The 115,343-nt window shown below is 67.6% G+C and carries 103 protein-coding genes and 3 tRNA genes (1 of these 106 cut by a window edge); 50 read left to right on the top strand and 56 right to left on the bottom strand.

Annotated elements, in window-relative coordinates:
• Positions 1 to 343: 343 nt before the first annotated feature.
• A complete protein-coding gene (locus tag LTV02_RS31325; protein WP_233035335.1) occupies positions 344 to 2,197 on the top strand; it encodes a DUF4407 domain-containing protein in 1,854 nt (617 codons plus the stop codon).
• A 259-nt stretch (positions 2,198 to 2,456) separates the two neighbouring features.
• Here the strand turns inward: LTV02_RS31325 and LTV02_RS31330 are convergent, their stop codons facing one another.
• On the bottom strand, positions 2,457 to 4,052 hold the full coding sequence (locus tag LTV02_RS31330; protein WP_233035336.1) for an MFS transporter: 1,596 nt from the start codon (positions 4,050 to 4,052) through the stop codon (positions 2,457 to 2,459).
• Between the two features lie 157 nt (positions 4,053 to 4,209).
• On the opposite strand from LTV02_RS31330, the gene LTV02_RS31335 reads away from it, so the two are divergent.
• The 5 genes from LTV02_RS31335 to LTV02_RS31355 are packed head-to-tail and all read left to right on the top strand — an operon-like array spanning position 4,210 to position 9,007.
• Positions 4,210 to 4,698, top strand: a complete 489-nt coding sequence (locus LTV02_RS31335; RefSeq protein WP_084535326.1) for a TetR/AcrR family transcriptional regulator — start codon at positions 4,210 to 4,212, stop codon at positions 4,696 to 4,698.
• 54 nt (positions 4,699 to 4,752) lie between these two features.
• Positions 4,753 to 5,631, top strand: coding sequence for a hypothetical protein (locus LTV02_RS31340; RefSeq protein ID WP_233035337.1), 879 nt, complete (start codon positions 4,753 to 4,755; stop codon positions 5,629 to 5,631).
• Entirely contained in the window at positions 5,628 to 6,695 is a 1,068-nt protein-coding gene (locus LTV02_RS31345) for a DUF4129 domain-containing protein (RefSeq protein ID WP_233035338.1), read from the top strand. Before LTV02_RS31340 ends, LTV02_RS31345 begins: the two co-directional genes overlap by 4 nt.
• Positions 6,696 to 6,733: 38 nt before the next feature.
• A complete protein-coding gene (locus LTV02_RS31350; protein ID WP_267888444.1) occupies positions 6,734 to 7,708 on the top strand; it encodes an AAA family ATPase in 975 nt (324 codons plus the stop codon).
• A 3-nt stretch (positions 7,709 to 7,711) separates the two neighbouring features.
• Entirely contained in the window at positions 7,712 to 9,007 is a 1,296-nt protein-coding gene (locus LTV02_RS31355) for a DUF58 domain-containing protein (protein ID WP_233035339.1), read from the top strand.
• Positions 9,008 to 9,050: 43 nt separating this feature from the next.
• On the opposite strand, the gene LTV02_RS31360 is transcribed toward LTV02_RS31355, so the two are convergent.
• Positions 9,051 to 9,842, bottom strand: coding sequence for an RDD family protein (locus LTV02_RS31360; RefSeq protein WP_233035340.1), 792 nt, complete (start codon positions 9,840 to 9,842; stop codon positions 9,051 to 9,053).
• A gap of 72 nt (positions 9,843 to 9,914) precedes the next feature.
• Between LTV02_RS31360 and LTV02_RS31365 the strand changes: the two genes are divergently transcribed.
• The gene (locus tag LTV02_RS31365) at positions 9,915 to 10,955 is read left to right on the top strand and encodes a stage II sporulation protein M (protein ID WP_233035341.1); all 1,041 of its coding nucleotides are present in this window, start codon (positions 9,915 to 9,917) and stop codon (positions 10,953 to 10,955) included.
• 726 nt (positions 10,956 to 11,681) lie between these two features.
• On the opposite strand, the gene LTV02_RS31370 is transcribed toward LTV02_RS31365, so the two are convergent.
• Positions 11,682 to 11,764, bottom strand: a tRNA-Leu gene (locus LTV02_RS31370).
• A gap of 292 nt (positions 11,765 to 12,056) precedes the next feature.
• Here LTV02_RS31370 and LTV02_RS31375 point away from each other — a divergent pair.
• From LTV02_RS31375 to pknB, 7 genes are all read left to right on the top strand, one after another.
• The gene (locus LTV02_RS31375) at positions 12,057 to 13,451 is read left to right on the top strand and encodes a DUF3662 and FHA domain-containing protein (RefSeq protein ID WP_233035342.1); all 1,395 of its coding nucleotides are present in this window, start codon (positions 12,057 to 12,059) and stop codon (positions 13,449 to 13,451) included.
• A gap of 178 nt (positions 13,452 to 13,629) precedes the next feature.
• Positions 13,630 to 14,097 carry an FHA domain-containing protein FhaB/FipA gene (locus LTV02_RS31380; RefSeq protein WP_040802230.1) on the top strand — a complete coding sequence of 156 codons (468 nt, stop codon included), beginning with the start codon at positions 13,630 to 13,632 and terminating at the stop codon, positions 14,095 to 14,097.
• Entirely contained in the window at positions 14,094 to 15,587 is a 1,494-nt protein-coding gene (locus LTV02_RS31385) for a PP2C family protein-serine/threonine phosphatase (RefSeq protein WP_233035343.1), read from the top strand. Before LTV02_RS31380 ends, LTV02_RS31385 begins: the two co-directional genes overlap by 4 nt.
• Positions 15,587 to 17,056 (top strand): FtsW/RodA/SpoVE family cell cycle protein, encoded by a 1,470-nt coding sequence (locus LTV02_RS31390; RefSeq protein WP_067718329.1) that lies wholly within the window; start codon positions 15,587 to 15,589, stop codon positions 17,054 to 17,056. Before LTV02_RS31385 ends, LTV02_RS31390 begins: the two co-directional genes overlap by 1 nt.
• The gene (locus LTV02_RS31395) at positions 17,053 to 18,525 is read left to right on the top strand and encodes a peptidoglycan D,D-transpeptidase FtsI family protein (protein WP_067717889.1); all 1,473 of its coding nucleotides are present in this window, start codon (positions 17,053 to 17,055) and stop codon (positions 18,523 to 18,525) included. The genes LTV02_RS31390 and LTV02_RS31395 overlap by 4 nt, the downstream gene beginning before the upstream one ends.
• A gap of 34 nt (positions 18,526 to 18,559) precedes the next feature.
• The gene (locus tag LTV02_RS31400) at positions 18,560 to 20,128 is read left to right on the top strand and encodes a protein kinase domain-containing protein (protein WP_233035344.1); all 1,569 of its coding nucleotides are present in this window, start codon (positions 18,560 to 18,562) and stop codon (positions 20,126 to 20,128) included.
• Positions 20,125 to 22,029: a Stk1 family PASTA domain-containing Ser/Thr kinase gene (gene pknB, locus LTV02_RS31405; protein WP_067717884.1), complete on the top strand. Its 1,905-nt coding sequence runs from the start codon at positions 20,125 to 20,127 to the stop codon at positions 22,027 to 22,029. The genes LTV02_RS31400 and pknB overlap by 4 nt, the downstream gene beginning before the upstream one ends.
• 58 nt (positions 22,030 to 22,087) lie before the next feature.
• On the opposite strand, the gene LTV02_RS31410 is transcribed toward pknB, so the two are convergent.
• From LTV02_RS31410 to LTV02_RS31420, 3 genes are read right to left on the bottom strand one after another with little or no spacing between them, the layout of a single operon-like run.
• The gene (locus LTV02_RS31410) at positions 22,088 to 22,549 is read right to left on the bottom strand and encodes a deaminase (protein ID WP_233035345.1); all 462 of its coding nucleotides are present in this window, start codon (positions 22,547 to 22,549) and stop codon (positions 22,088 to 22,090) included.
• A complete protein-coding gene (locus LTV02_RS31415) occupies positions 22,542 to 23,234 on the bottom strand; it encodes a RibD family protein (RefSeq protein WP_233035346.1) in 693 nt (230 codons plus the stop codon). Before LTV02_RS31415 ends, LTV02_RS31410 begins: the two co-directional genes overlap by 8 nt.
• Positions 23,231 to 23,869, bottom strand: coding sequence for an aminodeoxychorismate/anthranilate synthase component II (locus tag LTV02_RS31420; RefSeq protein WP_233035347.1), 639 nt, complete (start codon positions 23,867 to 23,869; stop codon positions 23,231 to 23,233). Before LTV02_RS31420 ends, LTV02_RS31415 begins: the two co-directional genes overlap by 4 nt.
• Positions 23,870 to 23,995: 126 nt before the next feature.
• Between LTV02_RS31420 and crgA the strand changes: the two genes are divergently transcribed.
• Positions 23,996 to 24,262 carry a cell division protein CrgA gene (gene crgA / locus LTV02_RS31425; protein ID WP_067717872.1) on the top strand — a complete coding sequence of 89 codons (267 nt, stop codon included), beginning with the start codon at positions 23,996 to 23,998 and terminating at the stop codon, positions 24,260 to 24,262.
• Positions 24,263 to 24,335: 73 nt separating this feature from the next.
• Positions 24,336 to 24,770 carry a PH domain-containing protein gene (locus tag LTV02_RS31430; protein ID WP_233035348.1) on the top strand — a complete coding sequence of 145 codons (435 nt, stop codon included), beginning with the start codon at positions 24,336 to 24,338 and terminating at the stop codon, positions 24,768 to 24,770.
• On the opposite strand, the gene LTV02_RS31435 is transcribed toward LTV02_RS31430, so the two are convergent.
• Both LTV02_RS31435 and LTV02_RS31440 read right to left on the bottom strand, forming a co-directional pair.
• Positions 24,767 to 25,642 (bottom strand): rhomboid family intramembrane serine protease, encoded by an 876-nt coding sequence (locus LTV02_RS31435; RefSeq protein ID WP_233035349.1) that lies wholly within the window; start codon positions 25,640 to 25,642, stop codon positions 24,767 to 24,769. The two genes, LTV02_RS31430 and LTV02_RS31435, sit on opposite strands and share 4 nt — an antisense overlap.
• A 27-nt stretch (positions 25,643 to 25,669) precedes the next feature.
• Positions 25,670 to 26,197, bottom strand: coding sequence for a peptidylprolyl isomerase (locus tag LTV02_RS31440; protein WP_233035350.1), 528 nt, complete (start codon positions 26,195 to 26,197; stop codon positions 25,670 to 25,672).
• 189 nt (positions 26,198 to 26,386) lie between these two features.
• On the opposite strand from LTV02_RS31440, the gene LTV02_RS31445 reads away from it, so the two are divergent.
• Both LTV02_RS31445 and glmS read left to right on the top strand, forming a co-directional pair.
• On the top strand, positions 26,387 to 26,656 hold the full coding sequence (locus tag LTV02_RS31445; RefSeq protein WP_233035351.1) for a hypothetical protein: 270 nt from the start codon (positions 26,387 to 26,389) through the stop codon (positions 26,654 to 26,656).
• Positions 26,657 to 26,671: 15 nt separating this feature from the next.
• On the top strand, positions 26,672 to 28,510 hold the full coding sequence (gene glmS, locus LTV02_RS31450; protein WP_067717863.1) for a glutamine--fructose-6-phosphate transaminase (isomerizing): 1,839 nt from the start codon (positions 26,672 to 26,674) through the stop codon (positions 28,508 to 28,510).
• 254 nt (positions 28,511 to 28,764) lie between these two features.
• Here the strand turns inward: glmS and LTV02_RS31455 are convergent, their stop codons facing one another.
• The 13 genes from LTV02_RS31455 to dnaA all read right to left on the bottom strand — a co-directional run bounded on the left by LTV02_RS31455 (position 28,765) and on the right by dnaA (position 44,397).
• On the bottom strand, positions 28,765 to 29,601 hold the full coding sequence (locus LTV02_RS31455) for an ABC transporter permease (protein ID WP_067718324.1): 837 nt from the start codon (positions 29,599 to 29,601) through the stop codon (positions 28,765 to 28,767).
• 8 nt (positions 29,602 to 29,609) lie between these two features.
• Positions 29,610 to 30,605, bottom strand: a complete 996-nt coding sequence (locus LTV02_RS31460) for an ATP-binding cassette domain-containing protein (RefSeq protein WP_067717860.1) — start codon at positions 30,603 to 30,605, stop codon at positions 29,610 to 29,612.
• Between the two features lie 309 nt (positions 30,606 to 30,914).
• Entirely contained in the window at positions 30,915 to 31,943 is a 1,029-nt protein-coding gene (locus tag LTV02_RS31465) for an adenylate/guanylate cyclase domain-containing protein (RefSeq protein ID WP_233041774.1), read from the bottom strand.
• 64 nt (positions 31,944 to 32,007) lie between these two features.
• Positions 32,008 to 32,080, bottom strand: a tRNA-Ala gene (locus LTV02_RS31470).
• A gap of 28 nt (positions 32,081 to 32,108) precedes the next feature.
• Positions 32,109 to 32,216, bottom strand: coding sequence for a DLW-39 family protein (locus LTV02_RS31475; RefSeq protein ID WP_218028421.1), 108 nt, complete (start codon positions 32,214 to 32,216; stop codon positions 32,109 to 32,111).
• Between the two features lie 29 nt (positions 32,217 to 32,245).
• Positions 32,246 to 32,319, bottom strand: a tRNA-Ile gene (locus tag LTV02_RS31480).
• Between the two features lie 210 nt (positions 32,320 to 32,529).
• Positions 32,530 to 33,471: a DUF3566 domain-containing protein gene (locus LTV02_RS31485; RefSeq protein ID WP_233035352.1), complete on the bottom strand. Its 942-nt coding sequence runs from the start codon at positions 33,469 to 33,471 to the stop codon at positions 32,530 to 32,532.
• A gap of 44 nt (positions 33,472 to 33,515) precedes the next feature.
• Positions 33,516 to 36,029, bottom strand: coding sequence for a DNA gyrase subunit A (gyrA, locus tag LTV02_RS31490; protein ID WP_067717852.1), 2,514 nt, complete (start codon positions 36,027 to 36,029; stop codon positions 33,516 to 33,518).
• Between the two features lie 162 nt (positions 36,030 to 36,191).
• Positions 36,192 to 38,225, bottom strand: a complete 2,034-nt coding sequence (gene gyrB / locus LTV02_RS31495) for a DNA topoisomerase (ATP-hydrolyzing) subunit B (RefSeq protein ID WP_233035353.1) — start codon at positions 38,223 to 38,225, stop codon at positions 36,192 to 36,194.
• A gap of 356 nt (positions 38,226 to 38,581) precedes the next feature.
• Positions 38,582 to 39,172, bottom strand: coding sequence for a DUF721 family protein (locus tag LTV02_RS31500; RefSeq protein WP_233035354.1), 591 nt, complete (start codon positions 39,170 to 39,172; stop codon positions 38,582 to 38,584).
• Positions 39,173 to 39,247: 75 nt separating this feature from the next.
• Entirely contained in the window at positions 39,248 to 40,420 is a 1,173-nt protein-coding gene (gene recF / locus LTV02_RS31505; RefSeq protein ID WP_233035355.1) for a DNA replication/repair protein RecF, read from the bottom strand.
• A gap of 140 nt (positions 40,421 to 40,560) precedes the next feature.
• A complete protein-coding gene (gene dnaN, locus LTV02_RS31510; protein ID WP_067717838.1) occupies positions 40,561 to 41,730 on the bottom strand; it encodes a DNA polymerase III subunit beta in 1,170 nt (389 codons plus the stop codon).
• Positions 41,731 to 42,549: 819 nt separating this feature from the next.
• Positions 42,550 to 44,397 carry a chromosomal replication initiator protein DnaA gene (dnaA, locus tag LTV02_RS31515; RefSeq protein ID WP_233035356.1) on the bottom strand — a complete coding sequence of 616 codons (1,848 nt, stop codon included), beginning with the start codon at positions 44,395 to 44,397 and terminating at the stop codon, positions 42,550 to 42,552.
• Positions 44,398 to 44,959: 562 nt separating this feature from the next.
• On the opposite strand from dnaA, the gene rpmH reads away from it, so the two are divergent.
• The 9 genes from rpmH to LTV02_RS31560 all read left to right on the top strand — a co-directional run bounded on the left by rpmH (position 44,960) and on the right by LTV02_RS31560 (position 51,999).
• Positions 44,960 to 45,103, top strand: a complete 144-nt coding sequence (gene rpmH / locus LTV02_RS31520) for a 50S ribosomal protein L34 (protein ID WP_033085250.1) — start codon at positions 44,960 to 44,962, stop codon at positions 45,101 to 45,103.
• A 117-nt stretch (positions 45,104 to 45,220) separates the two neighbouring features.
• Positions 45,221 to 45,622, top strand: coding sequence for a ribonuclease P protein component (rnpA, locus tag LTV02_RS31525; protein WP_084535291.1), 402 nt, complete (start codon positions 45,221 to 45,223; stop codon positions 45,620 to 45,622).
• A complete protein-coding gene (yidD, locus tag LTV02_RS31530) occupies positions 45,619 to 45,960 on the top strand; it encodes a membrane protein insertion efficiency factor YidD (RefSeq protein WP_084535290.1) in 342 nt (113 codons plus the stop codon). The genes rnpA and yidD overlap by 4 nt, the downstream gene beginning before the upstream one ends.
• A gap of 4 nt (positions 45,961 to 45,964) precedes the next feature.
• Positions 45,965 to 47,029 carry a membrane protein insertase YidC gene (gene yidC / locus LTV02_RS31535; protein WP_233035357.1) on the top strand — a complete coding sequence of 355 codons (1,065 nt, stop codon included), beginning with the start codon at positions 45,965 to 45,967 and terminating at the stop codon, positions 47,027 to 47,029.
• Positions 47,030 to 47,060: 31 nt separating this feature from the next.
• A complete protein-coding gene (locus LTV02_RS31540; RefSeq protein WP_408639284.1) occupies positions 47,061 to 47,636 on the top strand; it encodes a Jag family protein in 576 nt (191 codons plus the stop codon).
• A gap of 106 nt (positions 47,637 to 47,742) precedes the next feature.
• A complete protein-coding gene (gene rsmG / locus LTV02_RS31545; protein ID WP_067717827.1) occupies positions 47,743 to 48,450 on the top strand; it encodes a 16S rRNA (guanine(527)-N(7))-methyltransferase RsmG in 708 nt (235 codons plus the stop codon).
• Positions 48,451 to 48,948: 498 nt separating this feature from the next.
• Positions 48,949 to 49,971: a ParA family protein gene (locus LTV02_RS31550; RefSeq protein ID WP_233035358.1), complete on the top strand. Its 1,023-nt coding sequence runs from the start codon at positions 48,949 to 48,951 to the stop codon at positions 49,969 to 49,971.
• A gap of 64 nt (positions 49,972 to 50,035) precedes the next feature.
• Positions 50,036 to 51,040, top strand: a complete 1,005-nt coding sequence (locus tag LTV02_RS31555; RefSeq protein ID WP_233035359.1) for a ParB/RepB/Spo0J family partition protein — start codon at positions 50,036 to 50,038, stop codon at positions 51,038 to 51,040.
• 224 nt (positions 51,041 to 51,264) lie between these two features.
• Positions 51,265 to 51,999: a hypothetical protein gene (locus tag LTV02_RS31560; RefSeq protein ID WP_067717819.1), complete on the top strand. Its 735-nt coding sequence runs from the start codon at positions 51,265 to 51,267 to the stop codon at positions 51,997 to 51,999.
• A 107-nt stretch (positions 52,000 to 52,106) separates the two neighbouring features.
• Here the strand turns inward: LTV02_RS31560 and LTV02_RS31565 are convergent, their stop codons facing one another.
• The 8 genes from LTV02_RS31565 to LTV02_RS31600 form a co-directional block, all read right to left on the bottom strand.
• Positions 52,107 to 53,303, bottom strand: a complete 1,197-nt coding sequence (locus LTV02_RS31565; protein ID WP_233035360.1) for an N-acetylmuramoyl-L-alanine amidase — start codon at positions 53,301 to 53,303, stop codon at positions 52,107 to 52,109.
• Between the two features lie 222 nt (positions 53,304 to 53,525).
• Positions 53,526 to 53,864, bottom strand: a complete 339-nt coding sequence (gene trxA, locus LTV02_RS31570; RefSeq protein WP_067717813.1) for a thioredoxin — start codon at positions 53,862 to 53,864, stop codon at positions 53,526 to 53,528.
• Between the two features lie 10 nt (positions 53,865 to 53,874).
• Positions 53,875 to 54,858, bottom strand: coding sequence for a thioredoxin-disulfide reductase (gene trxB, locus LTV02_RS31575; RefSeq protein ID WP_233035361.1), 984 nt, complete (start codon positions 54,856 to 54,858; stop codon positions 53,875 to 53,877).
• Between the two features lie 275 nt (positions 54,859 to 55,133).
• Complete coding sequence (locus tag LTV02_RS31580) at positions 55,134 to 56,024, bottom strand: hypothetical protein (protein WP_233035362.1); 891 nt, start codon at positions 56,022 to 56,024, stop codon at positions 55,134 to 55,136.
• A gap of 102 nt (positions 56,025 to 56,126) precedes the next feature.
• Positions 56,127 to 56,711 (bottom strand): RNA polymerase sigma factor SigM, encoded by a 585-nt coding sequence (gene sigM / locus LTV02_RS31585; RefSeq protein WP_233035363.1) that lies wholly within the window; start codon positions 56,709 to 56,711, stop codon positions 56,127 to 56,129.
• Between the two features lie 235 nt (positions 56,712 to 56,946).
• On the bottom strand, positions 56,947 to 60,801 hold the full coding sequence (gene murJ, locus LTV02_RS31590; RefSeq protein ID WP_233041776.1) for a murein biosynthesis integral membrane protein MurJ: 3,855 nt from the start codon (positions 60,799 to 60,801) through the stop codon (positions 56,947 to 56,949).
• A 908-nt stretch (positions 60,802 to 61,709) separates the two neighbouring features.
• Entirely contained in the window at positions 61,710 to 64,250 is a 2,541-nt protein-coding gene (locus LTV02_RS31595) for a DUF6049 family protein (RefSeq protein ID WP_233035364.1), read from the bottom strand.
• On the bottom strand, positions 64,247 to 64,801 hold the full coding sequence (locus tag LTV02_RS31600) for an NUDIX hydrolase (RefSeq protein WP_067826128.1): 555 nt from the start codon (positions 64,799 to 64,801) through the stop codon (positions 64,247 to 64,249). Before LTV02_RS31600 ends, LTV02_RS31595 begins: the two co-directional genes overlap by 4 nt.
• A 165-nt stretch (positions 64,802 to 64,966) precedes the next feature.
• Between LTV02_RS31600 and LTV02_RS31605 the strand changes: the two genes are divergently transcribed.
• On the top strand, positions 64,967 to 66,454 hold the full coding sequence (locus LTV02_RS31605; RefSeq protein ID WP_233035365.1) for a CCA tRNA nucleotidyltransferase: 1,488 nt from the start codon (positions 64,967 to 64,969) through the stop codon (positions 66,452 to 66,454).
• A gap of 23 nt (positions 66,455 to 66,477) precedes the next feature.
• Here LTV02_RS31605 and LTV02_RS31610 read toward each other — a convergent pair whose 3' ends face one another.
• Both LTV02_RS31610 and LTV02_RS31615 read right to left on the bottom strand, forming a co-directional pair.
• Entirely contained in the window at positions 66,478 to 67,305 is an 828-nt protein-coding gene (locus LTV02_RS31610) for a hypothetical protein (RefSeq protein WP_233035366.1), read from the bottom strand.
• An 87-nt stretch (positions 67,306 to 67,392) separates the two neighbouring features.
• The gene (locus LTV02_RS31615) at positions 67,393 to 68,295 is read right to left on the bottom strand and encodes an NAD-dependent epimerase/dehydratase family protein (RefSeq protein ID WP_233035367.1); all 903 of its coding nucleotides are present in this window, start codon (positions 68,293 to 68,295) and stop codon (positions 67,393 to 67,395) included.
• Positions 68,296 to 68,447: 152 nt separating this feature from the next.
• On the opposite strand from LTV02_RS31615, the gene LTV02_RS31620 reads away from it, so the two are divergent.
• From LTV02_RS31620 to LTV02_RS31630, 3 genes are read left to right on the top strand one after another with little or no spacing between them, the layout of a single operon-like run.
• Positions 68,448 to 69,200, top strand: coding sequence for a LamB/YcsF family protein (locus tag LTV02_RS31620; protein WP_233035368.1), 753 nt, complete (start codon positions 68,448 to 68,450; stop codon positions 69,198 to 69,200).
• Positions 69,197 to 69,928 carry a 5-oxoprolinase subunit B family protein gene (locus LTV02_RS31625; protein WP_233035369.1) on the top strand — a complete coding sequence of 244 codons (732 nt, stop codon included), beginning with the start codon at positions 69,197 to 69,199 and terminating at the stop codon, positions 69,926 to 69,928. The genes LTV02_RS31620 and LTV02_RS31625 overlap by 4 nt, the downstream gene beginning before the upstream one ends.
• Positions 69,925 to 70,788 (top strand): 5-oxoprolinase subunit C family protein, encoded by an 864-nt coding sequence (locus LTV02_RS31630; protein ID WP_233035370.1) that lies wholly within the window; start codon positions 69,925 to 69,927, stop codon positions 70,786 to 70,788. Before LTV02_RS31625 ends, LTV02_RS31630 begins: the two co-directional genes overlap by 4 nt.
• Before the next feature lie 7 nt (positions 70,789 to 70,795).
• Here the strand turns inward: LTV02_RS31630 and LTV02_RS31635 are convergent, their stop codons facing one another.
• The 3 genes from LTV02_RS31635 to LTV02_RS31645 all read right to left on the bottom strand — a co-directional run bounded on the left by LTV02_RS31635 (position 70,796) and on the right by LTV02_RS31645 (position 74,454).
• A complete protein-coding gene (locus LTV02_RS31635; RefSeq protein WP_233035371.1) occupies positions 70,796 to 72,427 on the bottom strand; it encodes a DUF4185 domain-containing protein in 1,632 nt (543 codons plus the stop codon).
• 108 nt (positions 72,428 to 72,535) lie between these two features.
• Positions 72,536 to 74,077 (bottom strand): MFS transporter, encoded by a 1,542-nt coding sequence (locus tag LTV02_RS31640; protein ID WP_408639285.1) that lies wholly within the window; start codon positions 74,075 to 74,077, stop codon positions 72,536 to 72,538.
• Entirely contained in the window at positions 73,984 to 74,454 is a 471-nt protein-coding gene (locus LTV02_RS31645) for an NUDIX hydrolase (protein ID WP_067720539.1), read from the bottom strand. The genes LTV02_RS31640 and LTV02_RS31645 overlap by 94 nt, the downstream gene beginning before the upstream one ends.
• Before the next feature lie 258 nt (positions 74,455 to 74,712).
• Here LTV02_RS31645 and LTV02_RS31650 point away from each other — a divergent pair, with 258 nt between their 5' ends.
• Together LTV02_RS31650 and LTV02_RS31655 are read left to right on the top strand one after the other, a co-directional pair.
• A complete protein-coding gene (locus LTV02_RS31650; RefSeq protein WP_233035372.1) occupies positions 74,713 to 75,492 on the top strand; it encodes a pirin family protein in 780 nt (259 codons plus the stop codon).
• Between the two features lie 9 nt (positions 75,493 to 75,501).
• Entirely contained in the window at positions 75,502 to 75,993 is a 492-nt protein-coding gene (locus LTV02_RS31655) for a DUF4190 domain-containing protein (protein ID WP_233035373.1), read from the top strand.
• Between the two features lie 51 nt (positions 75,994 to 76,044).
• Here the strand turns inward: LTV02_RS31655 and LTV02_RS31660 are convergent, their stop codons facing one another.
• The gene (locus tag LTV02_RS31660) at positions 76,045 to 76,518 is read right to left on the bottom strand and encodes a hypothetical protein (RefSeq protein WP_067720570.1); all 474 of its coding nucleotides are present in this window, start codon (positions 76,516 to 76,518) and stop codon (positions 76,045 to 76,047) included.
• Between the two features lie 89 nt (positions 76,519 to 76,607).
• Here LTV02_RS31660 and LTV02_RS31665 point away from each other — a divergent pair, with 89 nt between their 5' ends.
• Genes LTV02_RS31665 through LTV02_RS31680 form a run of 4 tightly spaced genes read left to right on the top strand, consistent with a single transcriptional unit; the run spans position 76,608 to position 80,506 of the window.
• Positions 76,608 to 77,543, top strand: coding sequence for a Scr1 family TA system antitoxin-like transcriptional regulator (locus tag LTV02_RS31665; protein WP_233035374.1), 936 nt, complete (start codon positions 76,608 to 76,610; stop codon positions 77,541 to 77,543).
• Positions 77,544 to 77,574: 31 nt separating this feature from the next.
• A complete protein-coding gene (locus LTV02_RS31670; protein WP_233035375.1) occupies positions 77,575 to 77,955 on the top strand; it encodes a DUF397 domain-containing protein in 381 nt (126 codons plus the stop codon).
• 47 nt (positions 77,956 to 78,002) lie between these two features.
• Complete coding sequence (locus LTV02_RS31675; RefSeq protein ID WP_233035376.1) at positions 78,003 to 79,985, top strand: M13 family metallopeptidase; 1,983 nt, start codon at positions 78,003 to 78,005, stop codon at positions 79,983 to 79,985.
• Between the two features lie 26 nt (positions 79,986 to 80,011).
• Entirely contained in the window at positions 80,012 to 80,506 is a 495-nt protein-coding gene (locus tag LTV02_RS31680; protein WP_332909604.1) for a phosphotransferase, read from the top strand.
• A gap of 8 nt (positions 80,507 to 80,514) precedes the next feature.
• Here the strand turns inward: LTV02_RS31680 and LTV02_RS31685 are convergent, their stop codons facing one another.
• From LTV02_RS31685 to LTV02_RS31710, 6 genes are all read right to left on the bottom strand, one after another.
• Positions 80,515 to 81,594: an ABC transporter ATP-binding protein gene (locus LTV02_RS31685; protein WP_233035378.1), complete on the bottom strand. Its 1,080-nt coding sequence runs from the start codon at positions 81,592 to 81,594 to the stop codon at positions 80,515 to 80,517.
• A 106-nt stretch (positions 81,595 to 81,700) separates the two neighbouring features.
• The gene (locus LTV02_RS31690) at positions 81,701 to 83,032 is read right to left on the bottom strand and encodes an ABC transporter substrate-binding protein (RefSeq protein WP_233035379.1); all 1,332 of its coding nucleotides are present in this window, start codon (positions 83,030 to 83,032) and stop codon (positions 81,701 to 81,703) included.
• Positions 83,033 to 83,051: 19 nt separating this feature from the next.
• Positions 83,052 to 83,909 carry a carbohydrate ABC transporter permease gene (locus LTV02_RS31695; RefSeq protein ID WP_233035380.1) on the bottom strand — a complete coding sequence of 286 codons (858 nt, stop codon included), beginning with the start codon at positions 83,907 to 83,909 and terminating at the stop codon, positions 83,052 to 83,054.
• Positions 83,906 to 84,880, bottom strand: a complete 975-nt coding sequence (locus tag LTV02_RS31700; RefSeq protein ID WP_408639435.1) for a carbohydrate ABC transporter permease — start codon at positions 84,878 to 84,880, stop codon at positions 83,906 to 83,908. Before LTV02_RS31700 ends, LTV02_RS31695 begins: the two co-directional genes overlap by 4 nt.
• Positions 84,881 to 85,134: 254 nt before the next feature.
• Entirely contained in the window at positions 85,135 to 86,061 is a 927-nt protein-coding gene (locus LTV02_RS31705) for a L,D-transpeptidase (RefSeq protein WP_084535597.1), read from the bottom strand.
• A gap of 276 nt (positions 86,062 to 86,337) precedes the next feature.
• Positions 86,338 to 87,717: a cytochrome P450 gene (locus LTV02_RS31710; protein ID WP_233035381.1), complete on the bottom strand. Its 1,380-nt coding sequence runs from the start codon at positions 87,715 to 87,717 to the stop codon at positions 86,338 to 86,340.
• Between the two features lie 97 nt (positions 87,718 to 87,814).
• Here LTV02_RS31710 and lppU point away from each other — a divergent pair, with 97 nt between their 5' ends.
• Positions 87,815 to 88,444 carry an LppU family putative lipoprotein gene (gene lppU, locus LTV02_RS31715; RefSeq protein WP_233035382.1) on the top strand — a complete coding sequence of 210 codons (630 nt, stop codon included), beginning with the start codon at positions 87,815 to 87,817 and terminating at the stop codon, positions 88,442 to 88,444.
• A gap of 67 nt (positions 88,445 to 88,511) precedes the next feature.
• Here lppU and LTV02_RS31720 read toward each other — a convergent pair whose 3' ends face one another.
• On the bottom strand, positions 88,512 to 89,177 hold the full coding sequence (locus LTV02_RS31720; RefSeq protein ID WP_067720528.1) for a chymotrypsin family serine protease: 666 nt from the start codon (positions 89,175 to 89,177) through the stop codon (positions 88,512 to 88,514).
• A gap of 529 nt (positions 89,178 to 89,706) precedes the next feature.
• Between LTV02_RS31720 and LTV02_RS31725 the strand changes: the two genes are divergently transcribed.
• The 9 genes from LTV02_RS31725 (at position 89,707) to LTV02_RS31765 (ending at position 99,203) form a co-directional block, all read left to right on the top strand.
• Entirely contained in the window at positions 89,707 to 90,525 is an 819-nt protein-coding gene (locus tag LTV02_RS31725; protein WP_067720527.1) for an MlaE family ABC transporter permease, read from the top strand.
• A gap of 4 nt (positions 90,526 to 90,529) precedes the next feature.
• On the top strand, positions 90,530 to 91,393 hold the full coding sequence (locus tag LTV02_RS31730; protein ID WP_233035383.1) for an ABC transporter permease: 864 nt from the start codon (positions 90,530 to 90,532) through the stop codon (positions 91,391 to 91,393).
• Between the two features lie 12 nt (positions 91,394 to 91,405).
• Positions 91,406 to 92,878 carry an MlaD family protein gene (locus tag LTV02_RS31735; protein ID WP_233035384.1) on the top strand — a complete coding sequence of 491 codons (1,473 nt, stop codon included), beginning with the start codon at positions 91,406 to 91,408 and terminating at the stop codon, positions 92,876 to 92,878.
• Complete coding sequence (locus LTV02_RS31740) at positions 92,875 to 93,906, top strand: MCE family protein (protein WP_067720524.1); 1,032 nt, start codon at positions 92,875 to 92,877, stop codon at positions 93,904 to 93,906. Before LTV02_RS31735 ends, LTV02_RS31740 begins: the two co-directional genes overlap by 4 nt.
• Positions 93,903 to 94,898 (top strand): MCE family protein, encoded by a 996-nt coding sequence (locus tag LTV02_RS31745; RefSeq protein ID WP_067720523.1) that lies wholly within the window; start codon positions 93,903 to 93,905, stop codon positions 94,896 to 94,898. Before LTV02_RS31740 ends, LTV02_RS31745 begins: the two co-directional genes overlap by 4 nt.
• Complete coding sequence (locus LTV02_RS31750; protein WP_233035385.1) at positions 94,898 to 96,019, top strand: MCE family protein; 1,122 nt, start codon at positions 94,898 to 94,900, stop codon at positions 96,017 to 96,019. Before LTV02_RS31745 ends, LTV02_RS31750 begins: the two co-directional genes overlap by 1 nt.
• Positions 96,016 to 97,134 carry an MCE family protein gene (locus LTV02_RS31755; RefSeq protein ID WP_233035386.1) on the top strand — a complete coding sequence of 373 codons (1,119 nt, stop codon included), beginning with the start codon at positions 96,016 to 96,018 and terminating at the stop codon, positions 97,132 to 97,134. Before LTV02_RS31750 ends, LTV02_RS31755 begins: the two co-directional genes overlap by 4 nt.
• Positions 97,131 to 98,303, top strand: a complete 1,173-nt coding sequence (locus tag LTV02_RS31760; RefSeq protein ID WP_233035387.1) for an MlaD family protein — start codon at positions 97,131 to 97,133, stop codon at positions 98,301 to 98,303. Before LTV02_RS31755 ends, LTV02_RS31760 begins: the two co-directional genes overlap by 4 nt.
• Before the next feature lie 75 nt (positions 98,304 to 98,378).
• On the top strand, positions 98,379 to 99,203 hold the full coding sequence (locus LTV02_RS31765) for a hypothetical protein (RefSeq protein ID WP_233035388.1): 825 nt from the start codon (positions 98,379 to 98,381) through the stop codon (positions 99,201 to 99,203).
• Between the two features lie 60 nt (positions 99,204 to 99,263).
• On the opposite strand, the gene LTV02_RS31770 is transcribed toward LTV02_RS31765, so the two are convergent.
• The 6 genes from LTV02_RS31770 to LTV02_RS31795 all read right to left on the bottom strand — a co-directional run bounded on the left by LTV02_RS31770 (position 99,264) and on the right by LTV02_RS31795 (position 104,981).
• Positions 99,264 to 99,890 carry a ribonuclease H family protein gene (locus tag LTV02_RS31770; protein WP_067720518.1) on the bottom strand — a complete coding sequence of 209 codons (627 nt, stop codon included), beginning with the start codon at positions 99,888 to 99,890 and terminating at the stop codon, positions 99,264 to 99,266.
• A 10-nt stretch (positions 99,891 to 99,900) separates the two neighbouring features.
• Positions 99,901 to 100,401 (bottom strand): SRPBCC family protein, encoded by a 501-nt coding sequence (locus LTV02_RS31775; RefSeq protein ID WP_067720517.1) that lies wholly within the window; start codon positions 100,399 to 100,401, stop codon positions 99,901 to 99,903.
• Between the two features lie 139 nt (positions 100,402 to 100,540).
• Positions 100,541 to 101,725: an L-2-hydroxyglutarate oxidase gene (gene lhgO / locus LTV02_RS31780; RefSeq protein WP_233035389.1), complete on the bottom strand. Its 1,185-nt coding sequence runs from the start codon at positions 101,723 to 101,725 to the stop codon at positions 100,541 to 100,543.
• An 11-nt stretch (positions 101,726 to 101,736) separates the two neighbouring features.
• Positions 101,737 to 102,408, bottom strand: a complete 672-nt coding sequence (locus LTV02_RS31785; RefSeq protein WP_233035390.1) for a DUF3445 domain-containing protein — start codon at positions 102,406 to 102,408, stop codon at positions 101,737 to 101,739.
• A gap of 344 nt (positions 102,409 to 102,752) precedes the next feature.
• Positions 102,753 to 103,544 carry a TIGR03084 family metal-binding protein gene (locus LTV02_RS31790; protein ID WP_233035391.1) on the bottom strand — a complete coding sequence of 264 codons (792 nt, stop codon included), beginning with the start codon at positions 103,542 to 103,544 and terminating at the stop codon, positions 102,753 to 102,755.
• 81 nt (positions 103,545 to 103,625) lie between these two features.
• Positions 103,626 to 104,981 carry a hypothetical protein gene (locus LTV02_RS31795; protein WP_233035392.1) on the bottom strand — a complete coding sequence of 452 codons (1,356 nt, stop codon included), beginning with the start codon at positions 104,979 to 104,981 and terminating at the stop codon, positions 103,626 to 103,628.
• Positions 104,982 to 105,187: 206 nt separating this feature from the next.
• Here LTV02_RS31795 and LTV02_RS31800 point away from each other — a divergent pair, with 206 nt between their 5' ends.
• A complete protein-coding gene (locus LTV02_RS31800; RefSeq protein ID WP_233035393.1) occupies positions 105,188 to 106,258 on the top strand; it encodes a metallophosphoesterase in 1,071 nt (356 codons plus the stop codon).
• Here the strand turns inward: LTV02_RS31800 and LTV02_RS31805 are convergent.
• Both LTV02_RS31805 and LTV02_RS31810 read right to left on the bottom strand, forming a co-directional pair.
• Positions 106,255 to 107,256, bottom strand: coding sequence for a zinc-binding dehydrogenase (locus tag LTV02_RS31805; protein ID WP_332909543.1), 1,002 nt, complete (start codon positions 107,254 to 107,256; stop codon positions 106,255 to 106,257). The genes LTV02_RS31800 and LTV02_RS31805 overlap by 4 nt on opposite strands.
• Before the next feature lie 80 nt (positions 107,257 to 107,336).
• On the bottom strand, positions 107,337 to 108,290 hold the full coding sequence (locus LTV02_RS31810; protein WP_233035395.1) for a GlxA family transcriptional regulator: 954 nt from the start codon (positions 108,288 to 108,290) through the stop codon (positions 107,337 to 107,339).
• A 100-nt stretch (positions 108,291 to 108,390) separates the two neighbouring features.
• On the opposite strand from LTV02_RS31810, the gene LTV02_RS31815 reads away from it, so the two are divergent.
• Positions 108,391 to 109,029 (top strand): HD domain-containing protein, encoded by a 639-nt coding sequence (locus LTV02_RS31815; protein WP_233035396.1) that lies wholly within the window; start codon positions 108,391 to 108,393, stop codon positions 109,027 to 109,029.
• Here the strand turns inward: LTV02_RS31815 and LTV02_RS31820 are convergent.
• From LTV02_RS31820 to LTV02_RS31845, 6 genes are all read right to left on the bottom strand, one after another.
• A complete protein-coding gene (locus LTV02_RS31820; RefSeq protein WP_233035397.1) occupies positions 108,996 to 110,069 on the bottom strand; it encodes a PrsW family intramembrane metalloprotease in 1,074 nt (357 codons plus the stop codon). The two genes, LTV02_RS31815 and LTV02_RS31820, sit on opposite strands and share 34 nt — an antisense overlap.
• Positions 110,069 to 110,605: a hypothetical protein gene (locus tag LTV02_RS31825; protein WP_233035398.1), complete on the bottom strand. Its 537-nt coding sequence runs from the start codon at positions 110,603 to 110,605 to the stop codon at positions 110,069 to 110,071. Before LTV02_RS31825 ends, LTV02_RS31820 begins: the two co-directional genes overlap by 1 nt.
• Before the next feature lie 96 nt (positions 110,606 to 110,701).
• Positions 110,702 to 112,036: a lipase family protein gene (locus tag LTV02_RS31830; RefSeq protein ID WP_233035399.1), complete on the bottom strand. Its 1,335-nt coding sequence runs from the start codon at positions 112,034 to 112,036 to the stop codon at positions 110,702 to 110,704.
• Between the two features lie 165 nt (positions 112,037 to 112,201).
• Positions 112,202 to 112,774, bottom strand: a complete 573-nt coding sequence (locus LTV02_RS31835) for a TetR/AcrR family transcriptional regulator (RefSeq protein WP_233035400.1) — start codon at positions 112,772 to 112,774, stop codon at positions 112,202 to 112,204.
• The gene (locus LTV02_RS31840) at positions 112,767 to 113,618 is read right to left on the bottom strand and encodes an alpha/beta fold hydrolase (RefSeq protein ID WP_233035401.1); all 852 of its coding nucleotides are present in this window, start codon (positions 113,616 to 113,618) and stop codon (positions 112,767 to 112,769) included. The genes LTV02_RS31835 and LTV02_RS31840 overlap by 8 nt, the downstream gene beginning before the upstream one ends.
• 65 nt (positions 113,619 to 113,683) lie before the next feature.
• Positions 113,684 to 114,583 (bottom strand): SDR family oxidoreductase, encoded by a 900-nt coding sequence (locus LTV02_RS31845; RefSeq protein WP_233035402.1) that lies wholly within the window; start codon positions 114,581 to 114,583, stop codon positions 113,684 to 113,686.
• A 186-nt stretch (positions 114,584 to 114,769) separates the two neighbouring features.
• On the opposite strand from LTV02_RS31845, the gene LTV02_RS31850 reads away from it, so the two are divergent.
• Positions 114,770 to 115,343 carry the 5' portion of a LysR family transcriptional regulator gene (locus tag LTV02_RS31850; protein WP_233035403.1) on the top strand. Its footprint extends 338 nt past the window's final position, so 574 of the gene's 912 nt are visible here — the first part of the coding sequence; the start codon lies at positions 114,770 to 114,772; the stop codon falls past the right edge of the window.

A 115,343-nucleotide genomic window follows, 5' to 3' on the forward strand; every position in this document is an offset into this window, starting at 1 on the left:
GCAGAGGCGGGCTATTTCTCCGGACACTTCGGGCGGGTGCGCCGGCGGTCCGGGCGACGTGCCCAGGCAACCTGCCGACCGTACGGAATCTTTCCTGGTTGTGGACTCGAGCACACGATCAGCAAACAGTGACTATGGCTCGAGTCACTGTTTTCGCAGGTATTCGCCCCGGTGCGGGCGTGATCAAAGCCACGTCACGTGCCGGAAACAAGCTGATGTGAGCCTGGCCACATCCCAGCCGCCACAGGCGATGGAATTCATCCTCGCCTGTCACGCTGGGACAACGAATCAATGACGGTTAAGAGACCGAATCAGCCTGGGACTTAGAGGGATGTGAGCTCCCATGAGCGTTTTCACGGCGCTGCTGGTGTGGCTGGGCGGGGCGCAGACACAACTGTTGAAGCCTCACGATCGGGCCGGTTATACGGTGAGCGGCGCGGTAGTGGCCCTGTTCGCGGTCGTTTCCGGCACGGTCACCGCCATCGCCACGGGGGCCGCGGACTGGCCGTTGATCGCCGTCATCGGCGCGGCGCTGCTGGTGGCGGTGCTGATGGGGGCGGTAGCGCGGGCGCTGGCCACCGCCGCCACCCCCGCGCGCGATGGAAACCGCCGGGCGCGAGCCGAATTCGCGGGGCGCATCGCCGTCGCGGTGGGCGCGGGACTGCTGATCGCCGAATTGGCCTGCACCGTACTGTTCGGCGGCAGCGTGAACCGGGTGCTGGACGAAACCGCCCAGCGCGGAGTCGAATCCGCGCCGGTGGTGACGAACGCGCGCACCGCGCTGGACCAAGCGCGCGGCGACAAGAGCAGCCTGGAACAGCAGATCACCAAGGCGCAGAACGACGTCGACACCGCGCTGGTGATCGCGCGCTGCGAATACAACCCGGCCGGCAACTGCGCGCAGGTGCCGATCACCAATGTGCCGGGACGCGGGCCCGAGGAGCGCACCGCCAACCAGATGCTCGACGAAGCCCGCACCCGGCTGTCCGGTTTGCAGGGCAAGGTCGATGGGCTCGACACCAACGTCAAGGACAAGGAGAAGGCGCTCGCCACCGCGCGCGCCGACGCCTACACCGCCGGCGATCGCGGGCTCGGCGCCCGCTGGGTCGCCATGAACGACTACACCACAGGCCATTTCGGGCCGGCCGTGCTGCGCCTCGGCGTCGCGCTGCTGCTGATCACGCTGGCCCTGCTGCCGCTGCTGCTGCGCCGGTGGCGCGGTGAGACCTCGTTCGATCGCGAGATCGAGGTCCGCACCGAGACCGACCGCATCGACCAGGCCACCACCGCGGCCATCGCGCTCAAGCAGGCCGAGGTGCGGGTCGAGACCGAGGCGCTGCGCGCCGAACAACAGCTCACGGCAGCCAAGTTGGCCGCGCACGCCGATACCGCCATCGACCGGGAACAGCAGCGCCGCCGCATCATCGCCGCCATCGGCAATTTCGAGATCGGCATCACCGAGCCCGCCCAGCGCGCCGTGGCCGAATTCGACCGGGCCGCACAGCATGAACTACCGGCCGGAACGTCGGCCGGAGACCGAAAGGAAAGCTCCGTGTCCCAGGAGGGGATCGTGACACACACGCCGAACCTGCCCGCCCAGCTCGCCCCCGGCATGCTGGCCCCGGCGCAGCCCGGCGGAGCCCTCGTCCCGGCCGTGCCGGTGAGCCCCGCTCCCGCCCCCGCGAACAAGGGTGGCGGACTGGAACTCCCGATCATCGGCACCGTGCCGTTCACCGATACCGCCGCCCGCTGGATCCGGCCGCTGGTGCCGTCCTTCGTGGCCAATGCCATCGATACTGCGACGCATCCGCTGCGCACCGTGCGCCAGGCGTTCGAGGAAGCCGAGGAAATCACCTTCACACTGCGCCGCACCCGCAAGGTGACCGTCGACTCCCAGGATTCGGCGGCCCCGCAACAGCAGGTGTACGCGCCGCAGCCGCAATACGTTCCGCAACAGCAGTACGGCTACCAGCTGCCGCCCGGCTCCCCCCAGCACGTCTACGCCGAGCGCATGGCGGCCACGGTCAACCAGCCGTACCAGCAGTACCCCGCCTACGGCCAGCTCCAGCCCGGCCAGGTGGTCGAACCCGGTTACCCCCTCCCGCCCACCCCGCAGCAGGACGCCCTCGCCGGCCGCAACAACCCGGAACTGGAATACCGCGGCCCACGCGAACTCCCGCCCGGCAAGAAGGACTAGCCCGCAACGACCGTGGCCCGCAATGTTTCACGTAGAACACGGAAACATGCGGGCCACAGCCTTTTTCACAGCGCGCCCGTGGGAGCTCCCACTCCTGGGATCCTCAGGGGCAAGCCCCTGAAACCCCGAACCGAAAGGGGTGTGCCGCCGCCCGGGGAGAGGCCACATCAGGGGCCAGGCCACCGCCGGACCAGGGCACACCAGGGCACACCAGGGCACGGTGCCGCTCGACAAGGCCGGCGGTCAACCGGGCTCTGGATCAGGCTGCGGGATGGCGCTTGGTTGCGGCGCGGTAGGCGACCACTGCCGTGATCAGGAGGATCAGGGTGGTGCCGGTGGCCGCCAGGTGGATGCCGCTGACGAAGGCCGAGTGGGCCGAGTTCAGCAGTTCACCGGATGCGGGCTGGGACAGGCCCTTGGCGGTTTCGACCGCGCCGCCTAGGGATTCGCGAGCGGCGTCTACCCGGTCGGACGGGACATGGGTCAGGTCGAGGCCGTTGCGGAAGGCGGCCATGACGGCGCTGCCGAGGACTGCGACGCCCAGGGCGATGCCCATTTCCATGGCGGTTTCCGAGATGGCGGCGGCATTGCCGGCCCGCGCTTCGGGGGCGGTGCTCACGATCATGTCGGACGAAACCGTCAGCGCCACACCCTCACCGAGGCCGATGAGCAGGAAGCCGACGATGAACGGGGTCACCGAACCGGACGGATCCGTGGGCAGCAGCCAGTAGAGCGTCGCGCCCGTCGCCACCGTCACCAGGGAACCCGCGAGCACGGTGGCCGGACGCCACCAGCGCACCAACCAGGCCGCCACCAGCGCGCCGACCATCGAACCGATGGTGCCGGGGATCAACAGCAGGCCGGCTTCCAGCGGCGACTTACCGAGCACCAGCTGCAGGTACTGCGAACCGAAGAACAGCACGCCGGCCAGCGCGAACACCGACAGCAGGTTGGTGAACACGGCGGCCCGGAACTGCGGCAGCCGGAACAGGTCCAGGTCGATGAGCGGCGCCGCCAGACCCTGCTGACGGCGGATGAACACGTAACCGGACACCACGCCGACGCTCGCCGCGACGAGCAGGTTCAGGCTCGGGCCGTGGGCCGCGAACTCCTTGACCGCGTACACGATCGGGATCAGCGCCAGCATGGACAGCGCCGCGCTGGTCAGGTCGAAACGGCCCGGACTCGGGTCCCGCGATTCCGGCACCAGCAGCGGAGCCGCCAGCACCAGCACGGCCATGACCGGCAGGTTCACCAAAAACACGGAGCCCCACCAGAAGTGCTCCAGCATCCAGCCGCCGAGCAGCGGACCGAACGCCGCACCCGAGGCCGCCATCGCGCCCCACACCGAGATGGCGAGGGTGCGCTGGCGCGCGTTCCGGAACATCGACCGAATCAGGCCGAGGGTGGCAGGCATGAGCGTCGCACCCGCGACACCCTGCAGCACGCGGGCCGCGATGAGCATGGCCGGACTGATCGCCCAGGCGGCCAGCGCCGAGGCGACCGCGAACCCGATCGCGCCGATCAGCAACAACTTCCGCCGCCCGATGCGATCGCCGAGCGTGCCCATGGTGACCAGCAGACCGGCCAGCACGAACGAGTACACGTCGATGATCCACAGCAGCTGCGGCGTGGTGGGCGCGAGATCGGCGGTGATGGACGGGACCGCCAGATCGAGCACGGTGGCGTCCACAGAAATAAGGAGAAGCGCGAGCGCGAGCACGCCGAGTCCGGCCCAATCCCGCGGGCGCGCCTTGGGTGCGGCGGCGAGGTTGGCGGGGCGGTGCGGGGCGGTAGGTGCGTGGGTGTCCGCCGGGGTCGTGGTTCCGGACCGGGCGGTGGGTTGGGTGGTCATCGACTTTCTTTCTCAGAGTTGAACCGTCCAGACGGTACAGTAACACAATTAACCGTCCGGACGGTACAGCTGACCGCTGGCGGTACAGTTCCGAGATGTGACGACGACCCGGGAGAAGATCCTCGACGCGCTCGAGAACCTGCTGCTCGACAAAGGCATGTCCCAGGTGACGCTGGAGAACGTGGCCGCCAAGGCCGGGGTGTCGAAGGGCGGCCTGCTCTATCACTTCAAGAGCAAGGACGCGCTGCTGGCGGGACTGCTGCGCCGGGTCGGCGAACGCGCCGACGATCAGGTGAAAACCGCCCAGGAACAAGGGCGTTCGGTGGCCGAGTGGTATCTCCAGGCCCCGCATCCGGACGACAATGCCGACGCCGTCGAACTCGCGCTGTATCGCTCGATGCTCGCGGCCATGCGCACCATCGACGGGTCGCAGGACACCGGGCACGCCGAGACCGATCGCGCCTTCACCGAAATCCTGGCGTCCTGGCGCGCGCCGCTGGACCGCGAGATCCCGGACCCGGTCCAGGCCGAGATCGTGCAATTGGTCGGCGACGGCGTCTACCTGCGCGCTCTCATCGGCCTGCCGCCCATCGACCCGGAGTTGTACAAGCAGGTCGTCGCGCGCCTGCTCGCCCGCGACTCCTGACGCCCCCGAAAACAACGAGCGCCTGAATGGGCTGGTCAAGCTAGACTCGGCGGCGTGTTGCCAGCCGCCGCCGACTCTGTCGGTCCGCCGACCGGCTCGGTGGGGGAACCGATCGCAGATCCCGCGCCGGTGCCGTTCCGTCCATTGCAGCTCCGCGAACTGCTGGACCTGCCGTTCGGGTTGATCCAGACGCGGCTCAAGACGCTGCTGGCGTTGGCCGGTGTCGCCGCCACGGTGGCCGCGTTGCTCACCATCGGCGTGACCGTGCTGGTCGCCGCCGCCACCGACGAGTCCGATGCCGGAACCTTCTGGGGCGCGCTGCTCGCCGGGCTGTTGTGCGCCTGGGCCATGCGGATGTTCGTGCGCGGCGTGACGGTGCCGATCGTGCTGGCCGCGGTGCACGGTCAACCGCCGCTCACCTGGCGCGAGGCGCTGAATCGGCTTGCCGCGCAGGCGGGTCCGCTGTTCGCCTATTCGATCGTGTTCACCCTGGTCGCCCTCGGCGTGCTGACGCTCGGCGCCCCGCTCATGGTCACCTTCCCGATGGCCGTCATCTGGCTGGCCTGGTTGCGCGGGCGGCGCTTCACCACCGTGGTCGTCATCTTCGAGGAATCGGCCGCCTACCGCCGCGCCGCCGCCCGCGCGAAACTGCTTGCCGCCGGGTCGGAATGGCAGACCGTCGGCATCTGGCTCTATCACCGCTTCCTGCTGGCGCTGGTGATCGCGCTCCCGATCTTCACGCTGTGGGGTTTCCTGTCCGGCATCTTCGGCACCCATCGCTGGTCGGTCACCGTCGTTTTGATCTGCCTGGCCATGTGCGTGCTCGCGTTCGGCGAAGTGGTCGAGTCGGCGACCCGGGTGGTCGGTTATGTCGACCGCCGCTGCCGCCGCGAGGGCTGGGATATCGCCGTACCGGTGGAGGGCGCCCGGTGACCGAACCGACTACTCCCCCCGGCCAGTTCGCCGCCCCGACGCCCCCACCGCCCGCGCTCGGTCCCGCCGCCGCGCATCTGGCCGCCGCCGAGGCCGCCGCCCAGCGCGCCGAATTCGGTGTCGCGCTGCGGGAACGCTATCGGGCCGTCTCGCGCGGACTCGAGCAGCGCGGCGTACTCGAGGTGGAACCGGGCCGGACGGCGCAGGAGACCGCCCGCGCCGCGACCACCGCCATGCCCGCCGAGGCGGTCGAATTGCAGCCGGTGGCACACAGTTTCGACGAGATCGTCTACGGCGGACGCCCCGCCACCGAGGCCGAGTACCGGCGCTTGGAGCACGCCGACCGGTTCTCGATCGCGCCGCCGCCGAAGTCCGAACCGGTCGAGGTCGGCGCGGAGAAACGCAAGGCCCGCAAGCGCCGCCCGGCCCGCAAGGGCAAAGGCGACCGCGAGCCCGTCGAATGGCCCGCGCTGCTGCGGGATTGGCGTTTCTGGGCGGCCATCCTCGGCGCGCTGCTGCTGTTCCTTTTCATCTACGCGCTCATGCACATGAGCGCCCCGGATGTCCCCGACAAGCCGACGACGCCGCCGCCCAAACCGGAGACCCCGGACCAGCCCGATATCGACCCGGATTTCGGCGAGGGCGACGATTCCATCTTCGAAAGCCTGCCCGGCTGGCTGGCTTTCGGCGGCACCCAGTGGCTGCTGGTCTGGGTGATCGTCATCTGCTGGCGCGGCCGGCGACGCGGCGCGGTGGTCGGCGAACCCCGTCCGGTGGAGGCGCCCGCCAACGAATTGCTGACCGGGCAGGCCGGGCTGTATCGCAAATCCCGCGATCACGATCATGTGGCGGCGAAACTGCGGGCGGCCGCGCTGCGCCGCCTGCGGCCCGCGCTGCACGTGACCGCCGACGCCCCACCGGAACTGGTGGTCGCCGCCATCGCCGGTCGCACCGGCGCGGACCCCGGTTCGGTCCGCGCCGCTCTCTACGACCCGGTCGCCGACCGGGCCACGCTGGAACTCGTGGCCGCACAACTCGAATGGATCGAAGCGGAGGTCTTGTGACCCAGTCTCAGCCCCTGGACAAGCTGAACACCGAAAAGCTGGACACCAACCACTCCCCCACCACCCAGCAGGCGCAACAGGCGCTGCTGGCGTTGCGCGGGGAGATCGGCAAGGCGGTCGTCGGCAACGACCACGCCGTCATGTACCTGGTGCTGGCGCTGCTGTGCCGTGGGCACGTGCTGCTGGAAGGCGTTCCGGGCGTGGCCAAGACGCTGCTGGTGCGCGCGCTGGCCGAGGCTCTGGATCTGGAGCACGCGCGCATCCAGTTCACCCCGGACCTGATGCCCGGCGATGTCACCGGTTCGCAGATCTACGATCCGCATTCGGCCGAGTTCACCTTCCGGCGCGGACCGGTGTTCACCAATCTGCTGCTGGCCGACGAGATCAACCGCACGCCCCCGAAGACCCAGTCCTCGCTGCTGGAATCCATGGAGGAGCGGCAGGTTTCGGTGGACGGCGTGCCGCAGCCGCTGCCGGATCCGTTCGTGGTGATCGCCACCCAGAACCCGATCGAGCAGGAGGGCACCTATCCGCTGCCGGAGGCGCAGCTGGACCGGTTCCTGTTCAAGGTCGATATCCAATTGCCCGGCCGCGACGACGAATTCCGCATTCTGCAACGCCATGCCGCCGGTTTCGATCCGCGCGATCTGGCCGGGGCCGGCCTGCGCCCGGTGGCGAACGCGGCGCATCTGGCCGTCGCCCGCGCCGCCGTCGCCCAGGTGACGCTGAGCCCGGAAGTGCTGGCCTACATCGTGGATCTGTGCCGCGCCACCCGCACCTCCCCCGCCGTCGCGCACGGTGCGTCCACCCGCGGCGCGACCGCGCTGATGGCCGCCGCGCGCGCCTTCGCCTGGTTGAACGGACGCGGCTACGTCACCCCCGACGATGTGAAAGCCGTTGCGACGGCGGTGCTCCGGCATCGGCTGCACCTCAAGCCCGAGCACGAGGTGGAGGGCGTGACCGCCGAGGGCGTGATGGCGTCGCTGCTGCTGTCCGTCCCCGTTCCGGTCTAGACCGTGGTCGTCACCGGCCGGCTGGCGCTCACCGCCGCCGTCGTGGCCCTGCTCGTCACCCTGGTGCTGCCGTCCTGGATCGGGGTGGCGGCGGGGACGGCCCTGCTGGCGCTGCTGGTACTGGTCGATCTGGCGGCGATGGGATCGCCCGCCGCGCTGGAGTTCTCGCGCGAACCGATCACCACCGTGCGCTCGGGCCGCAGCATCGAAGTGGAACTGGTCGCGGTCAATACCGGCACGCGGGGCCTGCGCGGGCGGCTGTGGGACGACTGGCCCGCCAGCGCGCACGCCGATCGACGCGCCCATCGGCTGCGGCTGCCGCCCAACAGCAAGATCCGGCTGCACACCGAACTCACCCCCGCCTATCGCGGCGACCGGGTGGCGGGACCGGTGACGGTGCGGCTGTTCGGCCCGCTGGGCATGGCGGGCCGTCAGGTGCGCCGGGACGTTCCCGCCCGGCTGCGCGCACTGCCGCCGTTCCGCAGCGAGAAACTGCTGGCATCCAAGGTGAAGCAGTTGCAGCACCTGGAGGGCCGCAACACCACCATCCTGCGCGGGCAGGGCACCGAATTCGATTCCTTCCGTGAGTATGTGGCCGGGGACGACGTCCGCACCATCGACTGGCGGGCCACCGCGCGCGCCAAGGACGTGCTGGTGCGCACCTGGCGGCCGGAACGCAATCGGCACGTGGTCATGCTGATGGATACCGGCCGGGTGAGCGCGGGCCGGGTCGGCGACGGCACCCGCCTGGACGCCACCATCGAAGCGGCGCTGCTGCTCGGCGGGCTGGCGGCGGCGGGCGGCGATTCGGTGGATCTGCTGGCCTACGACCGCCGGGTCCGCACCGAGGTGCGCGGCATCGGCGGAAAACGCCTGCAGCTCAAGCTCATGCACGCGCTGGCCGGGATCACCCCGGAACTGGTGGACACCGACTATCGCGGTCTGCTGCGCGCCACTCTGCAACGCGCCCGCCGGCGCAGCCTGGTGGTGTGGTTCACGCACCTGGATGCCGCGATCGTGACCGAAGGGCTGATGCCGGTCCTCCCGGTGCTCACCGACCGGCACCGCGTGCTGGTCGTCTCCGTCACCGATCCGGAGGTGGCGGCCGCCGCCACCCGGCGCTCCGGGCTCGACGACCTCTACAACGCCGCCGCGGCGGAGAACATCATCGCCGAGCACGCGGTGGCCCGGGAAACCTTGCGCCGCATCGGCGTCCGCGTGATCGCGGCCGCGCCGGACCAGCTGCCGGGCGCCCTCGCCGACGAGTACCTGGAACTCAAGCAAACCGGCGCGCTCTGAGCCGGCGCTCCCCTTTGTGGGGGGGTGCCTTCGGGTCCGAGGATCAGGCCACGCGCTGGGGGAATCGAATGGGCGGGGCCGGGAGGTACTGCGGGACCGGGAGGGCCCGGCGCTGCCGTTCGGCGAGCACCGCGCCCAGGATGTGCAGGGGCGGATAGCCGTTCGGCGGCGGCACCCGCAGGCGCGCGCAGACGGTGAGGACCAGGGTGCGGCCCAGGTGGTCCTGGGCCGCGGGGGTCAGGGTGGGAAAGCGAATCAGGTAGCGGCGCACGGCGAGTGCGAGATCGTCGGGCAGGCCGGAGAGATCCAGCGAGCGCGCCCAGCCCGCCAGCCACGGCGGCGGGGCGGCCAGCGCGGCGAACGGAATGCGGCTGCGCTCGTGCACGACGACCGTGCCCGCGAGCGCGTCACCCACGCGGCGGGCGTTCGGGGAGCACAGCGAGGTGACGATGGCGACCAGTCCGGTGCCCAGCAGCCAGAAGTCGACGAGACCGGACAGCGCGCGGGTGATGGCGTGGCGGAAATCGACGGGCCCGCCGTCCGAGCGCACCACGCGCAGGCCGAACGCCATCTTGCCGAGCGACCTTCCGCTGGACAGGGTTTCGAAGACGGCCGGATATCCGATCAGCGCGAAGGCCACGCACACCACCCCGGCCGCGCTGCGCCACGCGTCGTCGGCGCCCCACCATTCCAGTAGTCCCTGGGTGAGCAGCACCAGGAGGAACCCGCCGATCAACTGCGTCAGCGCGTCGAGCAGGAACGCCGCGCCCCGGGTCGGGATGCGCGCGATCGGCAGCTCGACGGCGACGGCCTCGCCGGTGGTGAAAAGCGCCATGCTGGTTCGTCCCGTGAACTTGTCGGATTACCTGGCTAGCATTCTTTCAGCTGTAGCGCAGGAGGGCACCCTATGGATCTGGACGCGTACACGTTCGTGCACAAACCGGCCTGGGACCGACTCCAGCTGCTGGCGACCCGGCGTAAGCGCCTGTCCGGCGCGGAGGCCGACGAACTGGTGCGGTTGTATCGCCTCGCCTCGCAACAGCTGGCCGGTTTGCAGGCGCGGTCGGCGGATCCGGATCTGATCGCGGGACTGTCGGTGGTGCTGACCCGGGCGCGCGGCCGGGTACTGGGCGCGCGGGTGGACACGGCCGCCGAGATCGGCCGGTTCTTCACCGTGCGGTTCCCGGCGGCGCTGTATCGCTCGTGGCCGTGGTGGGTGTCGGTGGCGGCGGTGTTCCTGCTCACATCGACGGCGATGGGCTGGTGGGTGGCCGTATCCGAGTCGGCGCGCAGACATCTGGGCATCGATGCCGACAACACCGCGCTGACCCGGCCCGGCGGCGAGTTCGAGAACTACTACTCCGAACATCCGCACGACGCGTTCGCCGCCAAGGTGTGGACCAACAATGCGGGGGTGGCCGCGGCCGCCCTCTTCACCGGCGTGCTCATCCTGCCCGCGCTCTACGTGCTGTTCATGAACGCGATGAGCGTGGGCGTGAGCGGCGGGCTGATGGCCGAGGCCGGACGCCTGGACGCCTTCTTCGGTTTCATCCTGCCGCACGGAATGCTGGAGCTGACCGCCATTTTCGTGGCCGGCGGCGCGGGCCTGAAGCTGGGCTGGACGCTGATCGATCCGGGCCGCGAATCCCGGCCGCAGGCGATGGCCCGGCAGGGGCGGGCCACCGCGGTGATCGCGCTGGGCCTGGTGCTGGTGCTGCTGGTGTCGGGTTTCATCGAGGGCTTCGTGACGCCCAGCGGATTGCCGACGGCGGTGCGGATCGGGATCGGCGCGCTCGCCGAGATCGCTTTCCTGGCCTATGTGTTCGGTCACGGCCGGCGGGTGGTGCTGGATCAGGAGGCCGAGGCGGCCGGGGAAGCGGTGGAGCACATGCCGAGTTACTCGGCGCAGGGGCACCCGGAAGTGGTTGCGGTAGGGGCGACTTCGTAGTCACCGGCAACCCGGGATTTGATTTCCACTGGCCGCAGCGAGTCCGGCTCAGCTGCGGCCAGCGTTGCCGACGACTCTACACAATCGTTATGGCTACGCAACCTCCGACTTGCCGCCCGGGCGTATAACGCGACCAGGCGAAACACGCCGTCCCCGTGGGCAACACGCCACGATCGCTAATTGTCGGCATCCGCTTTGCGGGCGGTCTGCGGAAGCTCTGAAAACCTTCCGCTCGGCAGTATTCGAGCGCCCGTTTCGACCCCTTGCACGGAACTCGTCCAGACCCCTGCCGGACGGTTTGCCGAAAACTCGCGAGATTGCCGTCCATGATCGGTTCAACCCGCGTTCAACTGGCGTTTCGCCCCAGCTGGCGACCTTTGCCTAGCGGTCGCCGACAGCCAAACAAACTCGAAGTTTGTTTAACCTAGATTTGCCTAAACTCGCATCAGGCATAACTGGATGAAAATCGGGCGCATACCCCACCCGATACCTTCCGGCAATCAATTTTCACCCCGCCGAGACCGCTTCCGGGACCTTCGGCAACCGCCTTCCCGGCAGGTTCGGCAGCGCCCCTGAGATCCTCGTCACAAAAGGTTTCACCTGCGGTTTCGCATCGGAAACCGCTTGGCGCGCAGTCCCACTCAGCGGACCCGCCCGGCCGGGCCCTCGGAACGTTCCCGGAAACGACAGAAGACCCGGTCCGAAAGGACCGGGTCTTCTGTCTTGTGGGCGAAGGGGGACTTGAACCCCCACGTCCTTACGGACACTGGCACCTGAAGCCAGCGCGTCTGCCATTCCGCCACTCGCCCGAGCGACTTAAGAAACGTATCACGGGGTATCCACCAAAACGAAATCGCCTGGTTATCGACGGTGCGAGCAGTGGATCGCACCCCGGGAACCCGGAGCGGTCTTCAAGAGTTACAGGTGTGGACGATCGTGGATATCATGCAATCACCGTGTCCCTACGGCGACACGCCACGTTCGCGTGTCGGTGTTCCGGGGGCACACTGAGCACAACACCGCGCGATCCACGGCGTCACACCACCACCACGACACGACGCACGCTCACATAGGGAGCGTCGAGACCCGAGAGGAGGGGCGATGGGTATCGTTTCGCGATTCGAACGTCGCCTCCAGGGTGCCGTGGGTGACGTCTTCGCCCGGGTGTTCGGCGGCAGTGTGGTCGCCGCGGAGGTCGAAGCGGCCTTGCAGCGCGAAGCCGCCGACCACATCGAAGATCTCGGCGGCGGTCATCTCCTGGCCCCGAACAGCTATGTGATCACGGTCAACGAGTCGGATCTGGGCAAGCTCGTCCAGGGTGACGGACAGGCTGATCACGACCTCGCCATCCGCGCTTTCGCCAAACATCTACAGGACTACATCCGCGACCAAGGGTGGCAGACCTACGGCGAAGTGCACGTGGAGTTCGAGGCATCACCTACGCTGCACACCGGACAGTTCAGGACACGCGGTCGCGTCGACCCCGACGCAGCCGGCAGGGCAAGCCCGGCACGCAGACCTGAACGCCCACAACGAACCGACCCGCAACCAGGAGCTGGCCCCATGACGCAGAACTCAGGCTACGACCCAAGCCGTGAGCCCGCGGAGTCCGATCCCCGAAACCGCGGGTACGCGCCGCCGCCGGCGAGCCGTGGACAGCAGCAGGGCTACGACCAATACGGCCGTGGCGGCTCGCAGTACCCGGAGCAGGGCGGCTACGGCGGCTCGGAGCAACAGGGCTACAGCGACTACCAGAACGGTTACGACTACAACCAGCAGGGCGGCGCCGGTTACGGCGGCGGCCAGCAGGGTGGTTACGCCGATCAGGGCTACGGCCAGCAGGGCGGCTACGGCGACCAGCAGGCGTACGGGCAGCAGCCCGGCTACGGCCAGCAGGGTTACGAGCAGCAGCCCGGCTACGGCCAGCCCGGGTACGACCAGGGCTACGCCGACCAGCAGGGCTACGGCCAGCAGGGTTACGCCGATCAGCAGGGCTACGCCGACCCGGGTTACGGACAGCAGCCGGGCTACGGCCAGCAGCAGCCCGGGTACGACCAGGGTTACGGCGACCAGCAGGGCTACGGCCAGCAGGGCGGCTACGGCGGTCAGTACCCCGAGCAGGGCGGTTACGCCGACGATCAGGGGTACGGACAGCAGCCGGGTTACGGCCAGCAGGGCGGCGGCTACGCGCCCGCGCGCGGCGGCTCCAGCTACTCGGCCACCCTGCAGCTGGACGACGGCTCGGGCCGCACCTACCAGTTGCGCGAAGGTTCCAACATCATCGGTCGCGGTCAGGACGCGCACTTCCGCCTGCCCGACACCGGAGTTTCCCGGCGGCACATCGAAGTTCGCTGGGACGGCCAGACCGCGATGCTCTCGGACCTCGGTTCGACCAATGGCACGCTGGTCAACGGGTCGCCCGTCCAGGATTGGCAGCTGGCCGACGGGGATGTCATCCGCGCCGGGCATTCCGAGATCCTGATCCGGATCGTCTGATCCCGTAAGCTCGCGATGCAGGTCACGATATGGCTGACATTTCCTCGGTCGTATCGTGATCGCAACCGGTCGTCGGCCCTATGATGCTGCCAATACTCGCGGCGGAAACCCGAGCACAACACCGGTTGGGGGTCGGCGAGCCGTACCTACGACACGGTCCAACAGGAGGTGGAGCACCGTGCAGGGATTGATCCTGCAACTGACGCGCGCGGGGTTCCTGCTGCTGCTGTGGCTGTTCGTGTGGGCGGTGCTCCGTACCTTGCGCAGCGATATCTACGCGGCTTCCGGTCTCCGGGTCGCGCCGCGGGCCGCAGGCGGTTCCGCGGTGCTCCCGTCTTTCCGCCGGGGCCAGAAGGGCGCCAAATATCTCGTGGTGACTCAGGGTTCACTCGCCGGCACTCGCATCTCACTCGGCTCGCAGCCGGTGCTGATCGGGCGCGCGGACGACTCCACACTGGTCCTCACCGACGACTACGCATCCACCCGCCACGCGCGCCTGTCGCCGCGTGGGGAGGACTGGTACGTCGAGGATCTCGGTTCCACCAATGGGACCTACCTCGACCGGTCGAAGGTCACCACCCCGGTCCGAGTCCCGCTCGGTACCCCTGTCCGTGTCGGTAAGACAGTGATCGAGCTGCGATCGTGACACTTGTTCTCCGCTACGCAGCGCGTAGCGACCGCGGTCTCGTCCGAGCCAACAACGAGGACTCCGTCTACGCCGGTGCGCGGCTGCTCGCGCTCGCGGACGGCATGGGCGGCCACGCCGCCGGTGAAGTCGCCTCGCAGTTGATGATCGCGGCGCTGGCCCATCTCGACGACGACGAACCGGGCGACGATCTGCTCGGCAAGCTGGATCGCGCTGTCCACGAAGGCAATGCGTCCATCGCCGACCAGGTCGAGGAAGAGCCCGAACTGGACGGCATGGGCACCACGCTCACCGCCATCCTGTTCGCGGGCCGCAAACTCGGCCTGGCGCATATCGGCGACTCCCGCGCCTACATGCTCCGCAACGGCGAGCTCACCCAGATCACCCGCGACGACACCTTCGTGCAGTCGCTGGTCGACGAGGGGCGGATCACGCCGGAGCAGGCCCACACCCATCCGCAACGCTCGCTCATCATGCGCGCGCTCACCGGCAACGAGATCGAGCCGACCCTGGTCGTGCGCGAAGCCCGGGCCGGGGACCGCTACCTGCTGTGCTCGGACGGCCTGTCCGATGTGGTGAGCGACGAGACCATCGCCAACACCCTGCGCGAGGGCAGCACCGACGAGTCGGCGGACCGGCTCATCGAATTGGCTTTGCGCAGTGGCGGTCCCGACAATGTCACCGTCGTCGTCGCCGACGTCATCGATCTGGATTACGGGCAGTCGCATCCGATCGTGGCGGGCGCGGCCTCCGGCCAGGACGAGGACACGCCGCCGCCGAACACCGCCGCCGGCCGGGCCGCCGCCATGCGCCCGCCGCGCGCCGCACCGCGCAGACAGGTGCAGCCGGCCGAGCCCGAACCGCCCAAGAAGAGTCACAAGGTGCGCTGGATCGCACTCTCGGTGGCGCTGCTGGTGGCCATCGGCGCGGGATTGACGGTCGGCTACAACATGATTCGCAGCAACTACTACGTGGGCGCCGAGAGCGGCAAGGTGGTGATCCTGCGCGGCCTGCCCGGTTCGGTACTGGGCTATTCGATCCGCGATGTGGACCAGATCGGCTGCGTCACCAAGACCGGTGAACTCACCCTGGTCGCGCCCGGCACCTCCTTCCCGGGCGGTTGCGCCGAACTCAAACTCACCGATCTGCGCCCCAGCGGCCGCGATTCGGTCGACAAGGGCCTGCCGCCGGGCTCGCGCGAGGAAGCCGTCAAGCAGATGCGCGCGCTCGCCGAGAAGGAACTGCTGCCGGTGTGCGACAAGCAGGCCGGCCAGCAGCCGACCAACCCCACCGGCACCACCGGCACGGGTCAGCAGCCCACCGCCACCACCACGCCGGCGGCCCCGACCAGCACCGCGCCCGACGGGACCACGCCCGTGCCCGGGGGTGAGAAGCCGCTGTCTCCGGCCAAGTCCGATCAGCCCACCCCGCCGGTCACCACCACGACCGCACCGCAGACCCCGGGGCAGAACTGCAGGTGGACGGACTGATGTCCGCCCCGCCACCGCCGTCCGCTGGGGCTTTTCCCAGTCCCCCGGGCGGATTCGCTCCCGCGCCACCGCCGTCCACCCGGCGGAACGTGGAACTGCTGCTGCTGGGTTTGGCGGCGCTGATCACCACGGTGTCGCTGGTGCTGGTGGAGGCCAGCCAGGAACAGTCCATCACCTGGGACATCGCCAAACTCGGGGCGGCCTATCTGGCGCTGTTCGGGGTGGCGCACCTGGCGGTGCGGCGCTTCGCACCCTTCGCGGACCCGCTCCTACTACCGATCGTGGCGCTGCTCAACGGACTCGGGCTGGTGCTGATCCATCGCCTGGACCTGGCCGAGAAGCAGGATGCGATCTTCGCTTCCAAGCCCATCCCCTCCCCCGATGCCAATCAGCAGGTGCTGTGGACGGGGTTGGGGATGGTGGTTTTCATGGGCCTGTTGATCGTGCTGCGTGATTACCGCACCCTGGCCCGCTACGCCTACACGCTCGGACTCGTCGGTCTGGTCGCGCTGGCCGTGCCCGCGTTGCTGCCCAGCGGCTTCTCCGAGGTGAACGGCGCCAAGATCTGGATCCGGTTGCCGGGCTTCAGCGTTCAGCCCGGCGAGTTCGCGAAGATCCTGCTGATCATATTTTTCGCCGGGGTGCTGGTCGCCAAGCGTGACCTGTTCACCGCCGCCGGCAAGCACGTCTTCGGGATGGAACTGCCGCGCGCCCGCGATATGGGCCCGATCCTGGCGGTCTGGGTGGTGTGCGTCGGCGTGCTGGTGCTGGAGAAGGACCTCGGCACCTCGCTGCTGATCTTCGCCACCGTGCTGGTCATGTTGTACATCGCGACCGAGCGGGTGGGCTGGGTGGCCATCGGCCTGGTACTGCTCGGCATCGGATTCGTGTTCGCGTACCAGATGTTCGGGCACGTGCGGGTGCGCGTGGAGACCTGGCTGCACCCCTTCGACGACTTCAACAACACCGGTTACCAGATCTCGCAGTCGCTGTTCGGTTTGGCGACAGGCGGATTGGCGGGCACCGGACTCGGCAGCGGCCGGCCCTCGCAGGTGCCGTTCGCCAAGACCGACTTCATCATCACCACCATCGGCGAGGAGCTGGGCCTGATCGGGCTGGCCGCGGTGCTGATGCTGTTCACCATCTTCATCGTGCGCGGGCTGCGCACCGCGCTGGCCATTCGCGACAGCTTCGGCAAGCTGCTGGCCGCGGGCCTGGCCTTCACCATCGCCATCCAGTTGTTCGTGGTGGTCGGCGGCGTCACCAAGCTGATCCCGCTGACCGGCCTCACCACTCCCTTCGTCTCCTACGGTGGTTCGTCGCTGCTGGCCAACTACGCGCTGCTGGCCCTGTTGATCAAGATTTCGGACGCGGCCCGCGCGCCCATTCCGGCCCGGAAGCGAGTGGCGGAGCCGATCGCCGACGCGCCGACCGAAATGGTGCGCCGGCCCAAGGGGGGAGTCGCGTGAACACGCCGCTGCGCCGCGTCGCCATGGCCGTCATGGTGATGGTCGTCGCCCTACTGGCCAATGCCACCTACGTGCAGGTCTACAAGGCCGACGAACTGCGCAGCGACTCCCGCAACCGCCGGGTGCTGCTGGACGAGTACGCCCGCCAGCGCGGCCAGATCTCCGCGCAGGGCACCGTGCTCGCGAGTTCCGTCGAGACCGACGACCGCTACAAGTACCTGCGCACCTACCCGACCGATCCCTTCGCCTACGCGAACGTGACCGGCTTCTACTCGATGAACTACGGCAGCAACGGGATCGAGCGGGCCGAGGACTCGGTGCTCAACGGCTCCGACAATCAGCTGTTCGGGCGCCGGCTCATCGACATGATCTCCGGCCGGGATCCGCGCGGCGGCAATGTGATCACCACCATCAACCCGGTCATGCAGAAGGTCGCCTACGAGCAGCTGACGGCGAAGGGCTACACCGGTTCGGTGGTGGCCATCGAGCCGAGCACCGGGCGCATCCTGACCATGGTGTCCACGCCGTCCTACGATCCGAACCTGCTGGCCAGCCATGACGCCGCCACCGAGAAGCAGGCGTACACCTCGCTGGCCAACGATCCGAACGAGCCGATGATGAATCGCGCGGTGTCGCGGACCTATCCGCCCGGCTCGACCTTCAAGGTGGTGGTGACCGCCGCGGCGCTGTCCAACGGCATCGCCAAACCGGACGACCAGCTCACCGCAGCTTCCCGAATCACCTTGCCGGGCACCGAGACCACCCTCGAGAACTACAACGGCAGCCACTGCGGGCCGGGCGACGGGCCGACCGCATCGCTCACCGAGGCGTTCAAGTACTCGTGTAACACCGCTTTCGTGGACCTCGGTATCAAGGTGGGGGCGGCGAAACTCAAGGACGAGGCGGCCGCGTTCGGCATCGGCGAGCATCCCTCCATTCCGATTCCCTGGGCCAACAGCACGGTCGGCACCATCGGCGACAACGCGGCCCTGGGACAGAGCAGCATCGGGCAGCGGGATGTGGCCATCACGCCGCTGGACAACGCGGTCATCGCGGCCACCGTCGCCAATGGCGGGGTGCGCATGCAGCCGCACCTGGTGGATCAGCTGACGGCCCCCGATCTGAGCACGCTCGAGACCGTCAAGCCGATGTCGGTCGGGCAGGCGGTCAGTGCCCAGGTCGCGTCCCAGCTGACCGCGCTGATGATCGAATCGGAGAAGAACACGCAGGGCGGCACCGCGCCGCGCTCCTACCAGATCGCGTCGAAAACCGGGACCGCCGAACATGGTTCGGACCCGCGCAACACCCCGCCGCACGCCTGGTACATCGCCTTCGCGCCGGCACAGAACCCGAAGATCGCGATCGCGGTCATCGTCGAGAACGGCGGTGACCGGGCGCTGGCCGCCACCGGTGGCTCGGTGGCCGCGCCGGTCGCGCGCGCGGTGCTCGATGCCGGACTGGGGGGCTGAACGACATGAAGGTGCAAGGTAGACGGGGACTCGAATGCTGAACAACGGTGCGATGATCGCGGACCGGTACCGGCTGCAGCGGCTGATCGCCACCGGCGGCATGGGTCAGGTCTGGGAAGCGCTCGACACCCGGCTCGATCGCCGGGTCGCGGTGAAGGTGCTCAAGGCGGAGTTCTCCGCGGATCCGACCTTCCGGCATCGGTTCCGGACCGAGGCGCGGACAACGGCGCAGCTCAATCACCCCGGTATCGCGGGGATCTACGACTACGGCGAGACCCTGGACCCGTCCGGTGGCGAAACCGCCTATCTGGTCATGGAATTGGTGCAGGGCGAACCGCTGAACGCGGTGCTGAACCGGTTGAACCGGCTCTCGGTCATGCAGGGCCTGGACATGCTGGAGCAGACCGGGCGCGCGCTGCAGGTGGCGCACGCCGCGGGCGTGGTGCACCGGGATGTGAAGCCCGGCAATATTCTCGTGACGCCGACCGGTCAGGTGAAGATCACCGACTTCGGCATCGCCAAGGCGGTGGACGCCTCCCCGGTGACCAAGACCGGCATGGTGATGGGCACCGCCCAGTACATCGCGCCCGAGCAGGCCACCGGTGAGGACGCGACCGCGGCGTCGGACGTGTACTCGCTGGGAGTGGTGGGCTACGAGGCGCTTTCGGGCGCGCGGCCGTTCACCGGCGACGGCGCGCTGACCGTCGCCATGAAGCATGTGCGCGACACCCCGCCGCCGCTGCCCGCGGATCTGCCGCCGAACGTGCGCGAGCTGATCGAGATCACCATGGCCAAGGATCCGGCCCAGCGCTACACCAACGGCGGCGAATTCGCCGACGCGGTGGCCGCGGTGCGCTCGGGCCGCCGGCCGACCCCGCCCGGCGGGATTCCGGCGGTGCCGCCCACCGGCGCCACCCGGGTGCTGCCGCCCGGACCCACCATGATCATTCCGGGGATGCGGTCCGATCAGGCCACCACGCGCTATCCCACCCCGCCGCAGCCCATGCGGCAGCCCGGCCCGCCACCGCAGTCCACCGGCGAGGGCCAGACCGTGCTGCTGTCCGGCGCGCAGCAACCGGTCGGTCCGGCCACCATCGCCCCGCTCGCCGGGGACGAGGGCGGCGGCCGGTTCACCAATAACCAGAAGGCCGTCGCGGGTCTCGGCGTGGGCGCGCTGATCCTCGGCGCCGCGGCCGCGTTCGTGCTGCTGTCGAGCAATACCTCCGAGACGCCGACGCCCACCAAGTCCAGCGCCGTGGTGGTGCCGCCGGTGGTGCCGTCCACCACGACCACGGTGCCGCCCACCACCACGCGCGAGAAGCCGGTGGTGCCGACCTACGAGCCGCCGGCCACCACCTACGAGCCGCCGCCGACCACGGTGCCGCCCACCACCGAGCCGCCGACCACGGTCCCCAAGACCACGACCAAGGCGCCGACCACCACGAAACCGGTCGAACCGACCACAACGGCCGGGGCGGGTTCGACCACCAAACCGAAGCCGCCCACAATCGAACTGCCCACCGGATTCCCGTTCCCGGGGGGCAACGGAATACGTGGTCAGAGCAACAACTCACTGCCCCTGCCCGAGCAAGGACTGCCATGACGACCCCGAAGAATCTCTCCTCCCGCTATGAGCTGGGCGAGATCATCGGGTTCGGCGGTATGTCCGAGGTGCACCGGGCGCGAGATCTGCGGCTCGGCCGGGACGTGGCGATCAAGGTGCTGCGCGCCGACCTGGCCCGCGACCCCACCTTCTATCTGCGCTTCAAGCGCGAGGCGCAGAACGCGGCGGCGCTGAACCATCCGGCCATCGTGGCCGTCTACGACACCGGCGAGGCCGAGGTCGACGGCGGGCCGCTGCCGTACATCGTGATGGAGTACGTGGACGGCGACACGCTGCGCGATATCGTGCGCGGCAAGGGGCCGCTGGCGCCCCGCCGGGCCATGGAGATCATCGCCGATGTGTGTGCGGCGCTGGACTTCTCGCATCGCAACGGCATCGTGCACCGGGATATGAAGCCCGCCAACATCATGATCAATCGCGCGGGCGCGGTGAAGGTGATGGACTTCGGCATCGCGCGGGCCATCGCCGACAGCTCGAATCCGATGACCCAGACCGCGGCCGTCATCGGCACCGCCCAGTACCTCTCCCCCGAGCAGGCGCGCGGCGAGCAGGTGGACGCGCGCTCGGACGTGTACTCGGTCGGCTGCGTGCTCTACGAAATCCTCACCGGCGAACCGCCTTTCACCGGTGATTCACCGGTCGCGGTCGCCTACCAGCACGTCCGGGAGGATCCGCGGCTGCCGTCGCACGTGCATCCGGGCGTGCCGCGCGAACTCGATTCGGTCGTGCTCAAGGCCATGAGCAAGAACCCGGCCAACCGGTATCAGACGGCGGCGGAGATGCGCGCCGACCTGATCCGGGTACTGGGCGGGCAGAAGCCCACCGCGCCCATCGTGATGAGCGATCAGGATCGCAACGACTTCCTCGACGACGATCTGCCGCCGCCGCGCAGCTACCGCACCGTCGAGCGCCGCGACGACACCACCGAACAGGAGATCGTCGAACCCGGGCGCTCCCGCCGCACCGCGCTCATCGCGGGCGGGGCGGCGGCCGCGGTGGCCTTGATCGCCGCCCTGCTGTGGGTGCTGGTCGGACCCGGCGCGAGCCCCGACCAGGTGACGGTGCCGGAACTGTCCAACAAGAATTCGGCGCTGGCGCAACGGGATCTGGAGAAGGCCGGCTTCAGCGTGGCTATCCAGGAGAAACCGGACAGCAAAGTGGCGGCGGGCAATGTGATCGCCACCCAGCCGCTCGGCGGCTCCCGCATCGACAAGGGTTCGACCGTCACCCTGCAGGTGTCCACCGGGCCCGCACAGGTCGTGGTGCCGCGCCTGGCCGGGCTCAGCCAGCAGCAGGCCGAGCAGAAGCTGAATTCCATCGGGCTGCAGATGAACCCGGATGTGAAACGGGAAGCCTCCAGCGCCGAGGACAAGGACAAGGTCACCAGCCAGATTCCGGGCGAAGGTCAGAAGACCGACTCCGGCGGGCAGGTCACCGTCACCCTGGGCTCCGGGCCGGAGAAGGTCCGGGTGCCGGATGTGGTGGGGCAGAACATCGATGTGGCGCAACCGAATCTGGCAGACAGCGCCGGATTCAAGGTGAACATCCAGGAAGTGCCGAACTCGCAGGCCAAGGGCACGGTCATCGCCACCAATCCGGCGGCGGGGACCATGGCGGACAAGGGCTCCACGGTGACCGTGCAGGTCTCCACCGGGGATCAGATCACCATGCCGAGCCTGATCGGGCTGACGCCGTCGCAGGCCGCGGACGCGCTGCGGCAGAAGGGCTGGAACGGGCAGATCACGCAGGGGCAGCAGAGCACGCTGAACACCGGCGAGGTCGGGCGGATCGTGAGCCAGCAGCCGACGGCGGGATCGTCCATCGGGAAGACGCAGACGGTGACGATCACGACCGGGGTGCTCTCGCTCGGCCCGCCGTGATCGGTCATTCGTAAACGTGAAGGCCGCGTTCCCCACCGGGAGCGCGGCTTTCGTCGTTTCAGAGCTTCAGATGCCGGTTCATCGACATGGCCTCGTCGGCGAGGTCGGGTAGTTCCACGACCTCGACGCCGTGCTCCCGGAGTTTCTCCACGCCCACGCAGTTGACCACGAAGGTGCCGGGTTCGCGCCAGGCGATGACGACACGGCGGATACCGGCTTGCAGGATGCGATCGGTGCAGGGCGTTCGGTCCGTGCTGCCGCGCACCGAACACGGTTCGAGGGTGCTGTAGATGGTGGCGTGGCGCAGCCGCGGATCGCCGGGTGCGAGCTTGTTCAGCGCCGATTCCTCGGCGTGCACCTTGTCGTCGGTCTCCCGCGACCAGCCGTGGATGATCTCCACGCCATCCGCGCCGACGATCACCGCGCCCACCGAGAAGGCGGTCTCACTCGGCGGGCACAGGCGCGCCAAGCCGATGGCGTGCCGCATCCAGCCACGGTCCGAACGCAATTCGTCAGACATCCGACTCCTCCTTCGGCAGATAGCGCAGCAGTGCGATGTCACCGATCCGGCTGACGTCGGCCAGGTGCATCCGATGGTTGGGGCCGCCGGGGAAGGCGCCGGGACCGAGGAAGCGCGGAGCGGCCGGATCGCCGACCACCAAAGGGGCTACGGCCATTCGTATTTCGTCGGCCAGCCCGCCGGCGAGGAAAGCGGTGTGGATGGATCCGCCGCCCTCCACCATGAGCCGTCCGACATGGCGTTTGCCGAGGTCGTCGAGCAGCGCCCCGAAACCGATTGCCGCGCCCAGGGATACGACGTCCGCCACGCCGGCCAGGGCGTCGCCGAGCTTGGCCGCCCCGGAATCGGTGGTGTAAACCAGTCTTTCGCCACCGCTGTGCCAGAATTTCAGCCCGGTGTCGAGATCCCCGCGCGCCGTGACGATCACCCGCAGCGGATACGCGGGCTTACCGTCCGCCACTCGCCGCAAGCGCCGATCCGCGCTGTTGACCAGCAGCCGCGGATTGTCCCGACGCAGGGTCTCCGCACCGATGAGGACGGCGTCGGACTCGGCGCGCAGGGCGTCCACGCGATCGAAATCCGCCGCGTTGGAGAGCAGCAACCGGTCCGGGGACGCATCGTCGATATAGCCGTCGACGCTGACCGCCACCGACAGCAGCACGTGCGGACGCGCCGATCCGCTCATACCAGTGCCGCGACCTCCGCCTCGAGCGTCCGCACCAGGCCCTCGTCGGGCCGCTGCCCGCACACGCCCAGCCAGTTCGCGAGCATGCGGTGCCCGCCCTGGGTGAGCACCGATTCAGGATGGAACTGCACGCCGTGGATGGGCAGCGTGCGATGCCGCAGTGCCATCACGATGCCGGATTCGGTGCGGCCCAGCACTTCCAGCTCCGGCGGCATGGTCTCCTCGACCACGGTCAGCGAGTGGTACCGGGTGGCGGTGAACGGATCCGGCAGCCCCGCCAGCACGCCCGCGCCGATATGGAAGACGTCGCTGGTCTTGCCGTGCAGCAGTTCGGGCGCGCGGGTCACGGTGGCGCCGAACGCCTCCCCGATGGCCTGATGTCCCAGGCACACCCCGAGCAGCGGGGTCTGGTGCCGGGCGGCGGCGTGCACCAGATCGATGCTGCGGCCCGCGCGATCCGGCGAACCCGGACCGGGGCTGATCAGCACGCCGTCGAAGTCCTTCACGACCTGATCCACATCCGCGAGCTGTGCGTCGTCATTGCGCCAGACCACGGCTTCGGCTCCGAGCTGCCCGAGGTACTGGACCAGGTTGAACACGAAGCTGTCGTAGTTGTCGACAACGAGTACACGCATACGTCGAGAGTAGTTGGCGCGGTTGCCGAAGTCGCACGCAATACCGCCGACATGCGCCCCGACCACGCTTTCCCCAGCGTTGGCGGGATAATGTGACTGAGACTGCACGCCGAAACCGAGGACATAATGCCCAAGTCGAAGGTCCGGAAAAAGACCGATTACACGATCAACCCGGCCAGCCGCACGCCTGTACGCGTGAAGGCGGCCGGTCCGTCGCCGGTTTGGTACGTCACCATCATGCTGGGCTTCATGCTCGCGGGGCTGGCCTGGCTACTGGTCTACTACCTGGCCGCGGAGCACATCACCTGGATGAACGATCTGGGCGCGTGGAACTTCCTGATCGGATTCGGCCTGATGGTCGTGGGTCTGATCATGACCATGCGCTGGCGGTGAGTGCCTTACATCATTGTTATTCATACACACCTGTGGATGACCTTGTGGACAACTCGAGGAGAGAGTGGGGACAGTGACATCGACCGACTCCCGGCTCGCGTGGTCCACACCTCCCGCCGCCCTGATCGCCTGCACGGTCGGCGGTGTGGTGCTGGCCGTGGCCGCCGTGCTGTCGCATGACAGCGCCGGAAAAGTACTGATCGGCCTGGCCGCGCTGGGCCTGCTGGCCCTGGCCGGAATGGGATTCCGGCAGCGACCGCGGCTCGCCGTCGAACCCGGCACGCCCGCCCCGCTGGTGATCGGCGGCCTGTCCGGGCCGCGCCGCTACACCGCCCAGCAGGTGCTGCGCGCCCGCGTGGTCTATTACCGCCGGCTCGGCCGCAAGATGCCCATGCTGGAACTGGATGTGAACCACGACGGGGACGAGAAGCTCATCGTCTTCGGCCGCTGGGATCTGGGCGAGCGCCCCGAGGAAGTCCTCGACACGCTCCGCGCCCACATCGGTTAGTTCACCAGCACGTTCGGGGCCGCCAGCACGATCACCAGCACCTCGAGCAAAGCCACCGCGGCGACCGTCGCCCAGCCGATGATCGAAGCCGTGCGCAGGTCACGCGCCTTCAGCCAGCCCGGCAGATAGAGAATCCCGGCGCTCGCGACGGTGCCCGCCAGCAGGCCGCCGAGATGTCCCCAGATGGAGATGCCCGGCACCGAGAAGGTGATCACCAGGTTTATCAACAGCAGGACCAGGATCTGGGTGAGGTTCTGCCGGGTCCGCAGCATGACGATGGCCACCGCGCCGAACAGGCCGTAGATCGCGCCCGACGCGCCCGCCGAGGCCGTCAGCGCGGACGAGAACAGCACGGTCGCGGCCGAACCGCCCAGCAGCGACACCAGATACACGGCCAGGAATCGCACCCGGCCCAGCGCGATCTCGCAGTAGGGGCCGAGCACGTACAGCGCGAACATGTTCACGGCCAGGTGGATGATGCCGTAGTGCAGGAAGCCGGCGCCGAGCGCCCGCCACCACTCCCCCTCGATCAGGCCCGGGATCAGCACCCAGTCGAAGAACAGCTGGGAGTTCTGGTTGTCCATGACGCTCTTGGCCTGGATCGCCGTGGCGGCGAAGACCAGCACATTGATCGCGATCAGCCCCCAGGTGACGTACGGCTGCGGGCGCTGCTGCCCGACCGCCATCCCCGCCGCGTTGCGCACCGGCCGCACGTCGTTGCGGCCCTGTTGATAACACTCCACACAGTGCTGCCCGACGGCCGCGGGGGTCAGGCATTCCGGGCAGGCCGGGCGCCCGCACCGGGTGCAGGCCAGACCGGTCGGCCGGTCCGGATGTCTGAAGCAGGTCGGTGCGGGCTGGTACGGATTCATGTGAATTCTCTTCGGGTCGGGCCGGATTCAGGAGATGGTGATCCCGGAGATCACAACCTCGTCCTTCGGGCGATCGTTGCGATCGACGGCGGTCGCCCCGATCTCGTCCACCACCTTGCGGGAATCCGGGTCGATGACCTCACCGAAAATGGTGTGCTTGCGATTCAGCGTCGGCTGCGGGGCCAGCGTGATGAAGAACTGCGAACCATTGGTCGCCGGCCCGGCGTTCGCCATGGCCAGCAGGTACGCCCGATCGAACCGCAGCTCCGGATGGAACTCGTCCTTGAACTCGTACCCCGGCCCGCCGCGCCCGGTCCCGGTCGGATCGCCGCCCTGAATGACGAAACCCTCGATCACCCGATGGAAGGTGCTGCCGTCGTAGAACGGTCCCGAATCGGTGCCCGACGCGTTCGGCTTGGTGTACGGCGCGGAGCCGTCCGCCAGACCCAGAAAATTCCGGACCGTGCGGGGAGCGTGGTTACCGAAGAGCGAGATCTTGATGTCACCGTGGTTGGTGTGCAGCGTGGCCACGGCGGTCTGATTCGGTGAGGTCACGCGCACCAGCCTAGGTCCTGCCCCGCGACCACCCGCCACGGCAGGCCGACCGGTGCCCGCAGCCCAGGCCACTCCTTTCCTGGGGGTTTGGGGGCGTAGCCCCCAAGACCTAGCGTCAGCGTGTGATTTTCTGCCCGATTTCGGGCACGTAAGTTGTCGAAACCGCTTGGACAAGGCAGGCTCGACCGAGTGAATGACGGGGTTCCGGTCGATCTGGTCCGCCATGTCGCGGCCTCCACTGGTTTACCCAGCGCGGTCGCGGCCCGGGTGGTCGCGGACATCGTCGGATACTTCGACGAAACCGCCGAGCAGTTCGTGCGCCGCAGACATGCCGAACTACAAGCCCGCCAGGTCCGCAATGCCGAAATCTGGCAACGCCTGGCGGCGGAACTCGCGCAACGCCCGGTCGCGGCCCCCGACTTCACCGAACGACAACTGCGACGCATCGTCTACGGGTGAGGAGTCCGTCCCGCAATGTGTGGAATCGTCGGATACATCGGGCATCGGGAAGCTGTTCCGGTCCTATTGGAGGGCCTGCACCGGCTCGAGTACCGCGGCTACGACTCCGCGGGCCTGGCCGTCCCGCACCGCGGCCGGCTGCGCATCACCAAAACCCAGGGCCGCGTCCAGGACCTGCGCAATCGCGTGGACGCCGAGGGCGCCCGCCTGCGCGGCAATGTCGGCATCGCGCACACCCGCTGGGCCACCCACGGTGAACCCAGCGACGCCAACGCCCACCCGCACACCGACGGCTCCGGCCGGATCGCCGTGGTGCACAACGGCATCGTGGAGAACGCCGAACAACTCCGGGCGGAACTCACCGCCGCCGGGGTGGAATTCCTCTCCGACACCGACACCGAGGCCATCGCGCATCTGATCGCCGCCGCCCTCGACGACGCCGAGTCCCTGGAAGACGCCGTGCGCACCGCGCTGTACCGCGTCCAGGGCACCTACGGCCTGCTGGTGCTGGACGCCCGCCGCCCCGACGAGCTGGTGGTGGCCCGCAACGGCTCCCCCATCGTGCTCGGCGTCGGCGACGGCGAGATGTTCGTGGCCTCCGACGTGGCCGCGCTGGTGCACCACACCCAGCGCGTGGTGTTCCTCGACGACGGCGAGCTCGCCACCGTGCGCGCGGGCGAATTCCGCACCAGCACACTGGGACTCGAGGCGCGCCGCACCGACAAGATTCCCACCACCATCGATATGGCGGCCGAGGACTACGCCCTCGGCGGCTACCCGGACTTCATGGCCAAGGAGATGGCCGAGCAGTCCGAGGCGGTGCGCCGGGCCCTGCGCGGCCGGCTGGACGAGCGTTTCGCCACCGCCGTGCTGGGCGGGCTCAATATGGACGCCCGCGAACTGCGCGGCATCACCAAGGTGGTGTTCCTGGGCTGCGGCTCGGCGTACTACGCCGGACAACTGGGCGCGCAGCTGATCGAGGAACTGGCCCGCATCCCCGCCACCGCCGAACCGGCCTCGGAATTCCGCTACCGCAATCCGGTGGTCGATCCGGACGCCCTGTACATCGCCATCAGCCAGTCCGGCGAGACGCTGGATACCCTTGCGGCCGTTCAGGAATTACAGCGCAAGGGCGGCCGGGTGATCGGCGCGGTGAACGTGGTCGGCAGCGCCATCGCGCGCGAGTGCGGGGCGGGCGTGTTCCTGCACGCCGGACCGGAGGTCTCGGTGGCCTCGACCAAGGCGCTCACCAATATGACCGTGTCGTTCGCCATGCTGGCGCTGCTGCTGGGCCGGGTGCGCGACCTGTCGGCGGCGTCGGGCGAGCGCATCGTGAACGGCCTGCGCGCGCTGCCCGGCGCCATCGAGGCGGTGCTCGCCGACGAACGGCACATCGCCGACGTGGCGGCCCGATATGCCAAGGCGCGCAGCATGTTCTTCATCGGCCGGGTCCGCATGTGGCCGGTGGCGCGCGAGGGCGCGCAGAAGCTGAAGGAGATCTCCTACATTCACGCCGAGGCGTATCAAGGCTCGGAGCTGAAGCACGGTCCGCTCGCGCTGATCGACCCGGAGATGCCGAGCGTGGTGCTGGTGCCGGACGACGAACTGCTGCCCAAGAACATCACCACCATCGAGCAGATCAAGGCGCGCGGCGGGCCGGTCATCGCGGTCACCAATGCCGATATCCCGGATGGCTTGGCGGACGCGGTGATTCGTGTGCCCAAGGTGGGGACCGAGCTCGACCCGATCATCCTGACGATTCCGCTGCAGCTGCTGGCGTATCACACCGCGATCGCCCTGGGCCGCGATGTGGACAAGCCCCGCAATCTCGCCAAGAGCGTGACCGTCGAATAGTCGCGTTGATGCGCGAATTCCATTGCTGTGCCACAGTGGTCGGATGGAGCTGGGGACGTTTCGGAAATGGACAATCGCGGCGGCTCTAGTGGCGGCGGTGGGTGGCGTGGTGGCGATTTTCGTGAGTCGCCGACCCCAGCCGCCCGCACCGGCCGCGGAACCGCCGCGCCTGGGTTACTCGCGCAACGGTTCCGCACCGAGCTTGTCAGCGGCTCACTAAGGGGGTCCGGGGGCCTAGCCCCCGAAACTCCCCGTCAGCGGCTGACGGAACGCTTGTACTGACGCACCGCGAGCGGTACGAACACGACCAGGATGCCCACGACCCACATGAGGGTCGTGGCCACCGGATGCCGCATGGACCAGGTGTCCGCGGGCGGGAAGGCCGGGCTGGTATTGCCGAACAATTGGCGGCACGCCTCGGTCAAGGCCGACACCGGATTCCATTCCGCGAACAGCTTCAAAGGCGCGGGCAGCTTGTCCAGCGGCACGAAGGTGTTCGCCAGGAAGGTCAGCGGGAAGATCACCATGAAGGTCGCGTTGTTGAAGACCTCCGGCGCCCGCACCATCAATCCGAAGACCGCCATGATCCACGAGATCGCGTAGGCGAACAGCAGGAGCAGCAGGTACGCCAGCACCGCGTCCAGGAACGACCCGCGAATCCGCCAGCCCACCAGCAGCCCCGCCAGCGACATCACGACCAGGCTGACCACATTGATCACGACGTCGGCCGCGGTCCGCCCGATCAGCACGGCGGCCGGCTCCATGGGTAGCGACCGGAACCGGTCGATGATCCCCTTCTGCATGTCCTCGGCCAGGCTGAGCCCGGTGAAGGTGCCGCCGAAGACCACGGTCTGCGCGAAGATGCCCGGCAGCAGGAACTCCCGGTAGCCGCCCTCCAGCCCCGGCACGTCGATGGCGGTACCGAACACGTACGCGAACAGCAGCACGAACATGATCGGCGATAGCGTGGTGAAGATCAGCACGTCGGGTACGCGCTTGATCTTGATGACATTGCGTTTGGTGATGGTCAGGCTGTCGTTGACCAACATGACCGCGCGCTGGGTGAGCGACGGTTTGGTGGCGATGGCCATGGTCGCACTCATCGGTTCTGCCCCTCCTTCGCCAATTCGCCCTTCCCGGAACCGTTCACCAGCTCCTCGGCCTCGTGCCCGGTCAGCGACAGGAACACATCGTCGAGCGAGGGCCGGCGCAGGCCGACATCGTGAATGGCCACTTCGTGTTTGGTGAGCTGCCCGATGGCGTCCACCAGCGCCTGCGACCCATCGTTTACCGGCACGATGATCCGGCGCAGGCCCGGCTCCAGCCGGATCTCGCCCTGCGCCAGCCCCTCCAGGGCCTGTCGCGCCACCGGCAGCGAATCCACATGGTCCACAACGAGTTCGATGCGGTCGCCGCCGACCATGGCCTTGAGTTCGTCGGAGGTGCCCTCGGCGATGACCTTGCCGTGGTCGATGACGGCGATGGAGTCGGCCAGCCGGTCGGCCTCCTCCAGGTACTGGGTGGTGAGCAGTAGCGTGGTGCCGCCCGCGACCAGTTCCTCGATGACGTCCCAGAGATCCAGGCGCGCACGGGGATCCAGGCCGGTGGTGGGTTCGTCCAGGAACAGCACCGGCGGATTGGCGACCAGCGCGCCGGCCAGGTCGAGCCGCCGGCGCATACCGCCGGAGTAGCCCTTGACCGGGCGGTCCGCGGCATCGGAGAGCCGGAAGCGTTCCAGCAGCTCGCGGGCGCGTTCCTTACTGCGCGCCACCCCCATGTGGTACAGCCGCCCGACCATCTCCAAATTCTCGAAGCCGGTGAGGTATTCGTCGACCGCGGCGTACTGGCCGGAGGTGCCGATGCGGGAGCGCAGCAGCTGTGGATCCTTCAGGACGTCCACGCCCGCGACGGTGGCGCGGCCGGAGTCCGGGATGAGCAGGGTGGTGAGGACCCGCACGGTGGTGGTCTTACCCGCACCGTTGGGGCCGAGCAGGGCGGTGACGGTTCCTTCCGGAACGGTGAGATCGAGTCCGTCGAGTGCGACCAGACGGCCGTACTTCTTGACCAGACCCTCGGCGACTATTGCGTCGGGCATGACTCTCCTAGGGGCTTTGAACTGCGGAAATACTGCCGAACAAGACCGGACATCATGGGCCAGTATTGCCCAATTCGGGCAAAAAAGTCATGGGGTTTCCGCGAAGCGCGCACAGGCTTTCCGGTCACGCCCCGATCCTCGCACCGGGGTACGACACTTTCTCCGTCAAAAAATCTTGGAACGCCATGCCCCGATGGCCACACAAAAGGTCTTCGTCGCGTAGGATCGATTTCGTCGGCCCCTCCCCCCCGGGCCGACCTACGCGGGCCTCGGCTAACTCCCCCCCTTCGCCGAGGCCCGCCCCCATATCTAGACCAGGGGGCGAATCACATTGCGGCGCAACACATGCCCGTGCAGCCGGTTGATCCCCTTCACCCGCACGGTCGCCAGATGCCGCAGCTCGAATTCCGGATCGTCGGCGATGGCATCGGCCGCGCCGTCGTCCACCAGCACCGTGCCCGGACGCGCCACACCGGTGAGCCGCGCGGCCACGTTCACCACCGACCCGTACAGGTCCCCGAACCGCTGCAGCACCTCGCCGTAGGCCAGTCCGACCCGCAGTTCCTGGGTGACGCCGTGCGAGGCGGTGGCAGCCTCCTGCACCGCCAGCGCGATGCGCGCGCCGTCCTTGGCGGTATGGGCCGCGAACATGACTTCGTCGCCGACGTTCTTGATGACCCAGCCGCCATTGGCCACGATGGCATTGCTGGTGGCCGTCTCGAACGCCTCCAGCAGGGCGGACAATTCGTCCGGCTCCAGGTGCCGGGTGAGGCGGGTGTAGCCGACCATATCGGCGAATCCGATGGCCATCACCCGGATGGTGTCGCCCGCGACCGCGCCCTCGTCCAGCGACCGCGCCAGCGCCGCGTCCAGGTGCCGCCGCCACGCATACCGTTGCAGCGCTTCGAATTCGCCGATGACCGCCTCGGTGGCGTCCCGGGCCACCTGCTCGGGATCGGCGCCCGGATTCGCGCGGGTGATGGTGGCGATGCGATCCAGGATCTCCTCGGCCACCAGATCCACCTGCCACTCCGCCAGCCGCGCCATGGACCGGCCCAGCGTGCGCGCGGCAGTGGTCTGCCGATGCATATCGGCGGAAGCCAATACGTGCAATTTGCTGAAAGTCTTGGCGGCCTCGATATCGGAGTCGCTGTATTCCAGCGCGTCGTCATCCGGATCGGCCGGGAAACCCAGCGACACCCACAGCCGGCGCGTCATGGAATTCGGCATACCGGTGAGCTCCGATACTTCCCGCCGGTTGTACTTGCGCGAACCACCGAGCAGGAACGGCTCCACCACGGACTGAACGAGTTTCGAGATCTCAGTGGACGCCATGATCGCCACCTTACGGGCAGATCCTGAGGGAAATCGGCGTGATGTTCCGTGTCACAGCCGAAAGAAGTGGAGCCTAGGGGAATCGAACCCCTAACCCCTGCCTTGCAAAGGCAGTGCTCTGCCAATTGAGCTAAGGCCCCTGATCCGGGAGAACCCGGAAGCCTGAAATCAGCGGGTGGTGACCTCGTGCCAGAGGTCCGCGTCGCTGCGCTGGCGAAGTTTGCTGATTCCGAAGATCACCGCGGCGACGAGGCCGATCGTGAGGAGAAATTTCATGAATCCCACCCTACTGTGATGTTCGGGAGTGGGCCTAGGAGGACTTGAACCTCCGACCTCTTCGTTATCAGCGAAGCGCTCTAACCGCCTGAGCTATAGGCCCTCATCGTCGGCTCGAGAGTTTCTCTCGGGCCGCGCAGAAGATTACCGCAAGACTCCTGCGATAACCAAAACGCCAGGTCAGAGAACTCTCCTGGGCTCTCGGGGGCTTCGCCCCCGAACCCCGCCGGAAGGGGCGTGGGGGCCTCCCGTCACACCGCCGAAAGCGAAAGGGGTGGGGCCGCAGCCCCACCCCTTCCCCACAACTCCCGGACTAGTCGGGATCGGCGAGCGTCACCTGGATGCCGCCGACCAGGTCGGTGCACTGGTTGTAGACGAAGACGCCGACGGTCGACAGCGCGGTCAGCAGCACCACGTTGATCAGGCCGATGACGCCCGCGTAGCCGAACACCGTGCCGGCATCGATGAGCGCGGAGGACGAGCTGTCCGAAACCATGTCCGTGAACGTGGAATTCAGCCGCTCCCACACGCCCATGCCCTCCAGCACGAGGTACAGCAGGCCGACCGCGAGCATCCACACGAAGAACATGGCGACGCTGATCACCAGCGACACCTTCAGCGTGGACCACGGATCGATATGGCGCAGTTGGACTGTCGCGCGCAGCGGCTCACCCGAAGCGGCGGCCTGGGCCACCGCGGCGGGCGCCGACGGCGACACCGGACCGGCCACCGGAATGGGCTCCGGCGGCGGCAGCGGATGCCGGATCTCGGACAGGTCGGGCAGATCCTTCACCAGTTCCGGGCGCGCGATGCTGCGGGTCGGTCCGTCGATGCCGACGGACTTCACCATCGCGGCCTCCTTGCGCGCCGCCTTGGCCGCCAGGTCGGCGGTCGTGCGCGCATTGGAGACACCGGCGTTCAGGCCGACGCCACCGGGCCGGCCGGTGGTCGGGGCCTGGCCGGGCCGGTACAGGTTGGACTGCGGCTCCCGCTGCGGCAGCTGGGACCAGCCACCGTCCTGGTACGGCGAAGCCGGTGCGGGCTCGGCCGTCTCGGACGCGGACGCCTCGGTCTGATCATTCAGCGGGGCCTGACCGAATTCACCGGCCTGGTCCGGCATTTCGGGCGATTGCGGCGCACCGCCCTCGCCGGCACCCGGCCGCGGAATAGGGCGCGGCGGAATCGGAGACGGGGCGATTCTCTCGGTCACGCCATTGGCATGACCGCGCTGGTCATTCGGCTGATTCGTGGTCAATGGTGAATCCTTCGATTCCTTGTGCCGCCGCTGCTGTGGTGAAACTACTGCTTCGCCGAACCGCTGGTGTCATCTTCGGCAACCTGGTCGGGCTCGTCCGCGTTACGCGCGATCGCGAGCAACGTATCGCCTTCTCCCAGGTTCATCAATCGCACGCCCTTGGTTTGGCGTCCCGCTTTGCGAACCTGATTCGCCGCGGTGCGAATGACACCGCCGCCGGAGGTGATCGCGTACAGCTCATCCTCGTCGTTGACGATGAGCGCACCGACCAGACTGCCACGTTTCTCGTCGTACTGAATGGTCAATACGCCCTTGCCGCCGCGGCCCTGCGCCGTGTACTCGTCGATGGCCGTGCGCTTGGAGTACCCGCCCGCCGTCGCGACAAGCAGATAGATGCCCTCTTCGTCGCGAACCACATTGAGCGACAACAGTTCATCGTCGGCATTGAACCGCATGCCCTGCACGCCGGAGGTGGCGCGGCCCATGGGACGCAGCACCTCGTCATTGGCCGAGAAGCGGATGGACTGGCCGTGCGCCGAGACCAGCAGCAGGTCGTCCTCCGCCGAACACAGTGCCGCGCCGACCAATTCGTCACCATCGCGCAGATTCACCGCGACGATGCCGCCGGAGCGGTTGGAGTCGAAATCGGTCAGCTTGGACTTCTTGACCAGGCCCTTGCGGGTGGCCAGCACCAGGTACGGCGCGTCCTCGTAGGACTTGAGCTGGATGACCTGGGCGATCTTCTCGTCCGGCTGGAAGGCGAGCAGATTGGCCACGTGCTGGCCGCGCGCGGTGCGCATGGCCTCGGGCAGCTCGTACGCCTTGGCCCGGTAGACGCGGCCGAGGTTGGTGAAGAAGAGCAGCCAGTCGTGGGTGGAGGTGATGAAGAAGTGCGACACGATGTCGTCCTGCTTCAGCCCCGCGCCCTGCACGCCCTTGCCGCCGCGCTTCTGCGACCGGTACAGATCGGTCTTGGTGCGCTTGGCGTAGCCGGTCTCGGTGATGGTGACGACCACGTCCTCGCGGGCGATCAGGTCCTCGTCCTGCACGTCGCCGTCGGCCGCGATGATCTTGGTGCGGCGGTCGTCGCCGTACTTGTCGACGATCTCCTGCAATTCGTCACGGACGATAGCGCGCTGACGTTCCGGCCGGGCCAGAATGTCCTTCAGGTCCGCGATCTCGGCCTCGATCTTCGCCAATTCGTCGAGGATCTTCTGCCGCTCCAGGGCGGACAGCCGGCGCAGCTGCATATCGAGAATGGCGGTGGCCTGGATCTCGTCGATATCCAGCAACTGCATCAGGCCGGTGCGCGCGGTCTCGGTATCGGCCGAACGGCGGATCAGGGCGATGACCTGGTCCAGCATGTCCAGGGCCTTGACCAGACCGCGCAGGATGTGGGCCCGCTCCTCGGCCTTGCGCAGCAGGTACTTGGTGCGCCGGACGATCACTTCGAGCTGGTGGGTCACATACAGCCGGATCATCTGGTCCAGGCGCAGCGTGCGCGGCACCCCGTCGACGATCGAGAGCATGTTGCAGCCGAAGGAGGTCTGCAGCTGGGTGTGCTTGTACAGGTTGTTCAGCACGACCTTGGCGATGGCGTCGCGCTTGACCGTCACCACGATGCGCAGGCCGACGCGGTCGGAGGACTCGTCGTGGATGTCGGAGACACCCGCGATCTTGCCGTCCTTCACCTGCTCGGCGATGGCATTGACGAAGTTGTCGGTATTGACCTGGTACGGCAGCTCGGTGATGACGATGGTGGTGCGGCCGCGGCTGTCTTCCTCGATCTCCACCACACCGCGCATGCGCACCGAACCGCGGCCGGTGGTGTACGCGTCGTGGATGCCCTGGGTGCCGACGATCAGGCCGGCGGTCGGGAAGTCCGGACCCTTCACCCGCTCCATGCACGCCGCGAGGGTGGACTCCTCGTCCGCCTCGTGGTTGTCCAGCGCCCAGTAGATGGCCTCGGCCAGCTCGGTCAGGTTGTGCGGCGGGATGTTCGTGGCCATACCGACCGCGATGCCGTTGGAGCCGTTCATCAACAGCGCGGGCACCCGGGCCGGCAGCACGACCGGTTCCTGGGTCTTGCCGTCGTAGTTGGGGATGAAATCGACCGTCTCGTGGTCGATTTCGCGCAGCATCTCCATGGCCAGCGGCGTCAGGCGGCACTCGGTGTAACGCATGGCGGCCGCGCCGTCGTTGCCGCGCGAGCCGAAGTTGCCCTGACCGTCGACCAGCGGGTACCGGAGCGCCCACGGCTGCGCCATACGCACCAGGGTGTCGTAGATGGCGGTGTCGCCGTGCGGGTGGTAGTTGCCCATGGTGTCGGCGACCGGGCGCGCGGACTTCACGTAGCCGCGGTCGGGCCGATACCCGTTGTCGTACATGGCGTAGAGGATCCGGCGGTGCACCGGCTTGAGGCCGTCGCGCACCTCGGGCAGGGCTCGTCCGACGATCACGCTCATGGCGTAGTCGATGTACGAGTTCTGCATCTCCTGCTGGATATCGACCGGCTCGATGCGGTCGCCACCCGACGGGGGAAGTTCGATCTCAGTCATGAATTGGTCTCCGTGGGAAGTCTTTTGGCGGGTCCTCGGGGGCGGGTCGGCCTCCGGGTGCTGCGGGTTCCGGGCTTATTCCGGGGCTCGGGGCGGAGCCCCCGGAATCTCTCGGGGGTTCGGGGGCAAAGCCCCTGAGAGTCCCGAGAGTTGGTCGACCCACTACACGTCGAGGAACCGCACGTCCTTGGCGTTCCGGGTGATGAAGCTGCGGCGCGCCTCGACGTCCTCACCCATGAGGATGGAGAACAGTTCGTCCGCCGCGGCGGCGTCATCGAGAGTGACCAGGCGAAGCACGCGGACGCTCGGGTCCATCGTGGTCTCCCACAGCTCCTTCGGGTTCATCTCACCGAGACCCTTGTAGCGCTGGATGCCGTCGTCCTTGTTGATCTTCTTGCCGGCCGCCAGGCCGCGCTCCAGCAGCCCGTCGCGCTCGCGGTCGGAGTACGCGAACTCCGGCTCGGACCGCTGCCACTTGAGCTTGTACAGCGGCGGCATGGCGAGATACACGTGCCCGTGCTCGACCAGCGGCCGCATGAAGCGGAACAGCAGGGTGAGCAGCAGCGTCGAGATGTGCTGGCCGTCCACGTCGGCGTCGGCCATCAGCACGATCTTGTGATACCGCAGCTTGGCGATATCGAACTCGTCGTGGATGCCGGTGCCGAAAGCCGTGATGATGGACTGGACTTCGGTGTTCTTCAGCACGCGGTCGATGCGCGCCTTCTCGACATTGATGATCTTGCCGCGCAGCGGCAGGATCGCCTGATACATCGAGTCGCGGCCGGACTTGGCCGAACCACCGGCGGAGTCGCCCTCCACGATGTAGATCTCGGACTTGCTCGGATCCTTGGACCGGCAGTCGGCGAGCTTGCCGGGCAGGCCGCCCAGATCGGTAGCGCTCTTGCGCCGCACCAGCTCTCGCGCCTTACGCGCGGCCACTCGCGCCTGAGCGGACGAAACCGCCTTCTGCACAATGGTCTTCGCATCGGCCGGGTTGGCCTCGAACCAGTGCGTCAGGTGCTCGTTGCAGGTGCGCTGCACGAACCCCTTCACATCGGTATTGCCGAGCTTGGTCTTGGTCTGACCCTCGAACTGCGGGTCGGCGACCTTCACCGAGACGATAGCGGCCAGGCCCTCACGGATGTCGTCACCCGTCAGGTTGCCTTCCTTCTCCTTGAGGAGCTTCTTGTCCTTCGCGTATTTGTTCACCACCGTGGTGAGCGCGGCGCGGAAGCCCTCTTCGTGGGTGCCGCCCTCGTGGGTGTTGATGGTGTTGGCGAAGGTGTGCACGGACTCGGAGTAACCCGAGTTCCACTGCATGGCCACCTCGAGCTCGTGCCCGGTGCCCTTGCCGGTGAAGCCCACGATCGAATTGTGGATCGGGGTCTTGGTCCGGTTGATGTGCTTGACGTAGTCCTCGAGACCGCCCGGGTAGTGGTAGGTCCGGGTCTTCACCTTCGGCTCGGCGGCCGGGGCGTTCTCGTCGAGGTGCTTGGGCGCCTCGGCGGTATCGCTCACCACCTCGTCGGTGATGTCGCCTTCGCTCACCCGCTGATCGGTCAGGGTGATGGTGAGTCCCTTGTTCAGGAACGCCATCTCCTGCAGGCGGCGCGCGACCGTCTCGAAGTTGTAGGTGGTTGTCTCGAAGATCTCCGGGTCGGCCCAGAAGCGGATGGTGGTACCGGTCCGCTTGGTGGGCTCGCCCTGGACGAGCTTGCCGGGCTTGGCGTCCTTGTACTCCTGGGTCCAGTGGTAGCCCGCGTGGTCCACCTCGGCCTCGAGGCGGGTGGAGAGCGCGTTCACCACGGAGATGCCGACGCCGTGCAGACCGCCGGACACCGCGTAGGAGTCGGAGTCGAACTTGCCGCCGGCGTGCAGCTGGGTCATGACCACCTCGATGGTGGGGATGCCCTGGGCGTGCATGCCGGTGGGGATACCGCGACCGTCGTCGACGACCTCGACGCCGCCGTCGGCGAGCAGGGTCACGTCGACCCGTGAGGCGTAGCCGGCCATCGCCTCGTCGACGGAGTTGTCGACGACCTCCCAGACCAGGTGGTGCAAGCCCCGCTCACCGGTGGAACCGATGTACATACCGGGACGCTTGCGCACCGCCTCGAGGCCCTCGAGCACGGTAATGGAGGAGGCGTCGTAATTGCCTGACTTCGACTGGGTCGCGCCGTCTTCGTTGGAGTCCATGGCAGCCACTGGTCGGTAGCTCTCCTTACTTGCTGATCCTCCGGGCATCGGGGCGGACGGCACACGTGGAGCCCCTCGGGAGTGTCTGCTCGAGAGTTACGGAGCCCACGGGCGACCTGTCGCTGAACGCGCCGGGAGGTATCGCCGCTAGTTACTCCCCCATCCTACTGGTACGACCGACACAGAATGCACCTATGACACCCCTGAGTGCGACGTACGTGCGTGAAATCGACCATCAATAAGTCCCGTCATGGGGATGGGGGGTCCCGAGACCTTCAGCGGCCGTTCACGCCGACGCTCGAAACCCGTTTGCGACGGGGTTCGCGCGATCGAGCACGTTCCACGTGAAACAGCGGTTATCCGTATGTGTCGCGCGGACCGCGGCCCTTGATGTGCCGCTCACCCTTGCGCCAGCTGGGCGCGGTCGGGCCGTTGATGCGCAATTGCGTCACCACGCCGTTGCCGACGGCCGCCGCGATCTTCGCCAGGATCTGGGACTGGAACATGCGCAGCTGGGTCGCCCAGGCGGTCGACTCCGCCTGCACGCTCAGAATGCCGTTCTCCAGCGAGATGGGCTGGGCATGGGAGGCGATGTCCTCCCCCACCACCGCGGCCCAGCGGCCGAACACGGTGCCCTCGGCGACCTTGCCCGACCAGCCCCGGCCCTTGGCCTGCTTCATCGTCAGTGACGAAAGGGACTGGGGGTCGCGTTCATCCGGATGCGCGCCCGACCAACCGCTGCGCCGGCGCAGTGCGCGCACCCCGCCCTTGCGCGGCGAAGCCCGCCCCTGCCCCACCGACTTACCCGCCGCGCGGGCCGCGGCCCGGGCCTCCTCGAGTGCGCGGCGCGCCAGATCGACACCGCGCAGTTCGGGCTCGGCGCCCGGACCGGTGGCGCCGGGCGTGGCGGGAGGACTGGAATCGTGCGGTTCCGGCTGGTCGGCCATTCACTACACCTTTCCTCGGACCTGCGCGATACCGAGGATTCTGCCCCATCCCACCGACAACCTCACGGAGGGAAGTCAGCTCGCGATACGGGAGGCGCGATGGTCGGCTTCCCCGGTGGTCTCGATGCGCAGCGGCGCGGCCTCCAGTTCGGCCGGCACGTCCTCCGGCACCGCCGCGGTGATCAGCACCTGTTCGGCCTCGGCCGCGACGGCGGCCAGCGCGGCCCGCCGCCGCCGGTCCAGTTCGGCGAACACATCGTCGAGGATCAGCACCGGATCGGTGCCCGCGGACCGCAGCAGTTCGAAGGCCCCGAGCCGCAAAGCCAGTGCGAAGGACCAGGATTCGCCGTGGCTGGAGAACCCCTTGGCGGGCGCGGAACCCAGCATCAGCTCCAGATCGTCCCGGTGCGGGCCGACCAGGCAGACCCCGCGTTCGAGCTCCTTACGCCGGGCATTCCCCAACTCCTGCAACAGGATCGCCTCCAGTTGCTCGGCATCCTCAGGCTGTGGAGTACGCATGGGATCGAGGAATTCCGTTGGGAGCGTGCTGCTTCGATAGCCGATCGAAGCCGGTCGGGACTCCGGCGCGATCGATCCATAGGCCTGTGCAAGATGTGGATAAAGTTCGTGGACCAACCGCAACCGCTGCGCCAGCAGTACCGCGCCGTGCGCCGCGAGATGCCCGTCCCATACGTCCAGGGTGCTCAGCTCCGCGCCCCGCGATCCGGAACGCGCTTGGCGCCCGGCGGTTTTCAACAGGGCCGAGCGCTGCCGCAGCACCTTCTCGTAATCCGCGCGCACCCCGGCCAGCCGCGGCAGCTGCGCGGTGGCCAGTTCGTCCAGGAAGCGCCGCCGCTCCCCCGGATCCCCGCGCACCAGCGACAGATCCTCCGGCGCGAACAGCACGGTCTGCAGAATCCCCAGGATCTCCCGGGTCCGCCGCACCGGCGAGCGATTGATCTGGGCGCGATTGGCCGAGCCCTGATTGAGCTCCATGTCCACCCGGAGCTCACGCCCGGAGTTCACCACGGTGGCCCCGATACGGGCCTTGGGCGCACCGATGCGAATGAGCGGCGCGTCGGCCGACACCCGGTGTGAGCCGAGTGTGGACAAGTAGCCGATGGCCTCGATCAGGTTGGTCTTGCCATTGCCGTTCGACCCCAGAAAGACCGTTCTGCCTGGTGATAACTCCAGTTCCACGGCTTCCCAGGAGCGGAAATCCCGCAGCGACAGCGCGCGCACATGCATGTGGATCAGCCCATCGTGGCTGGGGAAAACTCGGTGACGAACTGGGGAGAACCGCGAAAAAAGCGTGAATCTCCCAGCCGTCCCGAGTTTTTCACAGGTTTGTCAACACTGTGCACAGCACTCGGTCGACTTCCGTCGGATCAGCCCGGCAGGCGAACCGGCATGAGCAGGTAGATGAAGCTGCTCGACAGCGCCGGGAAGGCGCCCGAGTCCAGCGGCTCCAGCTCTTCCTCCGGCGCCGGCACGAACACGGCCGGACGGCTCGGCGTGGTGAAACCGAAGGTCACCCGGTCCGAATGCAGCGCGGACAGGCCGTCCAGCAGGTAGCCCGGGTTGAAGGCGATGGTCAGCGCCTCGCCGCGGAAGTCGGCGGTCAGCCATTCCTCGGCGCGACCCGCGTCGTCCCCGCCGGCGGAGAGCAGCACGCCCTCCTCGGAGAACTCCATGCGCACCTGGGCGCCGCGCTCGGCCACCAGGGCCACACGCTTGATGGCCTCGGTCAGCGCGCTCACGGTCAGCGTGGCGATGGAGGTGTGCTCCTTGGGGAGCAACTGACGGAACTTGGGGAATTCGGCATCGAGCAGACGCGTGGTGGTGCGGCGGCCGCCGTTCACGATGCCCAGCAGGCCGTCGGACCCGGTGCCGAAGGCCAATTGCACCGGCTGATCCGACGCTCCGAGCGTTTTACCGGCCTCGGACAGGGTGCGGGCCGGAACCAGCACCGCGGTCTCCACATCGGCGCGACCGGGCTGCCATTCCAGCTCGCGCACCGCGAGGCGGAAGCGGTCGGTGGCCGCGAGCACGACCTTGGGGCCTTCGATCTCGACCCGGATGCCGGTGAGCATGGGGAGCGTGTCGTCTCGACCAGCCGCGACGGCCACCTGGCCGACCGCCTGGGAGAACAGATCCACGCCGAGTTCACCGGTCTGGGGAGGAAGTTCGGGAAGCTGGGGATAGTCCTCGACCGGCATGGTCGGGAGGCTGAACTTGGCGCTGCCACAGGCGATCAGCACGCGGGTGCCGTCCACGGACACGTCCACCGGCTTGTTGGAGAGCGCCTTGGTGATATCGGCGAGCAGCCGCCCGGAGACCAGCACCTGGCCCGGTCCGGCGACCTCGGCGGCCACCCGCATCTGCGCGGAGACCTCGTAGTCGAAACCGGAGACCGTCAGGCCGTCCTCGTCGGCAACGAGGAGAACGCCGCCCAGGACGGGCACCGGAGGCCGAGAGGGCAGGCTGCGAGCCACCCAGGCCACGGATTCGGCGAAGTCCTCGCGAGCAACTCGAAACTTCATGCTTGCAAGCTCCATCGCCCGGTCTGTCCTCTCCAGTGTCGTTCGTGGTCGGTGCGTCTCGATCGGCCGCCCACGCAGTGTGGCATAGCCGACCGACACCAAACCGTACCCGCGCACGGCCGCATTGCCTACGGCGACCCACCACTGATCTCACCGAGGGGGCGAGCCCCGATCTCTTCGCGAGACGCGCACGGACCCATCGCGAGATGTGCACGGAAGCGGAGCCCACTCCCTCTTGTCCGGGCCTCGTTCGGATGGGGAGGAGCTACCCGTCGATCCGTTCACTCCCAGACCGACTTTCCACACACCTGTTTTAGAAGAAGGATTTATAGAGAGAGAAATGAAGTAGTAGTAGGTCCTGTTAGTTCTGTGGACTTCGCCCGTTTCCGCAGGTGGGGGCGTGCGGCGGCGTGGGGATGTAGCTGGGGTGTCTCGAGGATGAACGGGGAGCGACTGTGGAGACAACGCGGCTGTACACATCTGTCCTCGAGCCATCCTCGAGTTGCTCCCCCGTTCTGCACCCGGTAGCCAACATCTGAGCGAAACCGGGGACAACTCGAGGATTCCTCGAGGACCTGACAAGGACTCCTCGAGGAATCCACAGGGACAACTCGGCATCTCCCCTGGTCAGCCCTCGAGGATGAAGCAACCTGTGGGAACTGTGCACTACCGGTTGTGCACCGCTGTTAGCAGCGACCTGTGAGCGAACCGGTGGACAACAGTGGGAATCCTCGAGGAGTCCACAAGCTTTCCTCGAGGACTCCTCGAGGAATCCACAACCCGGAAAACGAAAGACCCCCACGTCAGGGGACGTGAGGGCCTGTGGACTGTGGATCAGCGCGAACGCTGTTTAATTCGGGCTGTTAGTTCTTGAACCTGGTCGTACACGCGCCGGCGCTCGGTCATCTCCTTGCGCACTTTCTTCTCCGCGTACATGACCGTCGTGTGGTCGCGGCCGAAGGCCTGACCGATCTTGGGTAGGGATAGGTCCGTCAGCTCACGGCACAGGTACATGGCGATCTGCCGGGCCTGCGCCAGCGGCCGGGCCTTGCCGGGACCGGTCAGTTCTTCGAGGGTGGTGTTGAAGTACTCCGCGGTCACGGCCATGATCGTGGCCGCCGTGATCTCCAGCGTGGCGGTGTCGGGCATCAGATCGCGCAGCACCACCTCGGCCAGCGACAGATCCAGCGGCTGCCCGTTCAGCGACGCGAACGCCGTCACCCGGATCAGCGCGCCCTCGAGTTCCCGGATATTGCGCTCCACCCGGCTGGCGATGAGTTCCAGCACGTCGTGCGGCACATCCAGGCGATCCATCCGCGCCTTCTTGCGCAGGATCGCGATGCGGGTCTCCAGCTCCGGCGGCTGCACATCGGTGATCAGGCCCCACTCGAACCGGGTCCGCAGCCGTTCTTCCAGGGTGGCCAGCTGCTTGGGCGGCCGGTCCGAGGACACCACGATCTGCTTGTTCGCGTTGTGCAGGGTGTTGAAGGTGTGGAAGAACTCCTCCTGGATGCCTTCCTTGCCCTCGATGAACTGGATGTCGTCCACCAGCAGGATGTCGGTCTCCCGGTAGCGGCGCTTGAACGCAACTTTCCGGTCGTCACGCAGCGAGTTGATGAAGTCGTTGGTGAATTCCTCGGTCGAGACGTACTTCACCCGCATGCCCGGGAACAGCCGCTGGGCGTAGTGCCCGGCCGCGTGCAGCAGGTGCGTCTTGCCCAAACCCGAAGCGCCCCAGACGAACAGCGGGTTGTAAGCCCGCGCGGGCGCCTCCGCGATGGCCACCGCGGCGGCGTGCGCGAAGCGGTTCGAGGCACCGATGACGAAAGTCTCGAAGGTGTATTTGGCGTTCAGGCTGCCCGAGGAGGAGGGCGCGGGCTCGCGCTCGCGTTCCGGCGACTTGTTGAAATACGTCGGCCAGTTGTTGCGGACGTTCACCACCGGTTCGTCGTCGTGCTCGTCGTCCACCGGCCGGCGCGTGGTCGGGCCCGACGGCAGCGGCGGCTCGTCGTCCGGTTCCGGGGAGAACAGCGACTCCTGGCCGGGCGGCATGGCCGGGGCGCGATGGCTCTCCCGCCGCCGCGGCGGTTGCTGCGGCTCGGGAACGGGCGCGGGCAACTCTTCGGCCATCGGCGGCTGCCCGTAATCCACCGGTGGATAAGCTTCGCGCTCCCCGTACTCGGCGGGGTACTCCTGTGGAGGGCTGTACTCCGGCTGTGGAATGTGGCGCGGGGCCTGATATTCCGGCGGGGCCTGGTAATACGCCTGCTGACGCTCCGGCTGCGGGGGTGCCGGCTGGTAGCCGAGCGGGGCGTGTTCGGGTTCCCGCGGCCGTTCCGGGCGAGATGTCATGCGGGCATGACGCGGTGCGTTGGGCGAGCGGTCGACCGGGGCGTTCTGCTGTGCGCGGATGCGCACGCCCAGGCCCTCGACCTGCAGGCCACGCCGTCCCAGCGAGCGCAGAATGGGCTCCCGGAGATCGCGTTCCACAACCTCCTGCGCCATCGTCCCGGGCACCGAGAGCAGGGCGAATCCCTGTGCGAAGGTGATCGGTTCGATAATCCCGAGCCAGGCCTTGTGCGCCTTGCTGACCGGCTGGATCTCCCCGTCCGCGGAGCCGCTCGCGAGTTCGGCGATCACCTCCGGCCAGACAGCGGTCAGCACATTCTGCTCGTCGTCCACGTACGTGGTCCTCCCCGGTGTAGGTCGATGCGGAGCAGACGATGAGCACTGCTCGGCTTCCCCCGGTCGCGGGCGTCGGCGAGGCACCGTCGGCCTTACGAATATGCCACTCCAGGGGTCTTTCCACACAATTATCCACAGATGTGGACAACCTGGGGATGCGCGTGGAATCGCGGCGTTTCCCCCGAATCAGGCCCGGACCTGCGGCGTCTCAGCTAATCGCTGGCAAAATTCTCGCGGTCTCCGTATTGCCCGGATCAGGACGGTACACGACACCCGCCCCGCGACACGAACGCCCAGGCCGCGGCACGCGGTACTACACTCGAAACGGTCGCGACGTCGCTGATCAGCGGCGTGACGGGGATAGCCGACCCCGAGTTTGATTCTCGTTCACTGGGTAAGTACCCTTCTACAGTCACCCTATGGTGCGGTGGCGGCTGTTTGCTGCCCGAGCCGATCAGGGTATTGCGCCGGAGAATCCATCTGGATTCACCGAGAGCACCGTTTCACCGAACAGACTTCGGGCGTCACCAGGCGTCCACCACTATGAGGAGTGTTGACCGTGGCCAAGGGCAAGCGGACGTTCCAGCCGAACAACCGTCGTCGGGCGCGCGTCCACGGCTTCCGTCTCCGGATGCGCACCCGTGCGGGCCGCGCCATCGTGTCGGCGCGCCGTGGCAAGGGCCGCGCCAAGCTGACCGCCTGATTCGGTTCATCCGAATGCGGCGCGAGACGCCCGGCTCGCCGAGGCGTCCACAGCTCGGCTCGCCGCTCGGTTCCCGAAACCGATCCCTCATCCAACCGATCGTCACCGGACGCTCAGGTGCTGCCTGAGCCGTACCGGCTGCATCGGCGCACCGACTTCTCCCGGACGGTTCGCCAAGGCCGGCGGATCGGGAGACGGGATCTCGTTGTGCACGTACTGCTACACGATGATCAGCCGAACCTCGCGGCACCATCCGTACGGGTGGGAGGTCCGCGCTTCGGCTTGATCGTCAGCAAGGCGGTGGGTCCAGCGGTGGTTCGCCACCGGGTGGCCCGCCGCCTGCGTCATATCTGCGCAAGCTTGGCGAACGAACTGCCGGACGGCGCGGACATCGTGCTGCGCGCACTGCCCGGTGCGGCCGAAGCGCCCGCCCCCGAATTGGAGCGGCAGCTGCGGGCCGGACTGCGCAAACTCGGCGCCCTCACCGCCGAACCTCATACTTCCGGCAGCGAGTCGTGAACGCCTTCCGCGCGGCGGTCCGCTTGCCGGCCAAAGCTCTGATATTTCTCATCGAGCTGTATCGGACCTACATCTCCCCCACCCGCATGCCGGTGTGCCGTTTCACCCCCACTTGCAGTGAGTACGCGGTGACCGCCCTGCGCACCCGCGGACTGTTCGTCGGGCTCGGACTGGCGACCGTCCGTTTGGCGAAATGTGCGCCCTGGCACCCTGGTGGGTGGGACCCCGTACCGGAGCCGCGTCGTGTTCGCGAAGAACAGGCGCGCCGGGACGCGGCATCAGCTTTTGAAGGGTCATCGCCCGCGGTGACCGGCGATACGAACGACGGGAGTGCATAGAGCCGTGCTCGACTTCATCTATTACCCGGTGTCGGCCATTCTGTGGTTCTGGCATCGAGCGTTCGGGTTCGTGCTGGGCAAGGACAGTGGATTCGCCTGGGCCCTGGCCGTGGTGTTCCTGGTGTTCACGCTCCGGCTCGTGCTCTACAAGCCGTTCGTGAAGCAGGTCCGCACCACGAAGCAGATGCAGGAACTGCAGCCGCAGATCAAGGAACTGCAGAAGAAGTACAAGAACGATCGTCAGCAGATGACGGTCGAGATGCAGAAGCTGCAGAAGGAACACGGCTTCAATCCGCTCATGGGTTGCCTCCCGGTGCTGTTGCAGGTGCCGGTGTTCCTCGGTCTGTTCCATGTGCTGCGGTCGTTCAACCGCACCGGCACCGGCATCGGCCAGCTGGGCATGACCCCGTACGACAACGCGCACACGCCGAACTACATCTTCTCCGCGGCCGACGTCCAGTCCTTCCTGACCGCACGGCTTTTCGGCGCTCCGCTCTCGGCCTACATCACCGAGCCGGCCAGCGTGCTGAACTCCTTCGCCGAATACGGCGGCGTGCCGAGCAAGGTGGCCATCGCGGCCGTCTCGATTCCGCTCATGATCATCGCGGGCCTGGCGACCCACTTCAACGCGCGCGCCTCCGTGGCCCGGCAGTCGCCCGAGGCGCTGGCCAACCCGCAGGCCGCCATGATGAACAAGCTGGCGCTGTGGGTGTTCCCGCTCGGCGTGCTCGTCGGTGGTCCGTTCCTCCCCGTCGCCATCCTGATCTACTGGGTGTCCAACAACATCTGGACCTACGCGCAGCAGCATCTGGTGTTCGGTCGCATGGCGCAGGAAGAGGAAGAGAAGAAGGCGGCGGCGCTGGAGAAGCGCGCGGCCAATGCGCCCAAGCCGGGCGTGAAGCCGGTCGACGTCCGCAAGAAGCAGACCACCGATACCGCCCAGAGCGACAGCGCCGAGACCCCGAAGCAGGACGCCCCGCAGGCGTCGCAGAACGGGTCCAAGCAGACCGCCAAGAAGCAGCAGCGCCCGGGGAACCGGGGGCGCGCGAACCAGAAGCGGCGTCGCTGAGCACTTCCCGGCCTAGTGCCGACAACTCCAGATGAAGGACACAACAATGACAGTTGAAACCGACGGAGGGGATCCCACTGTGACGGCTGCGCCGGCGGCGACCGAGTCCGCGAAGGCGACCGAGTCCGCGAACGCGAACGAGGCCGAGGAAGCGCTCATCGAAGAGGGCGAGATCGCGGGCGATTACCTGGAGCAGTTGCTCGATGTCCTGGACTTCGACGGCGATATCGATCTCGATGTGGAAGGCGATCGGGCGATCGTCAGCATCGACGGCGGCAAGGATCTGTCCAAGCTGGTCGGCCGGCGCGGCGAGGTCCTGGACGCGCTCCAGGAACTGACCCGGCTCGCCGTGCAGCAGTCGACCGGCGTGCGCAGCCGCCTGATGCTCGATGTGGCGGGCTGGCGCGCCAAGCGTCGTTCCGAGCTGAGCGCGATCGGCGCCGAGGCGGCCAAGCGGGTGCTGGAAACCGGTGAGCGCGAAGCCCTCTCCCCCATGACCCCATTCGAGCGCAAGATCGTGCACGATGCGGTGGCCGCGGTCGACGGCGTCGTCTCCGAGAGCGAAGGCGTGGAGCCGAGCCGCCGCGTGGTGGTTCTCCCCGAGTGAGATTCGGGCGGCGCGGGACACGCGCCCAGTTTTGAAGGCAGGGCCCCCGGGTCGAATCGACCGGGGGCCCTACGCTTATCCGAAGACGGTTCGAGAGCAGGGAAGGATGTTTCACGTGGAACCAGCCACCGAGGTGACCCCTCCGGAACTCGTCGAGCCGCCCGCCGTCGCCGCGGTCGTTTTCGGGGACCGGTTGGAGATGGCCCGGAAGTACTACGCCGCGCTCGCCAGCGCCGGTGTGGAGCGCGGGTTGATCGGTCCGCGTGAAGTACCCCGGCTCTGGGATCGGCACATTCTCAACTGCGCGGTGATCGGCGATCTGATGGCCGAGGGCGTCCGCGTGGTCGACATCGGCAGCGGTGCGGGCCTCCCGGGTATCCCCCTCGCGATCGCCCGTCCCGACCTCCGAATCACTCTGGTAGAGCCGTTGCTTCGCCGCACCGTCTTCCTCGCCGAGTTCGTCCAGTCGGTCGGACTCGACAACATCACCGTCGTCCGCGGCCGCGCCGAGCAGCCCGGCGTGAAGAAGGAAGCGGGCGGCGCGGACGTCGTCACCTCCCGCGCGGTCGCTCCCCTGGCGAAGCTCGCGGGTTGGTCGATGCCGCTCGTCCGCGACCACGGACGGATGCTGGCGCTCAAGGGAATCAGTGCCGCCGAAGAGTTGGAGCGCGATCGCGACGAACTCACCAAGGCGGGTGCCGGCCACGCCGAAGTTCTCGAATGCGGTGTGGGAGTGCTGGAGACGCCCACCTATGTGATCAGTGCCGAGAAGCTCCCCCGCGGAGAGCGCAAGGGCAAGTCCAAGCGCCGCTGAGCGTCCGACCCGATGGTTGCCGACTATCCGTCACTGTGACGGCATGTAGCGCCCCGCCTCTCGGAGGCGGGGCGCTCTTGTGTCTTCGGGTGCCGGGAGGTCTCGTGGTTCCTGGGGGTTCGGGGGCGAAGCCCCCTGAGGGCCCCGGGAGTGGGTGCGGAGCTATGTTTCCCGTGAAACATGACCAAGATCGCCGGTATCCCTTCGGCATTCGTTTCAGGGTGGTTGAATTCGCGTGTCGCACCGAGTTCCTCGCGGTTCAACTTCCGTATTGTGTCCCGTACTGGCAAGCTAGTGACCGTCGAGCGTGAGCGCAGACTTGCGATGCCCGGCACCGGCTCGAAATCGGCTGGCACTCAGCTGGGAACGGCTTCGGAATGGGTATCGATCTAGCACCTCGCACCTTCTCGGTAACCACGCAGCGTCGCGCGCTGCTGCCAGAGTGCGCGGATTTCCGCTCGACCACGTGTCTTTGAGTTCTCGCGGTTAGGAGCCTGTATGTCCAACGGTCCGGCGAATGTTTCACGGGAAACAACGTCCCGGGTGCCCGGCATGCTCGATGGCGGCAACTTCGATGTGGAGGAATTCAGCCGGACGCCGTTCGGGAACATCTCCCCCACCGAGACCCCGATCGCGGCCGAGGCGCAGCGCGCCAGCCAGGTCCTGCACCCGGGCACCGCGACCATCCCGCGCCCGAAGGAACAGCGCATCTTCACCATCGCCAATCAGAAGGGCGGCGTGGGCAAGACCACCACGACCGTGAACCTGGCGGCGGCACTGGCGATCCAGGGCATGCGGGTGCTCGTCATCGATCTGGACCCGCAGGGCAATGCCAGCACCGCGCTGGGCATCCCCCACCACTCCGGCATCCCGTCCAGCTACGAACTGCTCATCGGCGAATTCTCGGTCTCCGACGCCATCCAGCAGAGCCCGCACAATGAGCGGCTGCTGTGCATCCCGGCCACCATCGACCTGGCCGGCGCCGAGATCGAACTCGTCTCCATGGTCGCCCGCGAGGGCCGGTTGAAGACCGCCATCCAGGAAGCCAACCTGGCCGGGTACGACATCGACTACGTGATGATCGACTGCCCGCCGTCCCTCGGTCTGCTCACCGTCAATGCGATGGTGGCCGCCAAGGAAGTTCTCATCCCCATTCAGTGCGAGTACTACGCGCTCGAAGGCGTGGGTCAGCTGCTCCGCAATATCGGTCTGGTGCAGGCGCACCTGAACCCCGAATTGCATGTCTCCACCGTCGTTCTCACCATGTACGACGGCCGCACCAAGCTCGCCGATCAGGTGGCCGAGGAAGTTCGCGGCCACTTCGGCGAAGCGGTACTGCGCTCGGTCATCCCCCGCAGCGTCAAGGTTTCCGAGGCGCCGGGCTACGGCATGACGGTCCTCGATTACGATCCGGGTTCACGTGGCGCCATGAGCTATTTGGATGCGGGGCGTGAGATCGCGGCTCGTGCGGCGAGTCGTACCGCGTCCGGGGAGTCCCCGGACGCACAATCCGGTGTGTAGTGCTGAAGTGTCGCAGTGAGAATTCTCGGGTGCGGTGGACAAGGAAAGGCGGGTCGGTAAGCCGATGAGTCAGGCGAAGAAGGGTGGACTGGGGCGCGGCCTCGCGGCGCTGATCCCGACCGGACCCGCGACCACACCCGGCGGGCTCGGCAGTGCCGCCGCCAATGTCGTCATCGGCATCGACCCGATCGGTCCGACGCCGCCGTCCGCTTTCCTGCATCGCGTCCCGGATCCGGTCGAGGAGACCGATGCGGGCGCGGTGTACAAGGAGATCCCGCCGGCGCAGATCGAGCCGAATCCGAAGCAGCCGCGCGACTACTTCGACGATGAGGCGCTCGCCGAACTGGTGCACTCCATCAAGGAATTCGGCTTGATGCAGCCGATCGTGGTGCGCCAGATCTCCGCGCTGCCGGAGCCGCGCTATCAGCTCATCATGGGCGAGCGGCGCTGGCGGGCCAGCAAGGAGGCGGGGCTGGAGGCCATCCCCGCCATCGTGCGCGAGACCGCCGACGACGCCATGCTGCGGGATGCCCTGCTGGAGAACATACATCGGGTGCAGTTGAATCCGCTCGAAGAGGCGGCGGCGTATCAGCAGCTGCTCGAAGAGTTCGACGTGACGCACGAGGAATTGGCCACCCGAATCGGCCGCTCCCGACCGGTCATCACGAATATGATTCGGCTGCTGAAACTTCCGATTCCGGTGCAGCGCCGGGTCGCGGCCGGCGTGCTCTCCGCCGGGCACGCCCGGGCCGTGCTCGCCCTGGAAGCCGGACCCGAAGCGCAGGAAGCTCTCGCGGCGCGCATCATCGCCGAAGGGTTGTCGGTTCGCTCCACCGAGGAAGCCGTGAAGCTGGCCAACTCGAATCCGGATACCGCCGCTCCCCCGGCGCCCAAGCGCAAGCCGATCCAGATGCCCGGTCTCCAGGATGTGGCGGAGCGGTTGTCGGAGTCGTTCGACACCCGCGTCACCGTGAGCCTCGGCAAGCGCAAGGGCAAGATTACAGTCGAGTTCGGATCGATCGACGATCTGGAACGAATTGTGAGCCTGACGGAGCAATCCAAGCTCTGACCTGGAACCCCGGGACGAAACGTCACTGTGACAGTGGCTGATTTCCGGGGACTCTCAGGGGCATCGCCATCGCATCCCTCGGACGGGATTCCGGTGGCGTGCCCCCTACCCCAAACTGGAATGAGGCACGATCCCTTGATCGCTTATTCTTGCTGGCGAGCCGATGTAGAAACCGATGCGGCTTGAGTGTGGATGAATCCGAAAGCTGGAGGCTGAGCAGAGCGGTGTCGACCAGCGTTACCGCACTTTCCCTAGGCGGACTCGACAAGCTTCCCGGCCACGCACGGCGGTGCGTGTTCTGGGAGATCGATCCGGCGGTGGCGGCGGACTGTCAGGATTTCAGCGACCCGGTCTTCGAGAAGGAGGCCTGGTTGTCGACCGTCATGCTGGAGTGGGGCTCCTGCGGGCAGGTCGCCATGGTGGACGGTCAGTCCGCAGGCTGCGCCCTGTACTCGCCGCCGAGCGCCGTCCCGCGGGCCGGGCTGTTCCCCACGTCCCCCGTGAGCCCGGATGCGGTCCTGCTGACCACGCTGCGGTCCGAATTCCAGTACCACGACACCGATGTAGCCATTCAGCTCATTCAGGCCGTGGTGAACGATCTGGTGCGGCGCGGCGTGCGGGCCATCGAGGCCTTCGGGTTGCGCTGGGATCCGCCGACCGCGCAGATGCCCGATCGCGAACTCGGTTCCATGACCCTGATGCAGCGCATCGCCCCCACTCCCCTGCGCACCACCGCGAGCCTGTCGCCGAATGGCCCGTGCTCGCCGGAGAACTGCATGATCGACGCGGATTTCCTGGAGGAGGTCGGCTTCAAGGTGGTTGCCGCGCATCACCGCTTCCCGCGGCTGCGGCTGGAGCTCGATCACGACCACCTGTGGAAGGAAGACGTGGAGCGCGCGCTGGATCAGCTGCTCGCCGCGGCGGCCATGACCGCCCCGGGCCGCGTCGCCACCTTCTGACCTACCGGCAAACGAAAACCCCGCCTGCCCGATTCGGGAGGCGGGGTTTTTCTGTGACTCGTGAAATTCGTTGTTTCCCGTGAAACCAAGCGCTTTCGGCAACCGCCTCAGAGGCGATCGGCGGCGGCCAGTTCCTCGGCCAACAGTTCGGCGAAAGTGTAGGTGCCGGTGGGCTGATCGTCCTGGCCGAGCAGGTACAGCCGCTTGACCGAGATCAGGATGGCTTCGGCGATGACATCGCGCATGCGCGGGTTGGTCAGCACCGAGGCGTCGTAATCGTTTGTCAGGTAACCGATATCGACCTGCACGGTCGGCATCTTGGTGAGCCGCAGCAGATCCCAGGTGCGGGCGTGCGTGCGGCAGTCCTGCAGGGAGGTGCGGGCCACGATCTCGCGCTGGATGAAGCCGGCCAGCACCTGGCCGATCATCGAGGTGGAGCCGTGCGAATTGCCGAAGTGGAAACTGGCCACGCCGCTGGCGGATTGGCTGTTGTTGCCCGCGCAGCGCAGCGAGATCATCAGATCGGCGTCGAAGGTATTGGAGGTCTCGGCGCGCTCGGCATCGGAGGGGTTGGCGCCCCACGGGCGGGAGAGGAAGGTCTCCATTCCCGTTGCGGCCATGCGGCCTTCGAGGCGGCTGGCCAGATCCCAGAGGATCTCCGATTCGTAGACGTCACCGAACTCGGTGGGCACGGGCGCGCCCTTGTCCGGTCCGCCCAGGCCCGGATCGATGACGATGCGCTTGCCGGTGAGCTGCGGCCCGGCTCGGTGCACGACCTCTTCCTCGGCGATGCGATGCGGGTTGCCGCCGGTGACGCGCGCGCCCAGCAGATCCAGCGAGCGCAGCGTGTCGGGACCGCAGATGCCGTCCGCGGACAGCCCGATCTCGCGCTGGAAGGAGGTGAGCCCCTCGTGCGTGTGCGGCCCGAAGTACCCGTCCACCCGGCCCACGTAGAAGCCCAGATCCTGCAGGCGGCGCTGCAGGGTGGCGACGTCGTCGCCGTAGAGCGGGGCCGAGAGCTGGTAGATGAGCGTCCGCGCGCCGAGCCGGTAGGAGGCTTCCTTGAGCGCCCGGTAGGTGGCCGGTCCGACCACGCCGTCGACCAGCAGTCCGCGGTGCTGCTGGAAAGCGCGCACCGCGGAGTCGAGATCGTGGTCGAAGGAGGCGTCGGCGTCCTTCCAGTACTCCCCGTTAAGACCCGACGGGTCGGTATGGGAGTGCGTATGCAGGAACCCGAGGCTTGCGAGGGTGCTCCGAACCTCTGCTACGGCTGGACCTGTATCGCCGTGACGAAGTCGGTGCATGCGTGAGAGCCCTTTCCTTCCGCCAACCCGGGTACCCACTCATGCGCAGGTTCAATCACCTTCGCACGACCGGAGCGTCGGTCGATTGTCTCAGACCCGGACCGAATTTCGGCAACTGTCGAGTGCAGGAATCCTAGCGTGGCGCTGCGGTAGAAGGCCGGAGGAGGAACCTGTCGGCTCCCGCTCCGGCCTCCGTCAGCGCGCAAATCCTACCCAGTGTGGTCAGAGAACACCCTCGAGTTCGCGCAAGAGGGCCGCTTTGCCCTTTGCGCCGACGATCCGCTTGACTTCCCTGCCCCCTTGGAACAGGACCATAGTAGGCAACGACAAGATGCCGTACGTCTTCGAGGACTCCGGGTTGGCGTCGGCGTCCACCTTGGCGATGGTGATCTTGTCCGAATTGCCGGCCGCGATCTCCTCCAGCACGGGGGCGACCATCTTGCACGGACCGCACCAGGCCGCCCAGAAATCGACCAGTACCGGCTTCTCGCTGAGCAGCACGTCGTCGGCGAACGTCTTGTCGGTCACCGTCACGGTCGCGGTGGTCTTGGCGTCGGACATGTCGTACTCCTTAGTTGTTCACTTCGACCGGCGCACCGGCGTGATCGAGGGTATTGCTGGTGATGTCGCCCTGCTCGGCGAGCCAGCGTTCGGCGTCGATGGCCGAGCGGCAGCCGGTGCCCGCGGCGGTGATGGCCTGGCGGTAGGTGTGGTCGACCAGGTCGCCGGCGGCGAACACGCCGGGCACCGAGGTGTAGGTGCTCTGGCCCTGGACCTTCACGTAGCCCTCGTCGTCCAGCTCGACCTGGCCGCGCACCAGTTCGCTGCGCGGATCGTGGCCGATGGCGACGAACAGGCCGGTGGCCGCGAGCTCCGAGGTCTCGCCGGTGCGGGTGTCGCGCAGGGTGAGGCTGGTCACGCTCGAATCGCCGTGCACCTCAACCACTTCCGCGTTCAGGATGAAACGGATCTTCTCGTTGTTCTTGGCGCGCTCCAGCATGATGCGGGAGGCGCGGAACTCCTCGCGGCGGTGGATGACGGTGACGCTGGCCGCGAACTTGGTGAGGAAGGTCGCCTCCTCCATGGCCGAGTCGCCGCCGCCGACCACCACGATGTCCTGGCCCTTGAAGAAGAAGCCGTCACAGGTGGCGCAGGCGCTGACGCCGCGGCCGAGCAGCTTCTGCTCACCGGGGACGTTCAGGTAGCGGGCCGCCGAGCCCATGGCGAGGATCACGGCGTAGGCCTCGTGGGTTTCGCCGCCCACGGTGACCTTCTTGATGGTGCCGGACAGGTCGAGGGCGTCCACGTCCTCGGTGCGGATGTCCGCGCCGAATCGCTTGGCCTGCTCGCGCATCTCCTCCATGAGGTCGGGACCCATGATGCCCTCGCGGAAACCGGGGAAGTTCTCGACCTCGGTGGTGGTCATGAGCGCGCCGCCGAACTGGGTGCCCTCGAAGAGCAGCGGTTCCAGCTCCGCACGCGCCGCGTAGACGGCTGCCGTGTAGCCGGCGGGACCGGAACCGACGATGATCAGGTCGCGTACAGGCGTACTCAAGAGGCCCTCCGAGGCAGTTGTGAAACGAGCGTGTGGGTCAACAACAGCGTAAACGCTGACATTCCCCGCTCTTCGTGGTGTTGGTTTCGTGGGGGCTGCGCCCCCACACCCCCATCAGGAGTGACCTGGGGGCAAGCCCCCAGACCCCCGAAAAGGAGGCGCCGGTCACCCACGCGCTGATGCGGACGGGTGACCGAAGCGGAAGTTCCGCCCGCTCCCTCGAACGGAAGTCAGGGCTGGCTGGAGTTGTGGTTGAAAACCGTTGAGGCGGTTGGTCAGCCGATGTCGGTGTTGGCCAGGAGCTGGGGGTTGGCCGGCGTGCAGGTGTTGCCGAGGACGGCGGCGGTTATCTGCGGGGGTTTGGGGCCGGCCAGCAGGACCAGGACGGCCTGGGTGCCGGCGTAGGTGACGCTGCGGGTGCCCAGGACGGCGCGGCCGAGGCCGGCGGCTTCGAGGCAGTCGTCGAGGGCGGTGCCGCTGGCGAGGGGGCCGGTTATTTCGTGGCGGCCCATGGCGGTCAGTACTTCTGTGCTGGAGAAGTCGGGCGCGAGGGCGGGGGCCGCGGCGCTTTGTTCGGTAGCGGGGGCGGTGGTGCGGTTCTGCATGGCGTCCACGGCGACCACTCCCCCGGCGATGACGGCGGCGGCCGCGGCGGCGGCGGTGACCCAGCGCAGGTTGCGGGAGAGGTTCTCGTGGCGGACCGGTTCGGTGTCGTCCGGTTCCTCGCCGTGGTCGAGGTCGGGGTGGTCCAGGTCGCGGGGGTCGAGGCGACCGGTGTCGAAGATGGCGGCGTTGACGGCGGGCATGGGGGCCGTGGACGGCGGGACCGGCGGCTGCGGGGTCCGGTCGGGGTGGAGCTGATGCACGGTGGCGACTCGTTCGGCGGTGTCGGTGAAATCGGCGGTGGCGAGGTCGTCGATCATTCGTTCCAGGCGTGCGGAAACGGCATCGGGCATGGGGTGGACGATGCGGCCGGCGCGGCCGAGTTCGTGCAGCCGGTCGTTCACGCGGTCGAGCGAACGCAGGTAACGCACGGCGGCCGGGTCGCGGCGGACCTGTGGCCACAGCTGTTCGGATTCCGCGGCCGGGATGAGTCCGGCGTGCAGTTCACCGAGCAGTTCGGTGGAGAACCGCGGCGCGGCTGTCCCTCCGGTCTTCTCGTCCATTGCCCCTCCAGGGCCAGATGTGGGAATTCGCAGACCTTCTCGAGTATTCGACGTACCGGTGTGAATACCGGTTCCCGCTATCTTGCTGGATTTCGCGCGAAATCAGGAGTTCTCGGGGCCGAGATGTTCGACGAGTCGCCGCCGCCCCCGCGCGCACCTGCTCTTCACCGTTCCCTCCGGAATGCCGAGCAGCGCAGCGGTATCCGCGACGGAGTAGTTCTCCAGCTCGACCAGGACCAGCACGGTGCGCTGTTCGGCGGGCAGCCGGAAGAGCGCGTCGTCGAGTAGCAGGGTGGCGTCGAGGGCGGCGAAATCGTCTCGGGGATAAGCGGGTTCGTACGGCGAATCGTCGAGCAGCGGTTCGGTGCGGCGGAGTTTGTTGCGCCGGATCCGGTCCACGCACGCATTGAGCACGATGCGATGCAGCCAGCTGCTGACCTCGGAGTCGCCGCGGAAGTTCCGCGCGCCGCGGTGCGCCGACAGCATGGCCTCCTGGAGGCAGTCATCGGCGTCTTCGGGCGAATAGGAGGCGCGCAGCGCGGTCTGCCAGAGATGATCGCGATGCCGCCGCAATAGCTCCGCGAACGCGTGCCGTTCGCCGTGGGCGTGTGCGGCGAGCAGATCGCGATCGGAGGTCTCGGTGACGGGCGGCCGGGACCGGACGGCGTTTTCCTGCGCTGACGACAAATGCGACCCCTAGTGCCGGTGAGCTCTTGCCAGGGAATACGCAAGATCGTATCGAAGATAACGATTCGGTAGCAATGGATCGGCCGGAAAAGGCGCAGCTAGCGAGGCATTTTCGGGCGAATCCGACACCGCGACCGGTCCGTTTTGCGGGCTTCGGACCGAACGATGAAACCGCGGCATTGCGGTGATCGGCGAGCGGCTCCGCGGGATGCTCACGCGGGCGCGTCAGCGGGTACTACGGTGCGGCTTCGAAACGCAGTTCGGAGATATTGGACTGGTACTGCCCCCCGTTTTGGCCGAGCGCGGTGATCCAGACGAGCACGTAGCGGGCCGGCTGATCGGCCTGCACCGCGATCTCGGTGACCCCGTTGCCGAGCGTCGCCGCCCCGATCAGCTGGGTCTGATCGAGGGTCGGCGAGGCGGTCGGCGCGGTGCGGATCTCGACCTGGGTGCCGGGCGTGGTCGAGTCGATGATCACCTTGGTGAGCTTGCTCGGACTGCCCAGCGTGGCCACCACCCCGACGCCCTTCTTGAGCGCCGGGAACTGCTGGAAGTACTGGTCGGTGCGCCACAGCGTGGTCGGATTGTTGTCCAGCACCGCCCCGATCTGGCCGATGTTGTCCGGCGTCCCCTCGGGCGAGAACACCATGGCCCCGGTCACCGGCACCGGCACGCCGCCGGTGGCCGCGGCGGCCGGAGCCTCGGACGAGCCGGGCACCGCGGGTGCGGCGCTGGCCGTGGTGAGCCCGATATTGCGCTGTTCGTTGAGCGGCTGATCGGAGGCGCCGGGCGCGAACACGCTCAGCAGCCACCAGATGATCACGCCGACCACCAGCGCGGCGAGCACGCCCAGGCCGACCAGGATCCACATCATCCGCTGCGACCGTTCCTTCTCGGCCGCAAGCAGTTCCGGATCCGCGAGCGATTCGTCCGGCGCGCTCGGCGGGCGCTGGCCCAGTCGCAGCACCGGAATGAAATCGGTCTTCTGGTCGACCACGGACGCCTGTTCCAGCACGTGCTGGACGGTCGCCGCGGTGCGCACGCCCTTATTGGATTCCAGCGACCGCACCGCGACCGCCGAGATCTCGAAGGGCACCTCGGGCCGAATGGTCCTGGGCTCCACCGGAGTTCCGTCCGGGCCGAAATCGGCCAGCGGCAGTCCGCCGACGGTGGCGGCCGAACCGGTCACGCCGCCACTGCGAATGGGCCAGTGCGCGGTGATGAGCGCGTACAGCATGGCGCCCAGGCCGCGCACGTCCGATTGCGCGTCGGAATCCGACAGCGTGCCCGGGAACGCCAGCACGGCATCACCGGTGGCGCTGATCCGCACCCGGTCCGGATGGTCGATGGACAGCGATCCGCCGCCGCGATGCGCCATTTCGGCCGCCGCCGCGAGCGCGCGAATGGCCCGCGCGGCTCCTATCGGCGACGGCACGGTATCGGCCATCTCCTTGAGCGAGCGGCCCGGCGTCCATTCCGCGACCACGATGCCGCCGGAGGACCCGCGCACCACGTCGAGCACGCGCGCCAGACCGGGCGAGTTGATCCGCCCGAGCCGCAGCGTGCGGGACAGGATGGCCTGCGGCCCATCGTGTCCGGAGTTGTCGGCGTCCTTCTGGTCGGCGTCGACGAAGGTGAGCGCGACCTCGCGGTCGAGTTTGACGTCGAGGGCCTGCCAGAAGCGCAGTCCGCGCGCCCCGCCGTGCCCGGCCAGCAGCCGGTAGCGGCCGCCGGCGACGGACGCGCCGGGAATCAGCTTGGGCCCGCGCTGGACTCGCTTGGTCGGCGACTCCACCCGCATGGGCGGCATCTGGGGCGATATCGCCTCGTAGACGCCGGTTTCGGGGCCGGATTCGGGTTCGTCCTCCGGTAGGTTCTCCGGTTCGGAATCCACGAATTCGGCCTTGGCGCCCGGCTTTCCGCTCTGCTGCGCCGCGGTCGGGGGCACATCGGTGGACAGCCCGCCGCCCGCGTTCGCAGTAGAGTCGGCGGCCGGGACACCGCCCGCCGCGTCGTCGCTCACCCTCGCTCCTCCTTCGCCCTGGTATGCCGAGGTTCGCCGGGCCGGAACATCCTGTGACATGCGGACGGCATCGTCCTGCGCCTTTCTGACGTCGCTACCCGAGCTCGCGCGGGAATCGTCCGGCTCGGTCCGAGTTGTGGGCTCGTCCGGGCCGGTTCCGGCAGTTGCGCTTCTCTGCCGAACAGGGTACGGGAGTTCGCCCGTACCGGTGATGTCAACCGCATCGGGTCGGATGACGGGCAGCACCATGGTCTGCGCGTCGAGGTACGGATCGAAGCGGTAGTAGTACGGCGCGGCGCGCAGATCGGGTCGCGCCAGCACGGTGGTCTCGTGAATGTCCTCGACGACGCCGCCCTCGAGCCCGAGATCGGGTGCGGGCGGGGTGATGCCGAGGCGGCGGGAGACGGCGACCGTGATGGCCACGATCTCCGGGATGCCGGCCAGTCGCATGAGGCCGAAGGCGACGCCGAACATGATGATCGCGGTGAGACCGACGCGGACCATGGAGCCGATGCCGCCGAAGGAATCCGAAAGCCGGTGCAGGCCCAGGATTTTGTCCACGATCAGCATGACCGCGCCGCCGGCCAGGGAGGCGCCGACCACGCGGGTCACGGTGCGGCCGACATTGGTCATGCGCAGATCGCCGAGGCTGCGATGCAGCAGCCAGCCGCCGATCACCGCACCCGCGACGAAGCCGAGACCGTTGGCCGCGCCCAGGGCGACCACCACTTGATCATCGGCGAAGAAGACCGGCGTCAGCAGCGACAGCACGATCTTGACGCCGGTGATGCCGAGGATGATCCAGGTCGGCGTCCACGCCTGTTCGCGCGCGTAGAAGACCCGCAGGTGAATCAGCACCAGCGCGTAGGGAATCAGCGTGAACGCCGATCCGGACACGGCTTCGCCGAGCCGGTGCGCGTCGTTCTGGCCGAAGCGGCCGTAGGACAGCAGCGCGGCGCCGATCTGCGGTCCCGCCAAGGTCAGGAAGGTGACGATGGGCACCAGCGCGATCATGGTGAGGCGGGTCGCGGTGCCGAGATCGTCCACCACGGCCGGTGTGTCGTCGGCGGCGGCATTGCGGGACAGCCGCGGCATGATGGCCGTCAGCAGCGTCACGCCGATCACGCCGTACGGGAATTGCAGCAGCAGCCAGGCGAATTGGTAGATGGCCGGGCCGGCGGTGTCGACGCTGGAGGACACGTGCGTGCTGACCATCCAGCCGACCTGGCTGATCCCCACGTACAGCAGGATGGCCGCGCCCATGCCCGCGAACTGCTTGAGCCGGTCGTCCACGCCCCACAGCGGGCGCAGGTCGATGCCTTCGCGGCGGATGGCGGGCAGCAGGCAGGCCACCTGGACCACCACGCCGAGCGTGACGCCCACGCCGAGGAGCAGCAGTTTCGGCTCGCCCATCCGGACGGGATCGAGGGTGATCTCACCGGGGGTGATCCAGTAGAGGAACAGCACGACCAGCACCACGACGTTGTTCCACACCGGCGCCCAGGCACCGGGTTTGAACACCTGATGGGTGTTGAGGATGGCCATGATCAGCGCCGACATGCCGTACAGCAGGATCGCGGGCAGCAGCAGATACGACAGCGCCGTGGTGAGGCCGGAACTCACCTTGCCGCTGTCGGAGACGAGCAGCGAGGTCAGGATCGGCGCGATGGCCAGGGCGATGAGCGTGCCGATGCCGAGCACCGTGAACGCCACGGTGCACAGCCGCCGGACGAAGGCCGCGCCGCCGTCGGGGTCCTCTTTCTCCGCGCGCACCAGGGTCGGCACCACGATGGCCGTGAGCACCGCGCCGAGCAGCAGTTCGGAGATCATGGCGGGCAGCGTGCTGGCGACGGTGAAGGCCGAGGCGATGGCCGGGCCGAGCACGGTCAGCAGCATGAGCTGTTTGCCGAAGCCGGTGATGCGGCTGATCAGGGTCGCGATGGCCATGGAGCCGGAGTCGCGCACCAGTCGCGCGTTGGAGTTCTCGGCCTTGGCGCTTTCGGGCAACTGTCCGGTCGTGGTCGCGCCCGGCACCTTGCGCGGCAGCGATTGCGCTTGCCGCGGCATCGGATTCGAGGCGGGGCCGGCGGCGTAGCGTTGCGGGCCGGAGGCCGGACCGCCGGCCCGGCGTCCTTGCTGCCCCGAGGTGGGCCCACCCCGGTAGCGCGGTTGCGCGCCGGAGGCCGGTCCGTCGGCGTAGCGCGGCTGGGCGCCGGAGGCCGGTCCGTCGGGATACCGCGGTTGCGCGCCGGAGGCCGGTCCGCTCGGGTAGCGCGGCGCACCGGGTTCGTCGGCGTAGCCGCGCGGATTCGATCGCGGCCCGCCGTACTGCGGATTCGATTGCGGCGGCGTTGAATACCGCCCCGCGTCGTACCCCTGATCCTGATCGGATGGCGCGCCGTGTCCCCAGTGGTAGCGCTCCTCGGGCGCGATCCGGCCGTCCGGCCCGGGTCGTGCGGGCGCTGCTCGCGGCGGCTGCGGGGGCTGCGGCGGGCGCGGCGGTACCGGCTGCTGCCCGGTGGGCCGGCGCAGGATCGGCCCGGATTCGGGTTCGCGCGCCGGATTCAAACGCGGACCGGACGGTTGACCGGGTTGTTGACGCCCCGGTGCTCCCGGTGGATTTCCGGTCGGCACGTTCCCTCCTCCTGCTCCGGGCCGGCGGCCGGGTTGCCGCGTGCCACGCTCCCACGGTGCCGACGGCGCGCGCCGCGGCGGCGGTCCGTCCGGTCCTTCCCGCCGCCCCGGCACCTCGGGACGGCCACCCACCGAGAACCGCGGCGGCACATTGCCGGGCCCGCCGAAGAGCTCGGGATCGTCGTAATGGCCGGGTGCGTCGTAGTCGTCGGGCCCGTCGTAGCCCGGATCGGCGTCCCCGGACCACCCGGAGCCGCGACCGGAGTCTTCGGGACGACCGGGACGGCCCGGTTGTCCCGGACCTTCCGGTCGGCCGGATGAGCGCGGCCCGCCGTACTCGCTCACCGTGTCTCCTGTCGTTTCAACTCCTGTTTCCGCGCGCGCCGGTACCGGTTGACCCTGCGACGTGTTCCCGGGTCCAGCCCTTCGTCGGCCGGATCGGACTGCCCGCGGAAGCGGTGCCAGAGCCGGCGACCGGCCAGCAGGAGCAGCAGTACGAAGGCGCTCGCGGTAATTATCGCCAACACCTGACCGTAGGCGTTGGACCGCACCGATACCGAAACCTGATTGCCGAGCGGGACCCCGTCGGGGGTGCTCAAGGCAATGGGAATCACCAGGTTCCGGCTGTCGGACACCTCGGTCGGGACCTGGAACGAGCGGGTTCCCTTGGCGGGCAGCACCTGTTCGCCGATATCGGTGATGTTGGTCTCGGCGGGCGCGTCGATCCGGAACTCGACCCGGATGGCGACCGGCAGATCATTGCGCGCCACCAATAGCAGTGGGCTCTGTTCGGAGGCCAGGGTGTACACGCCGCCGGGCGGCAGCACCGTCACCGATCCGAAGAGCTTGTCCAGCGTCCGCCCGGTCTGATCCAGCCGCCGCTGCGCCGAGGTATCGGCCTGCGCGCCGGAGGCCCGCCGATCGGACAGGCTCAGCACCCGGATCAGGTCGTCGCGCAACGGATTCAGGAACGCGCGCGGGCTCAGCTCCTGCTGCGGCACCTCGACCAGCGCGTTCATCATCTCGGTAATGCGTTGCGCCTGTTGCCGCACCGGTTCGACGAAATGCGCCGGCACCGCCTCGCTCGCCGCCTGGGACAGGTAGTCGAGTTCGTACGGCTGCGGATCCGGCGCCTGCGCCAGCAGATCGGTGAGCGCGCGGGGCGCCGCGAGATTGGTCCGGAACAGCAATTGCAGCTGCCCCAGCAGCGCCGTCGCCTCCTCCTTGTTGGCTCCCCACTGCTGCGGCGGCATGAGCAGCGCCGAACGCGGCCGTCCCGGTTGCGGATTCAGGGCCGTCCAGGTGATGGCGCCCAGCGCGTCCTGCAGGCGCGCGGCCCGCGAATCGTTGGTCAGGTCGTAGCGCACCTTCTCCGGCGTGAAGGGCGGCGTCGGCGGATGCGAGCCGACGGCGGCGAGCGCGGTGGCCGCCCAGATATCGAAGGTGGCGGCCTTGAGCTCCGGCGCGCCCGGCGCGGCATCGCCGATTCCGGCCAGCCGCACCATATCCGGGCTCACCGGCTCCGGCGCAGCGGCCGCGGGGGCGCCCGGCGTCTTCGTGCTGACCAGATTGGTGCGGCCCTCGCCGGTGGTCACCGCATTGTCGGCCAGCACCGCCGTCGTGTACCCGTGATGGGCCAGCAGCGCCCCGGCCTCGTTGTCGATGCTGCCCGCGTCCGGTACCGCCACCCCGCGCACCGATTTCACCGCCAGCAGCGAATCCACCAGTTCCGCGGGCGCGTTCAGCGCCCGGTCGGCGAGCGTGACATCGCCGGTCGCGGCCAGTGCGCCCGGATCCACCTGCGCGAACGGCAAGGCCACCACGCACATGCCGGAGGCCAGCGTGCGCAGTCGTTCCAGCCAGGTCTTGGCGGCGTGCGCGCCGGTGCCGGAGCGGGTCGGCCCTTCCGGATCGGACGGACTGGCCAGCACCCGGTAGCCGTCGATCATGGACGAGACGGTGATCAGCAGATCCGGATCGACGGCCAGGCAGAGCGCGCTGTTGAGCACCTTGTCGCGCTGGCCCTCGGTCTTGAGCGAGGTCTCCAGCGCCGCCACCAGCTGATCGAGCCGTCCGCCGGCGGCGAGCGAACCGGCCAGGTCGTCGTCGGTGAGCAGCGCCTGCCCGTCCGGCGAACCGGGAATCCCGGCGACCAGGCGCGGCCGGTCGGCCAGCGGCCACAGCATGGTGGTGGCGACCGGCGCGTCGGCGGGCGGGGTAACCGGCGGGGCGGCAGGGGTTTTGGCGTCGGCCGCGGCGGGCACGCCGAGCACCGGCAGCAGGAACCGCGCGTCGTCCAGGCGGGCCTGACCGCCGTAGGCCGGTTCGCCGTTCACATTGAGCAGCAGCGGGTAGATGCCCGGCGCGGTGATGTCCAAAGCCGAGACGCCGCCGGGCAGTTCGCCGCCGGCCTGCAGAGCGACGGTGAGGCTGAACTGTTTCCGCTGGCCGGGCGTCAATCGTTCGGCCACGTCCTGGAATTCGCCGGTGACGTCGTAGTTGATCTGATCGAGCCGCAGCGTGGAGCGCAGCCCGCTGGGGGTGCCGACCGCCGCGGCGCGCTGGATGCGCACCGCCACATCGTCCACCGGCCGGTCGCCGATATTGGTGATGGTCCCCGACACCACGAAGTACGGGTCGCTGGTGGCGGTGATGGTATTGGGCGTCACCGAATCCAGCGACAGCTTCAGGAATTTCGGCGTGCTCGGCGCACCGGCGCCATTGCTGCCGCTGGGTTGCGCGGACGCGGGCAGCCCGCCGGTCAGCACCGTCAGCAGCACCGCGATCAGCGACAGCACCCAGCGGTGCAGCTTCCGCTGCGTTCGATTCGGTGTAACCGCCGCGGTGTCTCGCCCAGCACGCTCGGACCCCGCACGCGTCATTGTCTGCCGTTCTCCATCCGGTCGATCAGCCGGTTGGCGACCTCGGCCAGCCTGCGCTCGTCGGCGTAGGCGAGCCGGGAATCGAGTTCGCTCAACGGAACCCACGCCACCTTGGTGACTTCCACGTCGGCGTCGGATAATTCCCCGCCGAGCGATCGCATCAGATAATGGTGCACCGTCTTGTGTACCCGCCGGCCCTCGGTCACGAACCAGTAGTCGATGCTGCCCAGTTCGGCGACCACCGTGCCGTGGATACCGGTTTCCTCCTGGACCTCACGAATGGCGGTCTGCTCGGCGGTCTCACCCTCTTCGATATGGCCCTTGGGCAGCGACCACAGCAACCGTCCACGCCGGTCGGTACGCCCGATGAGCGCGGCACACCGTTTCTCGCTGGGCCCGTCGAGACCGTCCACCACGAGCCCGCCCGCGGAGGTTTCGCGGACCGTGCGCATGCGTGGTTTCGGGGCACCGGCGGGTTTCGCCGCACTACCGGCCGAACCGCGGCGCCGGGGCTGGCGGCGGCGATTGTTCGCGCGATCGGCCGGGGACACGGCGTCAGTCTAGCGGTGAGAGCGGGCGCTCCCGCTCTACTGCGCCCGCACTCGTGCGGCTCATCGCCGCATGCCAGGTAGAGCCCGGTGCCCACACGGCACGCCGACCTCTCGACCGAGGGGGGTTCGGGGGCGGAGCCCCTGAGAGCCCCGGAGAGTTCGGTAATGTGCGTATTCGTGGTTTCGCCGAAGTCCGAGGAAGCAAGCGTGGATCGCCGTACCCGATTGCTCGCCGCGGCGGCGATAACTCTGGGACGGCTCTCCGACGTGTTGACCCCATTGGGTGAGCTTTTCGCCGCCCATGGCCATCAGCTGTATCTGGTGGGCGGGAGTGTGCGCGACGCGGTGCTCGGCCGGCTCGGCACCGATCTCGACTTCACCACCGATGCCCGGCCCGAGGTCGTGCAGGAGTTGATGCGCGGCTGGGCCGACAATCTGTGGGACACCGGCGGGCTCGCCTTCGGCACGGTCAGCGCCTCGAAGGACGGCCAGCAGCTGGAGATCACCACCTTCCGCGCCGACACCTACGACCGGGTCTCCCGCAATCCCGAGGTGACCTTCGGCGACACCCTCGAAGGCGATCTGGTCCGGCGTGACTTCCGGGTCAATGCCATGGCCGTGCGCATCGGTGAGCTGGGCGAACTCGAATTCGTCGATCCGCTGGGCGGTGTCGAGGATCTGCTCGAGGGCGTGCTCGACACACCCGCCGCGCCGGAGGACTCGTTCCAGGACGATCCGCTGCGCATGTTGCGGGCCGCGCGGTTCGTATCGCAGCTGGGGTTCACCCTCGCGCCGCGCGTGCGGGCAGCCATCACCGCCATGGCCGGCGAGATCGACCGGATCACCGCGGAACGCATTCACACCGAACTCGACAAGCTGATCGGCGGCGAGTACCCGACCGACGGCATCGACATCATGGTGGAGACCGGGCTGGCCGAACGGGTGCTGCCCGAGGTGCCCGCCATGATGCTGGAGATCGACGAGCACCATCAGCACAAGGACGTCTACCAGCATTCGCTGACCGTGCTGCGGCAGGCCATCGACCAGGAGGAGGGCGATCCGGACCTGGTGCTGCGCTGGGCGGCGCTGCTGCACGACATCGGCAAGCCGCCGACCAAGCGCAACGAGCCCGGCGGCGGGGTGAGCTTCCACCATCACGAGGTGGTGGGCGCGAAGATGGTGCGAAAGCGCATGCGCGCCTTGAAGTATCCGAAGCAGTTCACCGAGGACGTGGCGCGGCTGGTGTACCTGCACCTGCGGTTCCACGGCTACGGCAAGGGGCAGTGGACGGATTCGGCGGTGCGGCGCTACGTGACCGACGGCGGCGACCTGCTGCCCCGGCTGCACAAGCTGGTGCGCGCGGATTGCACGACCCGCAACAAGCGGCGGGCGGCGCTGCTGCGTTCCACCTACGACGATCTGGAAGTGCGCATCGAGCGGCTGAAGGAGCAGGAGGATCTGGATCGGGTGCGTCCGGAACTGGACGGTAACGCGATCATGGAATTGCTTGGGCTGCAACCGGGTCCGGACGTGGGTAAGGCGTGGCGGTTCCTGAAGGAATTGCGCCTGGACCGCGGCCCGATGGAGCCGGAAGAGGCGAAGGCAGAGCTGCTGAATTGGTGGAACGGGGGTTCGGGGGGCGAAGCCCCCTGAGAGTTACGAGAGTTGTCTCCGCACTAGAAGACGATGAGCGTGGTTCCGGCGACGATGGCCGACCGGATCTGCGCCAGATCGAACGACCCGGTCAGTCCCGGTAGGTCGGCCGCGAATTCGATCATGTCGCCCGTGCGCTCGGCGCGACTGATACGGGCTTGATTCGGCAACTGCGTCAACGGAATCGGCTTCAGCATTGTCATCCGCTTGGGCGCGCGCACTTTCCGCCAGTACGCACTGTGCACCTTGACGACCAGCACATTGTCGACGATCTCGGCCTCGGCGAGTGCTCGGATCCGCCGATGCCGGTGCTTGGCCAGCACCATCCCGTTCGCCGCCGGCGCCAGTTCCCAGTCCGGCTGCCAGGTATTGATCCAATCCAGCAGCGCGGCAACGGAGATGACGCCGCTCAGTTCGAGCTGCTGACTGCGCAGTTTGGTCGGCACGCCCGGGATCAACCGCACCCCGTGCGCGATCACCGTCAATTCCTGAATCGGATGCGTATTCCAGAACAGTTCGGTGAGCACGGTTTTCGATTGGAAGTGCGCCCCGCGCCTGCGCACCTTCAAGGTGTGCAACGTGGCCCGCAGATCATGTCCCAGAAAGGTCGCGCTGACCTCCTGCCCGCCGAACTGACTGAGAATCCCCTCCGACAGCAGCGTCATGAGCACGTCGGGCATGAGCGCGGTGACGGTCCCGGCCCCGAAATCCGCCACCGGATCCAGCCAGGCGGTGGTGAAGCTGGTCCACTGGTCGACCCAGGTCTGGTCGAACAGCCGTTTGCCCAGGTCCATCCCCAGGTCCACCGCCCGCAGTGGAGACCAGGACTTCGGGTCGAAATACGTGGCCATGATTGGTTCGAGCGTAGCGGTCGCAGATGACATCTCCAGGCTTCGCCCTGCGATCCAGGTCACATCCCGGGGACCGGTGCGCTCTGGTCAAGCGGCGGCCAGCGCGCGCAGGCCGTCGGCACAGGAGGGATATTGCGGTTTCCAGCCGAGTTCGGCCTTGGCCGCGGCATTGGCGACGCGCATATTCACCTTGGTCATGGCGTGCAGGTAGGACATGGGCAGCAGCGCCCAGTTCGGCACGGTGATGGGCTTGGGGGTGCGGAAGATATCGGCGACCAGCCGCAGGTGCTCCCCGAAGCCGACCGGCTGGTCGTCGACAATGTTGTAAGCCGCACCGGGAGTGCCGTTCTCGACCGCGAGCGCCACCGCCCGCCCCGCGTCGACCAGATTCACCCAGGGCAGCACCCGCCCGTGATCGTTGACCCCCGGCATCCGTTTGCGCAGCATCTCGACCACGGCCTCGGTGCCGCCGGGCCCGTAGAACAGCCCGTACCGCAGCGAAATCCCTTCGATACCCGGCGTATTCAGCATGAGGTGCTCCTTGACCCGCATGCCCTCCAGATGCCGGGCCACGGATTCGTCTCCGTCCCGGCCGAATTCGTCCTGTTCGGTGAGAACGCGCTCGCCGAAGTCCCGGTATCCGTATCCGAGCACCATGGATTCGGCGATCATCCGCCGTGCCCCGACCAGCTTGGCGGCTTCCACCAGATTCCCGGTGCCGGTGATCCGCAGATCGTCGGTGGCGAACATATCGCGATGCTTCATGGGCGCCTTGTGCAGCGCGGTGGCGGCGTGCACCACGGTGTCCACCCGCAATCCTTCGACGGCCCGCAGCAGCTGATCCCGATTCATCAGATCCGCCATGACGTCGGACCCCGCGCCGCGGCCCAGGGTGACGACGGCGTACCCCTGCTGCCGCAGCGCGTGCGTGATGTGGCCGCCCAGGACTCCGCTCGCCCCGGCCACCAGTACCTGCTTCGTCTCGTTCATGTCCATGGGACAGGCGTTGCCCCGCATCCGTGACACCACGCCCCTGTGAACCAGGTCACGATCCGGTCGCTGAACGGCGCCTGTTGTCGCCGTCCGCCGTCGCGACCACAATCGAACCTGCGACCGGGAACGAGCAGCGGCTGGGAGAACATATGCCCGTGGATCTGAACAGCGACCTAGGCGAGGGTTTCGGCGCATATCGGATGGGCGACGACGCGGCCATGCTGGACGTGGTCACCAGCGCCAATATCGCCTGCGGTTTCCATGCCGGAGACCCGTCGATCATGCGCCGCACCTGTGCGCTGGCTGTCGAGCGGGGTGTACGAATCGGCGCCCACGTCGGCTACCGCGACCTCCCCGGCTTCGGCCGGCGCGCCATCGACATCGCCCCCGCCGACCTCCGCGACGAAACGCTGTACCAACTCGGCAGCCTCGATGCCTTCGCCCGCGCCGCCGGCGACCGCGTCCGCTATGTGAAACCCCATGGCGCGCTGTACCACGCGGCCGCCGCCGATCGCGCCCTCGCCGACGCCGTGGTCGCGGCCCTGCGCGAATTCGATTCCAGCCTGGCCCTGTTGGGCCCCGCCGGCACCGAAATGGAAGCGGCCGCCACGGCCGCCGGAACTCCCTTCATCGGTGAGGGTTTCGCCGACCGGGCCTACACCCCCGAGGGCCTGCTGGCTCCGCGCGGCCTTCCGGGCTCGGTCCTCGGCGAGGACGATGCCGTGGCGCAAGCGCTTTCGATCGCCCGCACCGGCAAGGCCGCCACCGTGGACGGCGGCACCGTCGCCGTCCACGCCGCCAGCATCTGCGTGCACGGCGACTCCCCCGCCGCCGTCGCAATGGCCCGCCGCATCCGCACTGCCCTCGACGATTCGGGCGTCCCGCTACGCCCCTTCGCATGACCGGGGCGTCGGTGAGTTCTCCGGCCGGGGAGATCCGGGCGGCGGGTGATCGTGCGCTGCTGGTGATTCCAGCTTCCAGGGAGTCGGTGGCGGAGCTGGTCGCGGCTTTGCGGCAGCGGCCCGAGGGGGTGCTGGATGTGCTTCCCGCAGCCGAAACCGTGCTGGTCACACTCGTTTCGGCGGCTGCGGCGGAGCCCGTGCGGCGGCGGCTGGAAGCGCTGCTGGCCCGCTCGGCAGCGCGGGCGCGGGTGCCCGCCGGGGCATACGGTCCCCGGGATCGGCCCGCCGAGGGGGCCGGCCGAATGGAATCCTCGGTGGGCGGCAATGGTTTCCGCTCCGAACCGGTCGTCATCCCCGTGCGCTACGACGGCGCGGATCTCGACGCGGTGGCCCGGCTGCTCGGCCTGACCCCGGCCGAAGTGATCGCCCAGCACACCGGGACGATCTGGCGTTGCGCCTTCGTGGGTTTCGCGCCCGGGTTCGGTTATCTGGAATCGCCGGACGGCCGATTGACGGTGCCCCGCCGCGAGCAGTCGCGCACCGCGATTCCGCCGGGCGCGGTGGCGCTCGCGGGTGGGTATTCGGCGGTCTATCCGCGCCGGAGTCCGGGCGGCTGGCAGTTGATCGGCACCACGGCAGCGCCGATGTGGGATGTGGACCGGGATCCGCCCGCGCTGGTGCGGGCGGGGACGCGGGTGCGTTTCGTGATCGCGGAGGCGGCGCGATGACGGCGATCCGGGTGAAGCGGGTCGGTCCGCTGGCCACGGTGCAGGACCTGGGGCGGCCCGGGTGGTTCGATTCGGGTGTCGGAATGTCCGGTGCGGCGGATCGTTCCGCGCTGCGGCTGGCCAATCGGCTGGTCGGGAATCCGGAGGGCGCGGCGGGAATCGAAGTCCTGCTGGGCGGGCTGGAACTGCTGGCCGAGCGGCGGCTCACGGTCGCCGTCACGGGTGCGGCGCTGCCCATCACGCTCGACGGCCGGGCGATGGGGATGTCGAGCGTGCTGGAAGTAGAGGAGGGCCAACGGCTTCGGCTGGGCTGGGCGACCGCCGGATTGCGCAGTTATCTCGCGGTGCGCGGCGGCCTCGACCTGCCGCCGGCACTGGGATCGCGCAGCCGCGACACGCTTTCGGGCATCGGCCCCGAGCCGCTGCGCGCCGGTGACGTGCTGCCGATCGGCGCTCCGCCGCGCGTGCATCCCATCGTGGACGTGGCTCCGGTGCCGCCGCCGCCGGACGGCGAACTGGTGGTGCACGCGGTACCCGGTCCCCGCGACGACTGGTTCACCGATGCCGCGGCGCTTTTCGCGGGCGAATGGCTGATCTCCTCCGACACCGATCGCATCGGAGCCCGCCTGGATCGGCGCTCGGGTCCCCCGCTGGAGCGGCGCGTGCGCGGCGAATTACCCACCGAGGGCATGGCTTTGGGCTCGGTGCAGGTCCCGCCGAGCGGCCAGCCGGTGATCTTCCTGGCCGATCACCCGATTACCGGCGGCTATCCGGTCATCGCGGTGGTGGTGGACGCCGACGTGGACGCGGTGGCGCAGGCCCGCCCGGGTCAGGCGCTGCGGTTCCGCCGCGCCCCGTGACCCGAATTCACTTCAGCGCCACGTGCATCAGATAGACGTTGTAGCTGTTCCAGGCCGACATGGTCAGGTACAGGTCCGTGCTCGTCGACCACGGATGGATGAATCCGCCGTACGCCGTCGGATAGTCGTCGGTGTCGATCAGCGGCGCCGGATCGCTCCACGCACCCTGCGGTTCCGCGGCGGTACGCAGCACGATGCGATGCGCCGTGACATCGAGATACACCATCTGCCACAGCCCGGAGCCCGCGTCGTGCCGAATCGACAACTCACCGACCGGCCCGGAAACCAAAGGGCTGACCAGTAATTCGCTCGCCCCATTGGCGGAGACCCACGTGCCGCCGATCCAATACTGGTAGGCCGATTTGTTCAGCACCTGGTCGGCGCGCACCCGCCCCAGCCCGATGGTCCCGTAGCGGCCGTTCGGCGTACCGAACATATAGATGTAGTCCCCGTGCGGCACCATGGCCGAAACCTGGAAGCGTGCCGCGCCGAGGAAGTTGTCCCATTGCGCCCACAGCGATTTGGTCCAGGTGCGGCCGTTGTCGTCGGACCAGGCCAGCCCGCCGCGATTGGTCACCCACGCGCCCGGCATCCGGCTCCAGGCATTGATCGACATATAGCTCAGGTACTGCCGCCCGCCGAGGGTGAAGCCCGAGGTGGGAATGGTGGTGACCTCGAAATTCTCGATCTTGCGGCTGTCCAGTATCTCGGCGGCGTGGCAGCGCGTGTCCTGGACGAAGCTGTCCAGGGTGAGGCCGTCGGCCAAATTACGGTCGGTGCTGTAGGCCAGGGTATTGCTGCGCCAGTCCTGATCTCCGGTGCCGGCTCCCGGCGGCTCCCAGCCCTTGCCGAAGGTGTCGCCGAAGACCACCGCGACCTGTCCGGGCCCGGTCTCGTAGATCAGCCCGAGGTCGGTGCCGTCCACCGACCAGCGCATATCGGTGCGATTCTCGGAGCCGTGCCCGGTGAGCTGGCCGACCAGATCGACGGCTTCGACCTGTGGCAGCGGGATCGGCGCGGCGGCCGGGCCGGGTTCCCACGGTTGCGGATCCACCGCCGGACCCGGCTGCGGTTCCGGCGGATCGCCGCCCGGCACCGGGATGGGGACGGTCTCGGTCCGCGGCTCGAGCTCGATCTTCGGGAGTTCGATGTTCGGGAAGATCCCGGGCGGCGCGGTGGTGGTCGCCGGCGGTGCGGTGGTGGTCGGCTCGTCCGGATTCGGTTCGGGTGCAGTGGTTTCCGGCGTGGCCGTGACCGGCGCCGGCTTGGGACTGTCCCGGATGTCCGGGCAGGGGTTGTCGCACGGATTCGCGGGCAAGGGCGCGGGATCGATCCGCGTATTGTCCGGCCGCGGACCGGGCACCGGCACCGGCACGAAGGTCGGCACCGGCACCGTGATGCGAATGGTCGGATCCGGTTGCGCGGGTGCGGGTTCCGGTGCCGGTTCGAGCGGTTCGCGCAACAGCGGATCGAAACCGGTTTCCCCGCAACTGTTCACGGGCGGCGGCGCCCAGGGATGCGGCGCGCCCCGCGCCGGAGTCACCGGCAACAGTCCCGCGCACACGGCAAGAGCACCCGAGAGGGCCAGTGCGGCAGGGATTCCGATACGCGCGGGCGGGCCGAGCGGGCGGAATCGCATGCGTCGTGAGCCTCCTCATCGGGCTGGGACTCCCACCGTATCGGTTCCCGCGCGACACGCCCGGCCGTTCACCTCGCTGTCGGCCGGATGTGATCGACCCGAGACCGGCTACCGCCCGGCATGCCGCCGCGAATTGGCCGCGATGGCGGCGATCCCGCAGCCGTAGACGCCCGCCGCCACCAGCACCAGCACCGGTGAGCGCCCGTCCTTCGGAATCCACAGCGCCGTCCCGGCCAGCGCCAGCACGTAGGTGATGTTGAAAACGGTGTCCTGCAGCGCGAACACCTGCCCGCGATGCGCGTCGTCGATATCGATCTGCATGGCCGCGTCCCCGGTCAGCTTGATGGTCTGCCCGCACAAGCCGAGCAGGAAGGCCGCCGCCAGCAAGCACAGTTCCGCCCGCCGCTCCCCCGCCCCCGTGGCGATGGTGATCGGCGTGACCAGCGCCAACTGCACCACGATCGCCGTCACCAGCCCGGTCACCACCGTCCGCGACCGCCCCAGCCGCGGAATCAGGAACGGCGCGACCACCGCCGCCACCAGCATCCCGCCCCCGGTCGCGGTGATCGCCGCACTGAACTTCGCCAGATGCGTCCCCACCCCGCCCCCGTCGCCGCGCCGCAGCACCAGCACCATCAACAGCGTGTCGGCCCCGAACACCATGCGGTGCGCGCCGATCCCGATCATCGCCGTGGTGACCTCACGCGACCGCCAGGCCGCCGTCGCCCCCGATTTCAACCCCGCCGCCAGCGCCCGGAGCGTGCTGGCTTCGACGGTCCCGGCATCGGCACTCGCGCCGGTCGCGGTACCGCTGTTCGCGCTCGTGCCCGCGTGGGATGGCGCGGCGGCCACTACGGTGGGCTCGCGTTCGGGGCCGAGTGCGCGCGGCCGGAATCCACTCGTCACGACCGCGCCGATCGCTGATCCGGCGGCACTCACCGCGACCGCGAGCGCGGAGCCGAGATCACCCGCGCCCGCCACGCCGATGATGCCGAACCCCACGCCCGCGCCCAGCACCGCGCACCCGGACGCGACGGTGGCCAGGATCGAGTTCATCGGCACCAGCCGGCGCTGGGCCAGCACCTTCGGCAGTGCCGCCGACACGCCCGCGCCCACGAACCGGCTCACCCCGACCACGGCCAGCGCGAACACCAGCAGCAGCCGATTGCCCATCCCGGCGAGCAGCCCCACCGCGGTGACCGCGATGAGCACGGCCCGCACGATATTCGCGACCAGCAGCACCGTCCGCCGATCCCAGCGGTCGAGCATGGCGCCCGCGTACGGGCCGATGATCGAATACGGCAGCAGCAGCGCCGCGAAGCCGCCCGCGATCGCGAGCGGATCGGTTTCGCGTTCCGGGTTGAACAGGATCGCCCCCGACAGCGCGGCCTGGAACATGCCGTCGCCGAACTGCCCGGCCAGCCGGATGACGCTCAGCCGCAGCGTGCCCGGGCTCTCCCGCACAACGGTGCGCACCGTCGCGAGGACGGCGCGGGGCGTGCGGCGGGGCGGCGAACCTGGTCCGGATTCCGGGGTGTGGTCGGTGGCGGGTGTGCTCACCGCGCGGGATGCGTGGTGACGAGGGCGAATACGGCCGCGCGCATATCCTCGGCCATGGGCAGATTGTCGAGACTGTCGGCATCGACCCATTGGAATTCGTCGTGTTCACCCGGATCGAGCACGATCTCCCCGTCCAGCGCCTCCACCACGAAGCTGTATTTCCGCACCCGGGATTTGGTCCGGGTGGCGTAGTCGAACCCGCCCAGCACATCGGTGATGCGGGTGATCCGCAGTCCGGTTTCCTCGAAGAGTTCGCGTTCCACGCATTCGGCGAAACTTTCCCCGGATTCCACACCGCCGCCGGGCAGTTCGTACATCCCCCCGTGCCAATCGTCGGCGACACGCCGTACGACCAGCAGTTTCCCATTGCGGAATACCGCCACCCCGACCACGAAGTGGACGATGCCTTCGTCTTCGGCCTGCTGCCGGAGTTCGCGTTCGATGCCCGCGAGTACTTCGGGTCGCATCCCCCTGCTCTCCCTCCGGTTTCACTTGCGGCACATCATGATACGGTCGCCGACCGAATACCGCTGGCGGGGCACTCGCGATAGCGGATGGTCGCCGGGTATTTGCCTGTTCGCCATGCCGATATCGAAGTGCCTGGTCGGCGGCGTGCAGGGCGGTGCTGCTCTCACGATAGAATTTACCGGGAATTCAGCTGAAGGCGCGGATTGTGCCCCTACCCTGGATTCTGATCGGTGCTCGCCGGTGAGAGGAGTACGGCGGTGTCCACCCTCACGACACCACACATCGATGTCCATCGCGCGGGCGATCGTATGAAAACGCGTGTGGCATGGCTGGATTCGAAGCATTCGTTCTCCTTCGGGGAACACTACGATCCCGACAACACCCATCACGGCCTGCTGCTGGTCAACAATGAGGACATAGTCCTGCCCGGCGAGGGTTTCGAAACCCATCCGCATCGGGATATGGAGATCGTCACCTGGGTGCTCAGCGGCAGCCTGGTGCATCAGGATTCGCTCGGCCACAGCGGCGTCATCTATCCGGGCCTGGCCCAGCGGATGAGCGCGGGCGCGGGCATCCTGCATTCGGAGAAGAACGATTCCTGGCGCATCAGCACGGCTCCCGAGCACGAGGAGCCGGTGCATTTCGTGCAGATGTGGGTGGTGCCGGACGAGCCGGGCCTGACGCCCGGCTATCAGCAGCTGGAGATCGACGACGAGCTGGCCGGCGGCGGGCTGGTGACGGTGGCCTCGGGGCTGCCGCGCTATCGCGACCGGACCGCCATCGCCATCAACAGCAGTCATTCGGCGCTGCACGTGGCGCGCATGGCGGGCCCGGCCGAACCCGTGGAGGTACGCCTACCCGAAGCGCCCTACCTGCATCTTTTCGTGGCGCGCGGGGAGATCGACATGGAGGGCGTGGGCACCCTGTACGAGGGTGACGCGGTGCGCATGGTGCGCAGCGGCGGGCAGCGGGTGACCGCGAACATCCCGTCCGAAATCCTGGTGTGGGAGATGCACGCTCGCCTCGGCGGGCAATAGCATCTGGGCATGGCACAGTACCCACCTCCCGGACAGTACGGCCAGAATCCACCACCGCCCCCGGGCGGTTATCCGCCACCGGGTGGCGGCGGCTATTGGCAGGGTGAGCCGAAGAGCAAGGGTCTCGCGATCGCCGCGCTGGTCCTGGGCATTCTCGGCATCCTGACCTTCTGGACCGTGATCTTCACGATCCTCGGCATCATCTTCGGCCTGCTGGCCATGATCTTCGGTCTGATCGCGCTGTCGAAGGTGCGCGCCGGGACCGGGGACGGCAAGGGGATGGCGCTGAGCGGTCTGATCCTCGGGGCCATCAGTCTGATCGGCGGCATCATCGCGGGCATTCTGGTGTGGTTCGTGTTCTCCGAGACGGGGACCACCGACTACATCAGCTGCATCAATGACGCCAAGGGCGATCAGGCGAAGATCGACCAGTGCGAGCGGGACTTCCAGCAGCGGGTCGAGGACCGGTTCAGCATTACCTTCACCCCCGAACCCACTTAAGAGGATTCGGGGGCCCAGCCCCCAATTCCCTCTTCCCAGTTGAGAACTGGGTCAGCTTGCCGCCGGGCGGCATTCGCGGGTTGCCGCGAGGACTTCGGCGAGTTCGGGCCGAAAGTCGCCGTCCGGCGGGCAGATCCACGTTCGATAGGCGGCGTGCTCGTCCGTGGGCGACGGTAGAACGATCTGGCTACCGGGCAGCGCCACGGCGGCGCAGTCCCGGAACAGGTCCGAGAACAGCGTCATGTCCAGATACGAATCGTCGCTGGGCCCGGTCAGGAACGTCCATCGCCCCGAGCGCGGATGGGCGATGACGGGCCCGCACCGGCGCTGCGCCAGCAACCGGTCGCGCACGCGCTTACCCAGTTCAGCGGGCATGGTGACGGCCCCGACGGACCCGACTTCCAACATGATTCGGCCCAATACCGAATCCACCACTCCGTACAGACCGTTTTCCTTGCGGTAGCTACGGCACCGCGCCAACGCCTCCTGGGTGGCGGTGTACGAGGACGGGTCCAGCGCGCTCATGGCGAACCTCCTGCTAATGACCCTAAGGCCCCGCAATCGGTATGACAATAGTCACACGCCGGGGGATTTCCGGAGTAGAGTCCCTCGGCATGGGCGAACCCAACTCTCGGGGACTCGCGCCTCCGCCTCCCCGCGGCGGGGCTGCGCCCCCGAACCCCCAGAAGCACAAGCCTGCGCCGGTCTCTCCGACCGTCGCGCGTTGGGAGCTGGTCCTGAGGCTTCGGGAGCTGCGTGAGCAACGCGGCTTCGATTCGGCCACCTTCGCCAAGCGGGTCGGTTTCACCCCGGCCAACTGGTCGCATGTGGAGAAGGGACGGCGCGTCCTCACCGCCACCACCATCGGCCCGGTGCTGGAGCTGCTGGAGGTGGAGGGCGAGGAGCGTGAGGAACTGCTCGAATTGCTCACCGCGAGTAAGGAACGCGGCTGGTGGACCAAGTCCTCGGCCTTGATCGGCGCGGAATTGCAGCGCTACTACGGCATGGAATTCGGCGCGGAGGCCATTCGCAGCTACGACAGTCTGGTGGTGCCGGGCCTGCTCCAGACCGAGGAATACGCCAGGGCCCTCATCAGCGCCGACGTGATGATCCGGCCCGTCCAGGTCGAGCAATTGGTGGCCGTCCGCATGCGCCGGCAGGAACGCCTGCGCGCGGACGGGGAACGGCTGGAACTCACCGCCGTGGTCGGCGAGGCCACCCTCCTGCAACAGATCGGCGGCCCCAAAGCGCTCCGCCGGCAACTCGAGCATCTGGCCGATTTGATGGACGAACTGGATTCGGTGACGGTGCGGGTGATTCCGTTCAGCGCCTCGCACGGCGCGATTCTGGGCGGCTCGAGTTTCCACCTGCTCGATTTCGCGTCGGAAAATCTCCCGACTTTCGGCTGGGTGGAGAGCGCTGTTTTCGGCGGCGCGGTGGACGATCCGGACCAGGTCCGCGACTTGAGTTTCGCATTCGTGCGCGCGCTCGACCAATCACTCGGCCGGACAGAGTCTTTGGCGATGATCAAACGTTATTCGCAAGGGTAGGAGACACATGTCCGACGGTAAAATACCGCCCATGCTTACCACCGCGAACTACCAGCCGGATTCCACCGGCTGGTTCACATCGACCCGCACCAATAATGGAAATCAGTGCGTCGAGGTCCGTTTCGACGGTGCCGTGGTGCTCATTCGCGACAGCAAGTTCCGGCGCGATCCGGAACGGCGTCACGAACCGGAGCCCGTTATCACCGTCACGGCACCCGAATGGATGTCCTTCCTCGGCGTAGTGCTCAGCTGCGGCACGGATCCGGTCGCCCTGACCGCCCGCACCCGCCCCGACGGGCATACCGTGCTGCGCCACGGTGAGACCACTCTCGTATACACCCCTGGAGAATGGGACGCTTTTCTGGCCGGCGCCCGCGACGGCGAGTTCGACCGCATTCCCGTGTTCGCCTGAAGGCGAGCGCCCGGCCCGCCGCGCCGGAAGTGGGCATACTGGGTTCCGTGACTTCGCAGCTGAACGCTCCCTCCGGTATCGACCTGTCTTTCCGTAATGACGGTGTGCGAGTGCAGGACGACCTGTTCGCGCACGTCAATGGCAAATGGCTGGACACCTATGAGATACCGGGCGACCGCGCGGTCGACGGCGCCTTCCGCACGCTGTACGACCAGGCGGAGCGGGACGTGCAGGCGATCATCCAGGCGGCCGCCGCCTCCGATGCCGCGCCCGGCAGCGAAGAGCGCAAGATCGGTGACCTGTACAACTCGTTCATGGACACCGCGGCGGTCGCGGCGGCGGGCCTGACGCCGCTGGCCGAGGAACTGGCCGCCGTCGCCGCGGTCGGCAACAGCTCCGATTTCGCCGCGCTCATCGGCCGCCTGCAGCGCACCGGCGTCGGCGGCGCGCTCGCCTTCTATGTCGACACCGACGACAAGAACTCGCAGCGCTACCTGGTGCACGCCACCCAGTCCGGCCTCGGCCTGCCCGACGAGTCGTACTACCACAAGGACGAGTACGCCGAGATCCGCGCGAAGTACCTGGCGCACATCGGCCGCATGTTCGAGCTGGCCGGCCTGGACTACGACCCGCAGCGCGTCTTCGACCTGGAAGCCAAGCTGGCCGGCGGGCATTGGGACGTGGTGCGCCGCCGCGACGCCGAATTGAGCTACAACCTCACCACTTTCGATGCCCTGGCCGCGGAGAACCCGGAATTCGACTGGGATGGGTGGACTTCCGCGCTGGCGGCCGGCCTGGACCGCTCCGGCCGCGAACTGTTCGCCGAACTGGTGGTCCGCCAGCCCGATTACGTCCGCACCTTCGCCCGGCTCTGGGCCTCGGAGTCCATCGAGGACTGGAAGGCCTGGGCGGCCTGGCGCATCGTGAAGGCCCGCGCCCCCTACCTCACCGACGATCTGGTCGAGGCCAACTTCGACTTCTACGGCCGCACCCTCACCGGCGCGCCCGAGAACCGGGAACGCTGGAAGCGCGGCGTCTCGGTGGTCCAGGATCTGCTCGGCGAGGCCGTCGGCAAACTCTATGTGGCCCAGCACTTCCCGCCGGAAGCCAAGGCCCGCATGGTCGAACTGGTGGAGAACCTGCAGGAGGCCTACCGCCGCAATATCGCCGACCTGGAGTGGATGAGCCCCGACACCCGTCAGGCCGCGCTCGCCAAGCTGGAGAAGTTCACCCCCAAGATCGGCTACCCCGACGAGTGGCGCGACTACTCCAACATCACCATCGATCCCACCGATCTGGTCGGCAACTACCGCAACGGCTATGCCGCCGAACACGACCGCGACCTGAACAAGCTCGGCGGCCCGGTGGACCGCAACGAATGGTTCATGACCCCGCAGACGGTCAATGCCTACTACAACCCCGGCCTCAACGAAATCGTCTTCCCCGCCGCCATTCTCCAGCCCCCGTTCTTCGACATGAACGCCGACGACGCCGCCAACTACGGCGGTATCGGCGCGGTCATCGGCCACGAGATCGGCCACGGCTTCGACGATCAGGGCTCCAAGTACGACGGCGACGGCAACATGATCGACTGGTGGACCGAGTCCGACCGCACCGAATTCGGCAAGCGCACCAAGGCTTTGATCGACCAGTACAACCAGTTCTCCCCCAAGGACCTGGCCGACGAGCACACCGTCAACGGCGAGTTCACCATCGGCGAGAACATCGGCGATCTCGGCGGCCTCTCCATCGCGCTGGAGGCCTACAAGATCTCCCTCGACGGCAAGGAAGCCCCCGAACTCGACGGCCTCACCGGCCTGCAACGAGTCTTCTTCGGTTGGGCGCAGGTCTGGCGCACCAAGGCCCGGCAGGAGGAAGCCATCCGCCGCTTGGCCGTGGACCCGCACTCCCCGCCCGAATTTCGTTGCAACGGCGTGGTCCGCAACCTCGACGGCTTCCACGAAGCCTTCGCCGTGGAACCCGGCGACGCCCTCTACCTGGATCCGGCCGAGCGGGTGAAGATCTGGTAGCCGGGGCCGTCTATCTGATCACCGGCATTCAGGCGGCCGGGAAATCGACTGTCGCGCAGGCGCTCGCGGAGCGCCTGCCGAAGTCGGCGCACGTGCGGGGCGATGCCTTCCGCCGGTTCGTGGTGAACGGGCGGGAGGACATGCGTCCGGATCCGCCGGAGGCGGCGTTGGAGCAGTTGCGATTGCGCTACCGGCTGGCCGCCGCGACCGCGGATGCCTATGCCGCCGAGGGGTTCACGGCAGTGGTGCAGGACGTGGTGCTCGGGGATTTCCTGCCCTGGTTCACGGAGCGGATCCGGACCCGCCCGCGCTACGTGGTCGTACTGGCCCCGCGGCCGGACGCCGTCGCGGCCCGGGAGGCGGGGCGCTCGAAGAACGCCTACGGGGCCTTCACCGTCGAGGATCTGGACACCGGACTGCGCGAGACCACGCCCCGGATCGGATTGTGGCTGGACTCTTCGGATCTCACGGTCGAGGAGACGGTGGACGCGATTCTCACGCAGGCGCGGCCGCTGCCCTGAGGGCGAGCTCAGGGCAGGCGCTGCTGGGTTTCGGCGTCGAAGAAGAAGATCTCGTCGGTCTTCGGCGTGAGGTAGAGGCGTTCGCCGAGGGTGATGCGGAGGCGGCGGTCCACCCGGGCCACCACCCGGCCGGATTGGCTGGACCACTGATCGGTGATGCCGTGGGAGTAGAGGAAGGATTCGGCACCGAGTTCTTCGAGGAGCTCTACCTCCACCGCCAGAGCGTTGGTGGGATCGGTGGTGAGTTCCCAGGATTCGGGGCGAATGCCGATCACGATCCGCGCGCCGGAAGCGTTGTTCGGGACGGGAATTCGGAGGTCGTTGAGGACGGCTGCGCCGTCTTCGACGGGGGCGGTGAGCAGGTTCATGCCGGGCGAGCCGATGAAACCGGCCACGAAGGTGTTGACCGGGTTGTCGTAGAGCTCGCGGGGCGAGGCGATCTGCTGGAGCTGCCCGTCTTTCAGGACGGCCACTCGGTGGCCCATGGTCATCGCCTCGACCTGGTCGTGCGTGACGTAAACCGTGGTGGTGCCCAGACGCTTCTGCAGGGCGGCGATCTGGGAGCGGGTGCTGACGCGGAGTTTGGCGTCCAGGTTCGACAACGGCTCGTCCATGCAGAAGACCTGCGGCCGGCGGACGATGGCGCGGCCCATGGCGACGCGCTGGCGCTGGCCGCCGGAGAGCTTGGCCGGTTTGCGGTCGAGCAGGTCCTCCAGCTCCAGCATGGCGGCGGCTTCCTTGACCCGAACCAGCGTGTCCGACTTGGACATTCCGGCATTGCGGAGCGCGAAGCCCATGTTCTCCGCGACCGTCATATTGGGGTACAGGGCGTAGCTCTGGAAGACCATGGCCACATCGCGGTTGCGGGGAGCCAGACCGGTGACATCGAGTCCGCCGATCCGGATGCTCCCGGTGCTGACCGCCTCGAGACCCGCCAGCATGCGCAGACTGGTGGACTTGCCACACCCCGAAGGCCCGACCAGCACCAGGAATTCGCCGTCGGCGATATCGAGGTTCAGGTCGGACACGGCCGGGGCGGGCGCACCCGGATAGGTGAGGGATACGCCCTCGAACTGCACAGTCGCCATGCGGCGGGTCTCCTCTGACATTTTCGCCTCGGCGGGGGCCTACGTGGTGACGCAGGCTGCCGCCTGTGGCCCCTGACGCCGACGCGGGGGGCTCGGTTACCGGGTATTACTTGGGCAGCTTCGGCGCGATCTGCTTGTCGTAGATCGACTGCAGCTGGGTGGTGATATCGCCGAAAGCGGCTGTCACATCGCGGTTCTGGTTGCCGATCTGCTCCATGCCCGCGCCGATGATCTGGTCCGCGCCCGGCAGGAAGACGCGGGCGTAGTCCTGCGACTTGGTGACCGACAGCTGTTCGATGGCGGTCTTGTTGTTCGGGTTCTTGGCCAGGAACTCGATCTCGGTGGGATCCTGCAGCGCCGACTTGCGCACCGGCATGTACCCGGTGGCCTGCGAGAAGTACGCGGTATTGGCGGCATTGGTGACGAACTCGATGAACTTGAGCGCGTTCTCCTTGCGGGCGTCGGAGATCCCGGACGGAATCGCCAGGCCCGCACCGCCGGTGGTGGCGCCCGCCCCGTTCGGGTGCGGCAGGAAGGCGGTGCCGAATTCCAGCTTGCCCTCGGCGCTCTTCTTGATGCCCTTGAGATCACCGGTGGAGGCGATGGCCGAGGCCACCACGCCGGTGCCGAAGTCGACCGCCACCTGCGGACTGATGGTGGCGTACTTCTTGTCGTTGATCATGGCCTTCAGGAAGTTTCCGGCCTCGATCGACTTGGGCTCGTTGAACTTCAGCTTCCACTGGTCGGAGTAGCCGCCGCCGAAGGTCCACATCGGGCCCTGGAAGGTCCAGCCCAGGTAGTTCTTGGCGTCGCCCCAGCCGTGCGCGAACTTGCCGCCGCCCACCACCGACTGCAGCTTGGGGCCCCACTCGTCGAATTCCTGCCAGGAGTTCGGGCCGCGGTCGGGCAGCCCGGCCTTGGACCACGCGTCCTTGTTGTAGTAGAAGACCTGCGTCGAGCGCGCGTACGGCAGTGCGTAGTGCTTGCCGTTGAACAGGTAGTCCGCGGCGAGGGAATCCACGTAGTCGTCGAGTTTCACACCGGCGGAACCGAAGTGGGAGTCCAGCGGCTCGATCTTGCCGGTGAGCGCGTAGTTGAACCACCACACGTCCGACAGCACCACGATGTCGGGCAGTTCACCGCCGGAGAGCGCCGCGTTGAACTTCTGCGACACCTCCTCGTAGTTCTTGCCCGCGTCGACCAGTTCCACCTTGATATCGGGGTACTTGGCCTGGAAGCGGTTGATCAGCTCCAGTTCCTGATCCTTGGAGGTGCCCGGGTGGTTGGACCAGAAGGTGAGCTTGTTGCCGTCGCCGCCCTGCTTGCTGCCGCCGCCACCGGTGCCCGCGCAGGCGGTCAGCGCCAGCCCGGCCGCGGTGGCGCCGGCCAGCCCCAGGAACCCGCGGCGGGACAGGTTCGGGAATCGTGAATCGGACACGTGAATCTCCTTCTGGGACTTAGCCCTTGACCGCACCGGAGGTGAGGCCCTTGATCATGTGACGCTGCAAGGCCAGGAAGACGATGAGGATCGGCAGCATGGTGAGCAGGGTGCCGGCCATCACCGGCCCCCAGTTGGTGATGCTCGGGTTCTCGGTGTTCTGCAGCAGGGTGAGACCGACGGGCAGCGTGGCCACTTCGGAACTGTCGGCCATCAGGAACGGCCACAGGTATTCGTTCCACTCGTTGACCAGCGTGACGACCGCGAAGGCCACCATGGTCGGCCCGGACATGGGCAGCACCACCCGGGTGAGCAGCCGCCACCAGCCCGCGCCGTCCATGCGCGCCGCCTCGATGACCTCGTTCGGCAGCGACAGGAAATGATTGCGCATCAGGAAGGTCCCGAAGGCCACCCCGCACAGCGGAACGATGATGCCCACCAGCGTGTTTCGCCAGCCCAGCTGCGAGACCAGCGCGTAGTTGGAGATGACGGTGATCTGGTTGGGCACCATGAGCGCCGCGATGATCACCAGGAACAGGATGTTCTTGCCCGGGAACCGCAGGAACACCAGCCCGTACGCGCTGAGCACGCCGAGCACGAACTTCACGCCCGCCACCACGCCGGTGACGATGAGCGAGTTCCGCAGGAAGGTCCAGAACGGCAGCGTGGTGGTGGCTTCCCGGTAGTTCTCCGGATGCCAGCGGTTCGGCCAGTACACCGCGCCCTGCCCGGCCTGCACGTAGATGTCGTCGTGGTCCTTGAAGGAGTTGACGAGAATCCAGAACAGCGGCACGCCGACGATGATCAGCACGCACACCATGGCGAGATAGCCGAAAACGTCCGCCCAGAAAGCGCTGTCGCCGCGCTTGAACTTCATGACCGCTCGGCCCGATCCATGATGCGCACCTGGAGCAGCGTCACGATCAGCAGCACCACGAACATGATGGTGGCGACCGTCGCGCCGTAGCCGGCCCGGAAGTTGACGAAGGATTCGCGATAGACCTGGACCACCATGGTGGTGGTGCCGGTGCCCAGCGGCCCGCCGCGGGTCATCGTGTAGATGATGTCGAAGACCTGAAGCGAGTTGAGCAGCACGGTGATCGACAGGAAGAAGGTGGTGGGCCGCAGCTGCGGCATGAGCACCCGGGTGAAGGTGGTCCACCGGCTCGCGCCGTCGATCTCGGCGGCTTCCATCAGATCCTGGCGGGTGCCCTGCAGGGCGGCCAGGTAGATGACGAAGGTGTAGCCGAGGTTCTTCCACAGGTAGGTGACGGTCACCATGAACATCGCCCAGTGCGGATCCTTGTAGAACTGCGGCACGTTCTCCACGCCGAGCTTGTGCAGCAGGTCCTGCACCAGGCCGACGGTGGGGTCGAAGACGAACTGGAAGGCCACGCCGATGGCCGCGCCGGAGATCACGAACGGCGCGAAGATGGCCGAGCGGACCACATTGCGCCCGAACAGCTTCCGGTCCAGCAGCAGGGCGAGCGCCAGGCCCAGCACCATGCTGCCGACGACGGCGAAGAGCGTGAAGACCAAGGTATTGCGGACGATTTGCCATGAATCGTCACGCCCCCACCACTCGACGTAGTTGTCGAAACCGACGAAGGTGGACTCGGTGTCGGAGATGTTCCAGTCGAAGAACGACAACCGGATATTGTCGAGCAGCGGCCGATACACGAAGACCGACAACAGGATCAGATTCGGCAGCACCAGAACGGTGAACAGCGCGTAATCCTGCCAGGGCCGCTTGCGCCAGCCCCTCCCAGGTGGCTGCGGCAGTACTCGTTCGGGGCTCGATCGCACCCGCGCAGCCTGACGGTTGCGAGCGAATAGCCGGTGACGTATGGATGCCAACCCGTTGAACTGTGGGCGCGCGGGCGCCACCTCGTGTTCACCGGGATCACCCGCAGGCGGCGCGGACATGCGCCGAATAGTACGGATGCCCAGTCTCTTTCGAGCCAGAATTCACGTGAACGGGTGGCCAACACGGGACATCGGCCCGCCGCGCCCGAGAACGCAAGCCGCCCTGCCCGGAACGCGAGGACCCCCGCCCGGAAGGGCGGGGGTCCTCGAATATCCGTCTTTGGAGGGGCTACCCCTTAATTCCAGTCGCCCCAGCCGTCGCTGGTGCTCAAGGTGCCGCCCTTGGTGTTCTTCACGATCACCGGGTCACCCTTCTTCACGTTCTCCTGGAACCACTTGGCGTCCGCGGTGGAAACGTTCAGGCAGCCGTGCGAGGTGTTCGAAACACCCTGCTGCGCAACGCTCCACGGCGCGGCGTGCACGAAGATGCCGCTGTTGGACATGCGGGTGGCGTACTCGACCTCGAGCTTGTAGCCCTCGGGAGCGGTCACCGGCACGCCGTAGGTGGAGGAATCCATGATCATCTTGCGATTGCGCTCGCTGACGATGTAGGTGCCGTTCGGGGTCTCGTGCCCGGTCTTGCCCATGGAGGTGGGCATGGTCTTGACGACCTCGCCGTTGCGGGTCACCACGATCTCGTGGGTGGTGTCGTCGGCGGTGGCGATGAACTCGTCGCCGACCTCGTAGGCCACGTGCGTGCCGCCGGCCTCGACGGTGATCTTGGAACCGGCCGGCCAGAAGTTCTCGGGCCGCCAGCGGACCTGCTTGTCGCCCATCCAGTAGAAGTGGCCGTCCACCTTGTTGGTGGAGGTGATCCGGATGGCCTTCTCGGCCGTCTCGTGATCGCTCACCGGCTCCTTGAAGTTGATGATGACCGGCTGGGCCACGCCGACCACTTCCCCGTCACCGGGGCTGATGTTCGGAGCCGTGAAGTTGGCCGGCGGAATCGGCGACTTGGCGTTCGGATCGGTGGGCAGCGAGCCCGGCGCGGGCTGCGGCATCACGGCGGAGGGCACGCCCGGCACTTCGGGCCCGCCCGGCCATAGCGGTCCGGCTGATGCTGGTGCTGCCAACACGGCTCCGGTCGCCGCGAGGGCGGCAAGGGTGATCAGTCCCGTCTTCCGGTTCCGGCGGGTTAAGCGCACAGCAGTGGTCCTCTCGATCCTCGTTCACACGCAGAGTGCGAGCACGGTTCACTCGCGTAGGTCCCAACCCCGCATCCATTAGTACCCGGCAATGGATGGCACGCCAATCGCGTTCTGCCAGTTATGCATACCGACCCCTTGGTGTGTTACGCGTCACAACACCTGCGGTAGGCTATGCACTGACTGCGAATATGCCGATGGCGTCGGCGATTCCTCTGTACCCCCACATACTCCGAAGCGACCGGAGTGTTTACTTCCTCAAACCCGGTTGTGATCGAAATCACGGACGTCGCATCAGGCTTCGCGTACTTCGAAGCTGATGGCCGCACGCGGACCGGTCGCAATATTGTGCGGCACCGTCATCGGTATCCGCCCCCGCGCGAAACGCGGAGACAATTCCAGCCGCACTGTCTCGAGCACCGTGGCGAGCACGATGCGTAGTTCGTAATCGGCCAGCGCCGCCCCGACGCAGCGCCGGTGCCCGCCGCCGAAGGGGACGAATTCGAATGGGCCGTACCGGCGTTCGAGAAACCGCTCCGGCGCGAAGTCCTGCGGTCTGGACCACACCTCGGGGTCGGAGTGCAGCAGCGGCACCGCGATGCCCATGGTGTCCCCCGCCACCAGTTCCGTCCCGCGTAGCTCGAAATCACCGGTGAGCCTGCGCAATACGAGCGGCACCGGCGGGTGCAGGCGCAGCGTCTCCTGGCAGACCGCGTCCAGATAGGGCAGTTTCACCAGTTCGAGCGGGTCGAGCCCCGATCCCGCCGCGGTCAGCTCGTCCCGCAGTCGCGCCAGTGCTTCCGGTTCCCGGTGCAGCCGGTAGAGCGCCCACACCAGCGTGGTCGCCGTGGTCTCGTGCCCGGCCACCAGCAGGGTGCGCAATTGGTCGCGAAGGTCGGAATCGCTTACGGCACTGCCGTCTTCGTAGCGCGACTCCAGCAGCAGGCTCAAAATATCCTGTCCGGCAACAGGATTCGCTCGACGCCGCGCCACTTCCGCGTCGATGAGCCGATCGAACCGCTCCCGTGCGGCGGTGAATCGCTCCCAGCCGGATATTCCGTGCATATTGCGCCGCAGCACCGGAATCAGGAAAAGCGATGTGCCATAAGAATTCAGGAATTCGGTTGTGGCAATGGTGAATTCGGACCGCCGCGCCGGATCGTCTATTCCGAATACCGCCGCCAGGATCACCCGCATGGTTATCGCCCGCGCCGCGGCCCGCGCATCCACCCGCCGCCCCGATAACCACGCGCGGCCCTGACGATCGTCGTGTAATTCCGCCAGCGTAGCTTCGCGAATTGTCCTGCCGTACGCGCTGATCCGATTCCGGTGAAAGGCCGGCGCCAGCAGCGCCCGATCGCTCCGATGCTGCCCGCCCGCCCGGAGAATGAGCGAAGCCGGCCCCACCATCGGCTCGATCGGATTGGGTAGCGGCGGCGTCAGCAGCTCGACCGGCGCCCGCAGCAACTCCCGCGCTCCGGCCGGCGTCCCGGTGAACACCGCCGAGCCCAGCCCGGGGAAACGCACCAGGAACGGATCCCCGTCGCGCCGGCGCCGCCACCGGAAGTACGCGGCCAGGTCGGCGCCCGCCGCGAACGCGTCCAGCACCGGCAGCCGTGGTTCCCGGAGCCGGACCGGTGTGCTCGGATCGGCGGATTCGCTTGCCGTGGTCACCCTCTCCTATACGAATCGAGCCGGGCGCTGGTTCGAGGACGTGTGATATGCATGGCGCAAAGTCAAAGCTACCTGTTTCTCAAATCTTAGGACTGTTGTGTTGCGCCAGCGGATCTCCGCCCGGATCGCCCTCCCCGCGATCTCCGCCGTCGCCCTGCTGCTCGCGGGCTGCGGCACCACCATTTCCGGAAACCCGCAGGCCGCCCCCGGTGGCCCGCAGCCCACCTCGACCGGCAAGCCGTCCGCGGCGCCGACCGGCGGCGGCAAGCCCTCGGCCAAGCCGAGCGCCAAGCCCTCCAATCCCAACGGCGGCGGGAAGACCGACTTCAAGGCCAATATCGGTGACTGCGTGAAGCTCGGCGGCACCACCGACAACGCCATCATCAGCAAGGAGACCTGCGGCGGCAAGGAAGCCAATTACAAGGTGGTGGCCAAGGCCAAGACCAACGCGCAGTGCCCGGCCGATATCGATCAGGCGTACTACGAGACCACCAATGGCGTCGAGACCGGCGCCATCTGCCTGGACATCGACTGGGTCATCGGCGACTGCCTGGATCTGGGCGGCGAGGACCCGCACCGGGTCTCCTGCACCGGCGCGAATGCGACGGAAGGCGTGAAAGTGCTGTCGATCCTGAAGAACACCAGCTCGATCGACGACTGCACCAGCGGCGACAAGGGCTACGCCTACGAGACGCGCCAGGTCGTGGTGTGCCTGGCGGCGCTCTGAGCGAGCGGCCCGGAAACGCGGAAGAGGCTGCGATCCAACCGGATCGCAGCCTCTTCCGTCCTCGTCGCTAGATGGGGTAGTACCCCGAGCCGACGCCACCGCGCCCATTGATATCCGCCATGATGCTGCTCATATTGGTCCCGACCTCGGGACCGAAGCAGGCGACGGCGAGATAGGCGTTCACCATGCCGACCAGCGTGGAGCCGACGACGACCGGTGCGCCCGAATCGCCCTCCACCACACACATCTGGCTCCAGGTCTCGATGTTCGTGCCGAACACGTCGCCCCAGGAGATGCCGCAGGTATTGCCGGTGGTCCGGCCTTCCTTACAGACGATCATCGGGAATCCCGGCGGACCGCCGACCCCGGTGATGGTCACATTGCCGATGCGGTTGACCGGGATGGTCCGGCTCGCATCGAATTCGATGACCGCGTAGTCCAAGTCGTGATTGGAGTACACGAACCGGCCGATCTGGCCGGATCCACGGGAGGCCTCGGCATAGACCTTGGCGCCCGGATCGCCACAGTGCCCGGCGGTGAGACCGACCAGGCGGCCCGCGCCGTCGTGACCGATGGTGGTCACGGTGCACTCGAACATGTCGTCGATGATGATGCCGGAGCCGCCGCCGATGACCGCCGGAGCGTCCGCGCTCGCGATCCCCGCGCTCCCGACCAGCGCGATACTCGAAGCGACGGCGAAAGCGCCGGCCACACCGGCGAGTTTCCTGATCATGATCCTCCAGATGTCGGAAGCTGATCTACCTATCAACTTGCTGGGTACTCATCCTGTCAGTATTCGGTCCCGGCTTCAGCTTGTACTGCCACATGTTGCCCAAGTGTGTTGTTACGCAGGCGAAGGGCGCTCGTTCCGGGTGTCGCGGGGATGTTGCGGTCGATACCGACTTGGATAGGAGATATGGGAACAATGCACATTCGCTATCGATTTCCGATAAATTCATTCCTACAAATTGTTACCGGGTGGGTCTTCACAATCCCGGCGATCTTGAAAAACTAGAACAAGTTCTAGATATCTGCCTGCTTCTTTGGCTCGTAAACCAACCGTGATGTGGCTGTTCACAACGTTTCAGGGAAAGTGATCCGGCTCTATGACCGGAACCACAGAGCGTGATGTGTTTTTCCTAACTCCGTAGTAAGGTGCGTCAAGCAAACAGTCGCCGGAGGCGGGTAACCGGCGTCGAGAGGGGTAGTCAGTGCAGTTGACCAAGAGCCTCGATGGGCAGGGGAGCCCACCGGAGTCACGGATGAATGCGGCCGTCGACTGGGCCAAGGCCTACTGGCAGGACCATCCCAAGCGGTCGCTGGAGACCGGCGGCCGGATGATGTCCATGGGCGTGTCCGCGGTCGCCGAGCTTTTCATCGCGATTTTCCGGAAACGATTCCCCTTCGCCGAGTTCATCCGGCAGTGCGCATTCATGGCGAATGTCGCGGCGGCGCCCACGCTGCTGGTCGCCATTCCCATCGGCGTCATCGTCTCGATTCAGGTCGGCTCGGTCGCCGGACAGGTCGGCGCGACCTCGTTCATCGGCGCGGCCAACGGCCTGGGCATCATTCAACAGGGCGCGCCCCTGGTCACCTCGCTCATGATCGCGGGCGCGGTCGGCTCGGCCATCTGCGCCGATCTCGGCTCCCGCACCATTCGCGAGGAGATCGACGCCATGAAGGTGATGGGCGTCGACCCCATGCGCCGGCTGGTGGCTCCGCGCCTGGGCGCGGCCATGCTGGTGTCGGTACTGCTCTGCGGTTTCGTGGTCTTCGTCGGCTTCCTGACCGGCTACATCTTCAATATCTTCGCCCAGGGCGGAACGCCGGGCTCCTACATCGGCACCTTCGCGTCCTTCGCGGTCACGGTGGATCTCTTTGTGGCGCTGCTGAAGTCGCTCATCTTCGGCCTGCTCGCCGCCATCATCGCCTGTGATGCCGGGCTGAACGCCAAGGGCGGTCCGGGCGGTGTGGCCAATGCGGTGAACACCGCGGTCGTGATGTCCGCCGTGATGCTCTTCGGGGTCAACCTGATCATCACGCAGCTGTACAACTCCTTCTTCCCCCCACAGATGGTCTGAAGCCGTGTCAGCAACGTATGTTCCGCCGCTGCTGCGGCCGTTCCAGAAAATCCGGGGCGTCGCCAACTCCCCCCGTGACTGGCTGGCCCGCATCGGCCATCAGGTCTTCTTCTTCCTGCGCTCGGTCGGCTCCATGCCGATGGCGTTCAAGCACTACCCCAAAGAGGTCTGGCGGCTGCTGCGCGACGTCACCTGGGGCAACGGCAATCTCGTGGTCGGCGGCGGCACCATCGGCGTGGTGCTGATCCTGTCGGCGTTCGGCGGCATGACCGTCGCCATCCAGGGCTACACCTCGCTCAACCTGCTCGGTCTGAGCCCGCTCACCGGCGCCATCTCGGCCTTCGCCACCACCCGCGAACTCGGGCCCATGCTCGCCACCCTGGCCTTCGCGGCCCAGGCCGGCTGCCGCTTCACCGCGCAGCTGGGCGCCATGCGCATCTCCGAGGAGATCGACGCGCTGGAATCGGTTGCCATCCGGCCGCTTCCGTATCTGGTGAGCACCCGCATGATCGCGGCGATGATCGCGATCCTGCCGCTGTACTGCCTGGCGCTGCCGCTGGCCTACATCTCCTGCTCGCTGACCGTGGCGTTGATCGGCGGCACCGCGACAGGCACCTTCCAGCATTACTTCTATCAGTTCCTGATCCCGCACGATGTGCTGTACTCACTGCTGAAGGCGGTCATCTTCGTCGCGATCACCACGTTCATCCAGTGCTACTACGGGTTTTTCGCCTCGGGCGGCCCGGAGGGCGTGGGTGTCGCGGCCGGCCGCGCGATCAAGCTCTGCATCATCGCGGTCGTCTTCGCGGACCTGTTCATGACCTTGGCGATCTGGGGCGTCAACCCCGGCATCCGGATCTCGGGATAGGGGGCGCACACCATGATCATCGATCCGAGCGGGCGTGGCCCGACCATGCGTCAGCTGCTCATCGCGGGTATCGCGGGGCTGACGGTTTTCGCCATCATCCTGGGCTTCCTGATGGCCCGGTACAAGGGCTACTTCATCGAAAAGGTCAATGTCACAGCCAATCTGACGACCACCGGTGACGGCCTGCCCGAGAACGCGGACGTGAAGTTCCGCGGCGTGCTGGTGGGCGCGGTCAAGGATGTGTCGGTGGCCGCCAAGGGCGAGCTGCAGAAAGTGCACATCGAGATGAAGCCGGAGTACAACACCGGCATCCCGGCCAACGTGACGGCGCGCGTGGTGCCGTCCAACCTGTTCGCCGTCACCTCGGTGGAGCTGGTCTACAACGGACCCGACAGCGCGCACCTCGCCGAGGGCTCGCAGATCTCCGAGGACAAGTCCAAAGGCACCATCGCACTGCAGGACACGCTCACCACGGTGCGCAATATCCTCGGCAAGATCGACCCGATCCAGTTCGGCCGGGTGCTGGGCACGCTGTCCTACGCGCTCGACGGCTCCGGCCGCATGCCCGGTTCCAGCGTGGAGCGGGTGGACCGGTGGCTGCAGTCGGTGGACGACGCCATCCCGAATCTCGGTGTCATGCTGAACGACTTCTCCAGCTCCTTCCACGCGCTGAACCAGTCGGCGCCGGAACTCATGGGCGTGCTGGCGGAATCGGTGAAGACCGCGCAGACCATCTCCGATCGGCGGGCCGAGCTGGTGTCGCTGCTCGCGGGCAGCTCCGCCACGGTCGACAAGATCAACGCGCTGTTCGCCCGGAACCCCAACGTGGGCAAGGAAGTCACCACCGGCACCAGTGCGCTGTTCGGCGCGCTGTCCGACGACCCGAGCGCCATCCCGCAGGCCATCTCGAACCTGAACGACTCCGTGCGCAAGCTGAACACCACCTTCCACTGGGGTTCGCAGCAGCAGATGATCTGGAACTTGGGCATCAACCTCACTCCCTTCAAGCCCTATGCGGCCGGCGATTGCCCGCGCTACGGCGAACTGGCGGCCCCGAGTTGTGCCACCGCGCCGGCGGAATCCAGCGAGGGCACCCTGCCCGAGGCGATGAAGCCCAAGGCGCTGGCCTCGGCGGCCGGACTGCCGACCACCGGGCTGCCGAGCATTCCGGGCCTGCCCAGCATTCCGGGTCTCACCACCGGTGAGGCCACCGCTCCGGGCGCGCAGAATCCGCAGGCGGGCAATCCGTTCGCGGGCACCCCGCTGGCGAATCTGTTCCCGAACCTGGGGGCGCCGCAGCCGGCCGCACCGGCCGGCCCGGATGCCGGACAGCAGACCGTGCCGCAGGCGGGCGCCATTTCCTACGCGGGCGACGACGCCATCACCGCCCTGCTGGGCCGGCGTCCGACCGCGGGTGAGTACCTGCTGCTGAGCTCGATCCTGAGGGGTGGAACGTTGCAAGTTTCCCAGGGGGCGGCCAAGTGAGCATTCGCAAGCCGCTGATCGGGTTCACGATCTTCGCCATCGTGTCCGTCCTGGTGACCGCGGTCATCTGGAACACCTTGGCGCGCACCGTGGACGGCAAGACCAACACCTACTCGGCCACCTTCACCGATGTGCTCGGCCTGCGTGAGGGCGATGACGTCCGCATGGCGGGCGTGCGCGTCGGCAAGGTCGAGAAGATCGAGCTGGACAAGAAGAACCAGGCCCTGGTCACCTTCGTCGTGCAGAACGATCAGACGCTGTACGGGGACACCAAGGCGCTGGTCCGCTACCAGAACCTGATCGGGCAGCGCTATGTCGCGCTGGCCCCGGACAAGAAGGGCGGCAGCCATCTGCCGCTGAAGAACAATGGTTCGATCCCGATCGAGCGCACCGAGCCGTCCTTCGACATCTCCGGTCTGCTCAACGGTTTCCAGCCGCTGTTCCAGGTGCTGCAGCCGGAGCAGGTGAACAGCCTGTCCAACACCTTCGTGCAGGCGCTGCAGGGCGACGGCGTCTCGCTGAGCGCCTTCATCACCCAGTCGGCGCAGCTGGCCAGTGACTTCCAGCGCCGCGATGCCATCCTCTCGGATGTCATCACCAACCTGTCGGGCGTGATGGCCGGTCTGGCCAAGCGCGGCGACGAGCTGGAAACCCTGGTGACCCAGACCCGTTCGCTGATCGGCGGGCTCTACGCCCAGGGTCAGTCGCTGCAGGCATCGACGGTGCAGATCGCCGACGCCACCACCGCGCTGACCAACATGATGGGCCTGATCCAGCCGAAACTGGCGCTGGCGCAGAGCTCCACCACCGACGCCCTGACCCTGCTGATCGCCAATGGCGCCAAGCTGGACCAGGCCGCGGTGGATCTGCCCGCGATTCTCGCGAACGTCGGCAAGTTCACCCAGAACGGCGCGTACGCCAACGCGTACGTCTGCTCGCTCGACGTCTCCCTGTACGGTGTCCTCTTCCCGCGCGGTCTGTTCAACCAGATCGGCGGCAACTCTCACTCGGCGGTGTGCCGTCCATGATCGCGAAACTGAAGTCCCGCATCGCTTCCAACCGTCACCTGTGGCTCGGCGCGCTCGGCCTGCTGGTGATCGTCGGCCTGCTGGTCGCCTCCAGTCTGTACAAGCAGATCGGCATCGGCGAGAAGACCATCAAGGCCGAATTCGTGCAGACCGCCGGCATCAAGACCGGTGACAAGGTGTCGGTGGCCGGCGTCAAGGTCGGCACCGTCTCCGGCGCCGAGCTCGAGGGCGATCACGTGCTGATCTCGCTCTCGGTCGACAACGACCTGAAGCTCGGCCCGGACGCCAAGGCGTCGATCAAGATGGCCACGCTGCTCGGCGCGCGCTATGTCGATCTGACCCCGGGCGACGGTTCCGGGCTGAAGGGGAACCGAATCCCCAAGAACAACACCGTCGTTCCGTACAACCTGGCCGATGTGGTGCAGCAGGGCACGCCCAAGTTCGAGGCCCTCGACACCAAGAAGCTGGCGGAATCGCTGAACCTGATCAACCAGCAGTTCGGCGACACCCCGCAGCTCACCTCGCAGGCGCTCGATTCCATCGGCGCGCTGGCCAAGACCATGAACGACCGCAAGGATTCGGTCGATCAGCTGCTCAAGGATCTGGACAAGGTCACCAAGATTCTCGGTGACAACCGGAACTCGGTGCTGCTGGTCATCACCCAGGGCGAGGCCATCGCCAGCCGGGTGATGGAACGCCAGGGCCTGCTGAAGAACCTGCTGGACAATATCGCCACGCTGAGCAAGCAATTGCAGCAGATCGGCGCGGAGAACAATGACCAGTTCGGTCCGACGCTGACCCAGCTCCAGACCATGGCCGAGGGCCTGCAGAAGAACAAGGACAACCTGGATCGGCTGCTGTCGATCATGCCGGTGTCCGTGCGGACGTTCAACAACGCCTTCGGTAACGGCCCCTACGGCGAGGTCGCCCTGCCGTGGCTGTTCCCGGACAACTGGTTGTGCTTCGCGCAGGTGAACGAGGGGTGCCAGTAATGCAGTTGAAAGCATCGATTCTGAAGCGCGCCAACCTCGCTCGCTTGTCCAAGGCGGCCGTGATCGGCGCGGCCACCCTGGCGGTCGGCTCGTGCTCGCTGGTGCCGCTGGGCGTCAAGGACGCGGCCGGGCAGACCCAGCACATCACCGCCGACTTCGAGAACATCGCGGGCATGTTCGAGGGCAACCCGATCACCGTGCTCGGGCTCGAAGTGGGCCGGGTCGACAAGATCGTGCCCAAGGGCACCTACGTCGAGGTCCACATGACCGTGGACAAGGGCGTGAAGCTGCCCCGGAACGTCGAGGCCGCACTGGTTTCGCCGTCCATCGTGACCGACCGGCACATCGAGCTGACCCCGCCCTACACCGGCGGCGACACGCTGCCGGACAAGTCGCACCTGACCACCAAGCAGACCCATACGCCGGTCGAGCTGGACACGATGATCAAGACCATCGACGCCTTCTCCGCCGCGCTGTCGCCGCAGGAAGGACAGGAGGGCATCGGCCCGCTGTCCGGCCGGGTGCTGTATCCGATGATGAACGGCAACGGCGCCAAGATGCGCGACACGTTGAACGCGTTGTCCGGAGCGCTGAAGGTCGGCACCGACAACAAGGACGCGGTCTCGACCATCATCATCAAGCTGAACGAGCTCACCACCATGCTGGCCGACAACGACCAGTCGGTGCGCGACTTCAGCAACAAGATGACCCAGATGTCCGGGCTGCTGGCCGATCAGGCCCCGGGTCTGCAGGCCACGCTGGATCAGCTGAATGCGTTCCTGGCCAACACCTCCGGCGCGTTCTCGCAGTACAGCGATCAGCTCAACGGCACCCTCACCGGCCTGACCGCGGTCACCCAGCAGTTGCGTGACAATGCCGCGGGCGTGGTCGAGATCGTCGACGTGGCGCCGCTGCTCATGCAGAACCTCGATCGGTCGGTGAACCGGCAGGGCAACTTCATCCGCCTGCACGGCCTGATCGGCACCTCGCTCTCCGGCGAGATCGTCAGCCTGTTCTGTGAGCGCATCCAGATGAAGGCGGACGGCTGCCGCACCGGAAAGATGGAAGACATGGGCCCCGACTTCGGGCTCACCGCAGCGATGTTGGGGCTGACGCGATGAGCAACCGATCCCTTCGTGACCTCTGGGCGGGGACCCGGGCGCGGCGCGCCGCCATCGCCGTGGCCGCCATCGCGGCGGTCACCGTGACGGCCTCGGGCTGTGGCGTGACGGTGGAGAGCCTGCCGCTGCCCAAACCCGGCGCGGGCAACGACACCTATACCGTGCACGCGGTCTTCGACAATGCGCTGAATCTGCCGGACCAGGCCAAGGTCAAGATCGGCGGTTCGGACGTCGGCGTGGTCACCAAGATCACGACCAAGGATTTCAAGGCCAATGTGGACCTCGACATCCGCACCGATATCGAACTGCCCGTGGGCAGTACGGCGGAACTGCGGCAGGCCACCCCGCTCGGCGACGTGTTCGTGGCGGTGTCCAAGCCCAAGACCGAACCCGGCGCGCAGATGCTGAAAAACGGTGACACGCTCACCAATACGTCGGCCGGCGCCACCGTGGAAGAGCTGCTGCTGTCGGTCTCGCTGCTGTTCAACGGCGGCGGCGTCGCGGCGCTGTCCAAGCTGACCTCGGAAATGGACTCCATCGTGGGCGGCAAGGGCGAGACGCTGGCCCACCTGCTCACCGAGATGACCGGCGTCATCGGCAGTCTCAATGCCAACAGCCAGCGCATCGACTCCACGCTGGCCGGATTCTCCGCGCTGTCCAACACCATTCAGGCCAATCACGATCAGCTCGGCCAGGTGGCCGACAGCCTGCCCGGCATGATCGGCGCCATCGCCGAGAACAACCAGGCCATCGGCGAATTGCTGACCAAGGTCTCCACCACCAGTGCGGCCCTGGGCGATTACGCCAACACCACTTCCGATCAGCTGGCCAGCCTGCTCGACAATGTGCACAAGCTGATGAACGCCCTGGCCCAGACCGAGAACACCCTGGGTCCCGCGCTCGACGCCCTGCACGAGATCCGGCCCAAGGCGGACGCCTCCTTCAAGGGCAATACGCTGGCCGTCGCGGCCACGGCGACCCTGCTCGACATCGGCCTGCTCACCGATCCGGCCAACAGCAAGTTCTACGATCTGCGCGACCTGAACGACTTCGGGGGCAGCCTCATCCAGGTGCTGCAGATCATCTACGGCCGGGTGAACGGGAGCCACCGATGAACTGGGTCAAGAACCACAAGAATCTGGTCTCGAACCTCGCGCTGGGACTCATCCTGGTGGTGGGCGCGACCTACCTGGCCATCAGCGTCATGCGGGTGAACCCGCTGCGCGAAACCTACCGGGTCACGGTCAATCTCGACCGCTCCGGCGGTCTGCAGGCCGGCAACGACGTGACCCTGCGCGGCTACCGCGTCGGCAAGGTCACCGATATCGAGCTGGTGAACAGCGGCGCGGCCATCGCCGCCACCGTCGAGATCGACAAGAAGTACCGCATCCCCACCGACACCGTGATCTCGGTGGGCGCGCTGTCCGGCGCGGGCGAGCAGTACATCGACTTCCGGCCCAATACCGAGAACTCGCCCTACCTGGCCAATGGCTCGGTGGTGCAGTTCGACAAGGACAAGGTGCGCACGCCCACCCCGGTGTGGTCGGTGCTGGACAACTCCAGCGCGCTCATCGCGCAGATCGATCCGGACAAGTTCTCGACCATCCTGACCGAGCTCGACACCGCTCTGTCCGGCGGGCAGGACCAGCTGCGGTCCCTGATCAACGGCATCAGCCTGGCCACCACCGGTCTGGACAACCTGCTGCCGCAGACCACCAACCTGATCAAGAACCTGCAGACCATCACCGGCACCACCGCCCTGGCACAGCCGGATCTCGGTACCCTGACCCGGAATTCGGGTGTGCTGTTCCAGCAGTTCAACGATGCCAATGCCGAACTCCAGAAGATCCTGGAGCAGGCCCCGGGCCAGATGCAGACCCTCGGCGCGGTGCTCGACAAGACCGCCGACCCGATGACCAGCCTGGTCACCAACTTCGCGGCCATCACCAAGGCCGCGCAGCTGCGGGTCCCGGCGCTGCGGGCGCTGTTCCCGTCGCTGGTGGTCGGCTCCTCCGCGATGGGCGTGCCCGCGCACGACAACGAGTTCTACACCATCGTCGACATCTGGCCGCGTCCGTTCTGCGACTACGCTGTCAAGAAGGTCCGCAACGAGGCCGTCACCGAAGCCACCATGCCGAAGTGGACGACCTACTGCACCAATCCGCCTGCCGACCAGCAGATTCGCGGCTCCGCCAATGCGCCGCGGCCGGACGTTCCGGATAACGGCCAGTACGCTCCGGCCGGGGCCGACCCGAACGAGCGGACCCTGCCGCCCATCAAATGACAGGTCCGGCATACTCGCTGACCGAACCGATACGGTGCGTTCGCAGCGCACCGAGAAAGCGTGGGGATCGATCCAATGTCGGATGACGCCGCCCAGGACAAGACAACCGAAGAGGCCGCCAAGGCCGATGCCGTGCAGCCCGGGGGCCAGGCCGACAGCTCAGGTGACGCCGCGACCGAGAAGATCCCGGCCGCACCCGAGTCGAGCGAGGCGAAGCCGGATCTGAGCAAGAAGAGCGAGCCGGAGACGGCGGCCGCGACGCCGCCGGTGCCGCCCGCCGCGCCGAAGCCGAAGGCGGGCATCCCTTCCGGTGGCGGCGGCAATGGCTCGGCCCTGCCGATGATCGCCGCCTTCGCGGCCGGCGTGGTGGTCGTGGCCGCCATCGCCGGCGGCGCGGTGCTGTGGAAGAAGTCCAGCGACCGGGCCGACGAACTCGACGCCCGCGATACCGCCACCGCCGCGGCCTGCGATTTCGGCAAGGCCATCTCCAATTACGACTCCAAGCACCTGGACGACTACTTCAGCAATGTGAAGGCGCTGTCCACCGGTCAGTGGGAGAAGGACTTCGGCACCGCCACCGACTCGCTCAAGGAGCTGATGGTCAGCGTCCAGGTGAAGACCAACCTGGACGAGATCCACTGCGCCTGGGAGTCCGGGGACGAGAACAAGGCCAAGGTGGTGCTGATTCTCAGCCAGACCCGCACCAACTCGGTGAACCCGCAGCCCGATCAGCTGACCGTGCCGGGCATCGCCAGCATGGAGAAGGTGGACGGCAAGTGGAAGGTCTCCGCCTTCGACTCCCCCGCCACCCGCGGGCTGTTCACCGGCGGCAGCGGCTCCCAGGGCACCACCGTGACGCCCTCCGCGCCCGCCACCCCGGCGCCCAAGCCCGGCAACTGACGCACTGCCGCACCAGCTTCCGTGCCCGCTGCCCCGATGGCAGCGGGCACGGTCGTTCGATCAGAAAAGCGTGAGGGCGTCGGCCGCCGGAGCTTTGGCGGCGGCCCGCCGGCGCGGGGTGGCGGGCGCGGAATGGGTGGCGGCGGGTTTCTCCGGCGGGGCGACGACCGGAATGGGTTCGGTCTTCGGTTCCACCGGAAGGGGTTCGGTGACCGGATCGAACGGTTCCAGGGGATTCGGGTCCGAGAGGCTGGGATCGGCGGCGACCCGGCGCGCGGCCTGACCGCAGAGCTGGTCGGCCTGCTCGTTGAAGTAGTTGCCCACGTGCCCGCGCACCCAGCGGAACCGCACCGGCCCGGAGCGCACGTTGATGGCGTGGTCGATGTGCCGGATCAGCTCCAGGTTCTTGACCGCCCCGCCCGAGGAGGTCTTCCAGCCATTGCGCTTCCAGCCGTGAATCCACTCGGAGGCGCATTTGATGGCGTAGAGGGAATCGCTCTCGATGAGCATCGGTTCGGATCCGGGATGAGCGCGGACGGCCTCCAATAGCGCGCGTAGCTCCGCGATCTGATTGGTGCCGCAGGACGCGCCGCCACTGCCGGTGCCACCGGCGTGATTCACCCATGCCCAGCCGATCGCCCCACCCGGGTTACGCAGGCACGATCCGTCGGTGCTCACGATGATCATGCTGGTTACCCTACGCAATCCGGCCGACAAGATCCGTTCCGTGGAATTCCTCTATCTCCCTTCGCAATTGCGACTCGGTCCGCCGCACCGCCGATTGTACGGCCGCGGCCAGCAGCTTCGAGAGCAGCCGGCCGGTGAGCCCCGCCGGCGCCCAGTACTCGGTTTCCGAGGTCAGCACGGCGCGGCCGTAGCCCAGCGGGTCGAAACGCAGGGTGACCACGCAGAGCGGGGAGCACGCAGACGCCGGCTTCCCCTTCCGGCGTCTGCGCAGCGTGTATTCGATGACCGCGTTGCGGCGGTAGTCGGTGATCTCACACTCGACCGTGGGATGCCAGAAGGCCACCCGCAGGGTCGCCGCGAACATCGCGCCCGAACCGTGGTCGGTGTCCCCGACGGGTTCGAACTCGGCGACCGCGAACGCCCAGTCGGGCACGAACTGATGGTTGTCCGTGTATGTGAAGGCGACTTCCACCGGCGCGCCGACGTCACTCGCGTACTTGAAATGGCCCATAGGCTGCTCCCTGTCCCACGGCTGCCATTAAAAGTACTACAGGACTCCTATTTATTGCACGAATAGCCCGAAGTGGGCAATGAGGGGGTTCGGGGGTTTCATCCCCGAACCCCCTTTTCAACTGCCGTTCGGTATTAGGTCAGTCGTCCAAATTGGCGACGATATGGTCGGCTATGGGGAGTGCCGAGGTGGCTGCCGGGGATGGCGCATTCAAGACATGGACCGATCGCGGGGTGCGTTCGATCAGGAAATCATGGACCAGGGTTCCATCTCGCAATACCGCCTGAGCGCGAATGCCGGCTTCACGCGGCAGTAGATCGGACACGGTGAGTTCGGGACAGTAGCGGCGGCATTCTGCGAGATAGCCACGCTTGAACAGCGAATTCCGCATTTCCTCGAGCCCGGTCCGGACGTTGGCCCTGGCTACCTTGTGGAAACCGGGGAATCCCAGGATCTCTCGCGCGTCGCGGAGGTTCACGCTGCCCTTGCGGTAGCCCTCGCGCGCCAGTCCCAGCACGGCGTTCGGGCCTACGGTCAGCTCGCCATCGATGGTCGGGCTCAAATGCACACCGAGGAACGGCAATTCGGGATCGGGAATCGGGTAGATGAGGGTGCTGACCAGGTCTTTGCGATGGGAAGGGAGCTGGTAGTACTCGCCCCGGAACGGCACGATCCGGAAGTCGACCTCCAGCCCCGCGATCCGCGCCATCCGATCGGCCTGCAATCCCGCGCACACCACCAGGTTCCGCGCCCGCCACTGCCCCGCCGGTCCGGAAACGATTACCTCGGTATCGGTTTCGGAGATCCCCGTGACCTCGGCCCCGAGCACGATCTGCCCGCCCGCGTCCCGCACTCGCTGCGCCAGCGCCCGGGTCACCTTCCCGTAGTCGATGATTCCGGTGGCCGCCACGAACAACGCCCCCACCCCGGTGATCCGCGGTTCCCGCCGCCGCAGTTCGGCGGCGTCCAGCAGTTCGACCTCGACCCCGTTGGTCACCGACCGCTCGTAGAGCGCCAGCATCCGCGCATGCTCCGCGGCATCGGTCGCCACCAGCAGTTTTCCGCATTCCCGGAACGGAATATCGTGCGCGGCAGCGAACTTCTTGGTCCATTCCGCCCCGGCCACGCACAACCGCGCCTTGAGACTGCCGGGTTCGTAATAGATCCCCGAATGAATGACCCCGCTGTTGTGACCGGTCTGGTGCGTCCCAGGCTCCGCCGCCTTCTCGACCAGCACCAGGCTGGCGCCCGGATGCCGGTCGAGCAGACGGTGAGCGGTGGCCACGCCGACGATGCCGCCGCCGATCACGCAGTAGTCGTACACATCCTGAAGTCTCACACAGCGGTGACGTCGGCGGGCGCGGGATGCCGCGCCACCTGCACTCCGAGCCGTCCGATGCCCGGATCGCTGAGGGTGAGCGTGACTTCGCCGCGCCGGGTGTCGACCTCGGTGCGGAGCTGGGTATTGCCGGACGGATCGGTGACGATGCCCAGCTGTTCGCCCAGCGGCGTGTGCAGCACGTAGTCGGCGAGCGTGGCGAAGAGATTGGTGTCCACGGTCACGCTGACCGAATTGCGCTGCACCGGAACCACTTGCGCGCCCACGTAGGTGTCGCCCAGCCGGACCTGCCCGGTGTAGCCGCTCGCCTGCGGGCTGTTCGCGGTATGGGTGCTGCCGACGATCGGCAGATCGCTGCGCACCGTGAGTTCGGGATCGTGGTGACTGACGAAGGCGACGAGCCCGATGTGCTCGCCGCTCGCCACGGGGGTGTCGAGTTCGGCCGCGCGGGGCGCGCCGGGTTCGACCCGTGGCGGTTGCGCGGCCGGAGCCGCGGTGATGGCCTTGCCCGGATACTGGTTCCCGGCCATGGCATTGGTGATGTAGGAGCCGGCGGCGACGGTCAGACCGATGCTCGCCATTCCGGCGGTGACGATGGCGCTGTAGCGGAGCACCTGGGCGGTGCGCCGGGCAGACCGGTGCGCCTGCGTCGCGAGTTGATGCGACATATCGGTGCGTTCCTTTCCCTCTCCCCTGGTCCCCCTGCGTCTTTCGACGCCCACGACCCGCACCGTTGAAAGTCGTACGCCCGTCCAGGTTACGGTGGCGTGCGGTAACAGTTGCCGCGATCGAGATCAGGATCACAGGTTCGAGCGCGCGGAATCAAGAGGTTTCCGGCTCGAAAGGATGGGTAATTAGCTTCTAGCGGCGAGCACTAACTCGACTGCCATCGAATCTTCCGGCCAACGGCGTCCGGTCGGCACCAGGCACGGCGCACCCACGTTAGTGCTCGCTCGCTCTGAACCCTGTGGGAATAGGGGAACAAGGCCGAAGGGCCGGGAGTGACGGCAGGTCAGGCGAACTGACCTGCCGTCCGGCCGGTTCCGGGCGGCCCCGCGAAAGCCTGTGCCAGACCGAGCCATTCGGACGCCTCGTCGCCGGTCACCGTCAGCGCGAGATCCCCGAGATGCCGGCGCTGGGTGACCAGCAGGCAGAAGTCCAAGGCGGGGCCGGAGATTCGCTGCGCGGCATCTTCGGGTCCCCAGCTCCAGACCGTGCCGTCGGGCGCGGTCAGTTCGATGCGGAAGTCCTCGGCGGGCACGTCCTTGCCGTGCGTCAGGTACGCGAAATTGCGGGTCCGCACCCCCAGATGGGCAATGTTTCGCAACCGAGCAGTGGGTTCGCGTGTCACGCCCAGCGCATCCGCCACATCCTGCCCGTGCGCCCAGGTCTCCATGAGCCGCGCGGTCACCATGGAAGCGGCGCTCATCGGCGGCCCGAACCACGGCAGCTTGGTCCCGGCGGGCACCGCGCGCAGCGCCTCGACCAGCGCGATCCGGTCGCGCCGCCAATCGGCGAGCAGTTCGGCGGCGGACTTGCGCGCTTCTTCCTCGGCGGCCTCGTCCACGAAGGTGAGCATCTTCGGCAGCGCGGCCTGCACCTGCGCGGCGAATTCGTCGGCATCGGTCGCGGCGAGCACGGCCACCCGATCGGTCCAGGTCAGGTGCCCGATCTGATGGGCGATGGTCCAGCCCGCGGCCGGGGTGTCCCGATTCCATTCCGCGGCGGGCAGATCCGCGATCAGCCGATCCAGCTCCTCGCATTCCGCGGTGAAGTCAGCGAGCAGCGCTTCCAGATCGGCCATCGAAAAACTCCCGTCACGTCCGTGACCCAAAGCATCGCAGCGCCCCCCGAAAAATGCAAGCACGCGTGCTTGTTTCTTGGACTACCAGCCGAAGAGCACCAGGTGCACCGCGCCGACGGCCAGGCCGAGCAGGGCGCCGTGCAGGTAGAGCAGCCAGGCGTCCTGTTCCACCGAGGCGTAGAACATCTCCATGAACTCGCCGGGGGTGAGCTGCTGGAGTTTGCGGGCGGCGAACTCGTCGATCTTCTTCGCCTGCGCCGCCGCGAATTCCGGATCGTCGGCCAGGCTCGGGGCCAGCTGCACCGCCGCGGTGGTCGCCCCGACCTTCAGATTGTCGAACTGGCGCTTGCCGAAGAAGGTCCGCACCACGGTGTGGGTCGGGCCCAGCTGGCGGTGGATCTCGGCGGCGATGAGCCGTTCCAGCAGCTGCCGGGTCTTGTCCCCGTTCGGGCCTTCCAGCAGTTCCTTGGCCAGATTCGGCAGCGTCAGCACCTGGTAGGCGAGGATGTGCGAGAGATCGGCGGCGGCTTCGGGCTGGCGCTTGGCCAGCAGCGCCTGCTTCCACAGGTACTTGTAGCGCGGCTGCGGATCGCCCGGTTCGAACACCATCTTGACGGCGATGACGTTCACGATCACGCCGATGAATGCGGTCACGGTCAGGATGACGAACCAGCCCGGCAGCCAGCCCAGCACCGGAATGTCGTGGTGCACATGCATGTACAGCGCCAGCAGCAGGCCGAACGGCGCGCCCAGCAGGCCGATGCGCACCATGAACTTGAGCTCGGGCGCGGCGATGGTGGTGGTCAGGTCCTTGAGGATGTGCGGGTTCTCCCGCAGGTACCGGATGACGAAATCCTTGATGTCGATGAGCTGATCGACATTGTCGCCGAGCTGTTCGAAAGCCTTGCGCGCCAAGACCGGAAGCTCCCGCTCGACTCGCTGGTAGAGCACGGTGCGCACGGCCTGCGGGACCGCGTTCCAGATATCCGGGTTCTCGCGCAGCATGATCTCGTTGACCATGGCCGGGACCTGTTTGCGCCCGACCTCGGCGATGTAGTCGGCGATGCCCTCCAGATCGAGTTCGTGAATGAACTCCTTGGGGCTGCCGATCCGCATGATGGCCCGGTCCACGCAGATGCTGGCCATCTTCTCGGCGCGGGCGGGAATGAAGCCCTGGAAGCCGAAGCGTTTGCCGTCACCGGAGAACAGCGGCAGCACCTGCACCCGTCTGGGCAGGTAGGGGTAGAGAATGTCCAGCCCGGGAATGTGGACGCCGCGAAAGAAGACCGGCCAGAACAACATCAGTACGCCGGTCCAGTTGGTGAGCCAACCGGCGATGCCGCTGAAGATCGGGAAGCTGATCAGATCGACGACGAGCTTGGACTGGCCGGTCAGCTCTTCCCAATCGAGGAAAAGTCCCGCGCCCAATATCGTCATAGCAGCGTCCCCCTGTGGCCGAGCTTGATGGTGAGAAAACGGACACACCACGTTCTCACCGCGGAGTAACCGTGTCAAAAGGTCCGCTGCCTCGAATAACGCGGCGTGTCGGCTGGGTAGGGTGAACCCGCATTCGCCCTTGTCGCGCGCGGTTCGAACCGAGCGGGAATACTGGTCAATCGACCAGAATGGAACAGGAGATCTGAATGACCGTGGATCGTCGCGGCTTCCTCACCGGAGCCGCCGGAGCAGCAGCCGCCGCCGGCCTGACCACGGTCGCCGCCGCACCGGCCCGCGCCGACGCCCCGCAATCCGCGGGCGTCACCAAGGCGGCCTTCCCCGGGTCCACCGACCTGCGCATTCTCGTCACCGGCGATGCCGGCACCGGCGCGCGGCCGCAATGGCAGGTCGCCGACGCCATGCGCGCCCTGCACGCCCGCGAACCGATCTCCTTCGCCCTCGGGCTCGGCGACAATGTCTACGAACAGGGTCCCTGGGCCGATGACGACGCCCAGTTCAGCGCCAAGTTCGAGGACCCCAATCACGATCTCGACTTCCCCTGGATCATGGTGCAGGGCAATCACGACAACAGTTCGATCCTGCCCGGCGACGGCGGCTGGCTGCTGCGCGGCGATCACGAGGTGAACTATCACCAGCGTTCATCGCGCTGGTTCATGCCGTCCCGCTACTACTCGGTGCGGGTGCCGCACGAGCAGCCCATCGTCGAATTCTTCGTGCTGGACCTGAATCCCATCGCCGCCTACCTGCCGCCGCTGTTCGCCCCCTACTGGGCGGCCGACGGGCAGTTCATGACCGAGCAGGCCGCCTGGCTGGACCGGGCCATCGCCGAATCGCCCGCGAAGTGGAAGATCGCCTGCACCCACCACCCGTACCTGAACAACGGCCCGCACGGGAACGCCGGTGAGTACGAGGGCCTGAACATCGCCCCCATCAACGGCATTCACGTGAAGGACTTCTTCGAACAGCACGTGCTGGGCCGGTGCCAGTTCATCCTGTCGGGGCACGACCACTCGCTACAGGTGCTGGACCCGAGCACGGCGTCCAAGGGCACCCGGCAGCTCATCTCCGGCGCGGCGGCCAAGTCCGTCGGCGGGGACAAGTCCAAGGGCACGCAGAATCCGGCGCTCTACGAGAACTACAACGATCTCGGCTTCATGGTGCTGGACCTGACCCCGTCCGCGGCCGACCTGCGGGTCATGACCGTGGATCTCGCGAACGGGGCGTCCGGTACCGCCTTCCAGCGCCGTTTGGGCTAGGGCTTCAGCACGATCCGGATCGGATTGCCTTCCTTGGTGTCCAGATCGTGCACGGCCTTGGCGGCGTCGGCCAGCGGCACCACCGCGCTGACCGAGCGCGCGAAGTCGATGCGATGCAGCCCTTGCAGTTTCACCAGTTCGGTGACGTGCTCGGGCTGCGAACCGTAATGCCCGCGCACCTGCTGCTGGAAGAAACTGAACGCGGTGCCGCCGGTAATGGTGATGGGCTTGTCGGTGAGCCCGACCAGCACCAGCCGGCCGCCGGGGCCCATGCAGACCACGGCCTGTTCGCGCACCGCCGCCACGCCCGCGAAGTCGAAGGCGGCGGCGAGACCGGTGCCGGTGGCGGCGAAGATCTTGCGGCGCAGGTCCGGATCGGCCGGATCGAAGGCGAAGTCCGCGCCCAGTTCGAGCGCGCGCTCACGCGCGGCCGGCAGCGGATCGACCGCGACGATCGGGGCCGCGCCGACCATGCGCAGCAGCTGCACGCCGTGCGCACCCAGCCCGCCGACGCCCCAGACGCCCACCGGCTCGGCGGCTTTCACCTGGGCCGTGGCGGTAATGGCCGCCCACGGCGTGGAGACCGCGTCCGGAATGAAACACGCCTGCTCGAAGGGCAGATCGTCGGGAATCGGCACCAGGGTGTCGACTCGCGCCAGGGTGTATTCGGCCCAGCCGCCGTCATAGTCCACGCCGCGCGTGTAGACCGCGGCCCCGCGAGTCTCGCCCGCCTGCAACAGCACCCGGTCGCCGATCCGCGCGGTGGTGACATCCGGTCCGAGCGCGTGCACGGTGCCCGCCACCTCGTGCCCGAGGGTGACCACGTCGCCCTTCAGGAACAGCGGATTGAGCATGCCGTCGATGAGGTGCACATCCGACAGGCACACGCCCGCCGCCTCGACCTTGATCAGCACCTGGTCCGGGCCGGGCTCCGGAATCGGCACGTCGTCCAGTTCCAGTCGGCGGTTCGTTCCCAGATGCAGTCGTGCGGCCAGCATGGTCATCGCTCCTCGGGGGTCGTGCGGCAGTGCTCGTCCCCCGCCACTCTAAGCGGCGCCGAAGCCCGTTATGCCCGTCTTCAGTACCCGGTCGTGGCGAAGCGCTGCCGGTAGGCGGTCGGGGTGGTGTCGAGATGGCGGGCGAAGGCGCGCCGCAGCGTCTCGTCGGTGCCCAGTCCGCTGCGCTCGGCCGCCGCCGTCACCGAATAGCCGTCCAGCAGCAGCTGTTTCGCCCGATCGAGCCGCACCAGCTCCACCCAGCGCGCCGGGGTGAGCCCGAACTCGGCCTGGAACAAGCGGGTCAGATGCCGCGTGCTGAGCACGGCCCGATCCGCCAGCGCACCGAGACCGTGATCCCCGGCCGGATCGGAAAGCACCGCGGCGGTGAGCTTCCGGAGCACCTCGCTGCGCGCCGGCGGGATGGCCAGCGCGGCCGAGAACTGCGACTGCCCGCCCGGCCGCTGCATGTAGACCACCAGTTCCCGGGCGATGTCCCGAGCCACCGCCGCACCGTGATCGTGCTCCACCACGGCCAGCGTCAGATCGATCCCCGCGGTGATCCCCGCCGAGGTCAGATACCGCCCGTCCGCGATATGAATGGCATCCGCCTCCACCCGGATCGCCGGATACCGCGCCGCCAGCGTGCGCGCGTGCCGCCAATGCGTGGTGGCCCGCCGCCCGTCCAGCCAGCCCAGCCGCGCGGGCACGAACGCCCCCGTGCAGATGGCCGCCACCCGCCCGGCGGTCTCCGCGAGCGCGGCTGTCGCCGTGAGCAATTCGTCTTCGATGGGCCGCGTGGCCAGCCGCTCGCCACCCGACACGATCACCGTGTCCACCGGTCCGGCCGACGCGGCGGCGCGAATTCCGCCCAGCACCAGCCCATCCGCCGTCCGGACCTCACCGCCGCGCGCCGACACCAGCGTCACCTCGTACTCGAATCCCCGCCGCGTCGCCTGGTGCAGCACCTCGGACGGCCCGCTCACATCGAGCAGCGTGCACCCGTCGAAGACCACGAACGCCACCCGGTGCGTCATGTCCGGATCTGTGGTTTTCTCGTCATTTCAGACATGGCCCGAGCCTACCTCCGGAGACGAAGCTGATTCCAGGCAACGATCACCGGAAAGGTGCGAGACGATGACGGAAAAGATTGCGGGAGTTCGGATCCCGGACAGCGACCTGGCGCGCGCGGCCACCGAACTGGTGCGCGAGGTGGCCTCACCCCTGCTGTTCGACCATTCCCGCCGGGTGTATCTGTGGGGCGCGCTGCACGGTGAACGTCAGGGCCTGGATTTCGACCCGGAACTGCTCTACGTCGGGGCCATGTTCCACGACCTGGGCCTGACCGACCGCTACCGCCGCACCGATCAGCGCTTCGAGATCGACGGCGCGGACGAGGCCCGCCGCTTCCTGCACGCCCACGGAATCGACGGCGCGCGTGCGGAATTGGTGTGGACCGGCATCGCCCTGCACACCACCCCGGAGATCCCGCTGCACATGGCTCCCGAGATCGCCCTGGTCACCCGCGGCGTCGAACTGGATGTGCTGGGCCTGGGCTACGCGGAAGTCTCCGACGAGCAGCGCGCCGAAGTGGTCGCGGCCCATCCCCGCCCGGATTTCAAGAACAACATCCTGGCCGCCTTCACCGACGGCATCAAGGATCGCCCGGACACCACCTTCGGCAATGTGAAGGCCGATGTCCTCGCCCACTTCGTCCCGGGCTTCGAACGCGGCGATTTCGTTCAGGTCATCCGGAATTCGCCCTGGCCGGAGTGATGCGCGAGCGCGGTCTCGGTATCCCGGCGGGTGCCGACGACCTGCACCCAGTCGATGAGCTCCCGCTGCCGCCGCCGCGTCGTCCCCGCCGGACCGGGGTGGGCCCGGCGGGCGGCGCGGCGGGCGCGGCCCGTGACCAGGGTGTCGAGTTCGCCGGGCGGGGCCAGATGCGAACTCACCGCCCATTCGGAAGCCGCACGGAACCAGCGCCTTTCGTCGCGCACCACCACCCGCAGGTAGACGATGGCGAACAGGGTGATGTACACCAGCATCTTCAACCCGATGCTCCACAGCCCGGCATCCTCCGGTTGCGGTGCGTCCCAAGCGAAATGCAGCGCCGCGCCCAGCAGATAGCAGCCCAGGAACCACGAGAAGCGCTGCCCGGTCGAACGCTCCGAGGCGGCCAGCGCCACCACGATGCCGATGCCCGCCAGCGCGGTGAACATCCAGTGCGAGGTGAGACCGGTGACCAGGCGCAGAATGCCGACCAGCAGCGCCGGACCGGCCGCGCCCTGGGCGGAATTGATCCCGGCATTGGCCGAATAGGTGATGTTCTCCACCACCTGGAAGCCCAGCCCGGTGAACCCGCCGAGCAGCAGCCCGTGCATGGGGCGCTGCAGGATCGGGCGGCTCAGCCACGCCACCGCGAACACGCCCACCCCCTTGATGCCCTCCTCGACGATCGACGCCGAGATCGGGGCCTGCCAGTTCTGTGCGAACCCGTCCCCGGCCACGTTCTGGATGAAGCGCATGTTCTTGTCATTGGCGAACATGGCGATGCCGGTGCCCGCGCCCGCACCCCACGCGAAGCCCAGGGCCAGCCATTTGCCGATGACCCGGTGTGCGCGCAGCAGGTCCAGCCGGTGCAGGATGATCGTGACCATCGCGAAAGTGGCGACGGTGAAAGGCAATCCGACCAGGATGCCGCCCCAGGTCACCCGCGCCACCGGCAGCAATTGGATCAGCAGGGCGAACGCGCCCGTGCACACGATGAGGCAATAGACCCAGAACAGCAGTGATTTCGGCTGAATCCAGCTCATCACTCCACCACCCGCAAGGTCTCGATGACGTTCTCGAGCGCGGTCCCCGAGCGCTCGCCGGTGAGCATGAGCGAGACGATCAGATTGTGATTGCCCATGATGGCGCACACCCCGACGTACTTCTCCCCGCGACAGGTGGGCCCGGCGAAGCCGTGCTGATTGCTGATCTCGCCGCCGTCGAAGGCCACCGGGAAGGCTTGCAGCCCCAGCACTTTGCGCCGCCATTCGGCCGCTTCGGGGAAATCGGTGACGCCGTTGACCACGGTGATCAGCAGCACCCCGCCGTCGGGGCTGTTCAAGACCGCCGAGGTGGGATCGCCGGTGGGCAGGGACTTCCAGCCGTCCGCCCGGATATCGACGGCGATGGTGTCCGGCTCCTCGCCCGCGGCCGTCAGGGTGATCTCGGCGCCGCCGGGGATGATCTCCTCACGCACCGGCGCCATTCGGGCCAGGGCGGCGGGGATCGCGGTCAGCGCGATGACCGCGCCGAGCACCACCCCCGCCTGTTTCCAGTCGTTCCCGCGACGTAGCTGCACGCACGTGCTCCTCTCCACAGGGAACCCCTGGTGATCGGCCGTGCGGTCCACGTTAGGGCCGGAATCCCCCCAATTCCGGCAGCAACACGGGCGGGATCAGCTACCCGGGAACCCCGCGGGCAGCGGCGCGAAGGCCGCGAAGAACTTCGGCCCGGGCGCGAGACCGCGCAGCAGCGCGCTGGTCCAAGCCACCGCGGGCGGCCAGCCGGTCACCGCATTGGTGATGTGCTCGGGCACCGGCACGGTGTAGAAACGCAGGTCCGCGCCGCGATCCCAGTACGACTGCACGGTCGGCAGGACCACTTTGACGGGCGGGATGAGCTCGTCCCACATGCCGTGCCACCACAGGATCGGGGTGTCCGGAATGTAATGGCCGAGGCTGTTGTCCTCGAGCACCTTCACGATCTCCGGCGCGGACTCCAGCGATTTACCCGGCTGGTAGTAGTCGCTGATCGGCCGGTACACCCCGCTGAGGGCGAGGGTGGCGTAACACCGGCTCTGCGCATCTCGCAGCAGCGCCTGGCCTTCCGCGGTCAGCAGCTCCTTCGGATCGAACTCGTTCGGGTATTCCCGTGCGAGCGAGGCGAACCCGAGCCACATGGTGAAGTTGCTGGTACCGGCCAGACCCGGCTGATCCTGGGTGGCGTAGCGGGCCTCCTCCAGCAGATTGCCGGGCGCGCCGCCGATGGCGGTGCCGAGAATCCGCACATCGGGCGCGTAGCTCTGGCGCAGTTCGGCCGCGCGGATCGAACCGGATCCGCCGCCGGAGTATCCGTACAGCGCGATGCCGGAATCGGTGAGACCCAGTCCCGCATCGTTCTTCATGGCGCGCAGGCTGTCGAGGACCATCTTGCCCTCGGCGTAGGTGTTGAAGGTATTGAACTTCCCGTCGAAGTCGGGGACGTTCAGGGCGAAGCCCTGCATGAGCCAGTAGATGCTCAGTGCGGCTTCCTTCATGGTCCCGGTCTGCAGCGTGTGCGAGGGATTGCAGGCCGAATCGGTGGAGTCGATGGCCTCCTGGAACGACACCACCGGCCGGGCGCTGCCCTGCCACGGAATGCCGGGCACGATCACCGAGGTGGCGGTGACGATCGGATTGTCGTGCACGTCATTCGACCGGTACAGCAATTGCTTGGTGTACACCGGGATCGGCAGCCCGATCAGCCGGGTCTGCACCTCGCGGCTGCGCACGATCTGTCCCGGCGCGTACGAGGCCAGATCGGCCGGATCGTCGTACCAGGGATCGTTGTCCGGGCTCGGAATCGGCAGCAGATCGTAGAGCTGCGGCTCGGTGGGCAACTGCGGCAATTGGTTCTGGTCCGCCGGGAAGGTCGGCGGATAGTCCGGATCCGCCGCCGCCACCCCCGCACTCCCCACGGTCACGCAGGCCGCCAGCGCCAGTAGCGCCAGCCGTCCCCGGGACTTGGTCATCACATCCTCCGAATCACCGTTGATCTGGTGCCGCCGGTCACACCGCGGCGGCGGGTTCGCTCCAGCTCACAGGAAAGGCGGACCCGGCACCATTGACAGCGGCCAAAGGGTAGGACGACCCGTTTGTGCACTTGCACGAACCGGGCGGTGGGGCTGCGCTGCTGGTCAGACGCTTTCGGCCCGGTTCAGCCCGCGATCGATGAACCCGATCATCCACTCGAAGCTGGCGGGCGCGTCATCGCTCCACTGGAAGCCGTCGGAGGTCTGCAAGGTGGCGTAGCCGTGGAAGGCGCAGCGCAGCGTCCGCACCGCGTGCACCATCTCGCTCTCGGGAACGCCGTACCCGCGCAGCACCACCTGCATGGATTCCATCACCCGGAAACTGGCTCGGTACAGCGGATCCTCCGGTCCGTGCAACGGCTCCCCCACCGTCGCGGCATACCGTCCCGGATGCTCGATCACGAAGTCGCGGAAGGCATTCGCGAAGGCCGCCAGGGCTTCCCGTCCGGTCTTGCCGTGCATGGCGTCCCGCACCCGCCGGTCCAATTCGACACTGGCCAGCGTGGCGATCTCGTGCCGCAGCGCGGGCAGCCCGTCCACGTGCTTGTACAGCGAGGGCGTGCGCACCCCGACCCGTTCGGCCAGCCCGCCGAGGGTGAGATTGGCGAATCCGACCTCGTCGGCCAAGCGCGCCCCGGCGGCCACCACCTCGGTCTTGCTCAGTCCGGCCCTAGGCAACCGCGTGCTCCTTCAGGAACGGCAGGATCAGCTCGGCGGTCTGCTCGGCATTGCCCGCGTGCGGGTAGTGGCCCGCGTTCTCGATCATCGCCAGGCTGCCCAGCCCGGCCGGCAGCGCGTCGACGATGGCCTGGCCCTCGGCCCGCGGATTCGGGAAGTCCGGCTCCTCGGCGCCCATGATGATCAGCGCGGGCTGGGTGACGTGCGGCAGCTGGGCCTGTGCGTCGGCGGGATCGGTCTTGCCGGTCTTCATGAATTCGGCCATGCGGCCCGGCTCGCGCAGCTTGGCGTCGAGCTCGCCCATGTACTGCTCGTAGTCGGCGGGCTTGACCGGGTAGGCCACATCCAGGTACTTCCGCCACTGCTTCAGGCTCTTGAAGATCATGGTGCTGAGCAGCGGGACCATGCCGCGCCGGAACCGCGAGACGGTGAGCAGCGCTGCCACGTCGAACTTCTGGACCCGGGTGAACGGGTTGATCTCCACGATGGCGGTGATCAGCTCGGGGGCCTTGGCCGCCGCGATGGTGGCCGCGCCGCCGGAGATCGAGTGCCCGACCAGAACGGCCGGCCCGCCCAGCCGGCGGATGACCGCGATCAGATCATCGGCGATATCGGTGCGGCTGATGGCCTCCTGTCCCGTCACCGAGGTCCACCCCATGCTGGATTCGCCGTGTCCGCGCACATCCACGCTGACCACCCGGTAGCCCGCGGCGGCGAGCAGCGGAGCCAGGTGCCGGTACGCCTGCCGGCGGTCGCCGATGCCGTGCGACAGCACCACCAGCGGTCCCGTGCCGATCTCGTCGTATGCGATCCGGCCGCCTTCGATCTCGACGTACTCGGTCATTGGTCTCTCCTAGCGAGGGAAGCTAACTGCGATAGCCATAAAGCTAATGCAGTTAGCCTGACTCGTCAACCCCTGCCGAAGTAATGGCCTTTCTCCAGGTCGGCGAGCAGTCCTGGGTGCATCGGCTCCCATCCCAGCCGCTCCCGGGTGAGCGCGTTGGAGGCCGGGCTGTCGAACCCGGTGAACGGCGCGAGCCAGCCGAAATGCGCGGCGGGATCGGCGACCGCGGCGACGGGGAGATGCAGCTGCCGCCCGATCACCTCGGCGATCTCCCGGAACGGGACGGCCGCGTCCGCCACGGCGTGCCAGCAGGTTCCGGCCGGAGCCTGCTCCAAGGTCAGCCGGTACAGCCGGGCGGCATCCAGCCGGTGCACCCCGGTCCAGCGGTTCGAGCCGTCCCCGGGATATCCGGAAACCTCTGCCGCACGGGCGATCTCGATGAGCGTCGGCACGAATCCGTGATCACCCGCATCGTGCACCGACAGTGGCAGCCGCACCACCGTGGCCCGCACCCCACGCTCGGCGAACGCCAGCGCCACGCCCTCCGACGCGCCCCGCAGCGCGCCCAGCGGACTGGTGTCGGGTGAGTCGGTCTCGATGACGAAGCGGCCCTTGGGCAGTAGCGCGGCGGCGGAGGTGACCACCAGCGGCCGATCCGATCCGGCCAGCGCGGCCCCCATGACCTCGATGGCCTGCCGGTCCAGCGCGCACGAGGCCACCATGTCGGTGTGCGCCGAGATGTTCTCGAAGGCCAGGTGCACGACGCCGTCGGAGGCGGCGGCCCCGGCGCGCAGGCTGTCCGGATCGCGGAGCGAGCCGGGATGCGGTTCGGCCCCGGCCGCCGTCAATGCCGCGGCGGCGGCTTCGGATCGAGTCAAGCCGAGCACCTGATGCCCGGCGCCGAGCAACTCCTCTACTACCGCCGAGCCGACGAAACCGGTTGCCCCGGTGACGAATACACGCATGAAAAACTCCTGAACGGATGAGGGATGCGCCCGCATCGACAGCCGGGCGCCGGCCTCCACTCTCGATCCGGCGCGCACCCGTCGTCCAAGACCTGTTTCGCACGGCGCAATACGTTCGAGGCATCGCCGCAGGTGAGAGCGCTCGCCACCGCATCATCGCCGCCGCTCGTGGACTAGGATGCAGTGATGTCCGATGCCCCGCCGCCGGTGGATCTCGAACTACGGCTGGTGCGCTATTTCCTCGCCGTCGCCGAGCACCGCCATTTCGGCCGCGCCGCCGCCGAACTGCGTATCGCGCAACCCTCGCTGAGCCGTCAAATCCGAAGTCTGGAAAAGCAATTGGGCGCCCGCCTGCTGGACCGCACCCCGCAGGGCACCCGCCTCACCACGGCGGGCGAGGTCTTCCGCCCGCGCGCCGAATCCCTGCTGCGCGCCGCCGCCCAGGCCGCCGCCGAAACGCGCGCCGCCGCCCGCCCCAGCCGCATCGTCATCGGCTACACCACGAACATCATCGTCACCCCTGTCGTCCGGGAACTGGCCCGGCTGCATCCCGACGCCGAAATCCATACCCGCCACCTGGATCTGGGCGAGCCGGCGCCCGCCCTCCTGGACCGCCGGGTGGACGCCGTCGTCACCCGCCTGCCCTTCCCCACCGCCGGCCTGCACGTCACCGTCCTCTACGACGAACGCCGGGCCCTCCTTATCCCCCGCGACCACCCATTGGCCACTCGTGCGTCGCTCACCCTCGACGACATCGCCG

Origin of the sequence: Nocardia yamanashiensis (assembly GCF_021183565.1) — a bacterium.
Classification (GTDB): Bacteria; Actinomycetota; Actinomycetes; order Mycobacteriales; family Mycobacteriaceae; genus Nocardia; species Nocardia yamanashiensis.

Coding starts and splice junctions, on each gene's coding strand:
- LTV02_RS31325 (WP_233035335.1), top strand. CDS start 344: ATGAGCGTTTTCACGGCGCTGCTGGTGTGGCTGGGCGGGGCGCAGACA.
- LTV02_RS31330 (WP_233035336.1), bottom strand. CDS start 4,052: ATGACCACCCAACCCACCGCCCGGTCCGGAACCACGACCCCGGCGGAC.
- LTV02_RS31335 (WP_084535326.1), top strand. CDS start 4,210: ATGTCCCAGGTGACGCTGGAGAACGTGGCCGCCAAGGCCGGGGTGTCG.
- LTV02_RS31360 (WP_233035340.1), bottom strand. CDS start 9,842: ATGGCGCTTTTCACCACCGGCGAGGCCGTCGCCGTCGAGCTGCCGATC.
- LTV02_RS31365 (WP_233035341.1), top strand. CDS start 9,915: ATGGATCTGGACGCGTACACGTTCGTGCACAAACCGGCCTGGGACCGA.
- LTV02_RS31375 (WP_233035342.1), top strand. CDS start 12,057: ATGGGTATCGTTTCGCGATTCGAACGTCGCCTCCAGGGTGCCGTGGGT.
- LTV02_RS31390 (WP_067718329.1), top strand. CDS start 15,587: ATGTCCGCCCCGCCACCGCCGTCCGCTGGGGCTTTTCCCAGTCCCCCG.
- LTV02_RS31400 (WP_233035344.1), top strand. CDS start 18,560: ATGCTGAACAACGGTGCGATGATCGCGGACCGGTACCGGCTGCAGCGG.
- pknB (WP_067717884.1), top strand. CDS start 20,125: ATGACGACCCCGAAGAATCTCTCCTCCCGCTATGAGCTGGGCGAGATC.
- LTV02_RS31410 (WP_233035345.1), bottom strand. CDS start 22,549: ATGTCTGACGAATTGCGTTCGGACCGTGGCTGGATGCGGCACGCCATC.
- LTV02_RS31415 (WP_233035346.1), bottom strand. CDS start 23,234: ATGAGCGGATCGGCGCGTCCGCACGTGCTGCTGTCGGTGGCGGTCAGC.
- LTV02_RS31420 (WP_233035347.1), bottom strand. CDS start 23,869: ATGCGTGTACTCGTTGTCGACAACTACGACAGCTTCGTGTTCAACCTG.
- crgA (WP_067717872.1), top strand. CDS start 23,996: ATGCCCAAGTCGAAGGTCCGGAAAAAGACCGATTACACGATCAACCCG.
- LTV02_RS31435 (WP_233035349.1), bottom strand. CDS start 25,642: ATGAATCCGTACCAGCCCGCACCGACCTGCTTCAGACATCCGGACCGG.
- glmS (WP_067717863.1), top strand. CDS start 26,672: ATGTGTGGAATCGTCGGATACATCGGGCATCGGGAAGCTGTTCCGGTC.
- LTV02_RS31455 (WP_067718324.1), bottom strand. CDS start 29,601: ATGGCCATCGCCACCAAACCGTCGCTCACCCAGCGCGCGGTCATGTTG.
- LTV02_RS31460 (WP_067717860.1), bottom strand. CDS start 30,605: ATGCCCGACGCAATAGTCGCCGAGGGTCTGGTCAAGAAGTACGGCCGT.
- LTV02_RS31475 (WP_218028421.1), bottom strand. CDS start 32,216: ATGAAATTTCTCCTCACGATCGGCCTCGTCGCCGCGGTGATCTTCGGA.
- gyrA (WP_067717852.1), bottom strand. CDS start 36,029: ATGACTGAGATCGAACTTCCCCCGTCGGGTGGCGACCGCATCGAGCCG.
- gyrB (WP_233035353.1), bottom strand. CDS start 38,225: ATGGACTCCAACGAAGACGGCGCGACCCAGTCGAAGTCAGGCAATTAC.
- LTV02_RS31500 (WP_233035354.1), bottom strand. CDS start 39,172: ATGGCCGACCAGCCGGAACCGCACGATTCCAGTCCTCCCGCCACGCCC.
- recF (WP_233035355.1), bottom strand. CDS start 40,420: ATGCATGTGCGCGCGCTGTCGCTGCGGGATTTCCGCTCCTGGGAAGCC.
- dnaN (WP_067717838.1), bottom strand. CDS start 41,730: ATGGAGCTTGCAAGCATGAAGTTTCGAGTTGCTCGCGAGGACTTCGCC.
- LTV02_RS31540 (WP_408639284.1), top strand. CDS start 47,061: ATGAAGGACACAACAATGACAGTTGAAACCGACGGAGGGGATCCCACT.
- rsmG (WP_067717827.1), top strand. CDS start 47,743: ATGTTTCACGTGGAACCAGCCACCGAGGTGACCCCTCCGGAACTCGTC.
- LTV02_RS31550 (WP_233035358.1), top strand. CDS start 48,949: ATGTCCAACGGTCCGGCGAATGTTTCACGGGAAACAACGTCCCGGGTG.
- LTV02_RS31555 (WP_233035359.1), top strand. CDS start 50,036: ATGAGTCAGGCGAAGAAGGGTGGACTGGGGCGCGGCCTCGCGGCGCTG.
- LTV02_RS31565 (WP_233035360.1), bottom strand. CDS start 53,303: ATGCACCGACTTCGTCACGGCGATACAGGTCCAGCCGTAGCAGAGGTT.
- trxA (WP_067717813.1), bottom strand. CDS start 53,864: ATGTCCGACGCCAAGACCACCGCGACCGTGACGGTGACCGACAAGACG.
- LTV02_RS31580 (WP_233035362.1), bottom strand. CDS start 56,024: ATGGACGAGAAGACCGGAGGGACAGCCGCGCCGCGGTTCTCCACCGAA.
- murJ (WP_233041776.1), bottom strand. CDS start 60,801: ATGCCGCGGCAAGCGCAATCGCTGCCGCGCAAGGTGCCGGGCGCGACC.
- LTV02_RS31595 (WP_233035364.1), bottom strand. CDS start 64,250: ATGACGCGTGCGGGGTCCGAGCGTGCTGGGCGAGACACCGCGGCGGTT.
- LTV02_RS31605 (WP_233035365.1), top strand. CDS start 64,967: ATGTGCGTATTCGTGGTTTCGCCGAAGTCCGAGGAAGCAAGCGTGGAT.
- LTV02_RS31610 (WP_233035366.1), bottom strand. CDS start 67,305: ATGGCCACGTATTTCGACCCGAAGTCCTGGTCTCCACTGCGGGCGGTG.
- LTV02_RS31615 (WP_233035367.1), bottom strand. CDS start 68,295: ATGAACGAGACGAAGCAGGTACTGGTGGCCGGGGCGAGCGGAGTCCTG.
- LTV02_RS31620 (WP_233035368.1), top strand. CDS start 68,448: ATGCCCGTGGATCTGAACAGCGACCTAGGCGAGGGTTTCGGCGCATAT.
- LTV02_RS31625 (WP_233035369.1), top strand. CDS start 69,197: ATGACCGGGGCGTCGGTGAGTTCTCCGGCCGGGGAGATCCGGGCGGCG.
- LTV02_RS31630 (WP_233035370.1), top strand. CDS start 69,925: ATGACGGCGATCCGGGTGAAGCGGGTCGGTCCGCTGGCCACGGTGCAG.
- LTV02_RS31635 (WP_233035371.1), bottom strand. CDS start 72,427: ATGCGATTCCGCCCGCTCGGCCCGCCCGCGCGTATCGGAATCCCTGCC.
- LTV02_RS31640 (WP_408639285.1), bottom strand. CDS start 74,077: ATGGGTCGATGCCGACAGTCTCGACAATCTGCCCATGGCCGAGGATAT.
- LTV02_RS31645 (WP_067720539.1), bottom strand. CDS start 74,454: ATGCGACCCGAAGTACTCGCGGGCATCGAACGCGAACTCCGGCAGCAG.
- LTV02_RS31655 (WP_233035373.1), top strand. CDS start 75,502: ATGGCACAGTACCCACCTCCCGGACAGTACGGCCAGAATCCACCACCG.
- LTV02_RS31660 (WP_067720570.1), bottom strand. CDS start 76,518: ATGAGCGCGCTGGACCCGTCCTCGTACACCGCCACCCAGGAGGCGTTG.
- LTV02_RS31665 (WP_233035374.1), top strand. CDS start 76,608: ATGGGCGAACCCAACTCTCGGGGACTCGCGCCTCCGCCTCCCCGCGGC.
- LTV02_RS31670 (WP_233035375.1), top strand. CDS start 77,575: ATGCTTACCACCGCGAACTACCAGCCGGATTCCACCGGCTGGTTCACA.
- LTV02_RS31685 (WP_233035378.1), bottom strand. CDS start 81,594: ATGGCGACTGTGCAGTTCGAGGGCGTATCCCTCACCTATCCGGGTGCG.
- LTV02_RS31695 (WP_233035380.1), bottom strand. CDS start 83,909: ATGAAGTTCAAGCGCGGCGACAGCGCTTTCTGGGCGGACGTTTTCGGC.
- LTV02_RS31720 (WP_067720528.1), bottom strand. CDS start 89,177: ATGATCAGGAAACTCGCCGGTGTGGCCGGCGCTTTCGCCGTCGCTTCG.
- LTV02_RS31725 (WP_067720527.1), top strand. CDS start 89,707: ATGAATGCGGCCGTCGACTGGGCCAAGGCCTACTGGCAGGACCATCCC.
- LTV02_RS31735 (WP_233035384.1), top strand. CDS start 91,406: ATGATCATCGATCCGAGCGGGCGTGGCCCGACCATGCGTCAGCTGCTC.
- LTV02_RS31745 (WP_067720523.1), top strand. CDS start 93,903: ATGATCGCGAAACTGAAGTCCCGCATCGCTTCCAACCGTCACCTGTGG.
- LTV02_RS31750 (WP_233035385.1), top strand. CDS start 94,898: ATGCAGTTGAAAGCATCGATTCTGAAGCGCGCCAACCTCGCTCGCTTG.
- LTV02_RS31755 (WP_233035386.1), top strand. CDS start 96,016: ATGAGCAACCGATCCCTTCGTGACCTCTGGGCGGGGACCCGGGCGCGG.
- LTV02_RS31760 (WP_233035387.1), top strand. CDS start 97,131: ATGAACTGGGTCAAGAACCACAAGAATCTGGTCTCGAACCTCGCGCTG.
- LTV02_RS31765 (WP_233035388.1), top strand. CDS start 98,379: ATGTCGGATGACGCCGCCCAGGACAAGACAACCGAAGAGGCCGCCAAG.
- LTV02_RS31770 (WP_067720518.1), bottom strand. CDS start 99,890: ATGATCATCGTGAGCACCGACGGATCGTGCCTGCGTAACCCGGGTGGG.
- LTV02_RS31775 (WP_067720517.1), bottom strand. CDS start 100,401: ATGGGCCATTTCAAGTACGCGAGTGACGTCGGCGCGCCGGTGGAAGTC.
- LTV02_RS31785 (WP_233035390.1), bottom strand. CDS start 102,408: ATGTCGCATCAACTCGCGACGCAGGCGCACCGGTCTGCCCGGCGCACC.
- LTV02_RS31790 (WP_233035391.1), bottom strand. CDS start 103,544: ATGGCCGATCTGGAAGCGCTGCTCGCTGACTTCACCGCGGAATGCGAG.
- LTV02_RS31795 (WP_233035392.1), bottom strand. CDS start 104,981: ATGACGATATTGGGCGCGGGACTTTTCCTCGATTGGGAAGAGCTGACC.
- LTV02_RS31800 (WP_233035393.1), top strand. CDS start 105,188: ATGACCGTGGATCGTCGCGGCTTCCTCACCGGAGCCGCCGGAGCAGCA.
- LTV02_RS31805 (WP_332909543.1), bottom strand. CDS start 107,256: ATGCTGGCCGCACGACTGCATCTGGGAACGAACCGCCGACTGGAACTG.
- LTV02_RS31810 (WP_233035395.1), bottom strand. CDS start 108,290: ATGACGCACCGGGTGGCGTTCGTGGTCTTCGACGGGTGCACGCTGCTC.
- LTV02_RS31815 (WP_233035396.1), top strand. CDS start 108,391: ATGACGGAAAAGATTGCGGGAGTTCGGATCCCGGACAGCGACCTGGCG.
- LTV02_RS31820 (WP_233035397.1), bottom strand. CDS start 110,069: ATGAGCTGGATTCAGCCGAAATCACTGCTGTTCTGGGTCTATTGCCTC.
- LTV02_RS31830 (WP_233035399.1), bottom strand. CDS start 112,036: ATGACCAAGTCCCGGGGACGGCTGGCGCTACTGGCGCTGGCGGCCTGC.
- LTV02_RS31840 (WP_233035401.1), bottom strand. CDS start 113,618: ATGACCGAGTACGTCGAGATCGAAGGCGGCCGGATCGCATACGACGAG.
- LTV02_RS31845 (WP_233035402.1), bottom strand. CDS start 114,583: ATGCGTGTATTCGTCACCGGGGCAACCGGTTTCGTCGGCTCGGCGGTA.